General features: G+C 58.2%; 103 protein-coding genes (2 of these 103 running past the window's edge). 66 read left to right on the forward strand and 37 right to left on the reverse strand.

Features of this window, described 5'->3' with window-relative positions:
- Positions 1-309, reverse strand: partial view of a HAMP domain-containing sensor histidine kinase gene (locus CKW38_RS14865; RefSeq protein ID WP_095113129.1) — the 5' portion only. The gene continues 1,224 nt to the left of window position 1, outside the view; the window shows 309 of its 1,533 coding nt (coding positions 1-309); its start codon is at positions 307-309; the stop codon falls past the left edge of the window.
- 169 nt (positions 310-478) lie between these two features.
- On the opposite strand from CKW38_RS14865, the gene CKW38_RS14870 reads away from it, so the two are divergent.
- Positions 479-1,195 (forward strand): response regulator transcription factor, encoded by a 717-nt coding sequence (locus tag CKW38_RS14870; protein WP_007911873.1) that lies wholly within the window; start codon positions 479-481, stop codon positions 1,193-1,195.
- Between the two features lie 73 nt (positions 1,196-1,268).
- On the opposite strand, the gene CKW38_RS14875 is transcribed toward CKW38_RS14870, so the two are convergent.
- Positions 1,269-2,267: a LysR family transcriptional regulator ArgP gene (locus tag CKW38_RS14875; RefSeq protein WP_007911875.1), complete on the reverse strand. Its 999-nt coding sequence runs from the start codon at positions 2,265-2,267 to the stop codon at positions 1,269-1,271.
- A 317-nt stretch (positions 2,268-2,584) separates the two neighbouring features.
- Here CKW38_RS14875 and CKW38_RS14880 point away from each other — a divergent pair, with 317 nt between their 5' ends.
- The 7 genes from CKW38_RS14880 (at position 2,585) to CKW38_RS14910 (ending at position 8,373) form a co-directional block, all read left to right on the forward strand.
- On the forward strand, positions 2,585-3,502 hold the full coding sequence (locus CKW38_RS14880; protein ID WP_095113130.1) for a fatty acid desaturase: 918 nt from the start codon (positions 2,585-2,587) through the stop codon (positions 3,500-3,502).
- A 102-nt stretch (positions 3,503-3,604) separates the two neighbouring features.
- Positions 3,605-4,528: an iron-containing redox enzyme family protein gene (locus CKW38_RS14885; protein ID WP_095113131.1), complete on the forward strand. Its 924-nt coding sequence runs from the start codon at positions 3,605-3,607 to the stop codon at positions 4,526-4,528.
- A 16-nt stretch (positions 4,529-4,544) separates the two neighbouring features.
- Positions 4,545-5,267 (forward strand): 2OG-Fe dioxygenase family protein, encoded by a 723-nt coding sequence (locus tag CKW38_RS14890; RefSeq protein ID WP_007911880.1) that lies wholly within the window; start codon positions 4,545-4,547, stop codon positions 5,265-5,267.
- A gap of 45 nt (positions 5,268-5,312) precedes the next feature.
- Positions 5,313-5,756: a GNAT family N-acetyltransferase gene (locus tag CKW38_RS14895; protein WP_007949985.1), complete on the forward strand. Its 444-nt coding sequence runs from the start codon at positions 5,313-5,315 to the stop codon at positions 5,754-5,756.
- Between the two features lie 16 nt (positions 5,757-5,772).
- On the forward strand, positions 5,773-6,627 hold the full coding sequence (locus tag CKW38_RS14900; RefSeq protein WP_007949984.1) for a ThiF family adenylyltransferase: 855 nt from the start codon (positions 5,773-5,775) through the stop codon (positions 6,625-6,627).
- A gap of 74 nt (positions 6,628-6,701) precedes the next feature.
- On the forward strand, positions 6,702-7,637 hold the full coding sequence (gene argC / locus CKW38_RS14905; protein WP_007949983.1) for an N-acetyl-gamma-glutamyl-phosphate reductase: 936 nt from the start codon (positions 6,702-6,704) through the stop codon (positions 7,635-7,637).
- Between the two features lie 292 nt (positions 7,638-7,929).
- Positions 7,930-8,373: a DUF3291 domain-containing protein gene (locus CKW38_RS14910; RefSeq protein WP_095113132.1), complete on the forward strand. Its 444-nt coding sequence runs from the start codon at positions 7,930-7,932 to the stop codon at positions 8,371-8,373.
- Positions 8,374-8,499: 126 nt separating this feature from the next.
- Here CKW38_RS14910 and gyrB read toward each other — a convergent pair whose 3' ends face one another.
- The 4 genes from gyrB to dnaA are packed head-to-tail and all read right to left on the reverse strand — an operon-like array spanning position 8,500 to position 14,713.
- Positions 8,500-10,917: a DNA topoisomerase (ATP-hydrolyzing) subunit B gene (gyrB, locus tag CKW38_RS14915; RefSeq protein ID WP_007911885.1), complete on the reverse strand. Its 2,418-nt coding sequence runs from the start codon at positions 10,915-10,917 to the stop codon at positions 8,500-8,502.
- A 5-nt stretch (positions 10,918-10,922) separates the two neighbouring features.
- Positions 10,923-12,026, reverse strand: a complete 1,104-nt coding sequence (recF, locus tag CKW38_RS14920; RefSeq protein ID WP_007911886.1) for a DNA replication/repair protein RecF — start codon at positions 12,024-12,026, stop codon at positions 10,923-10,925.
- A 14-nt stretch (positions 12,027-12,040) separates the two neighbouring features.
- Positions 12,041-13,144, reverse strand: coding sequence for a DNA polymerase III subunit beta (dnaN, locus tag CKW38_RS14925; RefSeq protein ID WP_007911887.1), 1,104 nt, complete (start codon positions 13,142-13,144; stop codon positions 12,041-12,043).
- 39 nt (positions 13,145-13,183) lie between these two features.
- On the reverse strand, positions 13,184-14,713 hold the full coding sequence (dnaA, locus tag CKW38_RS14930) for a chromosomal replication initiator protein DnaA (RefSeq protein ID WP_095113133.1): 1,530 nt from the start codon (positions 14,711-14,713) through the stop codon (positions 13,184-13,186).
- A gap of 567 nt (positions 14,714-15,280) precedes the next feature.
- Between dnaA and rpmH the strand changes: the two genes are divergently transcribed.
- From rpmH to mnmE, 5 genes are all read left to right on the forward strand, one after another.
- A complete protein-coding gene (gene rpmH, locus CKW38_RS14935; RefSeq protein ID WP_003213577.1) occupies positions 15,281-15,415 on the forward strand; it encodes a 50S ribosomal protein L34 in 135 nt (44 codons plus the stop codon).
- Between the two features lie 16 nt (positions 15,416-15,431).
- Positions 15,432-15,833, forward strand: a complete 402-nt coding sequence (gene rnpA, locus CKW38_RS14940; protein ID WP_042704971.1) for a ribonuclease P protein component — start codon at positions 15,432-15,434, stop codon at positions 15,831-15,833.
- Positions 15,826-16,071 (forward strand): membrane protein insertion efficiency factor YidD, encoded by a 246-nt coding sequence (yidD, locus tag CKW38_RS14945; RefSeq protein ID WP_077430980.1) that lies wholly within the window; start codon positions 15,826-15,828, stop codon positions 16,069-16,071. The genes rnpA and yidD overlap by 8 nt, the downstream gene beginning before the upstream one ends.
- A gap of 2 nt (positions 16,072-16,073) precedes the next feature.
- Positions 16,074-17,756: a membrane protein insertase YidC gene (gene yidC, locus CKW38_RS14950; RefSeq protein ID WP_095113134.1), complete on the forward strand. Its 1,683-nt coding sequence runs from the start codon at positions 16,074-16,076 to the stop codon at positions 17,754-17,756.
- Between the two features lie 81 nt (positions 17,757-17,837).
- Entirely contained in the window at positions 17,838-19,208 is a 1,371-nt protein-coding gene (gene mnmE, locus CKW38_RS14955; RefSeq protein ID WP_007911892.1) for a tRNA uridine-5-carboxymethylaminomethyl(34) synthesis GTPase MnmE, read from the forward strand.
- Positions 19,209-19,251: 43 nt separating this feature from the next.
- On the opposite strand, the gene CKW38_RS14960 is transcribed toward mnmE, so the two are convergent.
- The 3 genes from CKW38_RS14960 to CKW38_RS14970 form a co-directional block, all read right to left on the reverse strand.
- Positions 19,252-21,687 carry a TonB-dependent siderophore receptor gene (locus CKW38_RS14960; protein WP_095113135.1) on the reverse strand — a complete coding sequence of 812 codons (2,436 nt, stop codon included), beginning with the start codon at positions 21,685-21,687 and terminating at the stop codon, positions 19,252-19,254.
- A gap of 119 nt (positions 21,688-21,806) precedes the next feature.
- A complete protein-coding gene (locus CKW38_RS14965; RefSeq protein ID WP_095113136.1) occupies positions 21,807-22,754 on the reverse strand; it encodes a FecR domain-containing protein in 948 nt (315 codons plus the stop codon).
- Positions 22,754-23,260 carry a sigma-70 family RNA polymerase sigma factor gene (locus CKW38_RS14970; protein WP_095113137.1) on the reverse strand — a complete coding sequence of 169 codons (507 nt, stop codon included), beginning with the start codon at positions 23,258-23,260 and terminating at the stop codon, positions 22,754-22,756. Before CKW38_RS14970 ends, CKW38_RS14965 begins: the two co-directional genes overlap by 1 nt.
- 572 nt (positions 23,261-23,832) lie before the next feature.
- Here CKW38_RS14970 and mnmG point away from each other — a divergent pair.
- The 16 genes from mnmG (at position 23,833) to glmS (ending at position 39,593) form a co-directional block, all read left to right on the forward strand.
- Complete coding sequence (mnmG, locus tag CKW38_RS14975; RefSeq protein ID WP_007911904.1) at positions 23,833-25,731, forward strand: tRNA uridine-5-carboxymethylaminomethyl(34) synthesis enzyme MnmG; 1,899 nt, start codon at positions 23,833-23,835, stop codon at positions 25,729-25,731.
- Positions 25,728-26,372, forward strand: a complete 645-nt coding sequence (gene rsmG, locus CKW38_RS14980; RefSeq protein WP_007911906.1) for a 16S rRNA (guanine(527)-N(7))-methyltransferase RsmG — start codon at positions 25,728-25,730, stop codon at positions 26,370-26,372. Before mnmG ends, rsmG begins: the two co-directional genes overlap by 4 nt.
- Before the next feature lie 18 nt (positions 26,373-26,390).
- On the forward strand, positions 26,391-27,188 hold the full coding sequence (locus CKW38_RS14985; RefSeq protein ID WP_007911909.1) for a ParA family protein: 798 nt from the start codon (positions 26,391-26,393) through the stop codon (positions 27,186-27,188).
- Positions 27,189-27,197: 9 nt separating this feature from the next.
- The gene (locus tag CKW38_RS14990) at positions 27,198-28,070 is read left to right on the forward strand and encodes a ParB/RepB/Spo0J family partition protein (protein WP_034152184.1); all 873 of its coding nucleotides are present in this window, start codon (positions 27,198-27,200) and stop codon (positions 28,068-28,070) included.
- Between the two features lie 148 nt (positions 28,071-28,218).
- Positions 28,219-28,626, forward strand: coding sequence for a F0F1 ATP synthase subunit I (locus CKW38_RS14995; RefSeq protein WP_003229783.1), 408 nt, complete (start codon positions 28,219-28,221; stop codon positions 28,624-28,626).
- A 16-nt stretch (positions 28,627-28,642) separates the two neighbouring features.
- Complete coding sequence (gene atpB, locus CKW38_RS15000; RefSeq protein ID WP_007911917.1) at positions 28,643-29,512, forward strand: F0F1 ATP synthase subunit A; 870 nt, start codon at positions 28,643-28,645, stop codon at positions 29,510-29,512.
- A 133-nt stretch (positions 29,513-29,645) separates the two neighbouring features.
- On the forward strand, positions 29,646-29,903 hold the full coding sequence (gene atpE, locus CKW38_RS15005) for a F0F1 ATP synthase subunit C (protein WP_003097235.1): 258 nt from the start codon (positions 29,646-29,648) through the stop codon (positions 29,901-29,903).
- Positions 29,904-29,962: 59 nt separating this feature from the next.
- Positions 29,963-30,433, forward strand: coding sequence for a F0F1 ATP synthase subunit B (locus CKW38_RS15010; protein ID WP_016772403.1), 471 nt, complete (start codon positions 29,963-29,965; stop codon positions 30,431-30,433).
- A gap of 12 nt (positions 30,434-30,445) precedes the next feature.
- Positions 30,446-30,982, forward strand: coding sequence for a F0F1 ATP synthase subunit delta (locus CKW38_RS15015; RefSeq protein WP_007911956.1), 537 nt, complete (start codon positions 30,446-30,448; stop codon positions 30,980-30,982).
- Between the two features lie 21 nt (positions 30,983-31,003).
- Positions 31,004-32,548 carry a F0F1 ATP synthase subunit alpha gene (atpA, locus tag CKW38_RS15020; protein WP_007911958.1) on the forward strand — a complete coding sequence of 515 codons (1,545 nt, stop codon included), beginning with the start codon at positions 31,004-31,006 and terminating at the stop codon, positions 32,546-32,548.
- A gap of 50 nt (positions 32,549-32,598) precedes the next feature.
- Positions 32,599-33,459 carry a F0F1 ATP synthase subunit gamma gene (gene atpG / locus CKW38_RS15025; RefSeq protein WP_007911960.1) on the forward strand — a complete coding sequence of 287 codons (861 nt, stop codon included), beginning with the start codon at positions 32,599-32,601 and terminating at the stop codon, positions 33,457-33,459.
- A gap of 27 nt (positions 33,460-33,486) precedes the next feature.
- A complete protein-coding gene (atpD, locus tag CKW38_RS15030) occupies positions 33,487-34,866 on the forward strand; it encodes a F0F1 ATP synthase subunit beta (protein ID WP_007911961.1) in 1,380 nt (459 codons plus the stop codon).
- 45 nt (positions 34,867-34,911) lie between these two features.
- The gene (locus CKW38_RS15035) at positions 34,912-35,337 is read left to right on the forward strand and encodes a F0F1 ATP synthase subunit epsilon (protein WP_007911962.1); all 426 of its coding nucleotides are present in this window, start codon (positions 34,912-34,914) and stop codon (positions 35,335-35,337) included.
- Between the two features lie 118 nt (positions 35,338-35,455).
- Positions 35,456-36,823 carry a bifunctional UDP-N-acetylglucosamine diphosphorylase/glucosamine-1-phosphate N-acetyltransferase GlmU gene (glmU, locus tag CKW38_RS15040; protein WP_095113138.1) on the forward strand — a complete coding sequence of 456 codons (1,368 nt, stop codon included), beginning with the start codon at positions 35,456-35,458 and terminating at the stop codon, positions 36,821-36,823.
- A gap of 158 nt (positions 36,824-36,981) precedes the next feature.
- On the forward strand, positions 36,982-37,758 hold the full coding sequence (locus CKW38_RS15045) for a DeoR/GlpR family DNA-binding transcription regulator (protein WP_007911964.1): 777 nt from the start codon (positions 36,982-36,984) through the stop codon (positions 37,756-37,758).
- A 2-nt stretch (positions 37,759-37,760) separates the two neighbouring features.
- Positions 37,761-39,593 carry a glutamine--fructose-6-phosphate transaminase (isomerizing) gene (glmS, locus tag CKW38_RS15050; RefSeq protein WP_007911965.1) on the forward strand — a complete coding sequence of 611 codons (1,833 nt, stop codon included), beginning with the start codon at positions 37,761-37,763 and terminating at the stop codon, positions 39,591-39,593.
- 32 nt (positions 39,594-39,625) lie between these two features.
- On the opposite strand, the gene CKW38_RS15055 is transcribed toward glmS, so the two are convergent.
- On the reverse strand, positions 39,626-40,123 hold the full coding sequence (locus CKW38_RS15055; RefSeq protein ID WP_095113139.1) for a MarR family winged helix-turn-helix transcriptional regulator: 498 nt from the start codon (positions 40,121-40,123) through the stop codon (positions 39,626-39,628).
- Between the two features lie 197 nt (positions 40,124-40,320).
- Here CKW38_RS15055 and arsQ point away from each other — a divergent pair, with 197 nt between their 5' ends.
- The 9 genes from arsQ (at position 40,321) to CKW38_RS15100 (ending at position 50,543) form a co-directional block, all read left to right on the forward strand.
- Positions 40,321-41,526, forward strand: a complete 1,206-nt coding sequence (gene arsQ / locus CKW38_RS15060; RefSeq protein ID WP_095113140.1) for an arsinothricin export permease ArsQ — start codon at positions 40,321-40,323, stop codon at positions 41,524-41,526.
- Positions 41,527-41,598: 72 nt separating this feature from the next.
- The gene (arsL, locus tag CKW38_RS15065; RefSeq protein ID WP_095113141.1) at positions 41,599-42,873 is read left to right on the forward strand and encodes an arsinothricin biosynthesis radical SAM protein ArsL; all 1,275 of its coding nucleotides are present in this window, start codon (positions 41,599-41,601) and stop codon (positions 42,871-42,873) included.
- Between the two features lie 11 nt (positions 42,874-42,884).
- Positions 42,885-43,760 carry a methyltransferase type 11 gene (locus CKW38_RS15070; RefSeq protein ID WP_095113142.1) on the forward strand — a complete coding sequence of 292 codons (876 nt, stop codon included), beginning with the start codon at positions 42,885-42,887 and terminating at the stop codon, positions 43,758-43,760.
- Between the two features lie 16 nt (positions 43,761-43,776).
- On the forward strand, positions 43,777-44,826 hold the full coding sequence (gene arsM / locus CKW38_RS15075) for an arsinothricin biosynthesis methyltransferase ArsM (protein WP_095113143.1): 1,050 nt from the start codon (positions 43,777-43,779) through the stop codon (positions 44,824-44,826).
- Positions 44,827-44,895: 69 nt separating this feature from the next.
- The gene (locus CKW38_RS15080; protein WP_095113144.1) at positions 44,896-45,606 is read left to right on the forward strand and encodes an aquaporin; all 711 of its coding nucleotides are present in this window, start codon (positions 44,896-44,898) and stop codon (positions 45,604-45,606) included.
- 137 nt (positions 45,607-45,743) lie between these two features.
- Positions 45,744-46,289 carry an arsinothricin resistance N-acetyltransferase ArsN1 family B gene (locus tag CKW38_RS15085; protein ID WP_095113145.1) on the forward strand — a complete coding sequence of 182 codons (546 nt, stop codon included), beginning with the start codon at positions 45,744-45,746 and terminating at the stop codon, positions 46,287-46,289.
- 519 nt (positions 46,290-46,808) lie between these two features.
- Positions 46,809-47,735, forward strand: coding sequence for a LysR family transcriptional regulator (locus CKW38_RS15090; RefSeq protein ID WP_095113146.1), 927 nt, complete (start codon positions 46,809-46,811; stop codon positions 47,733-47,735).
- Positions 47,736-47,840: 105 nt separating this feature from the next.
- Positions 47,841-48,467: a glutathione S-transferase family protein gene (locus CKW38_RS15095; RefSeq protein ID WP_095113147.1), complete on the forward strand. Its 627-nt coding sequence runs from the start codon at positions 47,841-47,843 to the stop codon at positions 48,465-48,467.
- Between the two features lie 45 nt (positions 48,468-48,512).
- Positions 48,513-50,543 (forward strand): pyridoxamine 5'-phosphate oxidase family protein, encoded by a 2,031-nt coding sequence (locus CKW38_RS15100; RefSeq protein ID WP_095113148.1) that lies wholly within the window; start codon positions 48,513-48,515, stop codon positions 50,541-50,543.
- Positions 50,544-50,593: 50 nt separating this feature from the next.
- Here the strand turns inward: CKW38_RS15100 and CKW38_RS15105 are convergent, their stop codons facing one another.
- Genes CKW38_RS15105 through CKW38_RS15140 form a run of 8 tightly spaced genes read right to left on the reverse strand, consistent with a single transcriptional unit; the run spans position 50,594 to position 59,603 of the window.
- A complete protein-coding gene (locus CKW38_RS15105) occupies positions 50,594-51,724 on the reverse strand; it encodes a glycosyltransferase family 4 protein (RefSeq protein WP_095113149.1) in 1,131 nt (376 codons plus the stop codon).
- A complete protein-coding gene (locus tag CKW38_RS15110) occupies positions 51,725-52,855 on the reverse strand; it encodes a glycosyltransferase family 1 protein (protein ID WP_007911970.1) in 1,131 nt (376 codons plus the stop codon).
- Positions 52,839-54,215 carry a glycosyltransferase family 1 protein gene (locus CKW38_RS15115; protein ID WP_095113150.1) on the reverse strand — a complete coding sequence of 459 codons (1,377 nt, stop codon included), beginning with the start codon at positions 54,213-54,215 and terminating at the stop codon, positions 52,839-52,841. Before CKW38_RS15115 ends, CKW38_RS15110 begins: the two co-directional genes overlap by 17 nt.
- Positions 54,212-55,477, reverse strand: coding sequence for an ABC transporter ATP-binding protein (locus CKW38_RS15120; RefSeq protein WP_007911975.1), 1,266 nt, complete (start codon positions 55,475-55,477; stop codon positions 54,212-54,214). The genes CKW38_RS15115 and CKW38_RS15120 overlap by 4 nt, the downstream gene beginning before the upstream one ends.
- Positions 55,477-56,274, reverse strand: a complete 798-nt coding sequence (locus CKW38_RS15125) for an ABC transporter permease (RefSeq protein ID WP_007911978.1) — start codon at positions 56,272-56,274, stop codon at positions 55,477-55,479. The genes CKW38_RS15120 and CKW38_RS15125 overlap by 1 nt, the downstream gene beginning before the upstream one ends.
- On the reverse strand, positions 56,275-57,717 hold the full coding sequence (locus CKW38_RS15130; RefSeq protein WP_007911980.1) for a mannose-1-phosphate guanylyltransferase/mannose-6-phosphate isomerase: 1,443 nt from the start codon (positions 57,715-57,717) through the stop codon (positions 56,275-56,277).
- Between the two features lie 3 nt (positions 57,718-57,720).
- On the reverse strand, positions 57,721-58,692 hold the full coding sequence (gene gmd, locus CKW38_RS15135) for a GDP-mannose 4,6-dehydratase (RefSeq protein ID WP_095113151.1): 972 nt from the start codon (positions 58,690-58,692) through the stop codon (positions 57,721-57,723).
- Complete coding sequence (locus tag CKW38_RS15140) at positions 58,689-59,603, reverse strand: GDP-mannose 4,6-dehydratase (protein ID WP_007911984.1); 915 nt, start codon at positions 59,601-59,603, stop codon at positions 58,689-58,691. Before CKW38_RS15140 ends, gmd begins: the two co-directional genes overlap by 4 nt.
- A gap of 427 nt (positions 59,604-60,030) precedes the next feature.
- On the opposite strand from CKW38_RS15140, the gene CKW38_RS15145 reads away from it, so the two are divergent.
- The 7 genes from CKW38_RS15145 to CKW38_RS15175 all read left to right on the forward strand — a co-directional run bounded on the left by CKW38_RS15145 (position 60,031) and on the right by CKW38_RS15175 (position 69,260).
- On the forward strand, positions 60,031-61,659 hold the full coding sequence (locus CKW38_RS15145) for a glycosyltransferase (RefSeq protein ID WP_095113152.1): 1,629 nt from the start codon (positions 60,031-60,033) through the stop codon (positions 61,657-61,659).
- Complete coding sequence (locus CKW38_RS15150) at positions 61,653-62,957, forward strand: glycosyltransferase (RefSeq protein ID WP_007912004.1); 1,305 nt, start codon at positions 61,653-61,655, stop codon at positions 62,955-62,957. Before CKW38_RS15145 ends, CKW38_RS15150 begins: the two co-directional genes overlap by 7 nt.
- Entirely contained in the window at positions 62,954-63,829 is an 876-nt protein-coding gene (locus CKW38_RS15155; protein ID WP_095113153.1) for a class I SAM-dependent methyltransferase, read from the forward strand. Before CKW38_RS15150 ends, CKW38_RS15155 begins: the two co-directional genes overlap by 4 nt.
- Positions 63,826-64,980: an acyltransferase gene (locus CKW38_RS15160; RefSeq protein ID WP_095113154.1), complete on the forward strand. Its 1,155-nt coding sequence runs from the start codon at positions 63,826-63,828 to the stop codon at positions 64,978-64,980. The genes CKW38_RS15155 and CKW38_RS15160 overlap by 4 nt, the downstream gene beginning before the upstream one ends.
- Entirely contained in the window at positions 64,974-65,813 is an 840-nt protein-coding gene (locus CKW38_RS15165; RefSeq protein WP_095113155.1) for a class I SAM-dependent methyltransferase, read from the forward strand. Before CKW38_RS15160 ends, CKW38_RS15165 begins: the two co-directional genes overlap by 7 nt.
- Before the next feature lie 137 nt (positions 65,814-65,950).
- Complete coding sequence (locus tag CKW38_RS15170; protein WP_007912008.1) at positions 65,951-67,135, forward strand: DUF3142 domain-containing protein; 1,185 nt, start codon at positions 65,951-65,953, stop codon at positions 67,133-67,135.
- Positions 67,122-69,260, forward strand: a complete 2,139-nt coding sequence (locus CKW38_RS15175) for a hypothetical protein (RefSeq protein ID WP_095113156.1) — start codon at positions 67,122-67,124, stop codon at positions 69,258-69,260. Before CKW38_RS15170 ends, CKW38_RS15175 begins: the two co-directional genes overlap by 14 nt.
- Here CKW38_RS15175 and CKW38_RS15180 read toward each other — a convergent pair.
- A complete protein-coding gene (locus tag CKW38_RS15180) occupies positions 69,257-69,886 on the reverse strand; it encodes a LysE family translocator (protein ID WP_095113157.1) in 630 nt (209 codons plus the stop codon). The genes CKW38_RS15175 and CKW38_RS15180 overlap by 4 nt on opposite strands.
- Positions 69,887-70,030: 144 nt before the next feature.
- Here CKW38_RS15180 and CKW38_RS15185 point away from each other — a divergent pair, with 144 nt between their 5' ends.
- Entirely contained in the window at positions 70,031-70,504 is a 474-nt protein-coding gene (locus CKW38_RS15185) for an Lrp/AsnC family transcriptional regulator (RefSeq protein ID WP_007912013.1), read from the forward strand.
- Between the two features lie 131 nt (positions 70,505-70,635).
- On the opposite strand, the gene lpdA is transcribed toward CKW38_RS15185, so the two are convergent.
- Complete coding sequence (lpdA, locus tag CKW38_RS15190) at positions 70,636-72,036, reverse strand: dihydrolipoyl dehydrogenase (protein WP_095113158.1); 1,401 nt, start codon at positions 72,034-72,036, stop codon at positions 70,636-70,638.
- Positions 72,037-72,247: 211 nt separating this feature from the next.
- Here lpdA and hflK (CKW38_RS15195) point away from each other — a divergent pair, with 211 nt between their 5' ends.
- From hflK (CKW38_RS15195) to cfaB, 8 genes are all read left to right on the forward strand, one after another.
- Entirely contained in the window at positions 72,248-74,209 is a 1,962-nt protein-coding gene (gene hflK, locus CKW38_RS15195; RefSeq protein WP_095113159.1) for a protease modulator HflK, read from the forward strand.
- On the forward strand, positions 74,206-75,252 hold the full coding sequence (hflC, locus tag CKW38_RS15200; RefSeq protein WP_095113160.1) for a protease modulator HflC: 1,047 nt from the start codon (positions 74,206-74,208) through the stop codon (positions 75,250-75,252). Before hflK (CKW38_RS15195) ends, hflC begins: the two co-directional genes overlap by 4 nt.
- Positions 75,249-76,298, forward strand: coding sequence for a protease modulator HflK (hflK, locus tag CKW38_RS15205; protein WP_095113161.1), 1,050 nt, complete (start codon positions 75,249-75,251; stop codon positions 76,296-76,298). The genes hflC and hflK (CKW38_RS15205) overlap by 4 nt, the downstream gene beginning before the upstream one ends.
- Positions 76,295-78,202, forward strand: coding sequence for a heavy metal translocating P-type ATPase (locus CKW38_RS15210; RefSeq protein WP_095113162.1), 1,908 nt, complete (start codon positions 76,295-76,297; stop codon positions 78,200-78,202). Before hflK (CKW38_RS15205) ends, CKW38_RS15210 begins: the two co-directional genes overlap by 4 nt.
- Positions 78,203-78,312: 110 nt before the next feature.
- On the forward strand, positions 78,313-78,564 hold the full coding sequence (locus tag CKW38_RS15215; protein WP_007912027.1) for a membrane protein: 252 nt from the start codon (positions 78,313-78,315) through the stop codon (positions 78,562-78,564).
- Positions 78,565-78,630: 66 nt separating this feature from the next.
- A complete protein-coding gene (locus tag CKW38_RS15220) occupies positions 78,631-79,476 on the forward strand; it encodes a DUF692 domain-containing protein (RefSeq protein ID WP_095113163.1) in 846 nt (281 codons plus the stop codon).
- Positions 79,467-80,255 carry a DNA-binding domain-containing protein gene (locus tag CKW38_RS15225; RefSeq protein ID WP_095113164.1) on the forward strand — a complete coding sequence of 263 codons (789 nt, stop codon included), beginning with the start codon at positions 79,467-79,469 and terminating at the stop codon, positions 80,253-80,255. The genes CKW38_RS15220 and CKW38_RS15225 overlap by 10 nt, the downstream gene beginning before the upstream one ends.
- Positions 80,256-80,339: 84 nt before the next feature.
- Complete coding sequence (gene cfaB / locus CKW38_RS15230) at positions 80,340-81,527, forward strand: C17 cyclopropane fatty acid synthase CfaB (protein WP_095113165.1); 1,188 nt, start codon at positions 80,340-80,342, stop codon at positions 81,525-81,527.
- 48 nt (positions 81,528-81,575) lie between these two features.
- Here cfaB and cls read toward each other — a convergent pair whose 3' ends face one another.
- On the reverse strand, positions 81,576-83,015 hold the full coding sequence (gene cls / locus CKW38_RS15235; RefSeq protein WP_007912032.1) for a cardiolipin synthase: 1,440 nt from the start codon (positions 83,013-83,015) through the stop codon (positions 81,576-81,578).
- Between the two features lie 131 nt (positions 83,016-83,146).
- On the opposite strand from cls, the gene CKW38_RS15240 reads away from it, so the two are divergent.
- Positions 83,147-83,665, forward strand: a complete 519-nt coding sequence (locus CKW38_RS15240) for a DUF3617 domain-containing protein (RefSeq protein WP_007912033.1) — start codon at positions 83,147-83,149, stop codon at positions 83,663-83,665.
- Positions 83,666-83,780: 115 nt separating this feature from the next.
- On the opposite strand, the gene CKW38_RS15245 is transcribed toward CKW38_RS15240, so the two are convergent.
- From CKW38_RS15245 to folE2, 6 genes are read right to left on the reverse strand one after another with little or no spacing between them, the layout of a single operon-like run.
- Positions 83,781-85,112 carry a dihydroorotase gene (locus tag CKW38_RS15245; protein ID WP_095113166.1) on the reverse strand — a complete coding sequence of 444 codons (1,332 nt, stop codon included), beginning with the start codon at positions 85,110-85,112 and terminating at the stop codon, positions 83,781-83,783.
- 3 nt (positions 85,113-85,115) lie between these two features.
- Complete coding sequence (locus tag CKW38_RS15250; protein WP_095113167.1) at positions 85,116-85,676, reverse strand: carbonate dehydratase; 561 nt, start codon at positions 85,674-85,676, stop codon at positions 85,116-85,118.
- Positions 85,673-86,548 carry a metal ABC transporter substrate-binding protein gene (locus CKW38_RS15255; RefSeq protein ID WP_095113168.1) on the reverse strand — a complete coding sequence of 292 codons (876 nt, stop codon included), beginning with the start codon at positions 86,546-86,548 and terminating at the stop codon, positions 85,673-85,675. The genes CKW38_RS15250 and CKW38_RS15255 overlap by 4 nt, the downstream gene beginning before the upstream one ends.
- 11 nt (positions 86,549-86,559) lie before the next feature.
- Positions 86,560-87,426 carry a metal ABC transporter permease gene (locus tag CKW38_RS15260; protein ID WP_095113169.1) on the reverse strand — a complete coding sequence of 289 codons (867 nt, stop codon included), beginning with the start codon at positions 87,424-87,426 and terminating at the stop codon, positions 86,560-86,562.
- The gene (locus tag CKW38_RS15265) at positions 87,426-88,094 is read right to left on the reverse strand and encodes a metal ABC transporter ATP-binding protein (RefSeq protein WP_007912043.1); all 669 of its coding nucleotides are present in this window, start codon (positions 88,092-88,094) and stop codon (positions 87,426-87,428) included. Before CKW38_RS15265 ends, CKW38_RS15260 begins: the two co-directional genes overlap by 1 nt.
- Positions 88,091-88,987 (reverse strand): GTP cyclohydrolase FolE2, encoded by an 897-nt coding sequence (gene folE2, locus CKW38_RS15270; protein WP_042704911.1) that lies wholly within the window; start codon positions 88,985-88,987, stop codon positions 88,091-88,093. Before folE2 ends, CKW38_RS15265 begins: the two co-directional genes overlap by 4 nt.
- Before the next feature lie 84 nt (positions 88,988-89,071).
- Here folE2 and CKW38_RS15275 point away from each other — a divergent pair, with 84 nt between their 5' ends.
- Positions 89,072-90,274: an N-acetylmuramoyl-L-alanine amidase gene (locus tag CKW38_RS15275; protein WP_095113170.1), complete on the forward strand. Its 1,203-nt coding sequence runs from the start codon at positions 89,072-89,074 to the stop codon at positions 90,272-90,274.
- Here the strand turns inward: CKW38_RS15275 and CKW38_RS15280 are convergent.
- Positions 90,271-90,648: a glutamine synthetase gene (locus CKW38_RS15280; RefSeq protein ID WP_095113171.1), complete on the reverse strand. Its 378-nt coding sequence runs from the start codon at positions 90,646-90,648 to the stop codon at positions 90,271-90,273. The genes CKW38_RS15275 and CKW38_RS15280 overlap by 4 nt on opposite strands.
- A gap of 221 nt (positions 90,649-90,869) precedes the next feature.
- Between CKW38_RS15280 and zigA the strand changes: the two genes are divergently transcribed.
- Together zigA and CKW38_RS15290 are read left to right on the forward strand one after the other, a co-directional pair.
- On the forward strand, positions 90,870-92,075 hold the full coding sequence (zigA, locus tag CKW38_RS15285; RefSeq protein WP_095113172.1) for a zinc metallochaperone GTPase ZigA: 1,206 nt from the start codon (positions 90,870-90,872) through the stop codon (positions 92,073-92,075).
- On the forward strand, positions 92,075-92,719 hold the full coding sequence (locus tag CKW38_RS15290; protein ID WP_095113173.1) for a DUF1826 domain-containing protein: 645 nt from the start codon (positions 92,075-92,077) through the stop codon (positions 92,717-92,719). Before zigA ends, CKW38_RS15290 begins: the two co-directional genes overlap by 1 nt.
- Before the next feature lie 4 nt (positions 92,720-92,723).
- Here CKW38_RS15290 and CKW38_RS15295 read toward each other — a convergent pair whose 3' ends face one another.
- A complete protein-coding gene (locus CKW38_RS15295) occupies positions 92,724-93,080 on the reverse strand; it encodes a hypothetical protein (protein ID WP_007912055.1) in 357 nt (118 codons plus the stop codon).
- 30 nt (positions 93,081-93,110) lie between these two features.
- Between CKW38_RS15295 and CKW38_RS15300 the strand changes: the two genes are divergently transcribed.
- Entirely contained in the window at positions 93,111-94,076 is a 966-nt protein-coding gene (locus CKW38_RS15300; protein WP_095113174.1) for a GTP-binding protein, read from the forward strand.
- Between the two features lie 40 nt (positions 94,077-94,116).
- Here the strand turns inward: CKW38_RS15300 and CKW38_RS15305 are convergent, their stop codons facing one another.
- On the reverse strand, positions 94,117-94,530 hold the full coding sequence (locus tag CKW38_RS15305; RefSeq protein WP_007912059.1) for a DUF3301 domain-containing protein: 414 nt from the start codon (positions 94,528-94,530) through the stop codon (positions 94,117-94,119).
- A 117-nt stretch (positions 94,531-94,647) separates the two neighbouring features.
- On the opposite strand from CKW38_RS15305, the gene pdxY reads away from it, so the two are divergent.
- Positions 94,648-95,520, forward strand: coding sequence for a pyridoxal kinase PdxY (pdxY, locus tag CKW38_RS15310; RefSeq protein WP_007912061.1), 873 nt, complete (start codon positions 94,648-94,650; stop codon positions 95,518-95,520).
- Between the two features lie 101 nt (positions 95,521-95,621).
- Here pdxY and CKW38_RS15315 read toward each other — a convergent pair whose 3' ends face one another.
- The gene (locus tag CKW38_RS15315; RefSeq protein ID WP_003229693.1) at positions 95,622-96,104 is read right to left on the reverse strand and encodes an acyl-CoA thioesterase; all 483 of its coding nucleotides are present in this window, start codon (positions 96,102-96,104) and stop codon (positions 95,622-95,624) included.
- Between the two features lie 279 nt (positions 96,105-96,383).
- On the opposite strand from CKW38_RS15315, the gene CKW38_RS15320 reads away from it, so the two are divergent.
- On the forward strand, positions 96,384-98,147 hold the full coding sequence (locus tag CKW38_RS15320; RefSeq protein WP_038359446.1) for a cation:proton antiporter: 1,764 nt from the start codon (positions 96,384-96,386) through the stop codon (positions 98,145-98,147).
- A gap of 21 nt (positions 98,148-98,168) precedes the next feature.
- Here the strand turns inward: CKW38_RS15320 and CKW38_RS15325 are convergent, their stop codons facing one another.
- From CKW38_RS15325 to uvrD, 3 genes are all read right to left on the reverse strand, one after another.
- Positions 98,169-98,576 carry an SMI1/KNR4 family protein gene (locus CKW38_RS15325; RefSeq protein ID WP_095113175.1) on the reverse strand — a complete coding sequence of 136 codons (408 nt, stop codon included), beginning with the start codon at positions 98,574-98,576 and terminating at the stop codon, positions 98,169-98,171.
- Positions 98,577-98,713: 137 nt separating this feature from the next.
- Positions 98,714-99,589: a Tim44 domain-containing protein gene (locus CKW38_RS15330; RefSeq protein WP_007912068.1), complete on the reverse strand. Its 876-nt coding sequence runs from the start codon at positions 99,587-99,589 to the stop codon at positions 98,714-98,716.
- Positions 99,590-99,889: 300 nt separating this feature from the next.
- Positions 99,890-102,073, reverse strand: a complete 2,184-nt coding sequence (uvrD, locus tag CKW38_RS15335; RefSeq protein ID WP_007912069.1) for a DNA helicase II — start codon at positions 102,071-102,073, stop codon at positions 99,890-99,892.
- Positions 102,074-102,330: 257 nt separating this feature from the next.
- Here uvrD and CKW38_RS15340 point away from each other — a divergent pair, with 257 nt between their 5' ends.
- The 3 genes from CKW38_RS15340 to CKW38_RS15350 all read left to right on the forward strand — a co-directional run bounded on the left by CKW38_RS15340 (position 102,331) and on the right by CKW38_RS15350 (position 106,553).
- Positions 102,331-105,201, forward strand: a complete 2,871-nt coding sequence (locus CKW38_RS15340; RefSeq protein WP_095113176.1) for a bifunctional diguanylate cyclase/phosphodiesterase — start codon at positions 102,331-102,333, stop codon at positions 105,199-105,201.
- A gap of 127 nt (positions 105,202-105,328) precedes the next feature.
- The gene (gene hexR / locus CKW38_RS15345; protein ID WP_007912071.1) at positions 105,329-106,195 is read left to right on the forward strand and encodes a transcriptional regulator HexR; all 867 of its coding nucleotides are present in this window, start codon (positions 105,329-105,331) and stop codon (positions 106,193-106,195) included.
- A 154-nt stretch (positions 106,196-106,349) separates the two neighbouring features.
- Positions 106,350-106,553 carry a PA3496 family putative envelope integrity protein gene (locus tag CKW38_RS15350; protein ID WP_007912072.1) on the forward strand — a complete coding sequence of 68 codons (204 nt, stop codon included), beginning with the start codon at positions 106,350-106,352 and terminating at the stop codon, positions 106,551-106,553.
- Here CKW38_RS15350 and CKW38_RS15355 read toward each other — a convergent pair.
- A complete protein-coding gene (locus tag CKW38_RS15355; RefSeq protein ID WP_007912073.1) occupies positions 106,495-107,457 on the reverse strand; it encodes a LysR family transcriptional regulator in 963 nt (320 codons plus the stop codon). The two genes, CKW38_RS15350 and CKW38_RS15355, sit on opposite strands and share 59 nt — an antisense overlap.
- Positions 107,458-107,647: 190 nt before the next feature.
- Here CKW38_RS15355 and CKW38_RS15360 point away from each other — a divergent pair, with 190 nt between their 5' ends.
- Complete coding sequence (locus tag CKW38_RS15360) at positions 107,648-109,063, forward strand: acetyl-CoA carboxylase biotin carboxylase subunit (protein ID WP_025112637.1); 1,416 nt, start codon at positions 107,648-107,650, stop codon at positions 109,061-109,063.
- Positions 109,064-109,074: 11 nt separating this feature from the next.
- Entirely contained in the window at positions 109,075-110,883 is a 1,809-nt protein-coding gene (gene oadA, locus CKW38_RS15365) for a sodium-extruding oxaloacetate decarboxylase subunit alpha (RefSeq protein WP_007912076.1), read from the forward strand.
- Positions 110,884-111,066: 183 nt separating this feature from the next.
- Here the strand turns inward: oadA and CKW38_RS15370 are convergent, their stop codons facing one another.
- Entirely contained in the window at positions 111,067-113,256 is a 2,190-nt protein-coding gene (locus CKW38_RS15370; RefSeq protein ID WP_095113177.1) for an autotransporter domain-containing protein, read from the reverse strand.
- A 198-nt stretch (positions 113,257-113,454) separates the two neighbouring features.
- On the reverse strand, positions 113,455-115,343 hold the 3' portion of the coding sequence (locus CKW38_RS15375) for an autotransporter domain-containing protein (protein ID WP_095113178.1). Its footprint extends 1,069 nt past the window's final position; 1,889 of the gene's 2,958 nt are visible here — the last part of the coding sequence; the start codon falls outside the window, past its right edge; the stop codon is at positions 113,455-113,457.

A 115,343-nucleotide genomic window follows, 5' to 3' on the forward strand; every position in this document is an offset into this window, starting at 1 on the left:
CCACCAGTGGCGCATTTCCGCTAGCCCGGCACTGATCAACAACACACACGCCATGCCGATCAGCGTTAGCCAAAGTGCCCATCGCGGTCGCCACAACAGCAACCCCAGCACACAAGCCACCAGCCCTACCGATAACAACGCTCCCGTAACAGGCGTTGCATCGTGCAGATTGACCTGCGCGCGATACGACAACAGCGCAGTCAGCGGCAACAGCACTAGACTTATCCACAACCACTCGCGCACCAGCTGTCGAAACAGTCGCTGCACTTGGCTCGGCTCTCGGCTTTCACGCCGACGATTGTTGTTCATAGGGAAACAGGGCAGGGCGATGTGAATGGTTTCATGGGCCACAGGTCTGAGACGTAGACCCGAAGAATCATAGCGGACGTCGACCAATGGCGGGCCGCTTACTTTCCCAGCAATGGCGGAGCGACTATGGTTGTCGGCCAACTGCCCAAGCATCAAGGAATCATCGCGTATGCGCGTTGCGATATTGGACGACGAACCCGCCGAACTGCGTCGGGTCGAGCAAACCCTGCAGCAAATGGCCGACGCTGGCGAGCAGCCGTGGTCGCTGCACAGCTTCGAGCGTGGTGAAGACCTGCTGCGACAGCTACGCCGGGAAACCTTCGACCTGCTGATCCTCGATTGGCAGTTACCCGATCTCACGGGTCTGGCCCTGCTGCGCTGGACCCGCGAGCACATGGAGGCGCCACCGGCAGCGATCATGCTGACCAGTCGCGATGGCGAAAGCGATATCGTCCAGGCCTTGAACGCAGGCGCCGACGATTACGTGAGTAAACCGTTCCGTCCCAATGAACTGAAAGCACGCGTGGCGGCGGTATTGCGCCGGCACAGTCAACAGCGTCCAGCCGCTGCCGAAGTGCTGAGTTTCAATGACTTGGCGTTTGACGATGCGGAACTGACGGTCACCCGCGAGGGCAAGCCGATCGTCATGACCGAACGGGAATACCGTCTCGCGCGTTGCCTGTTCAGCAACCTCGGACGGCCATTGTCGCGGGACTACCTGTATGAACGGTTCTGGCCCCATGAGGAAATGGCTTCGTCGCGACCGTTGGACACGCATATCTATCGCCTGCGCAACAAGCTCGGACTGACGGCGGATCGTGGCTGGCAACTGCTGACAATTTATGGCTACGGCTATCGGTTGGAAAGTGTGGCGGCCGTCACCTGAACGGCTGAGCCGAAACTGTCAGGGGGCGCGTTATCCCCACCTGACAGTCCTGTTTCAGTTCAACACAACGTTCTTATACTTTGCTGCTCATCGTCAGACAGGAATGACTGTCGTGCTCAGTGGGCATCGGGAAACGTGGCTGATGAATGGAAGCGATATGGCGAGGAATGTTTGCCAGGGAATCCAGCGGCACCAACCATCGTTTTGATGATTGCGCGAGATGTTCGGTCAGCTTGCCCAACAACTCGCCACTATTGCGCCAATGGTGCCAGTACAACGGCACATCGGTTGGCTTGTCGGGTATCAACTCGACCAGCAAGCCACGCTGCAGATGATCGAGAATCTGCAACTCCGGAACCAGACCCCAACCCAATCCGGCCTCTGTCAGTCGTATAAATCCTTCTGATGACGGACAGAAATGGTGCTCGAAACTTCCGAGCACGCCCAAGGCTGCGAGATAACGGTGCTGCAGAAAATCGTCGGGGCCAAACACCAGCGCCGGCGTGCGGGCAATCAACTGGGCATTGATACCGTTCGGAAAATGTCGGGCGATAAACTCCGGACTCGCCACTGCGCGGTAGCGCATGGCACCGAGCAACAGACTGCGCGCCCCCGCCATTGGCCGTTCAGTGGCACACACACAGGCCGCCACCTCACCAGCACGCATACGCCTGAGACTGACCGCTTGATCCTCGACGACCAGATCCAGCAACAAATTCTGCTCGGCGCAAAAATCGCCCACTGATCGCGCCCACCATGTCGCCAGGCTGTCAGCGTTCAGGGCGACACGCAGGCGTTCCGGGGACCCGTCTTCATCCAGAGAAGGCACGTGACTCTGAAGATCGCGCTCAAGTAACCGCACCTGCTGAACATGATAAAGCAGCCGCCGCCCTATCTCGGTTGGCACCGGTGGCGTCACGCGCACTAACACCGGACGGCCGACCCTGGCCTCCAATAGCTTGATTCGCTGTGACACTGCGGGTTGGGACAGACCAAGAACCTGGGCTGCTCGTTCGAAGCCTCCCTGTTCAATGACCGCAGAGAGAGCAGAAAGCAATTTGTAATCAAACATCCGTTTTCCTTATGGGTGATCAACAATATCTTTTTTACTTCGAAGCGGAATCTATTGAGAATCGATACTGCAGGCACAACCGTTAGATCCCTCACAGTTGTACTGCGCGCGATTGCTTGGCGTTATTGCCATTCATCAAACTTGATGTATTTCAGAAGCACCCGAGCTGAACAATTAAACATTCAAACCGGAGGTATTAGTTAACACCAGAGCCTGTAAAAGGTACACATAATGGAATGATTAAAAATCAACTCGATAGCTTGCCTAACGATTAGAAAATATCAGCGAAATTCTTGTTCAGTTCGACGGAGTGAGTTGTGCAGAGAACTACATTTACTAATGCCAATCGATTGGCATTGGCCGATATTCAGAGCAGGTCCAGCGATGTAACGTTTGCACTGAAATTTGCAATCTACTTAGCGCTGATTGTAACCGGTGGTTGTCTGGCACTGAGTGGTCATCCATGGGAAATCGCCATAGGCGTCATTCTTCTTGGATCAATGTTCGCCCATGGCGTGGAACTTCAACATCAAGTCCTGCACTCACAGGGATTCCGGAATAAAAAGCTTAACGAGCTGTTCGGCATACTGCTCGGTCTGCCAATGTTGGTTTCATTTGCTGATTACAAAGCCAGCCATATGCACCACCATCGTTACCTGGGCACTCCGGAAAATCGGGAGTTCTTTGATTACGGTGATCAATATGGTGAGTTATCCCTTCGTTCCATCAGCGCGCTATTAACCAGACTTTTGATGGTTTCGCACTACCCACGTTTTTTCAAAAATGTGTTCATTGCGTTTAGCTCGCAGTACCAAAACGTTTCCAGCAACGTTTCCAAACGGATCAAGCGAGATCATCTTTCGATGGTATTGATGATTGCGTTATTGGGTTTGGTCTCCTTTCAGTTCGGTTATGAAATCATCGTCTATCTGTGGATTATTCCGCTCATGTTTGTCGCGGCTCCGGTACACGCCCTGATTGAGATGCCAGAGCATTTCCGTTGCGCAACGGATTCGACAGACCCCTACGAAAACACCAGAACCATCAAAAGCAACGCATTCATGAACTGGTTCACCAACGGCAATAACTACCACGTTGAGCATCATCTGATGCCCGGATTGCCTATTGACCGTCTGCACGACCTGCACGAAAAAATTCATGAAAACTGCCGTTACCTGGAAGTCTCCTATAAAAGTTTTTACTTGGGACTGCTCCGCTCAATGCGCAAAAGCTGACCCGCGCAGCGCCTGTTGCAAGACTGAACGCTAACTCCGACGGGGCGTGGCACGTGCTCGCGTCTGGCGACTGCTCGCCCCTGGTAAAGCAAAGGAACTGAAATGACTCTACAAGATCGTTCCACGGATCAGACGACCACGCCGCCGTCGACCATAAACTCGCTATCGGAACAGACCGCGCTCAACTCGTTTTATCTTCGTGAACTGGCCGAACCAAGCGCTTACAAAATGGCGCCGATTCACCACGAATATACGCGCACCCATAGACTGGAAGATGAATGGAACGCCTACGAAGAAAGTCGTCTCGATAAAACCCGGTTGCCAAAGAACGCTGCCGAGTTTTTGAAGTGGTACACCCGCCTGCATTCGACTCATCGCGATGAGGTTTCAGCGTTTTTCACTTGGCTGGCTGAAGAGTCGACGCTTGAAGAACTGAGCTTTTACATCGCCATGGAAGAGCAGGTCGACGGTCGCTTCGATGACGTCATCGCCCTGGCACAATTGGGCATGACAGGCGATATGAAGTTGGCGCTTGCGGAAAACTACTGGGACGAAATGGGCCTGGGTACGCTATCCGAAATGCATACCGTGCTGTTCCGTAAATCCGCAGCAACACTGCACGAACTCATCGGCCCCCAGGCCCGCGTTCAACAAGCGCCGGCGGAGGCCCTGAAGAACGGCAATCTGCTGCTGATGTACGCACTACGGCGCCAGTATCACCCTCGTCTACTGGGCGCACTGGCGATTCTTGAACACACTGCGCCCTACCGGTTCTCCCGAACAGTCAAGGCCATGCGTCGTCTGCACATGCCCGAAGACGTCATCTATTACCACGACATGCATATAAAGATTGATGCCAATCACGGCAAGCAACTTCTCTATCGCGTGCTGATGCCATTGGCGAAGTCATGCCCTGAAGCCATTGAAGAAATGTGTATCGGCTGCCTGATCCGATACAACGTAGCCGTCGACTATTACAAAAGCATCGAACTGGCTATGAAAAACAACAAAGCGCTGTTGACGTGATACTTAGAGAACTCTTATGAAAAGCAATCTTGCCAATACTGAGCCACAGACTGTCTGGGCACTCAACAACAGCCGATTTGTTGCAGGGCACTCCGCTGAACTGCTGGGTGTGGATTTTTCCGAGATGCCCGAGTGGGCGCAATTTCAGGGTTATTGGGAAAACCTCGAACTTGATCGTTACATGAACGATGGAGGCATGTACCGCTATCGCCGTTTCGGTAAATTCAAGTGGTATGCGAACGGCAATCGCCTGGAGCAGCAGCCCCATGTACCGTATTCCCAACCGGAGTATTTCAATCCGCTGAACGGTGGCATCGACCGGCACTTCGCCCCCGTCACTGCGGAGATGGCCGACAATGAAGTGCTGAAGAAGCTTCTACTGAAACTCGCCAACACCTTCAGTGAAATCGAAGATGTCCAAGGCTGGAAGATCAACACCTATTTCAATCGTATCCTCGCCACTCCAGACATGACGGGATTGCCGGTACCCGAAGGCAAACATCGGGATGGGGTGAAATTCAGTTGCCTGTTCATGGCCGACAGAAGTGGTGTAGTCGGAGGCGAAACGACCCTGGTCGATATCATGCACCAGCAGCCTATTTATGTGGGCACGCTGGAGAAGCCTTGTCAGGCACTGTTGTTCAGGGATGACACGGTTTTTCACGATACGACAGCCATTCAGATCTGTAATGGAGCTGACAGCGGTTATCGCGATCTGCTGGTTATCGAGTTCCACTGACCGTTCTCGTCCAGTCTTTTAAACGTGTCTGGGTGAGGGGGTTGCATGCACAAGGCTGAACGTATGGAGACGGCAGTGACGATCAGGGTTATGCAGAATTATGAATTGCCCATGACGCTGGCGTTGCTGTCGACTTTTTATCCGGATTTGAATAAAGACCTGCTGTTAGAACGATTGGAAACTGTCGCCAAGTTGAATTGGCAGTGTGTCGGGGTATTCGCAGGAACCGAGTTGGTGGGCCTGACCGGCTATTGGCTGAATACCCGGATTTACTGCGGCAAATATTTATATATCGATCATTTCATCATCAAGCCGGGAAACCGATCTCGTGGAGTGGGGGCACAACTGCTCAGCTACGTAAGAGCCTTGGCCGATCATTACCAGTGTGAACAGGTCTGCCTTGATACATTCGTTAGCAATTCGATGGCGCAGTCTTTCTGGACCCGACACGGTTTCTCAATCGTTGGTTTTCACTACGTCGCCAAATAAATACAAGGAGCGTTATATGCAAAATGAATATTCCCGCGAAGTCATTTACAGTCGAATGATCGGCTTGATCAGCCAGGAAGAACTGGCACTGTTAGCCAGCAAGACAATTGCAGTTCCAGGATGCGGCGGTGTCGGATATACCCACGCGGAGACACTGGTACGCATGGGCGTTGGCGGAATCAAAATTGCTGATTTCGACACCTTCGGACCAGAGAACTTCAACCGCCAATTTGGCGCAACGACTCATACAGTCGGACTGAAGAAGGCCGATGTCCTGCGTGAGCGTCTGTTGTCGATCAATCCGGCCTTGCGCATTGAACAGTACAACGGGGTGAGCGCTGAAACAGTCGATGACTTTTTGACCGGTGTGGACATGTTATGCGACGCCATGGACTACTTCGTGATTGAGCCGCGAATTCAGATGTACCAAAAGGCGCGGGAACTGGGTATCCCGGCGGTCGTTTCCTGCCCTATAGGCTTTGGCGGAACGTTGCATCACTTCCATCCGGATTCGATGTCATTCGAAGAATATTTTGCGTTGACGCCCGATATGACTGAGACGGAGAAACTGATCAATTTCGGTATGGGCCTCGACCCGCTGCATTTGCACCGTGCCTATCTGGAAGATCCGAAGCTTGATTTCGAGGAACGTAAAGTTGCCTCTCTAAGCTCTGCCTGTTTATTAGCTACAACCCTGACCTCGACGTTTACCCTGGCCAAGTTGTTGAATCGGGAAATGTTCTTTAAACCAGTACCTTATGTATATCAAATTGACTTCATGGCGGGAAAGTTCGAAGAGACATTGGTCAGTGACGGGGTAGCAGGACTAAAAAACAGTATTTCAAATAAACCTGAAAAACTGTTTGCATAAAAACGTCACCCTGCGCAGCACAGTAAAGGTGTGATAAAGTTTCAAAACACTCATTATCGTGAATTTTCGTGAACATGAAGCCACTTATTTTTATCGACGGGGAAGCCGGTACGACTGGACTTCAGATACATTCGCGTCTGAACGGTCGCACGGATATTGAGCTTTTGCAGTTGCCCTATGCCGATCGCAAGGACCCGGTAAAAAGGGCTGAAGCACTTAACACCTGTGATGTCGCGATTCTCTGCCTGCCGGACGATGCCGCTGTTGAGGCGGTGTCGTTCATCGAGAATCCAAAGGTACGTGTACTTGATCCCAGCTCTGCCCATCGCACCACACCAGGTTGGGTGTATGGTCTGCCGGAACTGACTGCAGGTCAGGCTGACATCATCACGACAGCCAAGCGTGTATCCAATCCTGGCTGCTACCCGACAGGCGCCATCGCGCTGTTGCGTCCGCTGACGGAAGCCGGTGTGGTACCCAAGGACTACCCGGTGAATGTGCATGCCATTTCCGGGTATTCCGGTTCGGGCAAATCACTGATCGACGCCTATGAAATCCCGGATCATCCGCAACACACGGACGCTCCATACCGCGGTTATGGCTTGAGCCTTAACCATAAGCACGTCCCGGAGATGATGTCCGAGGCATTGCTGGATCATCGGCCGATCTTCACGCCTGGCTATGGCAAGTACCGCCAAGGCATCGTCTTGTACGTGCCGCTGCATTTGCGCTTGTTGCCCGCTGGCGCCTCGGTGCAACAGATCCACGCCTGCCTCAGCAACCATTACGCCAAATCCGAGTTCATCAAGGTTGTTCCGCTGGATCAGGTCAAGACCGTTACGCAACTGGACCCTGAATACCTGAATGACACCAATCGCCTGGACATCTATGTCTTCTCGGATGAGAAGTCAGGCCAGGTATTGCTTGCCGCGGTGTACGACAACCTCGGCAAGGGCGCATCAGGCGCCGCAGTACAGAACCTCAATTTGATGTTGAACGGTCAGGCCTGATTGCAAGCGAATCTCCCTGTCACTTGGCAAGCTCAATGGTGGCAGGGCAGATTCAAGCATTCACAGCTTACAGATGAGATGACATATTCATGCCTCCTCGCCGTTTAAAAAAATCATAGCTCACGGCATGTAACTTTAATAAAGCGCGTACTGACTTCTCGATAATTAATAGCCGTCTGATTACTGCAAAGTAACCTGGATGTTGGCGCTCGCCTGCAAATCCGCTCATAACTTCACTAGTAACTACACAAATTTTTAACAGCCTCTAGTCTTATTAAAGGATTAACAGTCAATGGCTATTCTCGCGCAGTTTGATCTGGTCAAACCAAAACATTTAAAATCTGATCCGCGCATGGACGGTTTTTATTCTTCTACCGCCTACGTAAATGGTCTAGCCGACGCGCATCCAGGCTTTATATGGCGGGAAGTTCAGGACAATCAACAGCTTCTCGATGAACTATGGGGAGAAGGGTATCTTTATACACTTTCGCTGTGGAAGAGCCCGGCGGCCTTGAAAGATTTCTTGTATAAAACACCGCACAACGACTTTCGTTTGAGAGGTGCGGAGTGGTTCCTGCCTATCAGCAAACCACGGGTTGTGATGTGGTGGGTGGATGAAGGTCATATTCCGACATTGTACGAAGCCCACCAGCGCTTGCAGTTGCTTTGGGAAATTGGACCTTCGCGCGAAGCGTTTGATTTGAAATCGAGTGAGTCCGCGATTGTTCTGAGTTGAACATTGCCTCGGCCCGCTCTAATGAATTCAGGGACCAGCGGTTTATTACTAAGAACACCCATAAAAAAGGCCCGCTGATGCGGGCCTTTTTTGTTTCGGCAACACACACCGAATTGCTTGCGCGGATCAGAAGTCCAGGTTGGACACCGCCAGCGCGTTACTCTCGATGAAGTCACGGCGAGGTTCGACCGCATCACCCATCAGGGTGTTGAAGATCTGGTCTGCGCCAATGGCGTCTTCGATGGTGACTTTCAGCATGCGGCGCACGCTTGGGTCCATGGTGGTTTCCCACAGCTGATCCGGGTTCATTTCCCCCAGACCTTTGTATCGCTGAATGGTGTGGCGCTTGGTGCTTTCAGCCATCAGCCAGTCCAAGGCTTCCTTGAACTCGGTGACCGCTTTCTTGCGTTCGCCACGCTGGATATAAGCGCCTTCGTCGAGCAGGGTGCTCAGTTGAGCGCCGAGGGTGACGACGGTTTTGTAGTCGTTGCTGCCGAAGAAGTCGCGGTTGAAGGTGACGTAGTTCGACAGGCCGTGGGAGATCAGTTCGACCTCTGGCAGCCACACGCCACGTTCACGATCTTCACGCAGGCTGGCCTTGTAGACCAGACCGGATTTTTCCACGGTGCGCAGACGCGCTTCGTATTGGGCCAGCCACTCTTGCATCGCTGCGTGGTCGCCGAGCTTTTCCAGGCTTACGGCCGGCAGGTAGATGAAGTGCTCGGTCAGCTCCTGCGGGTACAGGCGCGACAGACGCTTGAGAGTCTTCATCACCATGCGGAAGTCGTTAACCAGACGCTCGAGCGCTTCACCGGAAATGCCCGGGGCTTCTTCGTTCAGGTGCAGGCTCGCATCTTCCAGGGCCGACTGCGTCATGTACTCTTCCATGGCGTCGTCGTCTTTGATGTATTGCTCTTGCTTGCCTTTCTTGACCTTGTACAGCGGCGGCTGGGCGATGTAGATGTAGCCGCGCTCGATCAGCTCCGGCAACTGACGGAAGAAGAAGGTCAGCAGCAGGGTACGGATGTGCGAACCGTCGACGTCAGCATCGGTCATGATGATGATGTTGTGATAACGCAGCTTGTCGATGTTGTATTCGTCGCGACCGATACCGCAGCCCAGTGCGGTGATCAAGGTGCCCACTTCCTGGGAAGAGATCATCTTGTCGAAACGCGCTTTCTCGACGTTGAGGATCTTACCCTTCAACGGCAGGATCGCCTGAGTCTTGCGGTTACGTCCCTGCTTGGCAGAGCCGCCCGCGGAGTCACCTTCCACCAGGTACAGTTCGGACAGCGCCGGGTCTTTTTCCTGGCAGTCAGCGAGCTTGCCTGGCAGACCGGCGATGTCCAGCGCGCCTTTGCGGCGGGTCATCTCACGGGCCTTGCGCGCGGCTTCACGGGCACGAGCGGCGTCGATCATCTTGCCGACGACCAGTTTCGCTTCGTTCGGGTTTTCCAGGAGGAAGTCGGAGAAGTACTTGCCCATTTCCTGTTCGACCGCGGTCTTCACTTCGGAAGAGACCAGCTTGTCTTTGGTCTGCGAGCTGAACTTCGGATCCGGCACTTTCACCGAGATGATCGCAGTCAGGCCTTCACGGGCATCGTCACCGGTGGTGGCGACTTTGTGCTTCTTCGCCAGACCTTCCTGCTCGATGTAGTTGTTCAGGTTACGCGTCAGTGCCGAACGGAAGCCCACCAGGTGGGTACCGCCGTCGCGCTGCGGAATGTTGTTGGTGAAGCACAACAGGTTCTCGTTGAAGCTGTCGTTCCACTGCAGAGCGATTTCCACGCCGATGCCGTCTTCACGCTGGATGTTGAAGTGGAACACCTGGTTGACCGCAGTCTTGTTGGTGTTCAGGTATTCAACGAACGCACGCAGGCCGCCTTCGTACTTGAACAGCTCTTCCTTGCCGCTGCGCTCATCCTTGAGGACGATGCCGACACCGGAGTTGAGGAAGGACAGTTCACGAATGCGCTTGGCCAGGATGTCCCAGCTGAAGTGAATGTTCTTGAAGGTTTCGCTGGAAGCCTTGAAGTGGATCTGGGTACCGGTGGTTTCGCTGTCGCCAACGATGGCCATCGGTGCCTGAGGTACGCCGTGGACGTAGGTCTGTTCCCAGATCTTGCCGCTGCGGCGAACAGTCAGAACCAGCTCTTCGGACAGTGCGTTCACTACCGACACACCTACACCGTGCAGACCGCCGGATACCTTGTAGGAGTTGTCGTCGAACTTACCGCCAGCGTGGAGGACGGTCATGATGACCTCGGCCGCGGAAACGCCTTCCTCTTTGTGCACGTCTACCGGGATGCCACGGCCGTTGTCTTTAACGGTGATGGACTCATCCGGGTGGATGATGATGCTGATGTCGTCGCAGTGGCCGGCGAGGGCTTCGTCGATCGAGTTGTCGACCACCTCGAACACCATGTGGTGCAGACCGCTGCCATCGTCGGTGTCACCAATGTACATACCGGGACGTTTGCGTACGGCATCCAGGCCTTTCAGCACTTTAATGCTCGTTGAGTCGTACGTATTTTCTTCGCTCAATGCCTTCACTCCCGATGGTCGTGGGTCTGGGTGATACGGCCCTGTTCCACGTGGAACAGAGCGACTGGCGTTTCCGTCTGCCAGCCTTCCCTCAATAATTCGTGATCTACACAGGTGATGAACACCTGGCAGCGTAAGTCTTCCAGCAAGCGGCACAGCGCGCGACGGTGGCTCTCGTCCAGCTCGGACGGCAAGTCATCCACCAGATAAATACACTGACCGCGGCGGGCCTGGCTGACCAGATGCCCTTGGGCAATCCGCAGTGCACAGACCACCAACTTCTGCTGACCCCGGGACAAAATGTCCGCGGCGTTGTGTGCACCCAATCTAAGACGCAAATCAGCCCGTTGCGGTCCGGCCTGGGTATGACCCATTTGCTGATCCCGTTGCAGGGATCCGGCCAGTACGGCACTCAATTCCCGGTCTTTGTCCCAGCCTCGGTAATAGCTGAGCGTCAAACCTTCGAGCTCAACCAGTTCGCTCAAGGTTTGTTCAAAGACTGGTTTCAAGGCTTTGATGTAAGCGCGGCGGTATTCATCGATTTCAGCGCTGGCCTGGCACAGTTCCCTGTCCCAAACCGCTTGCGAAACGGCGTCAAGTGTACCATGCCGCAGCCAGGAGTTTCTCTGGCGCAAGGCCTTCTGCAAACGCTGCCAGGTGGCCATGAACCGCGGCTCGACGTGGAACACACCCCAATCGAGAAACTGCCGGCGAATCTTCGGCGCGCCTTCAAGCAGACGGAAGCTGTCGGGGTTGATCAACTGCAGCGGCAGGATCTCTGCCAGTTGCGCTGCGCTGCGGGCGTTCTGGCCGTCGATGCGTATCTGGAATTCGCCCTGACGGTCGCGCGAGATACCCAAAGCGCTATGCCCACCCTCGGCCAGTTCGACCTGACCGAACACGGTACAGGCGAGCTGCTCGTACTGGATGACCGGCAAAAGCCGCGTGCTACGAAACGAACGGGCAAGCCCCAGCAGATGAATGGCTTCCAGAACACTGGTTTTGCCGCTGCCGTTGGCGCCGTAAAGAATGTTGATGCGGGGGGAGGGGGAGAAGGTCACCGGGTGCAGATTGCGCACCGCGGTGACCGAAACACGACTTAAGGACATCCAGAGTCAGCTGATTACAGACGCATCGGCATGACAACGTAAGCCGAATCGTCGTTGTCCGACTCTTGCACCAGCGCACTGCTGTTGGAGTCGGACAGGATCAGGCGAACCTGCTCGGTGGTCATCACGCCCAGCACGTCGAGCAAGTAGCTCACGTTGAAGCCGATTTCCAGGGAGCCGCCGTTGTATTCAACGCCCACTTCTTCTTCCGCTTCTTCCTGCTCCGGGTTGTTGGCCTGGATCTTTAACTGACCGCTGGCCAGTTGCAGACGGATACCACGGTACTTCTCGTTGGACAGAATCGCGGTACGGCTGAACGCTTCGCGCAGCGCCTGACGATCGCCCAATACCAGCTTGTCGCCGCCCTTAGGTAGCACGCGCTCGTAGTCCGGGAATTTGCCGTCGACCAGTTTCGAGGTGAAGGTGAATTCGCCGGTGGTCGCGCGGATGTGGTGCTGACCCAGCACGATGCTGACATTGCCGTCCGGCTCGGTGAGCAGACGCGCCAGTTCGAGGATACCTTTGCGTGGCACGATCACCTGGTGACGATCCGGCTGGCCGATATCGGCTTTCATCGAGCACATGGCCAAACGGTGACCGTCGGTGGCCACAGCGCGGATGATGCCCTCGGACACTTCCAGCAACATGCCGTTGAGGTAGTAACGCACGTCCTGCTGAGCCATGGCGAAGCTGGTGCGTTCGATCAGGCGACGCAGTTTGCTTTGCTCGAGGCTGCAGGTCAGCGAACCCGGGCCTTCTTCAACGGTCGGGAAATCGTTGGCCGGCAAGGTCGACAGGGTGAAACGGCTACGGCCGGCTTTTACCACCAGCTTCTGCTCGTCGACCTTGATGTCGATCAGCGCGTCGTTGGGCAGGCTTTTGCAGATATCCATCAGCTTGCGCGCAGGCACGGTGATGGAACCTGTTTCTGCCGGCTCCTCGAGTTGCACACGACCGACCAGTTCGACCTCAAGATCGGTACCGGTCAGCGACAGTTGCTGGCCTTCGACTACCAACAGCACGTTGGACAGTACCGGCAAGGTCTGTCGACGCTCGACGACGCCTGCGACCAGTTGCAGGGGTTTCAACAGGGCTTCGCGTTGAATGGTGAAATGCATGGTCTAGTCCCTTGCCTTAATAAGCTGCGCTGGTGTTCATCAAGTGGTCAGTGTACGCAGCAGGTTCTTGTAGTCCTCGCGGATGTCCGCGTCGGATTCCTTAAGTTCGTTGATCTTGCGGCAGGCGTGCAACACGGTGGTGTGGTCACGGCCGCCAAACACATCGCCGATTTCCGGCAGGCTGTGGTTGGTCAGCTCCTTGGACAACGCCATGGCTACCTGACGCGGACGCGCTACCGAGCGCGAACGGCGCTTGGACAGCAGGTCCGAGATCTTGATCTTGTAGTACTCAGCGACGGTACGCTGAATGTTATCCACAGAGACCAGTTTGTCCTGCAACGCCAACAGGTCTTTCAGGGATTCGCGAATCAGCTCGATAGTGATGTCGCGGCCCATGAAGTGCGAGTGGGCGATCACGCGTTTCAACGCGCCTTCCAGCTCACGGACGTTGGAGCGAATACGCTGGGCAATGAAGAACGCGGCGTCGTGCGGCAAGTCGACTTTGGCCTGGTCGGCCTTCTTCATCAAGATCGCCACGCGCGTTTCCAGTTCCGGCGGCTCGACAGCAACCGTCAGGCCCCAGCCGAAGCGGGATTTGAGGCGCTCTTCAAGGCCTTCGATTTCTTTCGGGTAGCGGTCACTGGTGAGAATGACCTGCTGGCCACCTTCAAGCAGGGCGTTGAAAGTGTGGAAAAACTCTTCCTGCGAACGCTCCTTGCGAGCAAAGAACTGAATGTCGTCGATCAGCAAGGCATCCACCGAACGGTAGAAACGCTTGAACTCGTTGATCGCGTTCAGTTGCAGCGCCTTAACCATGTCGGCGACGAAACGCTCGGAATGCAGGTACACGACCTTGGCATTCGGGTTCTTCTTTAACAGGTGGTTACCCACCGCGTGCATCAAGTGGGTTTTACCCAGGCCGACGCCACCATAAAGGAACAGTGGGTTGTAGCCGTGCTTGGGGTTGTCCGCCACTTGCCAGGCCGCCGCGCGGGCGAGCTGGTTGGATTTACCTTCGACGAAGTTTTCGAAGGTGAAGGTGCGGTTCAGGTAACTGGTGTGCTTGAGCGCGCCTTCGACCTGCACGGTACGTTGTTCGGCGCGGACCGGGGCTTGCTGGGAAGCGGCACCGGACATCGGGTCGAAACTGTCGCGAGACGGTTCATCGCTGACTTCGGGGCTTTTCTGCGTCGAACGCTTGGCTGCCGGCGCTGACGTCTGGGTGGGTGCCAGCGTACTCACAGGCGTGGCATTTGCCTGGGCCTGCTGGGAAACCTGCGCGGCTGCAAGCGGCGCGTTCGGTGCGGCACGCGGAGCGGAACTGCGTTTGCTGCCTATTAATAAGGAGAGCGCTGGCGCCATGCCGTTGCCATGCTCATCCAGCAGCTCAAGGACACGACCCAGGTACTTTTCGTTGACCCAGTCCAGCACAAAACGGTTCGGTGCGTAGACGCGCAACTCGTCGCCTTCGGCTTCGACCTGTAGTGGACGGATCCAAGTGTTGAATTGTTGGGCAGGCAGCTCCTCGCGCAAAAGCTCCACGCACTGCTGCCAAAGTTCCACTGACACGGATATCCCCTAAGTTGAAAGCCGGTGAGGCAAAAACAAGCGGCCATTGTAGCGGCGAGCCGTCCACTTATCCACATGCAGGTTGCCCGGTGACCATGATTTATCAACGCGTTAACCGCTAAAAAAACGACCAACGGTGTGTGAATAAGCTCTGTGGATAACCGCCACTAAGGGCACTGGACAACTGGGGGTTGAACTCGGTGGATAACCTGCCTGTGGATAACGTGCCATTCCACACACAGGTTATCCGACAGTGCAGCACAGGCTGAACACGGTTTTCCACTGTAGTTGTCATTCTCTGTACATCACGTCAAACAAGGGCTAATGCCACTTATCCACAGAAGACGGTGTGCCTAGCTTTTATAAGCTTTACAGAAAAGCTTTAAATAATTCCCTTCTTTATTTTTATGTATGGCGAGCAGGTGATCGGGCAAAGAACACCTCGAGATCTATTTATAAGGAAACGTTGGTTGGAAATTGACCTGAAGGCTTGCTTTCTCTAGAATCCCCGGTCTCTTAAAACGGGGGCCATTCCGGCCCGTTGTGGACGAACCAGGTAACACGACAATGAAACGTACTTTCCAACCAAGCACTATCAAACGCGCTCGTACCCACGGTTTCCGTGCTCGCATGGCTACCAAGAACGGCCGCGCAGTCCTGTCGCGTCGTCGCGCCAAAGGTCGTGCGCGTCTGGCAGTTTGATAATCCGGTACTGGAGGTGAGTCAGGACTTCAGTCGGGAAAAGCGTCTGCTTACCCCCCGGCATTTCAAGGCAGTCTTTGACTCCCCTACCGGCAAGGTTCCGGGGAAAAATCTCCTGCTCCTTGCACGCAACAACGATCTTGATCACCCCCGTCTCGGGCTGGTTATCGGGAAAAAGAGCGTAAAGCTCTCCGTTGAGCGCAATCGCCTCAAACGTTTGATGCGCGAATCATTCCGTCTGCACCAGGATTCACTGGTCGGCTGGGATATCGTTATCGTCGCGCGCAAAGGTCTGGGCGATGTAGAAAACCCCGAATTGATTCAGCATTTCGGCAAACTCTGGAAGCGTCTTGCACGCAGCAAGCCCGTTCCAGAAGTCAAAACCGAAACTGTAGGGGTAGACAGTCCAGATGCGTAAACTGGCCCTCGTTCCGATCCAGTTTTATCGCTATGCCATTAGTCCTTTAATGGCCAACCACTGTCGTTTCTACCCCAGTTGTTCCTGCTACGCGTTAGAAGCCATCGAAAATCATGGCCTTCTGCGCGGTGGCTGGCTGGCCTTTCGTCGTTTAGGTCGCTGTCATCCGTGGAATCCCGGTGGTTATGACCCGGTTCCACCTATCCCTACCTCCCGTTCTTCTTCGATGGCCGAGTAATCATGGATATCAAACGCACGATCCTGATCGTCGCCCTGGCAATCGTGGCCTACGTTATGGTCCTTAAATGGAACCAGGACTATGGTCAGGCTGCCCTGCCGACTCAGAATGTTGCTTCCAGTACGACTACATCCGGTTTGCCGGACACCGCCACTGGCAATAATGCTGCCGCCAGTGACGATATTCCGCGCGCCGCTAGCGATACCAGCGCACCTGCCGAAACGCCGGTAGCCGCCAGCAAGGATCTGATCCAGATCAAAACCGACGTGCTCGATCTCGCGATCGATCCACAAGGTGGCGATGTCGCTCAACTGACCTTGCCTCTGTATCCACGTCGTCAGGATCGTCCTGATGTGCCGTTCCAACTGTTCGATAACGGTGGCGAACGTGTTTATCTGGCCCAAAGCGGTCTGATCGGCACCAATGGCCCGGATGCAAATCCGGCCGGTCGTCCGGCCTACTCTTCGGAGAAGAAGACTTATCAACTGGCTGACGGTCAGGACCAACTGGTCGTCGACCTGAAGTTCAGCAAGGACGGCGTCAACTACATCAAGCGTTTCACCCTGAAACGCGGCCTGTATGACGTAGCCGTTTCCTACATTGTGGATAACCAGAGCGCTCAGCCCTGGAACGGCGCAATGTTTGCTCAGTTGAAACGCGACAACAGCGCTGATCCTTCGTCCACTACTGCTACTGGCACCGCGACTTACCTGGGCGCCGCCCTGTGGACAAGTTCGGAGCCGTACAAGAAAGTGTCCATGAAGGACATGGACAAGGCGCAGCTGAAAGAAACCGTCACCGGTGGCTGGGTAGCCTGGCTGCAACACTACTTCGTGACCGCGTGGATTCCGGCCAAGGGCGAAAACAACATCGTCCAGACCCGTAAAGACAGCAAAGGCAACTACATCATCGGTTACACCGGTCCGACACTGACCGCTGCTCCGGGTGCCAAAGTTGAAACCAGCGCTGTGCTGTACGCCGGTCCGAAAAGCCAGGCTGTGCTGAAAGAGTTGTCCCCAGGTCTGGAACTGACCGTCGACTACGGCATTCTGTGGTTCATTGCCCAGCCAATCTTCTGGCTGCTGCAACACATCCACGCCATCGTCGGTAACTGGGGCTGGTCGATCATCTTCCTGACCATGCTGATCAAGGGTATTTTCTTCCCGCTGTCGGCTGCCAGCTACAAATCGATGGCGCGCATGCGTGCTGTCGCGCCGAAACTGGCTGCTCTGAAAGAGCAACATGGCGATGACCGGCAGAAAATGTCGCAAGCCATGATGGAGCTGTACAAGAAAGAGAAGATCAATCCGCTGGGCGGCTGCTTGCCGATCCTCGTGCAGATGCCGGTTTTCCTTTCGCTGTACTGGGTTCTGCTGGAAAGCGTGGAAATGCGCCAGGCACCGTTCATGCTGTGGATCACTGACCTGTCGATCAAGGATCCGTTCTTCATTCTGCCGATCATCATGGGTGCAACCATGTTCATCCAGCAGCAGCTGAACCCGACTCCTCCGGATCCGATGCAGGCGAAGGTCATGAAAATGATGCCAATCATCTTCACCTTCTTCTTCCTGTGGTTCCCGGCAGGTCTGGTGCTGTACTGGGTTGTGAACAACTGCCTGTCGATTGCACAACAGTGGTACATCACGCGTAAGATCGAAGCGGCGACGAAAAAAGCCGAGGCGTAACTTGCACTGTGGATAACACCACTCAAAACGCCCCCTAGTGGGGCGTTTTGCTATCTGCCACTTTTGTCTGGATTCCGGTTTATGAGCACACCTCGTGAAACCATCGCCGCCGTCGCCACCGCTCAGGGTCGCGGCGGTGTGGGCATCGTCCGTATTTCCGGGCCGCTGGCCAGTGTTGCAGCCAAAGCCATCAGCGGCCGTGAGCTGAAACCGCGTTACGCCCATTACGGGCCGTTTTTCAGTGACGACCAGCAAGTCCTGGACGAGGGCCTGGCCCTGTATTTCCCGGGACCGAACTCTTTCACCGGCGAAGACGTGCTGGAACTGCAAGGCCACGGCGGCCCGATCGTTCTGGATATGTTGCTCAAGCGTTGCCTGGAGTTGGGTTGCCGTTTGGCCCGTCCGGGTGAATTCAGTGAACGTGCTTTCCTCAATGACAAACTCGACCTGGCCCAGGCCGAGGCGATTGCCGATTTGATCGAGGCCAGTTCGGCACAGGCTGCGCGTAATGCCCTGCGCTCATTGCAGGGTGCATTTTCCCAACGTGTGCATAACTTGACCGAGCAGTTGATCGGTTTGCGTATCTACGTCGAAGCCGCCATCGACTTTCCGGAAGAGGAAATCGACTTCCTCGCCGATGGCCATGTGTTGAACATGCTCGACAAAGTGCGCAACGAGTTATCCACAGTACTGCGTGAAGCCGGGCAGGGCGCTTTGTTGCGCGATGGCATGACCGTGGTGATCGCCGGTCGTCCGAATGCCGGCAAGTCCAGCCTGTTGAATGCTTTGGCCGGTCGCGAAGCTGCCATCGTGACGGAGATTGCCGGCACCACGCGGGATATCCTGCGCGAACATATCCACATCGACGGCATGCCGTTGCATGTTGTCGATACTGCAGGGCTGCGTGATACCGATGATCATGTGGAAAAGATCGGTGTTGAACGGGCATTGAAGGCTATTGGTGAAGCCGATCGGGTGTTGCTGGTGGTCGATGCGACCGCTCCGGAAGCACTGGACCCGTTTGCATTGTGGCCGGAATTCCTCGAGACCCGTCCGGATCCGGCGAAAGTTACCCTGATCCGCAACAAAGCGGATCTGACGGGCGAAGCAATTGCCCTCGAAACCAGTGAAGACGGGCATGTGACGATCAGTCTGAGTGCCAAGTCGGCCGGTGAAGGGCTGGACTTGCTGCGTGACCATCTCAAAGCCTGCATGGGTTACGAGCAAACTTCGGAAAGCAGCTTCAGTGCACGTCGCCGCCATTTGGAGGCATTACGTCACGCCAGCGCCGCGTTGGAACACGGCCGCGCGCAACTGACATTGGCCGGCGCCGGCGAATTGCTCGCCGAAGATTTGCGTCAGGCCCAGCATTCTCTGGGTGAAATCACCGGGGCGTTCAGCTCCGATGATCTGCTGGGAAGGATCTTTTCCAGCTTCTGCATCGGCAAATAACAAAAGGGGCTGTGGAATATTTATCCACAGCCCCTTTTTTGCTTTACCAGTTGTAAGACACCGTCCCCAGCAAGGTGCGATCTTCGCCCCAATAACAACGACCAGCATCGTTGCATCCCGACACATATTCCTTGTCGAACAGGTTTTTCGCGTTCAGATCGACGCTCCAATTCGTATCGATCTGATAGCCGATCGCCGCATCCACCAACGTGACATCGCCGGCATCGAGCTTGCCGTACAGAGAAGGCGAGGTGTAGGCGAAGGCACTGTCGAAGTAACGCACACCACCGCCGACGTACAGGCCTTTCAAGTCGCCATCGAGGAATCGGTATTTCGTCCAGACCGAAGCCTGATTACGTGGCACTCCGGTCATTTGATGGCCTTTGACCAATGACGTCGCGGCATCTTTGGTAATCCGCGCATCGGTGTAGGTGTAGGCCGCTGTCACATTGAGGTTCTGGGTCAGATTGCTGTTCAGTTCCAGTTCCACACCTTTGGAACGGCTTTCGCCGACCTGGCGGTAGGTCGCTGTCGTCGAGTCGAAGTAGGTGTCGTCCTTTTTGCGCAGGTCGTACACCGAAGCGGTAAACGCAGTATCCCAGCCGATCGGTTCGTATTTCAGACCCACTTCGTATTGGCTGCTGGTGATCGGGTCGAGCGGTGCGCCGGCATTGGAAATCTGCTGCACCGGTACGAACGAGGTGGAATAGCTGACATACGGCGTCATGCCGTTGTCGAACTGGTACATCACGCCGCCCTGATAGGTGAACTTCTTGTCCTCGGAACTGATGTCGCTCGACTGGGCGACCTTGTCGCGGAAATCACTGTCGACCCAGTCCTGACGGACACCGAGCAGAAACAACCAATGGTCGTACTTGCTTTGGATCTGTGCATAAACACCTTTCATCTGTTGCTCGAGCAAGGTGTTTTGCACAGCAATCGGTGTCGTCGGGTCACGTAGGTACACCGGGTTATACACATCGATCGGCCCGACGATGCCAGCGTTCCAGTCCTGATTGAACGAGGTACGGTCGTAGCTGGCGCCGAACAACACGGTGTTCTCCAGACCGCCGACCTGGAACTTGCCTTCCAGCTGGTTATCCAGCGAGTACACCATCGACTTGTTGAAGCGATCGTACGCAGTCATGTTCAGGCGTGTGCCAAACCCGGCGTTGTTGAGGTTGCCCGGCCAGGTTTCGTGACGGGTAATGCGCGACTGCATGTAGCGCGAGTTCTGACGGAACTGCCAATCGTCGTTGAACGAGTGGCTGAACTCGTAACCGGTGCTCCAGGTTTCCCGTTCGAAAGTGTTCCAGTCCGGGTCGCCGAGCAGGGTGCCTTTGGATAACTTGCCGTTGGGGTTTGTCAGCAAAGTACCGGCCGCCGGTAGGCCAAGTTCCATGTTGGTGTGATCCTTCTGGTAGTTGGCCAGCAGAGTCAGCGTGTTGAAATCATCGAAATTCAGGGTCAGGGATGGCGCGATGTAGATCCGGTCGTCCGGGACATGATCGGTCTGGGTGTCCGACTTGCGCCCAAGCATCACCACCCGCCCGAGAACGTTGCCGCTGTCATTGAGTGGACCGGAGACATCGACGCCGATCTGCCGGCGATTGTTCGAGCCATAACCCAATTGCACTTCGCCCTGCGGTGCAGCGGTCGGACGTTTGCTAACAAGATTGACCAGACCGCCCGGTGCGTTTTCCCCATACAACAGAGAAGACGGGCCGCGGAAAATCTCGACCCGCTCAAGTCCGTAAGGCTCGGTGCTGGTGTCATAACGATTGCCCTGTACGCGTAGTCCATCGCGCAAAAGACCGTAGCCATAATCGGTAGCGTTGAAACCGCGAATGTAGAACAGGTCTCCAGCCAGACTGTCGCCGGCGGCAAAGGGTGGCGCGAAGATTCCCGGAACGTAGCCGAGTACTTCAGTGAGTGTCTGAGATTTCTGATCTTTCATGCGCTGGGCAGTGACGACGGACACGGAACGCGGTGTTTCCGACAATGGCGTACTGGTTTTCGTACCGATCCGGCTGTTCTGCGCTTTGTAACCGACGTCGGCGGCGTAATCCAGGTTCATCGGGTTGGCCAACTGACCGTTGATGTTGGTCGGGGCCAATTCCAGTGCGTCGCCGTTGGGCAGTGCCTGCAAAATGTAACTGCCCGGCGCCTGTGGTACGGCTTGCAACCCCGAGCCTTGCAGCAGTTGGGCGAAACCCTGATCGACGGTGAAATCGCCGTTCAAACCGGCACTGCGCAAACGACTGGTCTGTTGCGGCGAGAACGACAGGATTACATTCGCAGCGGAGGCGAACTGGCTCAAGGCATTGTCCAGCGGGCCGGCGGCAATGGCATAACGCTGGGCGACCGTTGCAGCGATCGCGTTATGGCTAATCACCAGGCAGGACGCAGCGCTGGTCATCAGTAGGCTGTAAGCAATGCAGTGGTAGGAAAAACGCTGACGAAACGTGGAAAGACGCATGTGTGGATTAGCCCTGAAGGTGGCAAAGAGCCGCGTTTATCGCGATTACCTGTAGGGCCGGGTCAGGGCAAAAAAAGATAACCCTGTTGTCGATTTATTTTCCCCAAGTGACATTTCGATCAAGCGCTGTGGCTGATCGAGACCCAGTAACGGGTGAAATAGCGCACGTCGATTGGCAGCGAAGCCTGAAGATTGGCCAGCACTGCATCGGTGGAGTCGAGCCGGAATGTGCCGGATACCCGCAGATTCCGCGCGCGGTTATCGCAGTGCAAAACACCGCGGCGATAGCGGGCCAATTCTTCAATCACGTCGCCCAAGCGTGCATTGAGCACAATCAACTGGCCATTGGTCCACGCCACTTCCGTGGATTTGAAGGGATGAGTGAGCCCGATGTGTCGACGATCAAAGTCGGCCCCTTCGCCTGCGTTCAGAATAATTGCGGCTGTTGATAGATCAGCAGGCTGAACGCTGATCCGGTCTTCCAGCACACCGACACGGGTAGACTCCGATAACTGATGTACGGAAAACCGGGTGCCCAGCGCTTGAATCCGGCCATCACGGGTGTCGACGAAAAAGGGCCGTTGATCGCCAAGTTTGCCGGTTTGAATCAGGATCTCGCCGGAGCGCAGGCGAATCAGCCGCTGCGTCGGATCAAAAGACACGTCAATGGCAGTGTCAGTGTTGAGCTGAATCTGACTGCCATCAGCCAATGTCAGGTTGCGACGCTGGCCAACGCCAGTTTTATAGTCGGACCAGACATTCCCCAGCGATGTGTGTTGCTGAACATTCCAGCCAACGAACCCCGTCCCCGCAGCGAGTAGCAACAACTTGAGCACCTGGCGTCGTTGCTGTCCGGTATTCAGGGCGCGACGTTTCAAATCAGGCGGCAACGTACCGAGGTGGCGCTGCAGTTGTTCCATCTGGTTCCATGCCGCCAGGTGCGCTGGATCACTGTCTATCCACAGCTGCCAGGCCTTCTGTTCGGCGAGCGTCGGCGGGTCCGCCTGAAACTGCACATACCAACTGGCGGCGGCTTCGAAAACCTGGCGATCGGGAGCGATGGCCATCAATGTTGCGCCATGATCAGGGCACATTCCGTCAGGGCACGGATCATGTGTTTCTTCACCGTGGTCAGCGAAACCTTTAGCTGCAGGGCGATCTGTTGATAAGTCCGGCCATCGATCTGCGACAGCATGAAAATCTGTTGGCTTCTGGGGCCGAGCCCCGCCAAGGCTTTATCCACAGCGACCAGAGTTTCGATGATCAGCGCCTTGTCTTCCTCGCTGATGGCGGTGGCTTGCGGTCGAGCTGCCACGGTCTGCAAATACGCAGCTTCGATAGCCTTCCTGCGATAACGATCGATCACCAGCCCGCGTGCAACAGTCGCCAGATAGTCCCGTGGTTCACGAATATGCGCGGCGTTGCGCGCCGCGAGAATCCGCACAAACGTGTCATGCGCTACATCGGCCGCATCGCAGGCGTCATGCAATTTGCCCTTGAGCCAGCCATATAGCCACGAATGGTGTTGCTCGTAGATTTGCTCGATCGCAGCAGTGTGGGCGGGTAGGGACATGGGGAAAAACTGATGAGTTAATGATAATGCCTATTATTAGCCCCTGTTACGTTCTCTCACAATAGCCCTCGCACTTCCCTCCATCGGCTTCTTTGTCGCCAGCGAACCCTCGCTGGCGTTTTTTTTTGCGCTGTGAAAAAGCCGTTGTATCGTTTTTCTGTGGATTAAGCCCTGTGAATAACTGCCACTAAGGGCAGTTGATAACAGGGCCTGAAAACTGGACATAACCGCCCCTGTGGATAAATACCCCTTTCATCCACAGGCTTAAACCGGTTATCCAAGGTCCTCATTGGCACATGGTCACAGGGTTTTGAATCTCTGTACATATTGAATATAAAGGCCTGTAGCGATCTATCCACAGAAACGTGCCTCAGTAAAAATAAACATAAAAACAAAGGTTTTATAAATTTCTCTCTTTTTTATTCTTTTAACCTCGAGTTCTCCACAGCTGGTTAAATTTTGTGCAAAGGGTTCTTTAGGAAGGGCGAAGTCCCTATACTTGTCGACCAGGTCCAGAAACCTGATCTCAAACTATTCCTGAATTACCTACTTAAGCAGGCACGAGGTGCGTGGTGGATTTCCCTTCCCGTTTTGAAGTGATCGTCATCGGCGGCGGTCATGCCGGTACCGAGGCAGCACTGGCCTCAGCACGTATGGGGGCAAAAACCCTGTTGCTGACGCATAACGTGGAAACCCTCGGAGCCATGAGTTGCAACCCGGCCATTGGTGGCATTGGCAAAAGCCATCTGGTCAAGGAAATCGATGCCCTCGGCGGCGCGATGGCCATGGCCACCGATTTGGGCGGCATCCAGTTTCGCGTGTTGAACAGCCGCAAAGGCCCAGCCGTACGGGCGACCCGTGCGCAAGCTGACCGGATTCTGTACAAAGCCGCTGTCCGTGAAATCCTGGAAAACCAGCCGAACCTGTGGATATTTCAACAAGCTGCTGACGATCTGATCGTCGAACAGGAACAAGTCCGCGGTGTTGTCACGCAAATGGGTCTGCGCTTCTTCGCCGATTCCGTGGTGTTGACCACCGGTACCTTCCTCGGCGGACTTATCCACATCGGTTTGCAGAATTTTTCCGGCGGTCGAGCCGGTGATCCACCGTCGATCGCGCTGGCTCACCGTCTGCGTGAAATGCCACTGCGGGTCGGTCGCCTGAAAACCGGTACACCGCCGCGTATCGACGGCAAGTCTGTGGATTTCTCGGTAATGACCGAGCAGCCCGGCGATACGCCGATCCCGGTGATGTCGTTCATGGGCAACAAAGAACAGCATCCACGCCAAGTGAGCTGCTGGATTACGCACACCAACGCCCGCACCCACGAAATCATTGCCGCGAACCTCGATCGTTCGCCGATGTATTCGGCTGCCGGTGAAATCGAAGGCATCGGTCCGCGTTATTGCCCGTCGATCGAAGACAAGATCCACCGCTTTGCCGACAAGGAAAGCCATCAGGTGTTTATCGAACCGGAAGGTTTGACCACCCATGAGCTGTACCCGAACGGGATATCCACAAGCTTGCCGTTCGACGTGCAATTGCAGATCGTGCAATCGATCCGCGGCATGGAAAACGCACACATCGTGCGTCCGGGCTATGCGATCGAGTACGACTACTTCGATCCGCGCGACCTGAAGTACAGCCTGGAAACCAAAGTCATTGGCGGTCTGTTCTTCGCCGGGCAAATCAACGGCACCACCGGTTACGAAGAAGCCGGCGCCCAAGGTTTGCTCGCTGGCGCCAACGCCGCACTGCGCGCCAAGGGCAAAGAAGCCTGGTGCCCGCGTCGCGATGAGGCGTACATCGGCGTTTTGGTCGACGACCTGATCACCCTTGGCACTCAAGAGCCGTACCGCATGTTCACTTCCCGTGCCGAGTACCGCCTGATTCTGCGCGAAGACAACGCCGACCTGCGTCTGACCGAAAAAGGTCGCGAACTCGGTCTGGTCGATGACGCCCGTTGGGCGGCCTTCTGCAAGAAACGCGAAAGCATCGAGCTGGAAGAACAGCGCCTGAAAAGCACTTGGGTTCGCCCGAACACGCAGCAGGGCGATGCGATTGCCGAGAAATTCGGCACGCCGCTGACTCACGAATACAACTTGCTCAACCTCTTGAGTCGTCCGGAAATCGACTACGCTGGTCTGGTCGAAGTGACCGGGAACGGCGCGGAAGATCCACAGGTCGCCGAGCAGGTTGAAATCAAGACCAAATACGCCGGTTACATTGATCGTCAACAGGACGAAATCGCCCGTCTGCGCGCCAGTGAAGACACGAAATTGCCTGTGGATATCGATTACACCAACATTTCCGGTCTCTCCAAGGAGATCCAGAGCAAGCTCGGCGCGACTCGACCAGAGACGCTGGGCCAGGCTTCGCGGATCCCGGGTGTGACCCCGGCAGCGATTTCGCTGTTGATGATTCATTTGAAAAAACGCGGCGCGGGCCGTCAGTTGGAGCAAAGCGCTTGAGTTCTAAGGTCACTTCGCAACACGCCGAAGAGTTATCCACAGGAGCCCGCGAGCTCGGTGTCAATCTCACTGAAACCCAGCACGAATTGCTGCTGGGTTATCTGGCCCTGTTGATCAAATGGAACCAGGCCTACAACCTGACCGCCGTGCGCGATCCGGACGAAATGGTTTCGCGGCACTTGCTCGATAGTCTCAGCGTGATGTCGTTCATTGAAAATGGTCGCTGGCTTGACGTTGGCAGCGGCGGCGGCATGCCGGGAATCCCGTTGGCGATTTTGTATCCAGACTCGCAAGTGACCTGTCTGGACAGCAACGGCAAGAAAACCCGCTTCCTGACTCAGGTCAAACTCGAACTCAAACTGGATAACCTGCAAGTTATCCACAGTCGTGTCGAAGCGTTCCAGCCTGCGCAGCCGTTCAACGGGATCATTTCCCGGGCGTTCAGCAGCATGGAAAACTTCACCAACTGGACTCGCCACCTCGGCGATGCCGATACACGCTGGCTGGCAATGAAGGGCGTTCATCCGGCCGATGAGCTGGTAGCATTGCCGGCAGACTTCAAACTCGATAGCGAACACGCCCTGGCCGTACCCGGTTGCCAAGGCCAACGCCATCTGCTGATACTGCGCCGCACGGCATGATTGGGAACACAAGCAAGAATGGCTAAGGTATTCGCGATAGCGAACCAGAAGGGTGGTGTGGGCAAGACCACCACCTGCATCAACCTCGCAGCATCCCTGGTCGCGACCAAGCGCCGGGTGCTGTTGATCGATCTCGATCCACAGGGCAACGCCACCATGGGTAGCGGTGTGGATAAACACGGCCTGGAAAACTCGGTCTACGACCTGCTGATCGGCGAATGCGATCTGGCCCAGGCCATGCACTATTCCGAGCACGGCGGTTATCAACTGCTGCCGGCCAACCGCGATTTGACGGCGGCCGAAGTGGTGCTGCTGGAAATGCAGATGAAGGAAAGCCGTCTGCGCAGCGCGCTGGCGCCGATCCGCGAAAACTACGATTACATCTTGATCGACTGCCCGCCGTCGCTGTCGATGCTTACGCTGAACGCATTGGTCGCCGCCGATGGGGTCATTATCCCCATGCAGTGCGAGTACTTTGCGCTCGAAGGGCTGAGCGACCTTGTGGATAACATCAAGCGCATCGCCGAACTGCTGAATCCGAACTTGAAAGTCGAAGGCCTGCTGCGGACCATGTATGACCCGCGCCTGAGCCTGATGAATGACGTTTCGGCGCAGCTCAAGGAACACTTCGGCGAGCAGCTCTACGACACGGTGATCCCGCGCAACATCCGTCTGGCCGAAGCGCCGAGCTACGGCATGCCGGCGCTGGCCTACGACAAACAATCGCGTGGCGCCCTGGCTTATCTGGCCCTGGCCGGCGAGATGGTTCGCCGTCAGCGCAAAAATTCACGCATCGCCGCCGCTCAGGCAACTTAAGGAATCCCCATGGCCGTCAAGAAACGAGGTCTCGGACGTGGACTGGATGCACTGCTGAGTGGTCCGACCGTCAGCGCGCTGGAAGAACAAGCCGCGCAGGCTGACACCCGTGAGTTGCAACATCTGCCGCTGGATCTGCTGCAGCGCGGTAAATACCAGCCGCGCCGTGACATGGATCCGCAGGCGCTGGAAGAACTGGCAGCGTCGATCAAGGCGCAAGGCGTAATGCAGCCGATCGTGGTGCGCCCGATTGGCGGTGGCCGCTTCGAGATCATCGCCGGTGAACGTCGCTGGCGCGCGAGTCAGCAAGCCGGCCAGGAAACCATCCCGGCGATGGTCCGCGATGTGCCGGATGAAACCGCAATCGCCATCGCGCTGATCGAGAACATCCAGCGCGAAGACCTCAATCCGATCGAAGAAGCGGTGGCTCTGCAGCGTTTGCAGCAGGAATTCCAGCTCACTCAGCAACAAGTTGCCGAGGCTGTGGGTAAGTCCCGCGTCACTGTGGCTAACCTGTTGCGGCTTATTGCGTTGCCGGAAGTCATCAAGACCATGCTGTCCCACGGCGACCTGGAAATGGGTCACGCCCGTGCATTGCTCGGTCTGCCGGACAATCAACAGGTAGAAGGGGCGCGACATGTTGTCGCACGCGGTCTCACTGTGCGCCAAACTGAGGCACTGGTTCGTCAGTGGTTGAGTGGCAAACCGGAGCCTGTGGAGGCGACCAAACCCGACCCGGATATCGCTCGTCTCGAACAGCGTCTGGCCGAGCGCCTAGGCTCTGCGGTGCAGATTCGCCACGGCAAGAAGGGAAAGGGTCAGTTGGTGATCGGTTACAACTCCCTCGATGAGCTTCAAGGTGTGCTCGCACACATCCGCTGAAACATTTCCTCATGTAGCGCGCAGTCGGAAATCACTACCTGACAGTTGAATAGGGGCAGAACCGCCCCTATACTCTGCGCGCATTTTGTCGGCACAAATTATGCCAAGTTATTGAATTCTGGCAGCCGACCATTGGAGAGCAAACGTGATGGAAACCCGCAAGCCAAACCGCCTGCCGTTCCATCGCCTGGCGGTTTTTCCGGTGTTAATGGCTCAATTTGTCATTTTGCTCATTGCCGCTTTGGCGCTCTGGCAATGGCACGGAGTCGTTGCCGGATACTCGGGACTTTGCGGAGGCCTGATAGCCTTGCTGCCCAATGTTTATTTCGCTCACAAGGCATTTCGGTTTTCCGGCGCCCGAGCAGCCCAGTCCATCGTCCGGTCATTTTATGCCGGCGAGGCAGGCAAACTGATTTTGACGGCAGTGCTCTTTGCACTGGTGTTTGCAGGTGTGAAGCCACTGGCGCCGATAGCTGTATTCGGCGCGTTCGTGCTGACTCAGTCGGTCAGCTGGTTCGCTCCCCTGCTGATGAGAACAAGACTTTCGAGACCTTAGGGCGTTTGAGGCAACCATGGCAGAAACAACCGCTTCGGGCTATATCCAGCACCACTTGCAGAACCTGACCTTCGGTCAGCTACCTAACGGCGGCTGGGGCTTTGCCCATACCGCAGCAGAAGCCAAAGAAATGGGCTTCTGGGCTTTCCACGTCGATACTCTCGGCTGGTCGGTCGCGTTGGGTCTGATCTTCGTACTTCTTTTCCGCATGGCGGCAAAGAAAGCGACTTCGGGTCAGCCGGGTGCTTTGCAGAACTTCGTTGAAGTATTGGTCGAATTCGTCGATGGCAGCGTGAAAGACAGCTTCCATGGCCGTAGCCCGGTGATTGCACCGCTGGCACTGACCATCTTCGTCTGGGTGTTCCTGATGAACGCCGTCGACCTGGTACCGGTCGACTGGATTCCTCAGCTGGCCATCCTGATCTCCGGCGACCACCACATCCCGTTCCGCGCCGTGTCGACTACCGACCCGAACGCGACCCTGGGCATGGCGTTCTCGGTTTTCGCACTGATCATTTTCTATAGCATCAAGGTCAAGGGCTTCGGCGGCTTCATCGGCGAACTGACCCTGCACCCGTTCGGCAGCAAGAACATCTTCGTTCAAGCCCTGCTGATCCCGGTGAACTTCCTGCTGGAATTCGTGACTCTGATCGCCAAACCGATCTCTCTGGCTCTGCGTCTGTTCGGCAACATGTATGCCGGCGAGCTGGTGTTCATTCTGATCGCTGTGATGTTCGGCAGCGGTCTGCTCTGGCTGAGCGGCCTGGGCGTTGTTCTGCAGTGGGCGTGGGCTGTGTTCCACATCCTGATCATCACGCTGCAGGCGTTCATCTTCATGATGCTGACCATCGTCTACCTGTCGATGGCGCACGAAGAAAACCATTAAGACCAGTCTCGACTAGTCTGATGTCCTTCCCGGTCAAACGGGAAGGGGCTCTTCACAGGGCACCTGAAACGATTTGTTTTACCGCTTTAATCTAAAAAACCTAAACCATACGACGTAAAAGTCGGGAGGAAAGATGGAAACTGTAGTTGGTCTAACCGCTATCGCTGTTGCACTGTTGATCGGCCTGGGCGCACTGGGTACCGCAATTGGTTTCGGCCTGCTGGGCGGCAAGTTCCTGGAAGGCGCAGCGCGTCAGCCAGAAATGGTTCCAATGCTGCAAGTTAAAATGTTCATCGTTGCCGGTCTGCTCGACGCCGTAACCATGATCGGTGTTGGTATCGCTCTGTTCTTCACCTTTGCGAACCCGTTCGTTGGTCAGATCGCTGGCTAATTACCCGGATTCTTCCGAGTAATTTGATGTGATGGACAACGTAACTGCGAGGTGTTGGCGTGAACATTAATGCGACCCTGATTGGCCAGTCCGTTGCGTTCCTGATTTTTGTACTGTTCTGCATGAAGTATGTATGGCCTCCGGTCATCGCTGCTCTGCACGAACGTCAAAAGAAGATCGCTGATGGTCTGGACGCTGCCAGCCGTGCAGCTCGCGACCTGGAGTTGGCCCAAGAAAAAGCGGGTCAGCAACTGCGCGAAGCGAAAGCTCAGGCAGCTGAAATCATCGAGCAAGCCAAGAAACGCGGTAACCAGATTGTCGAAGAGGCCGTTGAAAAGGCCCGTATCGATGCTGACCGTGTGAAGGTTCAGGCTCAAGCCGAGATCGAACAGGAACTGAACAGTGTCAAAGACAAGCTGCGTGCCCAAGTGGGCTTGCTGGCTGTCGGCGGCGCCGAGAAGATCCTGGGTGCCACAATCGATCAAAACGCGCACGCAGAGCTGGTTAACCAACTGGCTGCTGAAATCTAAGCGAGGGCGATCATGGCAGAACTGACCACGTTGGCCCGACCTTACGCTAAGGCGGCCTTCGAGCACGCTCAGGCCCACCAGCAACTGGCCAATTGGTCAGCCATGCTCGGCCTGGCTGCAGCGGTGTCACAAGATGACACCATGCAGCGCGTGCTCAAGGCCCCGCGACTGACGAGCGCAGAAAAGGCCGCCACGTTTATTGACGTGTGCGGCGACAAGTTTGATGCCAAGGCACAGAACTTCATCAATGTCGTTGCCGAAAACGACCGTCTCCCGCTTCTGCCGGAGATTGCCGCTCTTTTCGACCTGTACAAGGCCGAACAAGAGAAGTCGGTAGACGTTGAAGTGACCAGTGCTTTTGCATTGAACCAAGAACAGCAAGACAAACTCGCCAAGGTTCTCAGTGCACGACTCAACCGGGAAGTGCGCCTGCAAGTTGCGGAGGATGCTGCCCTTATAGGTGGTGTCGTTATCCGCGCCGGCGACCTGGTTATCGATGGCTCGATTCGCGGCAAAATCGCGAAACTTGCCGAAGCATTGAAATCTTGAGTTTGAAGGGGCAGCAGAGCAATGCAGCAACTCAATCCTTCCGAAATAAGTGAAATTATCAAGGGCCGCATCGACAAGCTCGATGTGACCTCCCAAGCCCGTAACGAAGGCACTGTCGTCAGCGTATCTGACGGCATCGTGCGGATTCACGGTCTGGCCGATGTTATGTACGGCGAGATGATCGAGTTTCCGGGCGGCGTCTACGGTATGGCTCTCAACCTGGAGCAAGACTCCGTAGGTGCCGTTGTATTGGGCGCTTACCAGTCTCTGGCTGAAGGCATGAGCGCCAAGTGCACCGGCCGCATCCTCGAAGTTCCGGTTGGTAAGGAACTGCTGGGTCGCGTAGTCGACGCACTGGGTAACCCTGTTGACGGCAAAGGTCCACTGGGCAACACCTTGACCGACGCGGTCGAGAAAGTTGCTCCGGGCGTGATCTGGCGTAAGTCGGTAGACCAGCCTGTACAGACTGGCTACAAGGCTGTCGATGCCATGATCCCTGTCGGCCGTGGCCAGCGTGAGCTGATCATCGGTGACCGTCAGATCGGTAAAACCGCTCTGGCGATCGATGCGATCATCAACCAGAAAGACAGCGGCATTTTCTGCGTCTACGTAGCCATCGGTCAGAAACAATCGACCATCGCCAACGTGGTTCGCAAGCTGGAAGAAAACGGCGCCCTGGCCAACACGATCATCGTGGCTGCCAGTGCTTCGGAATCTCCTGCGCTGCAATTCCTGGCACCGTACTCCGGTTGCACCATGGGTGAATTCTTCCGCGACCGCGGTGAAGACGCGCTGATCGTTTATGACGATCTGTCCAAGCAAGCAGTGGCTTACCGCCAGATTTCCCTGCTGCTGCGCCGTCCACCAGGCCGTGAAGCTTACCCAGGCGACGTGTTCTATCTCCACTCCCGTCTGCTGGAGCGCGCATCCCGCGTTTCGGAAGAGTACGTAGAGAAGTTCACCAACGGCGCAGTGACCGGCAAAACCGGTTCCCTGACCGCACTGCCGATCATCGAAACCCAGGCTGGCGACGTTTCTGCGTTCGTTCCGACCAACGTGATTTCCATCACCGACGGTCAGATCTTCCTGGAATCGGCCATGTTCAACTCGGGCATCCGCCCTGCAGTGAACGCCGGTGTTTCGGTATCCCGTGTGGGTGGTGCCGCTCAGACCAAGATCATCAAGAAGCTCTCCGGTGGTATCCGTACCGCTCTGGCTCAGTACCGTGAACTGGCGGCATTCGCCCAGTTCGCTTCTGACCTGGACGAAGCGACCCGTAAGCAACTTGAGCATGGTCAGCGCGTTACCGAGCTGATGAAGCAGAAGCAATACGCACCAATGTCGATCGCTGACATGGCGCTGTCGCTGTATGCCGCTGAGCGTGGGTTCCTGACTGACATTGAAATCGCCAAGATCGGCAGCTTCGAACAAGCGCTGATTGCTTTCTTCAACCGCGATCACGCCGATTTGATGGCCAAGATCAACGTTAAAGGTGACTTCAATGACGAAATCGACGCTGGCATGAAAGCCGGTATCGAGAAGTTCAAGGCCACCCAAACCTGGTAAGCCGCAGCGGGAGCCGCGAGGCTCCCGCTTGCTAACCTGATAGGTGTTACATGGCAGGCGCAAAAGAGATTCGCAGTAAGATTGCGAGCATCAAAAGCACGCAAAAGATTACCAGCGCCATGGAAAAAGTGGCGGTCAGCAAAATGCGCAAGGCACAAATGCGCATGGCTGCTAGCCGTCCTTATGCGGAGCGTATCCGCCAGGTAATTGGGCATCTGGCCAACGCCAACCCGGAATACCGCCACCCGTTCATGATCGACCGCGAAATCAAGCGTGTGGGTTATGTCGTTGTGAGCAGTGACCGTGGTTTGTGCGGCGGCTTGAACACCAACCTGTTCAAGGCCCTGGTCAAGGACATGGCGGTAAACCGCGAAAACGGCGTCGAGATTGATCTGTGTGTTGTTGGTAGCAAGGGTGCGGCCTTTTTCCGCAACTTCGGCGGTAACGTCGTTGCAGCTATCAGCCACCTGGGTGAAGAGCCGTCGATCAATGATCTGATCGGCAGCGTCAAGGTGATGCTGGATGCCTACCTGGACGGCCGTATTGACCGCCTGTCCGTGGTGTCCAACAAGTTCATCAACACCATGACGCAACAGCCTACCGTGGAGCAGTTGATTCCACTGGTGGCCACCCCGGATCAGGATCTCAAGCACCACTGGGACTATCTCTACGAACCGGATGCCAAAGAGCTGCTTGACGGCTTGATGGTCCGCTACGTTGAGTCGCAGGTCTACCAGGCGGTGGTCGAGAACAACGCGGCTGAACAAGCTGCGCGGATGATCGCGATGAAGAACGCTACCGACAACGCCGGTGATTTGATCAGCGATTTGCAGCTGATCTACAACAAGGCGCGTCAGGCTGCGATCACCCAAGAGATCTCGGAAATCGTCGGCGGCGCTGCCGCGGTTTAACGGTTCAAATATTCAGAGGATCCAGCTATGAGTAGCGGACGTATCGTTCAAATCATCGGCGCCGTTATCGACGTGGAATTTCCACGCGACAGCGTACCGAGCATCTACAACGCGCTGAAAGTAGTGAGCGCGGCTGAAACCACTCTGGAAGTTCAGCAACAGCTGGGCGACGGCGTGGTTCGCACCATTGCGATGGGTTCCACCGAGGGCTTGAAGCGCGGTCTGGAAGTTACCGATTCTGGCGCAGCCATCTCTGTACCGGTCGGTAAAGCGACCCTGGGCCGGATCATGGACGTCCTCGGTAACCCGATCGACGAAGCTGGCCCGATCGACACCGAAGAGCGTTGGGGCATTCACCGTCCAGCGCCTTCGTTCGCTGAACAGGCAGGCGGCAACGACCTGCTGGAAACCGGCATCAAGGTTATCGACCTGGTTTGCCCGTTTGCCAAAGGCGGTAAAGTCGGTCTGTTCGGTGGTGCCGGTGTAGGCAAAACCGTAAACATGATGGAACTGATCCGTAACATCGCCATCGAGCACAGCGGTTATTCCGTGTTCGCCGGTGTGGGTGAGCGTACTCGTGAGGGTAACGACTTCTACCACGAGATGAAGGACTCCAACGTTCTGGACAAAGTGGCACTGGTTTACGGTCAGATGAACGAGCCGCCGGGTAACCGTCTGCGCGTAGCACTGACCGGCCTGACCATGGCCGAGAAGTTCCGTGACGAAGGTAACGACGTTCTGCTGTTCGTCGACAACATCTATCGTTACACCCTGGCCGGTACTGAAGTATCCGCACTGCTGGGCCGTATGCCTTCGGCAGTAGGTTACCAGCCGACCCTGGCTGAAGAGATGGGCGTTCTGCAAGAACGTATCACTTCGACCAAGGAAGGTTCGATCACTTCGATCCAAGCGGTATACGTACCTGCGGATGACTTGACCGACCCGTCGCCAGCGACCACCTTCGCCCACTTGGACGCCACCGTCGTTCTGTCCCGTGACATCGCTTCCCTGGGTATCTACCCAGCGGTAGATCCACTGGATTCGACTTCGCGCCAGCTGGACCCGAACGTAATCGGCCAGGACCACTACGACACCGCTCGCGGCGTTCAGTACGTTCTGCAACGTTACAAAGAGCTGAAGGACATCATCGCGATCCTGGGTATGGACGAGCTGTCGGAAGCCGACAAGCAGTTGGTAAACCGTGCTCGTAAGATCCAGCGCTTCTTGTCGCAGCCGTTCTTCGTGGCTGAAGTCTTCACCGGTGCTTCGGGTAAATACGTTTCCCTGAAAGACACCATTGCTGGCTTCAAAGGCATCCTCAACGGTGACTACGACCACCTGCCAGAACAAGCGTTCTACATGGTTGGCGGCATCGAAGAAGCGATCGAGAAAGCCAAGAAACTGTAATCCCGGCGCCCGGCAACGGGCGCTAATTTAGGTTGAGGCAATCAGATGGCTATGACAGTCCATTGCGATATCGTCAGCGCGGAAGGAGAAATCTTTTCCGGCCTGGTCGAGATGGTGATTGCGCACGGTGCACTGGGTGATCTTGGTATCGCTCTGGGTCACGCGCCGCTGATCACTAATCTGAAGCCAGGTCCGATCCGCCTGATCAAGCAAGGCGGGGAACCCGAGGTGTTCTACATCTCTGGTGGTTTCCTCGAGGTTCAGCCGAACATGGTCAAAGTGCTTGCCGACACTGTGCAACGTGCCGCCGACCTGGATGAAGCTCAGGCTCAAGCCGCTCTCAAGGCTGCTGAGCATGCTCTGCATGAAAAAGGCGCTGATTTCGACTACAGCGCTGCGTCAGCACGTCTGGCCGAGGCTGCAGCTCAGCTGCGCACCGTCCAGCAGATCCGCAAGAAGTTTGGCGGTTAATCCGTCAGCCACTTGTTGTGCGATTGATAAAAAAGGGTAGCCTCGGCTACCCTTTTTTCTTTTCCGAATTCCTAAAAACCGGTCGCAGTTGCTGACCACCCAGGATTGGTAGCCAGTCATGTCTCTTGAAATCGTTATCCTCGCGGCCGGTCAAGGCACCCGTATGCGTTCAGCCCTGCCGAAGGTGCTGCATCCGATTGCCGGCAATTCCATGCTGGGTCATGTTATCCACAGCGCCCGGCAACTTGAGCCACAACGCATTCATGTCGTGATCGGCCATGGCGCCGATGTGGTGCGTGAACGCCTGGCCGCTGATGATCTGAATTTCGTCCTGCAAGACAAACAACTCGGTACCGGTCACGCCACTGCGCAAGCGGTGCCGTTCATTACTGCTGACACTGTGCTCATTCTTTACGGTGACGTACCGCTGATCGAAGTCGAAACCCTACAACGTCTGCTCAAACACGTCGTGCCCGGGCAGATGGGTTTGCTCACTGTCGAACTGGAAGACCCTACCGGTTATGGCCGCATCGTGCGCGATGCTGACGGCAAGGTGGCCGCGATCGTTGAGCATAAAGATGCCAGCGAAGCGCAACGCGCGATCACTGAAGGCAACACCGGTATCCTCGCTGTCCCGGCCAATCGTCTGGCCGACTGGATGAGCCGTCTGTCGAACAACAACGCGCAGGGCGAGTACTACCTGACCGACGTGATCGAGATGGCAGTCAGTGACGGTCTGGTTGTCGCCACCGAGCAACCGCACGACCCGATGGAAGTGCAGGGCGCCAACGATCGCAAGCAGTTGTCCGAGCTGGAGCGTCATTACCAGTTGCGTGCTGGCCGTCGCTTGATGGCGCAAGGCGTGACCCTGCGTGACCCGGCGCGTTTCGACGTGCGAGGCGAAGTCAGCGTGGGCCGCGATGTGCTGATCGATATCAACGTGATCCTCGAAGGCAACGTTGTCATCGAAGACGACGTGGTCATCGGCCCGAATTGCGTGATCAAGGACAGCACCCTGCGCAAAGGCGTGGTGATCAAGGCCAACAGTCATATCGAAGGCGCTGTTATGGGCGAGGGCAGCGATGCCGGCCCGTTCGCGCGTCTGCGTCCAGGCACCGTGCTTGAAGCACGCGCGCATGTGGGTAACTTCGTTGAGCTGAAAAATGCCCACATGGGCGAAGGCGCCAAGGCGGGACATCTGACTTATCTGGGCGATGCCGAGATCGGAGCGCGTACCAACATCGGCGCGGGCACCATTACTTGCAACTACGACGGTGCCAACAAGTGGAAAACCGTGTTGGGTGCTGATGTGTTCATTGGCTCCAATAATTCGTTGGTCGCGCCTGTGGATATCTCTGCCGGGGCGACCACGGCGGCCGGGTCGACCATTACGCAGAATGTGGATAACGCGCAGTTGGCCGTTGGCCGAGCGCGGCAGAGGAATATCGACGGCTGGAAGCGGCCGGAGAAGATCAAGAAGGACTGAGTTATCCACAGCGGCTTCAAGATCAAAAGATCGCAGCCTTCGGCAGCTCCTACGGGAATTGTCGGTGGTTGCGATTTTTTATGGGCGATGGGTTGACGATTTGAGAGCGATAGGTTTTGATTACTTCCGTTATCTTTCGAAACGAAACTTAAGTCCCCATGTCGAAACGCAATACGCCGCAACGCCGTCACAACATCCTCGCCTTGCTCAACGAGCAGGGCGAAGTCAGTGTGGATGAACTGGCCAAGCGCTTCGAAACCTCGGAAGTTACGATTCGCAAGGATCTGGCCGCGCTGGAAAGCCACGGCTTGTTACTGCGCCGCTACGGCGGGGCGATCACCATGCCGCAGGAACTGGTCGCGGAGACTGCGCAGAGCGTTTCCAAATACAAACAGGCGATTGCCCGCGCGGCGGTGAAACGTATCCGTGAACACGCGCGAATCATCATCGACAGCGGCAGCACCACCGCTGCAATGATTCCGGAGCTTGGCCAACAGCCCGGTCTGGTGGTGATGACCAATTCCCTGCACGTCGCCAACGCTTTGAGCGAACTCGAACACGAACCGGTGCTGTTGATGACCGGCGGTACCTGGGATCCGCATTCGGAATCCTTCCAGGGCCAGGTTGCCGAGCAGGTACTACGCTCTTACGACTTCGACCAGTTGTTCATTGGTGCCGACGGCATCGATCTGGTGCGCGGCACGACCACCTTCAACGAGCTGCTCGGTTTGAGCCGGGTCATGGCCGAGGTCGCGCGGGAAGTCATCGTCATGGTCGAGGCCGACAAGATCGGTCGCAAGATTCCCAATCTGGAACTGCCGTGGAGCAGCGTCCATACCCTAATTACCGATGATCGCCTGCCTATCGAAGCGCGCGATCAGATACAGGCCCGCGGTATCACCGTGATTTGCGCGGCTGTCAGTCAGGAGAAATAAGCATGTGTGGAATTGTCGGCGCAGTTGCTGAACGTAATATCACCGCCATCCTGCTCGAAGGCCTCAAGCGCCTTGAATACCGTGGCTATGACAGCGCCGGTGTCGCTGTCTTCACCAACGACGAAACCCTCGAGCGCATGCGGCGCCCGGGCAAAGTCAGCGAACTCGAAGCCGCGTTGGCCGAGCATCCACTGGTGGGTCGCCTCGGTATTGCCCACACCCGTTGGGCAACCCACGGCGCACCCTGCGAACGCAACGCCCACCCGCATTTCTCCGGCGACATCGCGGTGGTGCACAACGGCATCATCGAAAACCACGAAGCCTTGCGTGAACAACTGAAAGCGCTGGGTTACGTGTTTACTTCGGACACCGACACCGAAGTCATCGCCCACCTGCTCAGTCACAAACTCAAGGACCAGCCAGACCTGAGCGTTGCGCTTAAAGCGACGGTCAAGGAACTGCACGGTGCTTACGGCCTGGCCGTGATCAATGCGAAACAACCGGATCGTCTGGTCGCCGCGCGCAGTGGCAGCCCGTTGGTGATCGGTCTGGGTCTGGGCGAGAATTTCCTCGCGTCTGACCAGTTGGCGCTGCGTCAGGTCACCGACCGCTTCATGTACCTGGAAGAAGGCGATATCGCCGAAATTCGCCGCGATAACGTGCAGATCTGGGACATCAACGGCGATGCGGTCGAGCGCCAGACTGTGCAGTACAGCGACGGTGCCGAAGCCGCCGACAAAGGTGAATACCGCCACTACATGCTCAAGGAAATCCACGAGCAGCCTGCGGTTGTTCAACGCACCCTCGAAGGTCGCCTGAGCAACGATCAGGTATTGGTTCAAGCCTTTGGCCCGCAAGCCGCCGAGCTGTTCGCCAAAGTCCGCAATGTACAAATCGTCGCCTGCGGCACCAGTTATCACGCCGGCATGGTCGCGCGTTACTGGCTGGAAGAGCTGGCCGGGATCCCGTGCCAGGTCGAAGTCGCCAGCGAATTCCGCTACCGCAAAGTGGTGGTACAACCGGACACCCTGTTCGTGACCATCTCGCAATCCGGTGAAACCGCCGACACCCTCGCCGCTCTGCGCAACGCCAAAGAGCTGGGCTTCTTGGCCAGTCTGGCGATCTGCAACGTCGGCATCAGCTCGCTGGTGCGCGAATCCGATCTCACTCTGCTGACCCAGGCTGGCCGCGAAATCGGCGTCGCCTCGACCAAAGCCTTCACCACGCAACTGGTCGGTCTGTTGCTGCTGACCCTGTCGCTGGGCCAAGTGCGCGGCACCCTGGCGGACGGCGTCGAAGCACGTCTGGTCGAAGAACTGCGTCGCCTGCCAACCCGTCTCGGCGAAGCCTTGGCGATGGACAGCACTGTGGAAAAGATCGCCGAACTGTTCGCCGAGAAAAACCACACCCTGTTCCTCGGTCGCGGTGCGCAATTCCCGGTGGCGATGGAAGGTGCCCTGAAACTCAAGGAAATCTCTTACATCCACGCCGAAGCCTACCCGGCCGGTGAGCTGAAACACGGCCCGCTGGCACTTGTGGATAACGACATGCCAGTGGTTACCGTCGCGCCGAACAACGAACTGTTGGAAAAGCTCAAATCCAACCTGCAGGAAGTCCGCGCCCGTGGCGGCGAATTGATCGTGTTCGCCGACGAGAAAGCCGGGATGACCAACGGCGAAGGCACCCACGTGGTGCAGATGCCGCATATCCACGACATCCTCTCACCGATCCTCTACACGGTTCCGCTGCAGTTGCTGTCGTATTACGTCGCGGTGCTCAAGGGCACCGACGTGGACCAGCCGCGTAACCTGGCGAAGTCGGTGACGGTGGAGTAGTCGACTTGAGCGAGAAGCTGCTGCCTACCAAGTCAGCAGCATTTGCTTGGCAGATACTCGTCACGGTTCAAGTCTTTCAGGCCGCAGCGTTGTTCCGTGGCGTTCGCGAAGCGACGTAGCATTTCGATCGCCCCATCACGTGCCTCTTTCGACAAATCGCAGGCCAGGTCGCGAGCTTCACCCACCAGATCCGACCGAATACTTTCATAGATGGCCGTGCCTTCTGGCGTCACCGTGATCGCTAGGGCGCGGCCGTCAGTTGCGTCGGGCACACGGCGAACCAGCCCTTGTTTGGCAAGCGAATCGACCAGCCGACTAGCGTTGCTCTTATCGAGAAATAGCTCGCTGGCCAACGATTGAACACGAACAGGCCCTGCCTTAATCACATGCTCAAGTGCGTAGCATTGAGTGACGGATAAGCCCTCGCAGCAACTGCGATCTCTGTCACGAAACTGGTACACGCGAACCAAATGACTCAGCGCTTCATAGAGCTGTTCGGCATCCTGGTCGATCTGATCAATCTTTGGCATAGCACTCGGCTCGCAATTCCGGGGAAAACGCTAATACCACCTTAGCATTCGTAGTGACACATTTTTTTGGGCATAAGGGCCGACGAAATTGTTCCAAGATATTAGTTGCGGTGCGCAACGTATTTTGCGATTGTGAATTGGAGATATGGCTTGCGGGATTTTCAGAGGCGGCTGCGGTAACGCTTGGAGGTACAGGGATGTTGGTAGAAACGCTTAGGACGAAAACAGGCTCCCGGTTACGAAACCTATGGAGCAGTGTTTCCATTCCTCTACCTGTAGCGATGCTACTGGGCGCGATTCTGATCCCACTTCTTGCCGGCAGTAGCAGCGGGGACGTATTCCAGTCGCTGAGCAAAGGCTTCGGAAACAACCTCGGTTATTTCGCCATCGTCATCCTGAGCGCGTTTTTCATTGCCGGGTGGATCTCGGCGCAAGGAAGTGCGTCTTTCGGAAAATTCGGTATCTCTCTTTCACCTCTGCTGGGTGCTGGGATGGTTTGTCCCGATACGGCCTACGCCTCTCTTGCTCCCATTGCGGGGCAACACAGGAAGTACATCGCGATCGGATGCTACTCAGGGTTCAAGCTGCTGATGCCCGCTGGCCCGCTGATCATCGGGATTGGGCTGGGAGCCAACACTCATGACCCAAAGTTTCTGTATCTAGGATTGCTGCTTACCGTCGTCACGTGGATTACCGGAACGATCTGGACTTACTGGACGACCCGCTCGGACTTTTCATCCACCAGTGATCCGACTGATCCAACCGCTTCTCAGGATTCGGTTATCAAAGTAATTCTGCCTCTGGCTGTATTTTTTGCACTCCTGATCGCCGGGTACACCATCACCAAGAACCAGCATTCCGTAATCGAGTTCTTCACGACTCCCGCCGGTGCGCTGATCGCCACATCGTTATTGATCGCGATTAGCTGCAAACCTGGCGAGGTTCAAGATCTGCTGTCCAAAGCAATGCGTAGAACCAGCTCGTTATTGTTCACCATAGGTTGTGCGTCTGCGTTGGGCCAAGCTCTCGGTATGGTGCTTCCCAAGGATCTGATTCAGCAGGCATTCAGCGCGTCGGGCAGCACCACGCATATTTTGGTTGGGGTGTTCCTGCTGGCAGCGGTATTCAAAACACTGAATGGTTCTTCGCTTGCGACCTTTGCTGCCATCCCACCTGTTCTCTCGCCAATCTTGGCGTCGAGCGGAGTGGATTTGATGAGCGTCACGTTCGCCGTATGCCTGGGATCCTTCGTCGCCATTCTCCCTAACGACAGCTATTACTGGTTGGTCAAAACCGACGCCTTTCCCGAATACAGCACCGGCAGGTACATGCGCCTAGTGACCGCCGGCTCAGTTCTACAAGCATTGATAGGCTTGGCAGTCCTTCTGCTGATCTCGCTTTAACTTCGAATTCCTACAAAACCATCAGTGACTCCAGTCACCGAATCGTCGTGCCTGAGCTCAAGGAGAAAGAGAATGAAGTACTTGGTCGCCAGTACATTCGAAGGGGGGTATCAACCGCTCAACGCGATATCTGCAACCACAGCTCTACTCGATGCAGATATCGAAGCGCAGTTGATCGATATCTACGTCGAGGGACTTGCCCTGGAGAGATTCAGTGACGCAGATTTGGTCTTCATCTGCGTACCGCTTTTTGACTCTCTGACTGCCGGAACGCAGTTGGCCAAGCAGCTTAAAGAAGCGAAGCCCTCCCAGAAAATTTGCTTCTTCGGTCAATACGCGACCATCAATGCAAAGAGCCTGGCCTCCAAATACGGAGACTATGCGATCGCCGGCGAGTGGGAAAAACCCATTGTCAGCTTGGCTAAACACCTGAGTGGCGAACAGGGACAAGATCTGCGCGGAGTGATCGATCGGACTCGCGGCCTTTCCAGTGAGATTGTTGTGCCTCAGTTGATACGTGACGGGTTCCGCCTGCCGCGCAGGGACCTGGCACCGCCTCTACACAAATATCCCCAACCTCAGCTGGAGAAGTTGCTCGGCGAAAAGAAAGTTGTGGGTGGGGTCGAAGGGTCGCGCGGATGTCACCATAAGTGTTCCTACTGTTCGGTGTATGCGGCCTATGACGGCAAGGTGCTTTTGGTCTCCGACGATCTCGTTGAGCGCGACGTGGCGAACCTCGTCGCACAGGGAATGACTCACCTCACCTTCACGGATGCCGATTTTTTCAATGCCAAGAAGCACGGTTTGAAAATCATCCGGACTCTGCATTCGCAATTCCCCGACCTCACGTACGACTTCACCACTCGCGTGGATCATATTTTGGAGAACAAAGACGCCATCAAGGAAATGGGGCCGCTCGGGCTTGCTTTCATCACCACCGCGTTGGAGTTCCCCAAGCAGGAAGTTCTCGATCAGGTCTTCAAGGAAATGAACGTGCCCATGATCGAGGAGGCGTTGGCGTTTCTGAAGGAGGCCGGCGTCAAGGTTAACCCGACCTTCATCACGTTCAACCCTTGGGTGAGCCTTGAAGACATGGCCGAGCTGCACGATTTCATTGCTCGCAACGAGTTGGAGAACATCGTCGACCCCATCCAGTTTGAGACTCGGCTGCATCTCTATAAAGGCTCACCGCTGCTCAACAACGACACGGTGAAGGAGTTGCAGTTGGAGGAGCACGAGTTTCACTTCGACTGGCAGCATTCGGACTCCCGCCTGGACAAGCTCTTCATGGACTCGGTCACACCGCCAGAAGAAGGTGTGTTCAAACGTTGCTGCCTGAAATGCTAAGGAGATAACAGATGTCGTCACTTACTTTGTTGCAGGCAGCTCTCAGGCTGGCCAACCAAACTGATGGTCTTCAGGTGCCGGGCCATATTGCTTGGCGTGCGCATAACGAGTCATTAAACAGAACGCTGAAGGATCGCAAGGACACGCTTTTCATTTGCTCTGCGTACCGAAATGAAGAGCTCGCCACCCAGTTAGGGCAGGGTCAGGGCAAAGCGTTCAGCCCGAACGTGCACGATGCCGACGCGACCTTGTTCGCGAACATTTATTGGGAAGGCTTCAATGCTGAGCCCGAGTTTGGCCGAATCGCGCAATCGCTCTATGAGCGACTGCAACGTCATGGTCGCTTGGTATTCCCGGCGATTCTGTCTGACGAGGAAGTCGTATCGCTCCGGGCCTTCACTGTTGAGGGGTTGGAGTGCAATAACGCGCTCACGGAGCCCGCTGTTGCTGAGCAACTCTGCGAGGCGGGTTTCCATGGAATCACCTACGAGCTCGCATCCGAAGTGCCTGTCTCCATTCAGGATGGCATTGAGTTCCGCCTGTTCACCGTGAGCGCGTTCAAGGGTAAGGCCGGCGTGTGCCTCGACCAGGGACATGCCGTTATCTACAAAGGCCCTTGGAAACATACCGTCGACGACGACGGCCATACCTACCAGCGCGGCATCCGTACAGCGGTGTGTGAGAAGACCTTCAATCTGCTGATGTCCGCGCCTTACCAAGGCCAATTCATCCCAGTGCGTTGCTATGTCGAACCAGCCTTGGACAAGAGCGGTTTCTTCGACTGCAACACGCCTTCAGTTCGAGATCCCAAGGTCACCAAAGGGCTTGTACCTATCGCAGGCTCTGCCGAGGAATCGTGCTGCGCTGATGGTACTTCGTGCTGCTAATCCGGAGATGTGAGTAATGACTTCTGCAATTGAGAACACAATCATCGCCGACTACACCGAGGCGTTGAGCAACGGCAACGTTGTCCTTGAATCGCAGCTGACTGAGAGCTGCTGCAGCGACGCTTATGGTGCCCAGTACCTGAAGAACATTCCAAAGCGAATCATCGAGGCCAACTTCGGTTGCGGTAACCCGACCAAGTATGTGCGCGCGGGTGATGTCGTCCTGGACTTGGGCTCAGGGGCAGGTCTGAATTGCTACGTCGCTGCCCAAATCGCCGGCAGTAACGGTGCTGTCTTTGGTATCGACATCAACCCAAGCATGTTGCAGATCGCTCGTGAAGAAGCGAAGGCGTTTCAGAAGGCAACGGATAGCGCACCTTTGCGTTTCTACCAGGCCTCCGCGAGCAACTTGAAAATCGATCAGGAGCTGGCCGAGGAGCGCCTGCGTACAGAGCCTTGTGCTGATTGGGCATCGTGGAAAAACTTCGAGCAGTTCATCAGCGATAGCTCCCAGTCCAAGCCTCTTATCGACAGCCAGTCTGTCGATCTGGTGATCTCGAACTGCGTGATCAATCTAGTTGGTGAGACCGAAAAGCAGAATGTTTTCGCCGAAATTTATCGGGTACTGAAACCAGGTGGCCGTTTTGCAATTTCTGACAACGTCTCAGATATCGCCATTCCTGAAGAATTGAAACGAGACACCAAGCTGTGGTCGGCCTGCTACTCAGGCGTGCTTCAGGAGCAGGAGTTCTACAAGCAGCTTCAGGAAGTCGGTCTCACTGGAATAAAGATTGAGGCCCGGAACGACGCCTCAACCAAGCGAATTGGCTCTGTCCGGTTCTACTCCGTCACTGTCACTGGTACCAAGCCTGAAGTTCAGAATGGGAAGTCCGTGACGGTGATCTACCGAGGGCCTGGGCTTGAACTAACCGGCGATAGCGGCAGGGTTTACAAGCGCGGTGTACCCACGGAAGTGGCCTCACAGGATGCCTACCTTTCCACAGACGATGCGCTGTATGTCGTGGAGGGAAGTCAGCCCGTTAAGCCCAAGTCCTGCTGCTCGTAACAGCGTCTGCGGCTACGAGCCAGCTCAGTAGCCGCTATCCCTAAAATCTCTCCTCATAGAGCCTATCCAATGAGTACTTCACGGAAGATCTTGGCTGAGTTTCTCGGTACAGCAGTTCTGCTGTGCACCGTAGTTGGTTCTGGAATCATGGGTCAGCGCCTGGCGAACGGTAACGATGCGCTAGCGCTTCTTGCCAATGCGCTGGCAACTGGCGCGAGCTTGTACGTACTGATCGTGTGCTTCTCCACTTTTTCCGGTGCGCACTTCAATCCGGTGGTCTCTGTAATCGATTATTTGCGCGGAGGATTGAGCAGTAAGCAGCTGGGCCCCTACGTGGCGGCTCAAACAACGGGTGCAATCTTCGGAGTATTCGCTGCGCATTTCATGTTCGAGCTGCCCGTGGTCGAGTTCTCCCATCATGTTCGCACCGGGCCGTCGCAGTGGTTCAGTGAGTACTTGGCAACCTCGGGATTGGTGCTGACAATTCTGCTGTGCGATAAATATCACAAAGTAAAAGTGCCTCAGGTGGTTGCCGCGTATGTTGTCGCAGCCTACTGGTTCACGTCCTCTACGAGCTTTGCGAATCCGGCGGTGACGATTGCTCGCGGGTTTACCGATACGTTCTCGGGGATACGGATATCAGACGTAGCGCCGTTCATCATTGCGCAGTTTTTCGGTGGGCTGACGGCGCTGTTCTTGGCGAAGGTTCTCGGTGGTAAAGAGGTCGTCGTGGATATCCCGCAGGCTGGTCTCCACGAGCAGAAGCTACCAATTCAGTGAACGGTGCTATCTGCGGTTCGTGGATGCGGTGAGCCCGATTGAGGCAAAGTTCACGGTTCTATCACGACATTCTGAAGGGCTTGGCCTAGGTGGTTCAGCCCTTCAAACGCGGTTCTTTAGGGGCAGCAAGGAAAGACATGAATTATAAAGTGAGGGTTGCTACACCCGCTGATGCCTCTGACATCCAGGCTATATATGCGCCGATGGTTTTGGACACGGTCATCTCGTTTGAGCTGACGCCACCGACTGTCGATGAGATGGCAGCACGAATAGCCGCAACACTGCCAACGTATCCCTATCTGGTAGCCGAGGTGGAAGGCAACGTCGTTGGATACGCTTATGCGAGCCAGCATCGTGCGAGAGAAGCATATCGTTGGTCGGTGGATGTCACCGTGTATGTCGACCCGTCAGTGCACCGAAAAGGGGTTGGTCGTGCCCTATATCAGCAGCTTCTACCAGTCCTAGAGAAACAGGGTTTTCATGCAGCCTATGCCGGCATCGCCTTACCCAACCCGGGAAGCATAGGTATTCATGAAACGCTCGGTTTCACTCACATTGGCACTTACCCTGAGGTTGGGTTCAAGCAAGGTCAATGGCATAGCGTGGGTTATTGGCGCAAACCTCTTTGTGCTGTGACGCCGCCAATAGAAATCATCCCGTTCAGTGAGATAAAGGGAGAGTAGAGAAACAAGGTGTGAGATGACCTGGCTACTATTCGTCGCCCTTGGTACCAGGCTGTTCGCTGGAAGCTATGCTTGAGGATGATTCATGTTCGAGTCGGTCTACCGACCGACCGGAAGGATGAATGAATTTGGCGGCGTTTACCTCGCTGCTTTAAACACCTACGGCGACTCGCACCTCTGCGACCGATGCTCAGCAATAATTGGTCGCAGCTTTCCGGGCAACAGTTTTTCTTGTGAGAAAAGGCCCCAGCCTAACGGCCTCCGGTTAGGGGGGCGTTAGGCTTGTGTTTTTTGGGAGGAAGAAATTTCTCACCATGGTGTCAAAATGTATTGTTGAAATTCTGGGTTGCTTTAGAGGATAGAGCTGCAAGGTGTCAGAATGTTCACCCAGTGGCTCATTCGGAAAAGCAGTCTAGCGCCAGCTTTTGTTAGGCCGCTGGTGTCACAATATTTTGTTCGGCACCAGCGCAAAAAATCGCAGCTTAGGCTGCGATTTTTGTATCTGACTCGAGAGGCACCATGGATCGCTTCCAGGAAATGCACATCTTCACCACCGTCGCCCAAGAGCAAGGCTTCTCCTCTGCCGCGCGGCGTCTTGGTTTGTCAGCGGCCAGCGTCACGCGGGCGGTGGCGGCGCTGGAGCAGCGCATCGGCACGCAGTTGTTGATCCGCACCACGCGCAGTGTGCATTTGAGCGAAGCGGGGCAGCGTTACCTGGAAGATTGCCGGAGGATTCTCGCCGAGGTGCAGGAAGCCGAGGATTCGGCGGCGGGCAGTCATGCCGAGCCGCGTGGGCAACTGACGGTGACGGCGCCGGTGTTGTTCGGTGATTTGTTTGTGACGCCGCTGATGGCGCGTTATCTCGCGCAGTATCCGGATGTCACGATCAACGCGGTGTTGGTCGATCGGATCGTCAACATGGTCGAGGAGGGCCTTGATGTGGCGGTGCGCATCGGTGATCTGCCGGACAGCAGTCAGCATGCGATTCGCGTGGGTGAGGTGCGTCGGGTCATTTGCGGCTCGCCCGACTACTTCGCCAAGTATGGCCGACCGGCTCATCCCCACGCGTTGGCGGGGGCGCCAGTGGTGGCGACTTCAGCGATCGGTCAGCAACGCAGTTGGCCGTTTCTCGACGCGGGCGAACCGCTTAGCGTGCGCCCTGAGCCTCGTCTGATCGTGACTGCCAATCAGGCAGCGATTACCGCAGCCTGCATGGGGCTGGGTTTGACTCGGGTTCTGTCTTACCAAGTCGCCAGCAAGATCGCGACTGGCGAGCTGGAAATCGTCCTTGCTGAATTTGAACTGCCGCCCTTGCCGATCCACGTGGTGTATCAGGGCGGGCGCAAGGCGTCAGCGCGGATTCGCAGTTTTGTCGATTTCACGGCAGAAGCGTTGCGCGAGCATCCTGCATTGAAAAATGCGGCTTTATTGCAACCAATGAAATAATTGATTGCGTTTTCTGGTGATTCTGTTGTTTTCGCGATCAGCGCAAGATGACCTCCATCGGCGCGCTCATCCCCGCAGCGGCGCCCCTGTTCAGCGGAGTCGACCATGCAAGCGATCAAACTCTACAACTTTCCACGTTCCGGCCACGCCCACCGTGTCGAGCTGATGTTGTCCCTGCTGCAATTGCCGACCGAGCTGATCTTCGTCGATCTGGCCAAAGGTGAGCATAAGCAGCCGGCGTATCTGGCGATCAACAGTTTTGGCCAGGTGCCGGCCATTGATGACGACGGTGTGGTGCTCGCCGATTCCAACGCGATTCTGGTGTATCTGGCGCAGAAATACGGCCATGGTCGTTGGCTGCCAACCGATCCGGTCGGCGCCGCGCGGGTACAGCGCTGGTTGTCGGCTGCCGCCGGGCCGATCGCTTTCGGCCCCGCCGCTGCGCGATTGGTCACGGTGTTTGGTGCCCAGCTGAATGCAGAAGAAGCGATTACCCGGGCGCACAACCTGCTCAAGGTGATGGACATCGAGTTGGGCAAAACGCTGTATCTGGCCGGCGACGAACCAAGCATTGCCGACGTTTCGGCCTACAGTTACATCGCCCACGCGCCGGAAGGCAACGTGTCGCTGGACGACTACGGCAACGTCCGCGCCTGGCTGGCCCGGGTTGAAGCATTGCCCGGCTTCGTCGGCATGCCGCGCACTGTTGCGGGTCTGCAAACCACCGCCTGATTTTCGCAATCCACACTGTGCCGACGGTGCAGGGGAGAGGTCGTGATGGAACGTTCACCGTGGCACGCTGGCGAACAGCAATTGCAGGCCCATGTCGGCGTTGCCGAACGCATGGAAGCCTTCGGACGTAAGGTGATTCGCACCTGGATGCCGGATCAGCACCGTGAGTTCTATCAGCAATTGCCTTTCATGCTGTACGGCGCAGTTGATGCAGACGGGCGGCCCTGGGCCAGTGTGCTCGAAGGCGCGCCGGGGTTTGCCCATTCGCCGGATCCCGAGCATCTGCATTTCGCCAGCCAGGTCGCTGCCGATGATCCGGCGCAACTGCGCAATGGCGAACCGATCGGTTTGCTCGGCATCGAGTTGCACACCCGCCGGCGCAATCGCCTGAACGGTCATGTCGGCAATCTGAGCGCTGATGGTTTTGACGTGAGCGCGGATCAGGCCTTCGGCAACTGCCCGCAATACATCCAACTGCGCCAGTTTCAGCGGGTGCCGCTGACGGATCCGCAGACGCGTCCGGCTGAGCATCTGAACGGTCTCGATGATGCGGCCATTGCGCTGATCGCCGGTGCCGATACGTTTTTTGTCGCCAGTTATGTGGATGTCGACGGCCAGCGTGCGGTGGATGTTTCCCACCGGGGTGGCCAGGCCGGTTTCGTACGGGTGGAAGGCAATCGTCTGACCATCCCCGATTTCGCCGGCAATCTGCACTTCAACACCCTCGGCAATTTGTTGCTGAACCCTAAGGCTGGCTTGCTGTTTATCGACTTTTCCACAGGCGATCTGCTGCAACTCAGCGGGCGTACCGAGATTCTTCTCGATGACCCGCAGATCGAGGCGTTTCAAGGTGCGGAGCGGTTGTGGACATTTGAAGTGGAGAAGCTGGTGCGACGCCCCGCAGCCCTTGCGTTGCGCTGGCGCTTCGACGGCATGTCGCCAACCAGTCTGTTGACCGGCAATTGGGCAGAGGCGGATGCGCGTTTGCAGGCGCAGGCCCTGGGCAATCAATGGCGGCCGTTGCGCGTGGTGATGATCGAGGCGGAAAGTCGCAGCATCCGTTCAATCTATCTGGAGCCAACCGATGGCGCTGGTTTGCCGGTGTTTCTCGCGGGTCAGCATTTGCCGCTGCGTTTCACGATTGATGGCGAGGTGCATATTCGTACTTACAGCCTTTCGAGTGCGCCGTCGGATGGTTTCTACCGCATTAGCGTCAAACGCGAAGGCCTGATTTCATCGCATCTGCATGAGCAAATTCGCGTTGGCGACGTACTTGAAGCGCGGGCGCCGCAAGGGCATTTCACCGTGGCACCGCTGGAACAGCGACCATTGGTGCTGCTGGCTGCCGGTGTGGGCATCACGCCGTTGCTGTCGATGCTGCGCGAGGTGGTCTACCAAGGCCTGCGGACGCGGGGAATTCGTCCGACATTGTTGTTGCAGAGTTCGCGCAGTCTGGCGGATCAGCCGTTTCGCAAGGAGCTGGATCGTCTGCTCGAAACGGCGGGCGACTCTGTGCGAGTCCTGCGTCTGCTCAGCCAGCCGGAAGCCGATCTGCAAGAGGGCGCGGATTTCGATGTGCGTGGGCGGATCGACGGCGCGGTGCTGAGGAACCTGCTGGATGCCGAGGATTTTGATCAGCTCGACTTTGTGCTCTGCGGCCCCGGTGGTTTTACCCAAGGGCTTTACGACACTTTGCGCGAACTGGATGTGCGCGATGCGCAGATTCATGCGGAAACCTTTGGCCCGTCGACCCTGAAACGTCAGGCCGATCCGGACGCGATCGTGATCGAGCAACCGCCTGCGGCAACCACTTCGGTGCCAGTGGTGTTCGAGCGCTCGGCCAAGGAAGCACGCTGGCAACCCGATGGCGGCAGTTTGCTGGAGCTGGCGGAAAGTCGCGGATTGCGCCCCGAGTTCAGTTGCCGCGGTGGTTCGTGCGGTACCTGCAAGACCCGGCTGGTCAGTGGTGCGGTGAATTATCCACAGGTGCCGGCGGATATTCCGGAAGCGGGGCATGTGCTGATTTGCTGCGCGGTTCCGGCGCAAAGCAATCAGCCACTGGTCTTGGACCTGTAACCCGAACCCGTGTAGGAGCTGCCGAAGGGGGATCGGTGTTCAACCCACGCTCAGGCGTAGGACAGGGATTTCTCTTCCAGCAATTCCTGATACAGCTCCGTCCACTTGCGGCCCATGTCATCGGCTGTGAATAACTGCCGGTAACGTGCTTCGGCTTTCACCCCCATGGCAGCGGCGCGGACCGGGTCTTCCCAGAGCGTGCGCATCGCCTCGCGAAATGCCTGTGGATGACTGGGCGGGACCACCAGCCCGGTTTCGTTGTGAATATTGATGTAGCTGGTGCCGGTGCCAATCTCGCTGGAAATCATCGGTTTGCCGTACATCGCACCTTCCAGCAGAGAAATGCCGAACGCTTCCGAGCGCAGGTGCGACGGGAAAACAATCGCGTAGCTCAGTTGCAGCAGTGCGACTTTGTCTTCGTCACCCAGGCGCCCGAGGAAATGAATGTTACGCAGGCCCAGCGCCTGCGCCTGTGCGTGCAGCTCCAACTCCAATGGCCCGGCGCCGACAATGACCACGGGATAGTCCACGTCTTTCAGGGCCTCCAGCAAAATGTGCAGGCCTTTGTAGTAACGCATCACGCCGACAAACAGGAAAAACTTATCCCCAAGCTGCTGGCGCCAGCGATTTATCCGTTCGGCATCAGGCTGTGGATAACCGGCCTTGTTCAAACCGTAGGGAATCACTCGGGTCTTGTCCTGGAATTGCTGCAACACGTCGCTGGTGTGCAGGTAGTTCGGCGAAGCGGCAACGATACGGTCGGCGCTGGCGAGGAAGCGGTTCATCAGCGGGCGATAGAGTTTGAGAAGGTGTTTCTGGCGAATGATGTCCGAGTGGTAGGTCACCACACTCGGTTTATTCGTCGCGCTAGCGAAATGCACCAGGTCCATGAACGGCCACGGGAAGTGGTAGTTGATCACATCCGCCTCGGCCGCCAGTTCGCGAAACTGTTTGAACACGCTCCAGGAAAAACCGGTGGAGGCGAACTGGATGTCGAGTTTGGCGCGGTGCACTTCGTGCTGACCGAGTTGCACCATGGGGGGATTCGGGTCGGCGCTGAGTGTCAGCACCTGGCCGTCGATACCGTGCTGAGCGCCGCTCTCGCAGAGCTGGAAGATCACTTGCTCAATGCCGCCGACCGAGTCAGGCAGGTACGTCTTGAAAAAATGAAGAACTCGCATTCAACCTCCCATGGCCTGACGGTAGGCACCGGCCGTGGCCTGTGCACAACGCTCCCAGGAAAAAAGCCGTGACTGCTGCAATCCGGCTTCTTGGCATGCCTGCCAATGCGCTTGATCGTCGATCAGTCGGCTCAGCGCATCGCGCAGGCCTTCTGCATCGTCAGCTTCAATATAGTTGCCCGCCGCACCCGCGACTTCCGGCATCGCCGAAGAACGCGTGAGCAGCACCGGCGTGCCGCTGGCCATGGCCTCCAGTACCGGCAGACCAAAACCTTCATACAGCGACGGAAAAATCAGCGCCCGCGCGCCGGCCAGCAATTGCGCGACCTGTTCATCGGGCAAATAACCGAGCAGGCACACATGCCCGCTGGCCAGCGCCTGACGCAGGGGTTCGCTGAACTGTTCGCGCTCCCAGCCGGCCATGCCGACGATCAACAGTGGAAAGCGCTGGCGCACCGCCTCCGGCAGCAGGGCATGGGCGCGCAGGGCCAGGCCAAGGTTCTTGCGCGGCTCCAGCGTGCCCACGCAAAGAAAATATTCCCGCGCCGCCACCGCATGAGCTTTGAGCACCGCGTCAATGGCGCACGCTTCGCGCGGATGAAAGCGCTTGGCGACCCCCAGTGGGGCCACCACAAAACGCTCGGCAGGCAGGCCGAAATACGCTTGAGCTTCGTCGGCAATGGCTTGCGAGTCGGTGAGAATTACTTGGGCTTGCTGCACACCCACGGCCAATCGACGTTCGATTTCCTTGAGTCGCGCCGCAGGCTGGGTCTCAGGGAAATGCAGGTGCGTCAGGTCATGCAGGGTGATCACGGTCGGGCCGTCGAAGGCCAGTGGCCACAGGCTTGGTTCGTGATAGAGGTCGATGCCTTGCGCGCGGCCCTGATCGAAGCGTTTCTGCTCCAGCCAGCGGCGCGCCTGATAAGCCCCGGGAATCTGCCGCAGCAGCGGTGTCAGGCGCGAGTAACCGGGCATGGCCGCTTCCGGCAATGCCGAGCTCCAGCCCCAGCCGTGGAACAGCGTCACGTCAATGTCGGGCTCACTGCGCAAGGCGTTGACCAGTTCGGCAACGTAATGGCCGATGCCGGTGCGCGGTGCCTGGAGAATGCGCGCGTTAAGAGCAATGCGCATGCTGACTCTCGGGGGCAGGCATCGCTGCATTCAAGTTGCGTTCAATACGTTCGACCAATTGGGCGCTCGCTTCACGCCAGCTCAACCAGCGCCAATGTTCGAGGCTCAGCGTTGCCGGAAACTCGCCGGAGCGCTCCATGCCGGTCACCAGATCAGTCAGACTCTGTGGATTCGCCAGGTCGAAATACGCCATGTAGTCGCCGCCGATCTCGCGAAACACCGGGATGTCGCTGGCCATTGCCGGTAACTGGCGTTGCATGGCTTCCACCAGTGGCAAGCCGAAACCTTCGACATGGGACGGAAACACCAGCGCCGTGGCGTGAGAGTAGGCGTGCTCAAGACTTTTGTCCGAGAGCGAGTTGTACATGAACAAGCGCCGGTTCAGCTCGGGATGCTGGCGGATTCGTTCGATCAGTGCATCGCACTTCCAGCCGATCTTGCCGACGATGCATAACCGCGCTTTCGATCCTGTTGCCCAGGCGAGTTCAAACGCCTCGAGCAGGTACGCGTGGTTTTTGCGCGGCTCGATGGTGCTGACCATGAGAAACACCGGGTCCTTGGTCTGGAACATGTCCAGCAGGCCACGGTCGACCTTGGCATCGGCCTCACTCAAGTCCAGTTCGGAGCCGAGGTGGAAATAATCAAACCAGCGCTGCCCGACCTGTTGCGTGCCGATCCGGCGCAGCATTTCCTCGCGCACCTGATCGCGGATCGTGGTCGAGATCGCGACATAACCATCAGCGGTGCGCGCGATCCAGTCGAACCAGTCGTTGAACACTTTGACCAGTCCGGCATCGCAAAACTGCGGGTGGGTCAGGGGGATCAGGTCATAAATCACCGAAATGATGCCCACGCCCTCACGCTTGAGTTGCTCGGCGAGGGGGAAAAAGTTGGCGTGCCAGGACGAGTCGAGCAGCACCAATTGATCGCCCCCCCGGTGGACCAGCGGGATGCAGCGCTCGGGAATCTGTTGGCCCTTGAGGACGCGCTCTAGCAGGCGCATGGGCAAGCTGAAACAGGCGAATGCCGTGAGTCGGCAGCCGACGTACAGCACCCGACGGGTGAAATGCGACTGGTTGAACGGCCAGCGTCGCTCCACCGCTCGGTGACGTAGCCAGAAGGCGTTGGCCCACTGTTCCAGTTTCACCCGCAGACCCATCAGGTCGAGCTTCGGGGACTTCAGCGGCGCCAGACTTTTAACTTCATACAAACCGCCATCGATCATCACCACCGGGATGCATTCGAGGGTGTCATCGGCCGTCGGCAATTGCTGAATGACGTTGCGTACAACACGTTGAATGCCCGAGTTGGCGGAGGGATGTTCGAAAACGTAAGTGCACTCCACCAGCAATCGTGTCATCGCAAGATCTCCGTATCAGGCGTTTTTAAAAGGTTTTCACTGGAACGGGTGATTTCGGTCCGGGCTTGTAACCAGGAGCAGCCGACAAAGTCTTCCTGGCGATTGTTGATCACGTGGAAGATCAAACCATAATCGCGCCACTCGAAGTTGCGATCCAGGTGCGAATCCAGACGTGACAGGCTCAACGCCACGGAGTAGTTACCCTTGCCCAGACGCATGTCGAAAGCGAAGCGAAAGGTCACGCGTTCGCCGGCACTCAGCTCGGTAATGGCTTTGTCGAGGCGATGGGTGTTGATGCCATAAATGGCCTGGCCCAGACGATCCTTGATCATGAAGCCGAGAATCAGCCGCTCGATGTCTTCACGAATTTCGGTCTGCACTTCCAGCACCACAGGCTGACCGACCTCCGCGACTTCAAGGCTGCGTCCTTGCTCATCGAGAAGGCGCACGCTGAGAATCGCTGCTTCACCGGTGCCGGAAATGGTCTGTACCTGGCCATTGGCGAGCATCTCCTGGCGCACCGTCTGGCCTTCGCGCTGGGCCAGCATGGCGTTGTAGTAGTCCATGACTTCTTCGGGTTTGCCACGCATGGCCAGACGTCCGTTCTCCAGGAGAATCGCGGTGTCGCAGATCGATTGAATGGCCGAGCGGTCATGGGACACGATCAGCAGGGTCGTACCGGCTTTGCGGAAGCTGCGGATGCGCTCGAAACTTTTATGCTGGAAATACGCATCACCGACCGACAGCGCTTCGTCGACGATCAGGATGTCCGGACGCCGCGCGGTCGCGACACTGAACGCCAGGCGCATCTGCATGCCGCTGGAATAGGTACGCACCGGATGATCGATGGCGTCGCCGATTTCGGCAAAGCTTTCGATTTGCGGCATCAACGCTTCGATCTCTTCGACCTGCATGCCCAGCAACTGACCGGCCATGACAGCGTTCTGCCGACCGGTAAAGTCCGGGTGAAAACCCATGCCCAATTCCAGCAACGCGGCCACGCGGCCTTGCAGATGGATCTGTCCACAGGTCGGTTGGGTGGTGCCGGTGATCATTTTCAGCAGGGTACTTTTGCCCGCGCCGTTGACGCCGACGATGCCAACCGCTTCACCGGGTTTGATCTCGAAATCGACGTCTTGCAAGACCCAGTGCAGGTGATGGCGGTTCGGCGAGAACGGCACCAGCCATTCCAGCAAGCGACTCCAGCGATTCGGATATTGTTTATAGGCTTTGGCCAGGCCAGTAACGCGTATGTGTCCCATCAGAGTTCGTCCACCATTTCACCGACTCGTTGACGGAACAGGCGCAACGCCATGGTGCAGAGCAGCAGACCGATGATCAGCAGCGGTGTCAGTGACGACCACTGCGGCCATTGGTTGTAAAGGAACACGTTCTGGTAGCTGGTCATCAGCGCCGTCATCGGGTTCAGGCTGATGACGTGCTGGATGCCTGACGGCAGGATCGAAAGCGGGTAAACGATGGGCGTCAGCCAGAACCAGAACTGCAGGCAGATGCCGAACATCTGCCCGACATCGCGAAAGAACACATTGAGAATCCCGAGCAGCATCCCCAGCCCCGCGGCAAAGATCACTTGCACGATCAACAGCGGTATCAGCGCCAGCAGGGCCATGCCGGGCAGGCGGCCGCTGATCAGCAGAAAGCCGAAGAACAGCCCGAGAATGATCGCAAAATTGATACCGGCGTTGAGCAGGGTAATCACCGGCAGGCAAATGCGCGGGAAGCTGATTTTCTTCAGCAGGTTGGCGTTTTCCAGAAACATGCTCTGGCTGCGCGTGGTGATTTCCGCGAACAGACCCCACGTCAGTAGGCCGGCGCAGAGATAGACGCTGTAGGCCAAGCCATCGTCCACGCCCGGCAGACGGGCGCGCATGATCTGGGAAAAGATCACCGTGTACACAACAATCATCGACAACGGGTTGAGTACAGTCCACAGCGCGCCGAACAACGAGTTGCGATAACGTGATTGAAACTCCCGCTTGACGCTACCGAGGATGAATCCGCGATAACTGCGCATTGAGCGGTAAAGGGAAAGCAGCATTCAAACCGTCCTGCCGTATTGGTCTTCGAAGCGGACGATGTCGTCCTCTCCCAGGTATTCGCCGCTTTGTACTTCGATGATCACCAGATCGATCACCCCGGGGTTTTCCAGGCGATGGCGGTGGCCGGCAGCGATGAACGTCGATTCGTTTTTCGCCACCAAGTGGGTACCGGTACCATTGTTGGTGACCTTGGCCATGCCTTCGACCACCACCCAGTGTTCGTTACGGTGATGGTGCATTTGCAGAGACAGCTTGCCGCCGGGCTTGACCACAATGCGCTTGATCTTGAAGCGCGGGCCCTCCTCGAGCACGGTGTAGGTGCCCCATGGCCGACTCACCGTGCGGTGCAGGCGGTAGGCTTCGTGGGATTTGTCCTTGAGCTGCTTGGCCACTCGTCGCACGTCCTGCGCACGATCAGCGTGAGCGACCAGTACGGCGTCGGCGGTGTCGATGACGATCAGGTTGTCCACGCCGACGGCAGCCACCAGCCGACCTTCGCTTTGAACGAAGTTATTGTGGCTGTCGATGAAAATCGCTTCGCCGCTGGCACGATTGTTATCGGCATCGGCCGGTACCAGAGCCGCGACGGCGCCCCAGGAACCGATATCGCTCCAGTCGAACCCGGCGGGTACCACGACGACTTTTTCCGAGCGCTCCATCAACGCGTAGTCGATGGAGATGTCGGTGATCTCGGCGAACAGCGCTGGCGACAGTTCCTGTTGCAGGCAGCCGACAGTTTCCAGCGGGGCGCTAGCCGCCATGCAGGCACGGGTCTGTTCCAGCAACTGCGGCGCATGCAGTTGCAACTCGGCCAGCACACTTGCGGTGGTGAAGCAGAACATCCCTGAGTTCCACAGGAAGTTGCCGCTTTCCAGATAATGCGTGGCGGTTTGCAGGTCGGGTTTCTCGACGAAACGCTGCACTTTCGCAGCGCCTCTGGCGTCGAGTGGCGCGCCAGTCTCGATGTAGCCGAAGCCGGTTTCCGGGGCGGTCGGCGTCACACCGAAGGTCACCAGATAACCGTCCTTCGCCAGATTGACCGCGTGTTCGACGGCACTTTTCAGCGCGTCCTGATTGACGATCAAATGGTCGGCCGGCATCACCACCATGATCGCGTCGTCACCGTGCAGCGCTTGCAGCGACAACGCGGCAGCAGCGATGGCCGGGGCAGTGTTGCGGCCGGTCGGCTCCAGCAGGAAATGCCCGCGATGACGCGAGACATGGGCGGCGCAATAGTGATCCTTGCTCTGGAAGTAGTACTCGCGGTTAGTCACCGTGACAATGTCGCCCCAACCGTCCAGCAACGCGGCGGCACGCTGGTAGGTCTTGCCCAGCAGCGACTGGCCGTCGGGCAGGGTCATGAACGGCTTGGGATGGCCCTCGCGGGACACCGGCCACAAACGAGTGCCGGCACCGCCGGACAGAATCACGGGAATCAGCATGGCCTACTCCTTGGCGACGCGTTTCATGTCCGCATCCATCATCATGCGGATCAAGGTATCCAGGTCGGTTTTCGGCTTCCAGCCCAGCACACGCTGAGCCTTGGCTGGATTGCCGAGCAGCACTTCAACTTCGGCCGGGCGGAAAAACGCCGGGTCGATCTTCACGTAGTCGCGGTAGTTGAGGCCGACGTGATCGAAGGCGATGCGGCACATTTCACGCACCGTGGTGGTGACGCCAGTGGCGACAACAAAATCGTCGGGTTTGTCCTGTTGCAGCATCAGCCACATGGCTTCGACGTAGTCACCGGCAAAGCCCCAATCGCGCTTGGCGTCGATGTTGCCCAGGGCCAGTTCGTGCTGTTTGCCCTGTTTGATGCGCGCCGCGGCATCGGTGACTTTGCGCGTCACGAATTCGATGCCGCGCAGCGGTGATTCGTGATTGAAGAGGATGCCGCTGCTGGCGTGCAGGTTGAAACTTTCGCGGTAGTTGACGGTGATCCAGTGGCCATACAGTTTGGCCACGCCGTACGGGCTGCGGGGGTAGAACGGCGTGTTTTCATCCTGCTGTTCAGCCTGGATCAGACCGAACATTTCGCTGGTCGATGCCTGATAAAACCGGGTATGCGGGCTGAACTGGCGGATCGCTTCGAGCAGGTGGGTAACGCCCAGACCATCGACGATGCCAGTCGTCACCGGTTGATTCCACGACGCGGCGACAAAGCTCTGCGCGGCGAGGTTATAGACCTCGTCCGGCGCCGATTGAATGACTGCACGCTGTACCGAACAGGCATCGGCCATGTCCCCGTCCAGATAGACGATGTCGGCTTCGACCCCCATCTCGCGCAGACGCCAGCGCGAATCGCTGCTGCGCCGTGCCACGAGGCCGTAAACCTTGTAGCCCTTGCCGAGCAACAACTTGGCCAGATATGCGCCGTCCTGGCCAGTGATGCCTGTGATCAATGCACTTTTTGTCATTCTTGTCGTACTCGCGTCTCCCAGTCGGACAGGATCGCCCGCAGGGATTGTTGTGTTGTGATTTCAGGCGTCCATCCTGTGGTCTGGGTCAGCCGGTTATGGCTGCCACAAACGCGACGCTGATCGGCACGCCGCATGCGCGCAGGGTCTTGAACCAGTTGCATGTCGACTTCGGCGAGATCGCCGAGCTGCTCGATCAGGCTGCGAATGCTTTGCTCGCGGCCCGAGCAGATGTTGTAGACCTGTCCTGACGTGCCTTTTTCCAGCAGCGCGAAGTAGGCCGATATCACATCGCCGACATCGAGGAAATCTCGCGTCACATCGATGTCGCCAACCTCCAGTTGCGGCGCTTGAAGGCCCTGTTTGATGCGACTTATCTGGCGGGCGGCACTGGCGATGACAAAGCTTTCTTTCTGGCCGCTGCCGATGTGGTTGAACGGACGCGCTACCAACACCGGCCAGCCTTCACTCAGGCCCCATTGCAGGCTGAGAAACTCCGCCGAGAGTTTGCTCACCGCGTAAGGATTGCGCGGGCAGGGCGACTGTTGCTCGCTGATCGGCAGATCGCTCTCGCCGACTTGACCGTAGACATCGCCGGAGCTGACGTAGAGGAAGGTGCCGGCAAAGCCCCGCGCCTTGAGCGCCTGCAGCAGATTGAGGGTGCCGAAAAGATTGATGTCGAAGGTACGCGCCGGATCACGGAACGCTTCCGGGACGAAGGTCTGCCCGGCCAGATGAATTACCGCGTCGGGCATCTGCGGCCACAGATCACGGAGGCTGTCAGCATTCGTGAGGTCGTAGGGCGAGGCGGCAGGCAGCAGCTCCCACGGCGAATCAGGCAATGCCAGACGCGATTGAATATGTTGTCCCACGAATCCACTGAGACCCGTGACGAACAGACGCTTTTTCAAACAGCGACCCCTTGGTCTTGAACTTGCGCCACTTTCTCACAGGCTTTAAGGAGAGGTCTGTCAGACCGGAGGAAAAACCGGGTGAGAGACGGGCGAAGTCAGTTGTTGTAGTTGTTTGTTATCAATCTGTGCCAATTGCGCAGCAATTTCAACAGGCCAAACCGTGACCGGTCAGTTCTCGTCAGCTTAGTCCGATTTATTCTCGTCGGGCGGTTCCCGGATCCTTGATGGATGTGTTTAGAATGGCCCTCGTCGCCATTCCCCCAGGTCCACCGTGGGCGTGGCGCAACCAGGGTGAAACTGACCACTAAAACAAGAACGAAGACGTGCCTGAAGATGATGGACTAGCTGCGTTATTGCGGCTTGATCCAACGCCGGGTCGTCATAGCATGAGGTTGCCGGGACGGCTGCTTCATCGTGGGATGCCATGAATTTCATTCTTTACTCGGACGTCAACGACCGCTCCATCAGCCAGAGTCTCGGGCGTCCCGAATACAGCTACTACTTCGTGCTCAAGGCTTATCGCCCGGTGCTGGAAAGCCTTGGTCGCGTGCATGTGGTCACGTCGACTGACGACGTCGATCCGCTGTATCTGCAATTGCGCCAGGCCGATCAGGAATGCCTGTTTCTTTCGTTTGCACCGCCACATAAAACCCCGATCGGCCTGCAGTGCCCGATGGTCTGCGTGATTGCCTGGGAATATGACTCGATCCCCACCGAATACGCTGGCGACGATGTGCGCCAGGACTGGCGCCAGACACTGGCCCGCCATGGCCGGGTGATTACGTTGTCCACCCACACCGCGCAGGCCATCCGTCGCAGTCTGGGTGAAGATTTCCCCGTGCTGGTATTGCCCACGCCACTGTGGGAGCGTTTCGCTCAGGTGCGGCGAGATTGTCCAAGTGTCCCGGTAAACCCCGGCACCACGCTGCAGATTAAGGGCTGCATCATCGACAGCCGTGCTCTGGGGCTGTCGGCCGATGGCTTGATCGCACCGATACTCCGCGAGCCGGAACTGCAAACACCGCAAGTGATCGAGCCCGTGCCGGAGCCGATCGCGGAACCTCCTCCGGCACTGACCCTGCGCCGGCGTGCTTTCATCACCAAGCATTACCTGATCGCGGGCTACAGAGCTGTCACGGTGGCCTCCGAACATCGACCGCTGTTTCTGCTCAAGCACAACCTGTTGCAGTGGTATCGCGAAGCCGTCAGTGATTTGCTGCCGGGCTCGGTCCGCGAGGAACACCGCGAGTTGCCTGATCCCATTGTCGAGGCAATAACGCCGGCTCCAGCCGTGAGTGAAATGCCGGTGTTGGCTGAGCACCCGCAAGCCTCGCTCCCCGACACCAGTCAGCACGTACAGATCGACGTCAGCGGCGTGGTTTACGTCAGCGTGTTCAACCCCGAGGACGGGCGCAAGAACTGGCATCACCTGATCACTGCGTTCTGCTGGGCTATGCGTGATGTCGACGACGCGACGCTGGTGCTGAAAATCACCCAAAACGATCTGTCGAGCTATTACGTTCATCTCATTACGTTGCTCTCGCAGCTGTCGCCATTCGCCTGTCGCGTGGTGGTCATGCATGGCTATCTGGAAGAGGAGGAATTTGCCCGGCTGTATGGCGCTGCGAGTTTCTACGTCAATGCGTCGCGCTGCGAAGGGTTGTGCCTGCCGTTGATGGAGTTCATGTCGTGTGCCCGTCCGGTGATTGCGCCGAACCACACCGCGATGGGTGACTACATCGACGAACGCGTTGCTTTCATCGTCAAGTCCAGCCGCGAACCGACCATCTGGCCGGAGGACGCGCGCATTCTCTATCGCACGCTGCGCCATCGTCCCGACTGGGGATCGTTGAAAACCGCCTACGAGGACAGCTACGCCATGGCCAAGAACCATCCAGAGGCTTACCTGGCGATGGCCGCTGCCGCTGCTGAGCGGATGCGTGAATACTGCGGTTTTACGCCCGTGCAGCAGCGCGCGGAGGCGTTTTTCGGTCTGAGGGCCAATAGCGAAATGACTTCGTTGGCGGTCGAGACCGGAGCGGCCTCATGCTGATCATCATTCATTCGGAAACCAACAAGAGCAATATCCAGCAGAACCTCGGCCGGCCGGAGTACAGCTATTACTTCGTGCTCAAGGAGTTTCGCCCCGTTCTCGAACGAATCGGTCAGGTGATTGAAGTCAGCAACCCTGACGAGTTAGTGGATCGTTTGTATTTCGACTGCTTGAGCCGGGGCGAGGATTGCGTCTTCCTGTCGTTCTCGCCGCCGCATCGCACGCCCATCCATTACGCATGCCCGACCATCCCGGTGTTCGCCTGGGAATTCAGCACCATCCCGACTGAAAGCTGGCAGGGCGAATCACGTCACGATTGGCGTGTGGTGTTGCAGGCGTGTGGCCGGGCGATTACGCATTCGACATTCACGGTGAACGCGGTGCGCGACGTGATGGGGGCGGACTATCCGATCTGCGCGATCCCGGCTCCGGTGTGGGATCGCTTTGCCGCTCGCGGCGAGCAATTGGCCAAGCGTCCGGTGGTTGACCTTGTGACGCTGAACCTGCGTGGATTGCTGATCGACAGTCGTCGCACGGACTTGCGGCCGTATGGCCCACCGCGATTGCGCGAAGGCACGCCGATGTCCTTCGCAGGACCGCCAGAGGATTGCCAATTGCAGCTCGAAGGCGTGGTCTACACCTCGGTGTTCAACCCTTACGACGGCCGCAAGAATTGGCAGGATATGGTCAGCGCGTTCTGCACGACGTTTCGCGACATCAGCGATGTGACCCTGGTGCTCAAACTGACCCACCATGACATCGCCGATGCGCTGACCGACATGCTGCATCACTTGTACAAGAATCAGTCGTATCAGTGCCGGATCGTGCTGATCCATGGCTATCTGGCGGATGCCGATTACGAAGCACTGGTGCAGGCCACCAGCTACGTGGTCAACAGTTCTTACGGTGAAGGACAGTGCCTGCCGTTGATGGAGTTCATGTCCTGCGGCAAACCGGCGATTGCGCCGTTGAACACCGCGATGGCCGATTATGTGAGCAGCGATAATGCATTTATCGTCGACTTCACCGAAGAGCTCACCGCCTGGCCGCATGACCCGCGTGCGGCCTATCGCACGATGCGTTACATCACCGACTGGGATTCGCTGTGTCTGGCGTATCGCGCCAGTTATGACGTGGCAAAAACCGATGAGCAGCGTTACGCCGGGATGTCCGCCGAGGCGATTCGCAGCCTGCAGCGATTCTGTAGCCAGGCCAGCACCGAGCAGAGATTGCGCGATTTTTTTGCGCAGCCACTGCAAGCCCGCGGAACGTTGCCTGCGCCAGTTACGGTCGCATGATCCGTCGTCTGCTCGCACGATGGCGTCCGGCGCGTGCCGCGCAACCGCTGTCGGCACCGTTGGCCAAGGTGTCGCCTCGCGACGTCGGTTTACATGACGCCGTGCTCGACGGTTGGTTCTTGAATGACAGCGGCGAGTTGCTCAAGGGCTTTGCGATCAGCGCTGACGATACGTTGCTGGATGTCGGTTGTGGCGAAGGCGTGGCGACACTGTTTGCCGTGCGTCAGGGTGCTTCGGTGATTTTTACCGACAGCGAACACGCCAAGGTGCGTGAGCTCGCACGGCAGCTCGAAGCACAAAGCGACAAAGCCCATCTTGGGCTGGTCAGCAATAGCCTGCCGTTGCCACTGGCTGACGGCTGCGCCAGTAAAGTGGTGTGCATGGAGGTGCTGGAGCACATCGATCAGCCCCAACCGTTCATGGCCGAACTGGTGCGCATGGGGCGCCCAGGTGCACAGTATCTGTTCAGCGTGCCGGCACCGGTGGGCGAACACTTGCAAAAAGGCATCGCCCCGGACAGTTACTATCAGTCTCCCAATCATGTGCAGATTTTCACCCCGGAGCGCTTCGCTGCGCTGGTAGAAGAGGCTGGCCTGGTGATCGAACATCGCCAGGCCAGCGGATTCTTCTGGGTGATGGGCATGATTTTTTTCTGGGCCGGCGAACGGGCTGCAGGGCGTGATCCGGGCGGTGCGGTGCGTGACCGGATTCAGGAGCCCTTCATGCCGTTGATGGAGAACTGGGCCAAGACCTGGCAGGACCTGCTCGCTCAGCCGGGCGGGCTGGCGATCAAGCAGACGCTTGACCGCTTCATGCCCAAGAGCCAGGTGATCATCGCCCGCAAGCCATCGGGTGTGGGGGAGGCACCATGAGCAGCAAGCGGATCATGGACATTGAAGTGCTGCGCGCAATTGCCGTATTGGGCGTGTTGTTCCATCACTTGCAGGGCAGTCTGTTTACCGATGTCGTGCCGTCGCTGGAAAAGATCCATGCCTGGGCGCAGCCGTGGTGGGGCGTTGATCTGTTTTTCGCCATCTCCGGTTTTGTTATTGCCCGAAGCCTGATCCCGGCGCTGCAAGGCTGTACAACCCGCCAGGAGTATTGGCAGCAGACGCGCAATTTCTGGCTTCGCCGGGTTTTCCGGTTACTGCCGTCGGCCTGGTTATGGCTGGCGCTGATGTTGCTGGCGTGCGTGTTTCTCAATCGTTCGGGGGCGTTCGGTACGTTGTCGGCCAACCTGCAAGCAACGTTGGCCGGGGTGTTGCAGTACGCCAACTTCCGGTTTGCCGACAGCTTCTTTCGCTACGAGTACGGCAGCAGTTTCGTCTACTGGAGCCTGTCGCTGGAGGAGCAGTTCTACCTGCTGTTCCCGCTGCTGATTATGCTCTGTCGCAAACATCTGGTCTGGGCATTGCTGGCGCTGGTCGCGGTGCAGATTTTCACCCTGCGCACGCCGTTGTTGATGGTGGTGCGTACTGATGCGCTGGCCCTCGGTGTATTGCTGGCAATGTGGAGTGCGCAGCCGAGTTATCAACGTTGGCGGCCGAATTTTCTCGCTCGGCCATGGGGCGGAATTTCGGCATTGATGCTGATCGGCGCGCTGTTGAGTTTCATGGCCACCGATCGCTTCACGTTCGCCTGGTACCGTATCGGTTCAATTGCCGTACTGAGCGCAATACTGGTGTGGATCGCATCGTACAACCGCAATTACCTGATGCCCGCTGGCGCGATGCAGCGGCTGCTGGGGTGGATCGGTAGCCGGTCCTATGGCATCTACCTGATTCACATACCCGCTTATCAATTGGTGCGTGAACTGATCTTTCGCTTGCAGAGCGCCGGTCTGCCCAGCCCTGCCGGCCACCCGGTGCTGACGCTGCTGATCGCTTTCGGCCTGATCGTGTTGCTCAGCGAACTCAATTACCGCTGGGTCGAAATGCCCATGCGCAACCGTGGTGCCGCGCTCGTGCGCCGCCTCGGTACGTCCCGATCCACCGTCCCGTCCTCTGGAGCCACCTCATGCTGAGCCTACTGAAGAAACTCACGGCGGCGACGCCAGCACCGGTCCCCGCGCAGGCAGTGGAGCCGGTCGCCAGCAAGGTCGATCCGTACATGCTCGGCTTGTACGATGCCAAGCTCAGTGGCTGGTTCAACCAGGAAACCAACGAGCTGTTCAAAGGTTTCGTGGTGTCTGCCGAGGACACGCTGCTTGATGTCGGCTGCGGTGATGGCGGCAACGTGCATTTTTGTGGCATGCGCGGGGCGAAGATCATCATCGCCGACATCGACGGGGCCAAGGTCGAAGCGACTCGTCAGCGCCTGAGCGATACGCCGGCACGGGACATGGAATGTCACGTCACCGATTGCAATCCGTTGCCGATCGCCGACGGCACTGCAACGCGCGTGGTCTCCACCGAAGTCATCGAGCATGTCGACGATCCGGCACAGTTCCTCGCCGAACTGGTGCGTGTCGGCAAACCGGGCGCCTTGTACCTGTTGAGCGTGCCGCACCCGAGTTCTGAAGACCTGCAAAAAGACATCGCCGCGCCCCAGTACTTCCAGAAGCCCAATCACATTCGCATCATCAGCGAAGAGCAGTTCAAGGCACTGGTCAGCGAGGCCGGGCTGGAGATCGTCAGCCATAGTCAGTACGGCTTTTACTGGTCGATGTGGATGCTGTTGTTCTGGGAAGCCAAGGTCGATTTCAGCAACCCGGATCATCCGCTGCTCAATCACTGGGCCGAGACCTGGCAAGCCGTGCTGGACTCGCCGCGTGGTGCGCAGATCAAACAGGCGCTGGACGCGGTGGTTGCGAAAAGCCAAGTCATCATTGCCCGCAAACCCGCCGCACCCGTGTAGGAGCTGCGGCACGCTGCGATCTTTTGATTTTGATCCTGAAAAACAAGATCAAAAGATCGCAGCCTCGTTTTACTCGACAGCTCCTACAGGGGTTTTGTGTAACCTTGCAGCCTTGTGGTGTCAGGGGGCTGGAAGGTATGCGGTTTATTGTGGGTCTGTTTTTGGGCATCGTTATCGCGGGTTGCGAGCAACACGACGCGCGCCCTCTCGACCAACAACTCTACATCTGGCAACGCCAGTGGACGCCGGCCCACGCGGTAGCGCTGCGTGACAGTCGCCAGGATTTCTCGACGCTGCGCGTGCTGGCGCTGCAAGCCTTTCCAAATGCCGGATGGAGCCGGGCGCGGATCGATGCGCCGTTATTGATAGCCGACGGCCGTCCTTTGATCGCAGTGATTCGTCTCGATGGGCAGTTGAAGGCGCTGGATCAAGATCAGCTCACCACGCAGATTCTGCAGGTGCTTGCCGATTGGCAGGCGCAAGGTCTTGTATTGAGCGGCGTCGAGATTGATCACGATGCCGGTAACGCACGTTTGCCGGCCTACGCTGAATTCCTCGAACATTTGCGCTCGGCATTGCCGACGTCTCTGCCTTTGAGCATCACGGCACTTCCGGCCTGGCTCGACAGTGCGCAATTGCCGACACTCCTGCAAACCGTCGACAGCAGCGTGCTGCAAGTCCACGCCGTCAGCGATCCGCGTCGGGGTCTGTTCGATCCTGATCAGGCGTTGAAGTGGGCCAAGGCCTGGGCGCGGATTACCGACAAACCTTTTTTTCTCGCGCTGCCGGCTTACGGTGTGGCGCTGTTGCCGGATGATGGCGGGGCGCCGGTGGTGGAAAGCGAAGTACAACTTGAGCGGGGCGGTGAGCGCCAGGAATTGCTCGCAGATCCGCAGCAATTGCGCCAACTTGGCAAGGCCTTGCGCGAAGACCCACCGGCGCATCTGGCCGGTCTGATCTGGTTCCGCCTGCCGCTGGCCACTGACCGCCGCGCCTGGAGTCTGACCACCCTTGCGGCGGTCGCACGGGGTGATCAACTGAACAGTCAGCTCGGCGTGACGCTGAGCGAGTTCGACGGCCTCTACGACATCAAACTCGACAATCCCGGCAACCTCGACAGTGCCTGGCCTGCGCGGATCATTCTCAAGGCGAAAAACTGTGAAGGCGCCGATGCGCTCGCCGGTTACTCGTTGCAACAAAGCCCGGATCTGCTTACCTTCACCCGCCTGCGCGACGGCCGCTTGCCGGCGGGTGGGCAGCGCGTCATCGGTTGGGCGCGTTGCGCCAATATTGATCAAGGAGGTTCGCATGTTGACCCGTAACTGGCCCCGCCATCTGCTCTGCCTGAGCCTCTGCCTGCCGCTGGGTTCGGCGTTCGCCTGCGGGCCGGATTTCCCCATGCGCCTGCTCGACAATCGTGGGCAGACCCTCGCGGATCTGCCTGAGGGCAACTTCAACTTCGAACTCAGCCGCCTCGGCAAAACCATCGCCGGGCTGAAGAATGTCACTGCGGCGACGCACAATCCCAACGATATGTACGGCGAGGAAAACGCGGCGGCCGAGGCTCGGGAAAAGGCTGAACAGGCCGGACTGAGCGTTGAGCAGCAAGCGTTGATCAAACAACTGCGCGGTCTGAGCGATGCGCGGCAGGTCGAGGCGCAGGGCGCCAGCCTGCCGGCGGAAATCCGCTTGTACGTGGCTGGTGCGGTGGCATTTGCCACAGGCGATCATCAACTCGCCGTCGAGAATTTCAACAAGCTGCTGGCGCTGCCGGCAGATCAGCGTCCGTTGCGCAGCACGTGGGCGGCGTATTCGCTGGGCCGTACCTGGTTTGCGATGAGCCGCGAAGGCGGGGATGCGGTCGAGGCGCTGGAGCAATCGCGTGATACGTTCCGCCAAGCCCGGCAACTGAGCATCGACGGTTTCAGCGATCCGCTGGAGTTGGGTGTTGCCAGCCTCGGTGAAGAGGCGCGAGTGTTACGCTCGGCGGGCGACTGGAACGGCGCCATCGAATTGTATGAAGCACAGAACCTGCACGGCTCGGCCGTGGGTTACACCTCGCTCAAGCAATTGATGAATGAACTGGCGGAGTTGCCCGAGGCCGAACTCGCCGATTTGCTGCAGCACAAAGCCGTACAGCAACTGGTCACGGCATCGCTGGTGAGCCGTCAAGGCTGGTCGTTTGGCGATGAGCCGCCGAACGAGAAAAAACTGGTGAAACTGCTGCAAAACAGCACCCGCGGCAGCCTCGAAAACGCGGATCGTCTGGCGGCGATGAGTTATCAACAGGGTGATTACGCCGGTGCCAAGGCCTTTCTCGAGAACGCCGGCGACGGCGGCCTGGCGTGGTGGCTGCGGGCCAAACTGGCGGTGCGTGACGGTGACAAAAACGCCGCAGCCGCAGCCTATTCGAAAGCCGCGCAAGCCTTCCCGCAGAGCGAAGACTGGGGTTATCGCCGTACGCCGGACTGGGCGTTTGAAGCGGTTCAGCCGAAATGCCGGGTCGAGGGCGAAAGCGCGATTCTCGCGTTGCAACGTGGCGAGTACCTGCAGGCTTTCGTGCAGTTGTATCGCAGCAACAGTGTCTATTGGTTCGATGCCGCGACCGTGGCCGAGCGCGTACTGACCGTCGATGAGCTGAAAAAGTACGTCGACGATAACGTCCCGGCTCCGCCCGCGCTGACTCAACAGCAGCGTGATAACTACGTGCCGCTGCCGGTCGCCGCCAGCCTGCGCAACCTGCTCGGCCGGCGTTTGCTGCGCGAAGGGCATTACGCCGACGCGGTCGCTTATTTCGACAATCCCGACCTGCAAAACAAGGCTCGCCTCTACGGCGAACAACGGCTGAAGGCCGATGCGTCGTGGTGGCCGACCAAGCGCGCCAGTGCGCTGTATAACGCCGCGTGGACAGCGCGTGAATGGGGCATGGATATTCTCGGTTATGAGATGGCGCCGGACTACGCCACGTTCGGTGGCAACTACAGTCTGGAAAGCACGGAGCTGAAAGTCGGCCCGCTGGTGAGCGAGGCCGAGGTGCAACGTCAGGCCGCCAGCGAAGCGAAACCGGATCAGCGCTATCACTACCGTTTCGTCGCCACCGAACTGGCCGGGCGCGCCGCTGACAACCTGCCGCACACCAGTCAGGCATTCGCCGCCGTGCTGTGCAACGCGGCCGGCTGGAACAGCAGCCTGGAAGATCAGAGCGCGCTGTATCAGCGTTACATCAAGGAAGGTCCGTTCGTCCCGTGGGCGGTCGACTTCGGCAATCAGTGCCCGTACCCGGATTTCGAAAACGCTGACAAGCGTTACGTCACTCAGGTCACGGATGCCGTGCGTTCATCGCTGCGGCCGTACAAGTGGCCGGTGCAGATCGGCGTGGTTGTGCTGGTCAGCGCTGCGGCATTGCTGCTGATCACCCGTCGCCAGCGCAAGGTCCGCAAAAGCTAAGCCTGCTGGACGAAGGTCAGGCGTATGGCGAAACCGATCAGCAGGCTGCCGAACAGCCATTGTTGTACGCGTTGGGCGGTTGGACTGTGTTGCAGCCAACGACCCAATGCGGCGCCGGTGAGGGCGTAGGCGCTGTCGAACAGCAGACCGACGCCGACCAGCAACATGCCGAGCACGGCGAACTGGCTCAATACCGGTGCGCCGTCATTGACGATGAACTGCGGCAGCAGCACCGAGCAGAACAGCAGCGCTTTTGGGTTGAGCAGGTTGGTCAGCAAACCGCGTCGAACGGCTTCGCGCCATTGCCCGTGTACGTCACCAGCCTCACCCGCATTCAGGCTCGGCAGCAGAGTGCTGCGCAGGCATTGAATGCCGATCCACAACAGATACGCCGCCCCCGCCAAACGCACGACCTCGAATGTCCACGGTGCAGCCTTGAACAGCGCGGCCAGCCCCAACGCCGCCAGCGCCACGTGGCAACCGCGAGCAACGCCCAGGCCGATAGCGGTGGCCAGTGCCGCGCCGCGTCCCTGTCGCGCACCGGTTTGCAGAAGCAGGATCATGTCCGGGCCGGGTAACAGATAGATCACCGCCAATGCCAGGAAAAACAGCCAGAGACTCGCCATGTTGCCGCCCTTTCGTTGTCGATTCGGTGCGCCAAGTCTAGAGCTGAAGGGTGGGGCAGGTGCTTGCGAAGTCAGCTTCAAAAACCTTCTTGATTGGCATAATCTGCTGGTTTTCCATTGCATGACTATCGGGATCTGCCAAACATGAAACTCGACGCCTTCGATCGCAAGATTCTCGCGGCGCTGCAACGCAACGGACGCCTGAGCAATGTCGAGCTGGCGGATGAAATAGGCCTGTCGGCCTCACCGTGTCTGCGCCGGGTGCGGATGCTCGAGGAGGCCGGGGTGATTCGCGGTTATCAGGCCAATCTTGATCGCGATGAAGTCGGGCTGGGGCTGACGGTGTTTGTCGGGGTCAAGGTCGAGCGCCACAACGATGAGCAGGCCGAGGCGTTCTACCGCGCGGTGACAGCGTTGCCGGAAGTGATTTCCGCGTTTCTGGTGTCGGGGGAATCGGACTTTTTGCTGCAAGTGGTGGTGCCGGATTTACGCGCGTATGACCGCTTTCTCAGTGGTTGCCTGTTGAAGCTGCCGGGGGTGAGCGACATTCGCAGCAACTTTGCCATTCACACGGTGAAGACGCCGGGGGCGTTGCCGCTGGGGCATCTTCCGGCTTAAGACCGGGTGGGCCCCCATTCGCGAGCAGATCGCTCCCACATTCGACCGCAGTCCTTCAGAAAGGTACACGGTAATTGTGGGAGCGAGCCTGCTCGCGAAAGCGGTGTTTCAGCCACCTGGATTTCAGAACCCTACATCTGCGTCGCCATCCCCTCGACATTCATCGCCGCCTGACGCAACGCCTCTGACCGCGTTGGATGCGGATGGCACGTCAACGCAATGTCTTCCGCCGAGGCACTGAACTCCATCGCCACACAAAACTCGCCAATCATTTCACTCACGCTCGGGCCGACCAGGTGCACGCCGAGGACTTCATCGGTGCGTTCATCCGCGAGGACTTTGGCGAAACCCTCGGTCTCATGGTTGATCTTCGCCCGGCTGTTGGCGGTGAAGGGAAACTTGCCGACCTTATAGGCACGGCCCTCGGCCTTGAGTTGTTCTTCAGTCTTGCCGACGCTGGCCAGTTCCGGTCGGGTGTAGATCACGTTGGGGATCAGGTCGTAATTGACCTCGCCAGCCTTGCCATGGATCTGCTCGACGCACGCCATCGCTTCATCTTCAGCCTTATGCGCGAGCATTGGCCCGGAGGTCACGTCGCCGATCACCCAGACCCCGGCGGCTTCGGTACGGTGCTGTTTGTTGGCGAGCATGCCGCGCTTGTCAGTGCTCAGGCCGACGTTTTCCAGACCGAGGCCTTGGGTATACGGACGACGACCGATAGCGACCAGCACGTAATCAGCTTCGAGCAACTCGGCCGTACCGCCAGCGGCCGGGTCGACGCTGAGTTGCACGCCGTTGGCGGAAGAGGTGGCGCTGGTGACTTTCGAACTCAGCTTGAACGCGATGCCCTGTTTGCTCAGTGAGCGTTGCAGGGTTTTGCCGGCCTCGCCATCGACGCCGGGGCAGATGCGATCGAGGTATTCGACCACGGTGACCTGCGCGCCCAAGCGTCGCCAGACTGAACCCAGTTCCAGGCCGATCACCCCGGCACCAATCACTACCAAATGCTTGGGCACTTCACTCAGAGACAGCGCGCCGGTTGAGTCGAGGATGCGTTTGTTATCGATCTCGACGCCGGGCAGGGGAGTGGGCTCGGAGCCGGTGGCGATGATGATGTCCTTGGCGGTCAGCTCGACTTTATTGCCTTGAGCGTCGGTCACCGTGACTTTGCCCGGGCCGTCGATGTGGCCCCAGCCCTTGATCCACTCGACTTTGTTTCTGCGAAAGAGAAACTCGATGCCTTTGGTCAGGCCCGCCACGCTCTCGTCTTTCTGTTTCATCATCTGCGCGAGATTCAACGTCGGTTTGACCTCGATGCCGAGGTTGGCGAATTCCGCACCTATCGCCGCTTCGTACAGCTCCGAGGCATGCAACAAGGCTTTGGACGGCATGCAACCGACGTTCAGGCAAGTGCCGCCCAGCGTCGCACGACCTTCCACGCAAGCGGCCTTGAGGCCCAACTGGCCGGCGCGGATCGCTGCGTTATAACCCCCGGGGCCGCCGCCCAGAATCACTACGTCATAGTTGCTCATGCGCTTGCTCCTGTTGGATGGATGCGGATCGCTAAAAGTAGTTCTGAATAAAAATTACGAACGTAATATGTGCGTTTCGAGGCTTTTCGGTCAAGGCTTCAGGCAAGCGACAGGTTGGGCGTCTTTGAATACGCGTAATTGTGTACGAATATTTCACGCTTTTCGTTATATCGTAACGATATGAACCGCGAGCCAATGATATTGGGGTGATATGCAAGTTGATCTGGAGGTGGATGGCACGCAAGTGACCGGACTGCCGCGTTTTCAGCAGGCGGCCACGCAGGGCAGGCGACTGCGGCGTTGGGCGTTTGCCCTCGGTGGTTTGGCCGGGGCGGGCTGGGTGTTGGCGTTTTTCGTCGGGCTGTTTGCACCGCAGTCATTGTGGCTGCCGCTGCTGGTCAATCAGAGCGCGGCGCTGCTGGTGTTGGTCGCCGGGCTGCAATCTGCGTGGTGGGTGACGCAATGGCGCGCGCGGGTGATCAATCCTGTTGTGCTGACGCCTATTGCCGAAGATGAACGCTCTGCGCCGCAAGGGTGGTACGAGCGCCTGCTGGATCGCCTCAGCCAGCGGGGTTTGCATGCACTTGGCCTGATCGGTGCTGCGACGCTGTGGTTGGCTGGCTGGGCGTTGCTGGTGGCGCTGAGTATCGAACAGGTGTGGAACCTGGCGCTGCCCGCCGCAGCCGTTGGATTGTCCGCCACTGTGGGCGCAGCGCTGTCATTACTGCTGGCGTTCGGCTTGTTGGTGCTTGAGCGACAACTGGCTCAGGAGAATCCTGCGCAATGGCCGGAAGCAGGTTCATTGGCGCAACTGACGCGCGTGGCGATCATCACTCTGGTGCTCGGCGCGCTGTGTCTGTTGTTCGCTGGCGAGAATGCCGTGTGGCCAGTTCGCGTGTCTGTACTGATAGGTATCTTGCCAGGATTGGTCGCGATCGAGTGGCTATTGCGCGCCGTTCTTTCAGTTTTTAGCCCGCGTCGCGAACAGCTTGAGCCAAGGTTGCTGGCGCGCAGTTTTGTTACCGACATGCTGCGTTGGCCACCCCAGCCTTTTCTCGCGTTGCAGCACGAATTGCACAACCGTTTTGGCATCGATCTGCGCCAGATCTGGGCGTTCAGTTTCATGCGCCGAGCGTTTCTGCCAGTGCTGGCGCTCGTCGCAGCGGTGGGTTGGCTGCTCACCGGCATTCATGAAATCCCGCTGCAGGGCCGTGGCATCTATGAGCGCTTCGGCAAACCGGTGCAGGTGTTCGGCCCAGGATTGCACACGGGTTTGCCGTGGCCGCTGGGGCGCGTGCTGATCGTCGAGAACGGTGTGGTGCACGAATTGGCCACCAGCGTTGGCGAGAATCCGGCGCCGCTGCAAGCCGATCCTGCCGAAGGCCCTGCGCCGATGACAGCCAACCGCTTGTGGGACGCCAGCCACGTCAATGACAAGTCGCAAGTCATCGCCAGCAGCCGTGGCGCTCAACAGAGCTTTCAGATCGTCAACATGGACGTGCGCTTCGTTTATCGCATAGGCCTGACTGATCAGGCGGCGCTGGCCGCGACCTACAACAGTGCCGATGTGCCGACGCTGATTCGCAGCACGGCCAGCCGGATTCTGGTGCATGACTTTGCCTCGCGCACACTCGACGGTTTGCTCGGTGAAGATCGGGTCGGACTGGGCGAGGAGATCGGTCGCGCGGTGCAAAGTGATCTGCAGCAACTCAACAGCGGCGTGGAGATTCTCGCCACAGTCGTCGAAGCCATTCACCCGCCGGCCGGTGCCGCCAATGCCTACCACAGCGTGCAAGCGGCGCAGATCGGCGCGCAGGCGTTGATCTCCCGCGAGCGTGGCGCTGCGGCCGAAGCGAGCAATCAGGCGCAATTGCAGGCCAGCCTCGCTCGCGATCAGGCCAGCGCCAACGCGCGCGAAACCCGTGCTACGGCGCAGGCGGCGGATCTGAAATTCAGCGCCGAACAAAAAGCCTATGCCAGTGCTGGTCAGGCTTTCGTGCTTGAGCAATATCTCGGTCAGCTCAGCCAAGGCCTGAGTAAAGCCAAATTGCTGGTAATCGACCATCGTCTGGGTGGCAGCAGCAATCCGCCGACCATCGATCTGCGTACTTTCACGCTGCCGGCTGACCCGTCGCCCGCGCGCAACACCGCTCAACCAGGAGTCGCCCATTGAGCCAGTCGCACACTCACGAACCGCATGATCACAGCGGCCACGATCATGGCCACGGCGGACATCACCATCATCACGGGCATCATCACCATCACCACGGTGCGCCGGAAGAGGCGGGGCCTTTCCCGTGGCGACGCATGAGCTGGGCGGTGTTGCTGGTTGCGTTCGCCATCGCAGCAGCGAGCCTGGTGCAAGTGCGCTCGGGTGAAGCCACGGTGATTACCCGCTTCGGCAATCCATCGCGGGTACTGCTTGATCCGGGTTTGAGCTGGCGTTTGCCGGCGCCGTTCGAAGCGGCGATCCCGGTGGATCTGCGTTTGCGCACCACCTCCAGCGGCTTGCAGGATGTTGGTACCCGCGACGGTTTGCGCATCATCGTGCAGGCCTACGTGGCGTGGCAGGTGCAGGGTGATCCGGACAATGTGCAGCGCTTCATGCGCGCTGTACAGAACCAGCCGGATGAGGCGGCGCGGCAGATTCGCACCTTCGTGGGCTCGGCGCTGGAAACCACAGCCAGCAGTTTCGATCTGGCGAACCTGGTGAACACTGATGCCAGTCAGGTGCATATCGCTGAATTCGAAGCGCAGTTGCGTCAGCAGATCGATCAGCAATTGCTCGCCACCTATGGCGTGCGCGTTGTGCAAGTCGGCATCGAGCGTTTGACTTTGCCTTCTGTCACCCTTACCGCAACTGTCGATCGCATGCGCGCCGAGCGTGAAACAATCGCTACCGAACGTACCGCGATCGGCAAGCGTGAGGCTGCGCAAATCCGCTCTGCTGCCGAACGCGATGCGCGAATTGTGCAGGCCGACGCCACCGTGAAAGCTGCAGAAATCGAAGCACAATCTCGCGTTGAAGCCGCGCAGATTTACGGCCGTGCGTACGCCAGTTCGCCGCAGCTGTACAACTTGCTGCGCTCGCTGGACACCCTTGGCACCATCGTTACGCCAGACACCAAACTGATCTTGCGCACTGACGCGGCGCCATTTCGCGTGCTGATCGATGGCCCGCCAACACTCGACAGTAAATCCGGATCGCAGCCATGAGCGAAGAAGTTCCACGTGGAACACATTCGCTGAACAGCCCGTGGATTCAGGCTGGTCGTTTGGCATTTCTCGCCCTGTATGCGGTGACGGTGTTGGCCGCATTGGCTTGGGCGTTTTCCAATGTGCGACAGATCGATCCGCAGAATCGTGCGGTGGTTTTGCACTTTGGTGCACTGGATCGCGTGCAGAACGCGGGGCTGTTGTTGGCTTGGCCGCAGCCGTTCGAACAGGTGGTTTTGTTGCCGGCCGCGGATCGGGTGATCGAGCGTCGGGTGGAAAACCTGTTGCGCAGCGATGAGGCACTCAAGGCTGATCGAGTCGCTTCCTTCGCTACACCACTCAGCGATGCTCTGGCCGGCTCTGGTTATTTATTGACCGGTGACGCCGGCGTGGTGCAGCTGGATGTGCGGGTGTTCTACAAAGTCACCGACCCTTACGACTTTGTCTTGCAGGCCGATCATGTGTTGCCGGCGCTGGATCGATTGGTCACTCGCAGTGCCGTGGCACTGACTGCCGCCAGGGATCTGGACACCATTCTGGTCGCGCGTCCGGAATTGATCGGCGCTGACAATCAGGCTGCCGAACGACGTGAGCGATTGCGCGGTGATTTGGTCCAAGGCGTCAATAAACGCCTCGCCGAGTTGAAGGCGAGCGGGCAGGGTATCGGGATCGAAGTGGCGCGGGTCGATGTGCAGTCGAGTCTGCCGGATCCGGCGGTCAGTGCATTCAACGCGGTGCTGACGGCCAGTCAGCAAGCCGACAAAGCTGTGGCCAACGCATGTACCGATGCCGAAAAGCTCACCCAGACCTCCAACGAACAAGCCGATCGGGCGCTACAAGTCGCTCACGCGCAGGCCGGTGAACGCTTGGCCAAAGCCACGGCTGACACTGCCACGGTGTCGAGTCTGGCCAGCAGCACCGACCCGCAAATGCTTCTGCGCCTGTACCGCGAGCGCATGCCGAAGATTCTCGGTCAGGCCGGATCGGTCACCACGGTCGACCCGAAAGACGATTCCCGTCTGATCATTCAGGGAGCCAGTAAATGACTGCGACGACCGCTGCACCGAGCCTGTTGTCCTCGGCCGAACAACGCCGCGCCGCACGCCAACTGACATTGGCGATGCTGGCGCTCGGTCTTCTGGGGCTGGGTTTGATCTGGCGTTGGCTGGTGCCGGAGCAAACCGGCGTCAGTCAGTTGCTGCTTGGTTTTGCTTCTTTATTAGTTGCCGTCCCGGTGATGCGTTCGGCGTGGTACAGCCTGCGCTATCCAAGCTTGCACGGCATCACCGATCAACTGATTGCCCTGGCCATGCTCGGTGCATGGGCCACCGGCGATCTGCTGACAGCGGCGCTGCTGCCGATCATCATGATCTTCGGCCATGTGCTGGAGGAGCGCAGCGTGATCGGTTCGCAGGAAGCGATTCATGCGCTTGGCCAACTGACGCGCAGTCACGCACGCAAGCTTCTGGCGGATGGTTCGATCATCGAAGTGGACAACGGCACGCTGAAATCCGGCGACACCGTTGAGGTGCGCGCCGGTGATCGGGTGCCGGCGGACGGTCGGGTTTTGTCCGGCCAGGCCAGTCTGGATACGGCTTCGATTACCGGCGAATCAGTGCCCGTCGAGGCGGCTGTCGGCATGACGGTGTTCGGCGGCGCGATCAATCTCGATGGCCTGCTGCGCATTGAAGTGACCCGCACTGGCGACGAGTCGACCCTCGGCAAAGTCATCGCGCTGATGCAGAACGCCGAGCGCTCGAAGCCACCGATCACTCGTTTGCTCGAGCGTTACGCCGGCAGCTACATGGTGCTGGTGTTGTTGCTGGCAGCGGTGACCTGGTTCGTCACCAACGATGCGCAAGCGATGCTTGCGGTGTTGGTGGCAGCGTGTCCGTGCGCGTTGGTGTTGTCCGCTCCGGCGACGGCGATTGCCGGTGTCGCGGTGGCAGCGCGTCACGGGATTTTGATTCGCAGTTCGGCGTTCCTCGAAGAACTGGCTGACCTGACATCGCTGGTCGTCGATAAAACCGGGACACTGACTTACGGCACATTACGCTTGCAGTCGATCAACAGCCCGCAAGCAGAGTCGTCTGTGGTCATGGCGCTTGCCGCCAGCCTCGGCGCGGCGAGCAGTCACCCGGTCAGTCGTGCGCTTGCAGGGTTGGTCAGTCAGGATCAATGTCTAACGCTGAGTGATATTCACGAGCGTCAGGGCCTTGGTGTAGTCGCCATGACCGGGCAGGGCGAAGCGGCGCTCGGTCGGCCAGAATTGTTCGCGCAACTGGGCATCACCACGACAACGGTCCCCGATCACGATGGCCCCATCGCCGGGCTGGCATTGAACGGGGAATTCCTCGCTTGGCTGTTGCTCGCCGACACGGTTAAACCGGAGGCCCGTTTCGCCCTCGACGAATTGCGTGAATTGGGGCTCGGACGGCAATTGCTGCTGACCGGCGATCGTCAAAGCGTGGCCCAGTCGCTCGCCAAGGAGGTCGGTTTGCATGAGGTCCAAGCCCAGGCCTTGCCCGAGGACAAACTCAATCGCGTGCTCAAGGAAATCGACAATGGTTTCCGGCCGATGGTGGTCGGTGACGGCATCAATGACTCCCTCGCGCTCAAGGCAGGCGTGGTCGGTGTGGCAATGGGCGCGGGTGGCGCCGACATCGCGCTGGCCTCGGCGGATATTGTCTTGATCGGCAGCGACCTGCGCCGACTCGGCACCTGCGTGCGCCTCAGCCGCCAGTGCCGCCGGACGTTGCAGGTCAACGTGATCATCGGTCTGGGTTGGACGCTGGCCATCGTCGTGTTCGCTGCATTCGGCTGGCTGGGTGCCGCCGGGGCGATGATTGCCGCGCTGCTGCACAACCTCAGCACGCTGCTGGTCCTCGGTAATGCCGGGCGTTTGCTGCGCTTTCAGGAGCCGTTGCTCAAGCTCCAGAAAGACCTTTGAAATTATTTTTCGATCCTCTGTAACGCCGTCGGGGGCGCTCTCTCTAGTGCTATGTCGGGACTGAACAACCTTCCAGCCGACACCCCTGACGATTACCGAGGATAAGAAAAATGACCATCAAGACCGCTGCTGCTGGTGCCGCTCTCGCTTTGGCCGCCGCCACAATGTTCGCCGGTGTTGCCTCCAACGCGATGGCCGCCGATGCCAACGTTCACTGCTACGGCGTGAACGGCTGCAAAGGCCAGAACGACTGCAAAACCAAAGACCACGCCTGCAAAGGCATGGGTGCCTGTAAAGGCCAGGGCTTTAAGGCAATGACTCAGGCGGCGTGTGAAAAAGCCGGTGGCAAGGTCGGCGAATAACTGACCGGCAAGTGTTGCCGCAGTGGTTGGCGCCACTGCGGCCACTTTTTATCAGGAGTTCGCCCCATGTCTGTTTCCCCTCCCTTCCTGGGCTACGGCTTGGGTTTACGTAGCACTTACTACCAGCAGATCCTTGAGCAGTCGCCGGATGTCGACTGGTTTGAAGTGGTTTCGGAAAATTTCATGGTGCAGGGCGGTAAGGCCCTGTATTACCTCGACGCTATCGCCGAGCGCTATCCGCTGGTGATGCACGGCGTATCCCTGTCCATCGGCGGGCCGCATGCCCTCGACCCTGACTATCTCAACCAACTCAAGCAATTGGCCGAACGGGTCAAGCCGGTATGGATCTCCGATCATTTGTGCTGGAGCCGTGGCAATGCCCATCAGTTACATGATCTGCTGCCGCTGCCTTACACCGAAGAAAGCTTGGATTACATCGCCGCTCGCGTGATGCAGGTTCAGGACATTCTGCAGCGTCCGTTGGTGCTGGAGAACGTTTCCAGTTATGTCCGTGTTGCCTCGGATGATTTCACCGAGTGGGAGTTTCTCGCAGCGCTGAGCCGCGAAAGCGGCTGCGAATTGCTGCTGGACGTGAACAATGTTTACGTCAGTTCACGTAATCATGGCTTCGATCCGTGGGCCTTCATCAGTAGCCTGCCCATCGACAAAGTCCGCCAACTGCATCTGGCGGGGCACAGTGACTACGGCGATTACGTGATCGACACTCACGACCATCCGGTGAGCGATCCGGTCTGGGCACTCTATCAACGCACACTGGAACACTTCGGCCCTGTGGCCACGTTGCTGGAGCGTGACGATCATTTTCCGCCTTTCGATGAATTGCTCGATGAACTGCAAAAGGCCCGTGAGCTGGGGAACAAGGTTCTGGCCGGGAGGCAGCAATGCGCCTGAAGGAGTGGCAACTGGCGTTCGAGACGTTCCTTCTCGATGAAGACCGCAGTGCAAATCTGTCCTTGGGCAAGAGCCTGATCGGTGGCCCGACACTGGATGTCGGCACGGGACTGGCGATCTATCACAACGCTTACAAAGCGCGGTTGCTGGAAGTCTTGCGCAATGACTTTCCGACGATCCTGCACTGGCTGGGTGATGAAGAGTTCGATGACCTCGCCATGGCGTACATCCGTCGGTATCCATCAGCGCATTACAGCCTGCGCTGGTTGGGCAAAGGCTTTGAAGGTTTCGTCCGCGAGCATCTGGTGCCGGAGCAGAGTGCGCCGCTGGCCGAGTTGATCGCGCTCGAATGGGCTTTCACACTGGCCTTTGATGCACCCGCCGATGAGCCGCTGACGATTGACGCTGTGGCGGCCCTGGCCCCGGAGGATTGGCCCGAATTGCGCGTCAAAGCGGTGCCATCCTTGCAGTGGCTGGGGTGCCGCTTCAACAGCCTTGCACTGTGGCGCTCGGTGAAGGAAAAAGCAGACTTCCCTGAAAGCATGGCGTTGGATATTCCACAGGCCTGTCTGATTTGGCGCAACCAGCTGATCTGCAGTTACCGCAGCCTCGATTCGGCGCAGGCGACGGCCCTCGATGGTTTGCTCAACCAAGGATGGAGTTTCGCCGAACTGTGCGCCGAGTTAGCAGTCACTTATGGTGAGGGCGCGCCACTTCAAGCCGTGACCTGGTTGAAACAGTGGATTCAGGAAGGTTTGCTGGTGCGTCTGCAGCGATAGATCAGGCTAATCAAATCGATAGCCTGCTATTTTTCCGGGATGGTCTACCCTCAGATCTGACGTCTGAAACAAGGGGGATTTTCCATGCTCGCGCAACTTCCACCGGCCTTACAGAATCTGCAGCTTCCGCTTCGCCTGCGACTCTGGGATGGCCATGAGTTCAATCTGGGGCCGGCGCCCAGCGTCACCATCGTGGTCAAGGACCCGCAGATGGTCACCCAGTTCACCCATCCAAGCCTGGATGCGCTCGGAGCGGCATTTGTTGAAGGCAAACTTGAGCTGGAGGGCTCGATCAGCGAGGTCATCCGGGTCTGCGACGAATTAAGCAACGCTTTGCTCGGCGAAGATGAAGACAGTCAGCCGGTGCGTTCGGTGCACGACAAGGAAACCGACGCCAAAGCCATTTCCTATCACTACGACCTGTCCAATGCGTTCTACCAGCTCTGGCTGGATAGCGACATGGCGTATTCCTGCGCTTATTTCGAAACGGGCAGCGAAACTCTGGAACAGGCGCAACAAGCCAAATTTCGACACTTATGCCGCAAGCTGCGCTTGCAGCCAGGCGAGTACCTGCTGGATGTCGGCTGCGGTTGGGGTGGTCTGGCACGCTTTGCCGCGCGCGAATTCGGTGCGAAAGTCTTCGGTATTACCCTGAGCAAGGAACAGCTGGAACTGGCACGCGAACGGGTCAAGGCCGAAGGCCTGGAAGACCAGATCGAACTGCAGTTGCTCGACTATCGTGATCTGCCTCAGGACGGGCGTTTCGACAAGGTAGTCAGCGTCGGGATGTTCGAACACGTCGGCCACGCCAATCTCGCCGAGTACTGCAAAACCCTGTTCGGCGCGGTGAAGGAGGGCGGTCTGGTAATGAACCATGGCATCACCGCCAAACACACCGATGGTCGTCCGGTGGGACGCGGTGCCGGGGAATTCATCGAGAAATACGTATTCCCCAACGGTGAGTTGCCGCACCTGGCGATGATCTCGGCCGAGATCAGCGAAGCGGGGTTGGAGATTGTCGACGTCGAAAGCCTGCGCCTGCATTACGCGCGCACGCTGGATCACTGGAGCGAGCGACTGGAGGATAACCTTGAAACCGCAGGCAAACTGGTGCCGGATCAGGCGTTGCGCATCTGGCGTCTGTACCTGGCCGGCTGCGCTTATGCGTTTGCGCGCGGCTGGATCAATCTGCACCAGATCCTTGCGGTGAAAGCGCATCCGGATGGCAGCCATGAACTGCCATGGACGCGCGACGATATCTATAACCCTTAACACTGAATATTCCCCTCTGCCTCTGGGAGAGGGTCAGGGTGAGGGTTTTTAGAGAATCGGTGAAATCAGCCGGGCGATCCGCATGCCGACTTGTTGCAGTCGGTGGATTTCCCGGCTTTCTTCTTTGGCAATTTCGTAGGCTTGCTCGAAATCGGCGATAAGCATGTTTTCCACGCTGGCGGCGAAGTCGCTGTCGACGGTCAGCAGCATCACTTCGAAATTCAATCGGAACGAACGGTTGTCCAGATTGGCGCTGCCGATGGCGCTGATCTCACTGTCGATCAACACCACTTTCTGATGCAGGAAACCGGGCTCATAGCGGAACACTCGCACGCCGGCACGCACAGCTTCAAACGCGTAGAGACTGGAAGCGGCGTAAACGATGCGATGATCGGGACGCGATGGCAGCAGTAGTCGCACATCGACACCGCGTAAGACCGCCAACCTTAATGCGGCAAATACAGCCTCGTCGGGAATGAAGTAAGGGCTGGTGATCCACACGCGTTCGGTGGCCGCATGGATGGCTTCGACAAAGAACAGCGAGCAGGTTTCGTAAGCATCGGCCGGGCCGCTGGCGAGCAGTTGGCAGAGCACGCCGTCGTCCGGGTATTCATCCGGCAGTATCAGCGGAGGCAATGTTCGCGCGGCCCAGAACCAGTCCTCGGCAAAGGATTCCTGCATGCACGCGACCACCGGGCCGCGTACTTTTACATGGGTATCGCGCCACGGCGCCAGCGGTGGTTTTTCGCCCATGTATTCATCGCCGACGTTATGCCCGCCAACAAATCCCACCACCCCGTCGACCACGACGATCTTGCGATGGTTACGAAAGTTGACCTGAAAGCGATTGAGCCAGCCGCTGCGCGTGGCGAAGGCTTTGACCTCAACGCCGCCATCACGTAACGCCTGCACATAACTGTGGGGCAGGGCATGGCTACCAATACGGTCGTAGAGCAGATGAATCGCCACGCCTTCGGCGGCTTTCTTCAGCAGCAGATCACGCAGGCGCTGACCGAGGCGATCATCGTGGATGATGAAAAACTGGATCAGCACCGCTTCCTTCGCCTGATCAATAGCCTGGAAGATCGCCTCAAAGGTGGCTGCACCGTTGATCAACAATTGCACTTCGTTGTTCGCCAGACACGGCATGCGCCCCAATTTTGGCATTGCGCGTAACGAGGCGTAGGCATTCGAGGCGCGCGCGGTCAGCGCTTCTTCCACCCACGGGCGCCAGTTCAGTTCGGAGATGGCCTGACGCATCTGTTCGTTGGCCTGACGTCGCGCGTTGATGTAGCCATCAAAGGTACTGCGGCCAAACACCAGGTACGGAATAAGCGTGAGATAGGGAATGAAGATCAGCGACAATGCCCAGGCGATCGAGCCTTGAGCCGTGCGCACGGTGAGCACCGCGTGAACGGCGGCGATCAAGCCGAGAGTGTGTATCAGGGCGATCAGATAACCGAAAATGTGCGGTCCAAAATAATCCATGGGGCAGCCTTGCTCCGGAAGATTCAATGCTTAACAGACCATGTTCTGTGGCGAATGTCGCTATTTAATTGGTGCATGAACCGAAGCAATCGGCCGACGTCTAACGGCCACTACTGATCAGGAGTTTTTCGATGAACGTTCGTCTGCTGGGTTTGGCGCTGGGCCTGGGTTTGGCATTGCCGGTGGTTGCGCAAGCGCAGATGCTGCAGCCGGGGCTGTGGGAAATGACATCGAGCAACGTCAAGGTCGATGACCAGCCGATGGATGTGCAATCGATCCTCGGCCAACTGCAAGGGCAGATGACCCCGCAGCAGCGTGCGGCACTGGAAAAAAACGGCATCAATATCGGCGGCAAGGGTATTCGCGCGTGTCTGACGCCGGAGCAAGTGGCGACCAACGATATTCCGTTGGCTGACCCGCAATCGGGCTGCAAACAACAGATCACCGAGCGCACTGGCAATCAGTGGAAATTCCGTTTCAGCTGCCCGAAAGCGCAAGGCACCGGGGTGGCGACGTTCCTCAGTGATCGTGAGTTCACCACCGTGGCCAACGGCACGTTCAATGCGATCGGGATCAACCAGAAGGGCAGTCTGGAAACTCGCGCGGTTTGGTTGGGTCAGGATTGCGGCGCTGTTAAACCCCGCGCCTAAATGTATCTCCTGCAGGAGCTGCGGCACGCTGCGATCTTTTGATCTTGATTGTAAAAAACAAGATCAAAAGATCGCAGCCTCGTTTCACTCGTCAGTTCCTACTGGGTTTTTTCAATCAGCGCATAAATCGTAGCGCCAACCCGCGACATCCCTCATTCACCCGACCCTCCCGCCAGGCAATCTGCCCCGAGACAATCGTCGTACTCACCCGATGCCGAAAGCTGCGTCCGGCAAACGGCGTCCATCCACACTGCGACAGAATGGGTTGCCGATTCACCTCCAAGGTGTGCGGCTCAACCAATATCAGATCCGCCCAGTAGCCTTCACGTAAATACCCACGATCGGGAATCGCAAACAGATCCGCGACTCTGTGGCTGGTCTTCGCTACCAACGTGGTGATTGGCAGTACATCGTCCGCAACCAACTCCATCAGTGCCGGCAACGCGTGCTGTACCAGCGGTAATCCAGAAGGTGCCTGCGCATAAGCTCGCTGCTTTTCTTCCCAGGTATGCGGTGCATGGTCACTGCCAATCACGTCCAGCAGATTGCTGCTCAGGGCCGCGCGCAACGCATCGCGATCCGCTTGGGTCTTGATCGCCGGATTGCATTTGATCAGGTTGCCGAGGGCAGCATAGTCGCGATCATCAAATAGCAAATGATGCAGACAGACTTCAGCGCTGATGCGTTTTTGCGTCAGCGCTTTGTCCTCGAACAACGTCAGTTCACGCGCCGTAGTCAGGTGCAAGACATGGAGCCGCGTGCCGTGACGTTTGGCTAACTCGACCGCCAGTGAAGAGGAGCGATAACACGCCTCGGCATTGCGGATGAGCGGGTGAGCAGCGGGCGGGATTCGTTCGCCGAACAGCTCACGCAGATTGGCCGCATTCGCGTCGATACTCGGCGTGTGTTCACAGTGCGCCAACAGAATGGTCGGCACCTCGGCGAACAGTCGCTCAAGGATTTGCGGATCATCGACCAGCATGTTGCCGGTCGAGGCGCCCATGAACACTTTCACGCCGGCCACTTCACACGGATTGAGCGCGGCAACCGTATCTAGATTGTCCCGGCTCACGCCAAAGTGAAAGCCGTAGTTAGCCACCGAGTTGATCGCCGCCCGGCGCTTTTTATCCGCCAGGGCTTCGAGGGTGAGGGTGGCCGGATTTGTGTTGGGCATGTCCATGAAGCTGGTGATGCCACCGGCCACCGCTGCGCGTGACTCGGTGTGGATGCTGCCCTTGGGCGGCGCGCCCGGTTCACGGAAATGCACTTGGTCATCGATCATCCCCGGCAGCAACCATTGGCCGTTCGCGTCGATTTCTAGCGTGGCGTTTTCGCCTTCAATGCTTCGCGCAATCTTGACGATGCGTCCGTTGCTGACCAACAGATCGCCGTCGAACTCGCGCCCTTCATTGACCAGTCTTGCGTTGCGAATCAGCACGCTGCTCATGATTCAGAACTCGTTCTGCAAGGCTTTGTAGCCGCGCACCAGATCGACATTGGTGCGTGCCACGTCTTCGGAAAACTCCGAAGCGCTGACGCTCACCGGTGGGAACAATGAGAGGTCGGTGTTCGGTCCGATGCGGGTGGTGGAGGGCACGTAGAATGCGGCCGGCAAATCCCGACCATCGACCACCGAGTTGTGCCGCACGACACAACCATTGCCGACAACGCAGTTGAACAGCACGCTGTTGAAACCGATGAACACGCGGTCGCCGACGACGCAGGGGCCATGCACGATCGAGCGGTGGGCGATGGAGCTGAATTCGCCAATAGTCACTGCAGCACCGGATTTGGAGTGGATGACCACGCCGTCCTGGATGTTCGAATTGGCGCCGATGGTGATTGGTTTCATCTCGCCCGAGGCGTCCACTTCGTCGGCGCGGATCACTGCGTACGGGCCGACGAACACGTTCTCGCCGATCACCACTTTGCCGCAGATGATTGCGGTCTTGTCGACGTAGGCTGACTCGGCAATTTGCGGTAAATCACCTGATGGGTTCTTGCGGATCATGGTTGGCTCAGCGCGTTGTAAAGGGTGTTGAGGTTGTATTCGAACAGACCGGTGAAGGTGCTGGCGGGGCCGTTGGCGGCGAGGGCGTCGGAGTACAAAGTGCCGCCAATGTGCGCGCCACTTTCGTCGGCAATCTGTTTGAGCAGGCGCGCGTCTTTGATGTTTTCCATGAACACTGCTTTGACGTGAGCTTGGCGAATCTGCGTAATCAGTGCAGCGACTTCGGCAGCCGAGGGTTCGCGTTCAGTGGACAAGCCTTGCGGCGCCATGAAGTCGATGCCGTACGCTTGGCCGAGATAACCGAAAGCATCGTGGCTGGTGACGATTTTGCGGTTACCCGGAGGTAGTGCACCGAGTTTGGCTTTGGCCACGGCGAGCAGGGCGTAGATCTGCTTCAGGTAGGTTTTGCTGTTGCGTTCGTAGTCGGCTTGGTTCGCGGGATCCGCAGCGATCAATGCCTTGGTGATATTGGCGACATACAACTCGGCGTTCGCCAGATTGTGCCAGGCGTGCGGGTCGGGAACGGTTTCGCCGTCCTCATCCAGTGATCGCGGAATCACGCCATGACTGGCACTGACCACTGTGGCTTTGGTCTCGGTGCTGGTCACCAGTCGGTCCAGCCAAGGCTCGAAACCGAGACCGTTCTTGATGATCAGTCTGGCGCTGAGCAATGCCTTGGCATCGTCCGGTGTCGGCTCGTAGGTGTGTGCGTCAGCGTCAGGGCCGACCATGTTGGTGATCTGCACATGCTCGCCGCCGACCTGATGGACCATGTCGGCGAGGATGCTGAAGCTGGTGACCACCGGTAATTTTTCCGCCGCAGACAATGACATCGACAGCATCAGGCTGAGCAACACGAGTAGAGCGCGCATCGGGAAACACCTCATTGGGATGTGAGCAAAGGCGGGCGGCGCAACAGACCGTGAACCGGCCCGAACACCACGGACAGCAGATAGCCGAGGCCGGCGACCAGCACGATGGCCGGGCCGCTGGGTAGCGAGTAGTAGAACGACAACAGCAAGCCGAACCACACTGAGAGACATCCAATGACGGCTGCGATGGCAATCAGGGTCGGCAGACGACGGCTCCAGAATCGTGAGGCGGCGGCGGGGAGCATCATCAGCCCGACGACCATCAGGGCGCCGATGGCCTGGAAGCCGATCACCAGATTGAGTACGACCAGCGTCAGAAAGACGCCGTGGGCGAGTGGGCCGAGGCGGCTCACGGTTCTCAAGAACAACGGGTCGAGGGTGTCGAGCAACAGTGGTTTGTAGATCAGCGCCATGGCGATCAGGCTGAATCCCGAGACCCACAACATGCCGGTGAGGGTCGGGCCGTCGACGGCCAATGCCGAGCCAAACAGCAAGTGAAGCAGGTCGAGGCGTTTGCCGGCGATGCCGAGAATCAGCACGCCGCTGGCGAGGGAAATGGGATAAATCGCGGCGAGGCTGGCGTCTTCACGCAGACCTGTGCGACGGGTGATCCAGGCGGCGAGGCCGGCCATACTCAGTCCGGCCCCGAGACCGCCGAGCGTCAATGCCGGCAGGCTGAGTCCGGCGAACCAGAAACCCAATGCAGCGCCGGGAAGGATGCCATGGGCCACTGCATCACCGATCAGGCTCATCCGTCGCAGGATCAAGAACACGCCGAGCGGTGCGGTACTGCAAGCGAGTACCAGGCCGCCGAGCAGGGCCCGGCGCATGAACACGAACTCGTTGAACGGCTGCCAGAAGTGGGCGACGGCGAGCATCAGGCCACCTGCGTGCGAGGTGTTTGCTGGATCAGCTCGACGCTCGCGCCGAACACGCACTGGCGGTTTTTGATCAGCAAGGTTTGCGGTATGTGTTGGCGCACGGCGACGAGGTCGTGGCACACGACGACCAGTGTTCGACCTTCGCCATGCCAGGTATGGATGTGCTGCCAGAGCAATTGTTGGCCGAGTTCATCGAGTGCGGCGTGGGGTTCATCGAGCAGCAGCACTGCAGCGTCAGTCAGACTCAGACGAGCGAGCAGGGCGCGTTGCAGTTCACCGCCGGACAGGGCCATGAGTGGACGCTGTTCGAGTCCGCTGAGGTGCCAGTTTGCCAGTGCATCTTTCAGGCGCTGGTTTCGTAGTTGGGTCGATAGTCTTCGCCCCCAGAAACCAGCGGCGACCAGTTCTTCGAGGCTGATGGGGAATTGGCGATCCAGATGCTGTTGCTGGGGCAGGAAGGACAATCCGCTTTGACGTGGAACACTCAGGCCGACATTGCCTGCCAATGGTTTTTGCAGCCCGGCGATCACCTTCAGCAGGCTGCTTTTGCCACAGCCGTTGGCGCCGATGATCGCCGTCAGGCTGCCGCTGTCGAGCTCGAGGCTCAGGGGCGCAGTCAGTGGTTGGCCGGGTGCCCCCCAACTCAGGGATTGGCAGCGGATCATGCTTGTTCACGCTGCCAGTGGCTTTCGGCGACGGCATCGTGGGCGTGCAGACTTTCGGCGTGGATCACTCGCAAATGAAATGCACTGACGCCTGGAGTCCGACGCAGGGCCAGATTCAGACGGCGTGCCGCGTCTTCGCAGAACATCAGGTTCTGGCCGTTGGCGAGGGCGAAGGCTTGTTCGTCTGCGCGTTTCACGGCGGTTTGTACGGCGGTGCCGAGGGCCGCCTCGGCGTCATTGATGATCACGCTCAACGGCAGCTCATCGATGAATTCGTCGAGATGTAGATGCAGTTGCGCGGTGCTGCGTTGGCTGTGAGGCGTGGCGACGATGCCGTGGGTCGAGCCTAGCCAGGCCAGAACGTCGGCGTGCTGAAGGCCTTTGTTGGCGAAGTCGTCGATAAATTGTTGCTGGATCAACTGCCGCGCCAAAGCCGCTGAGCAAGGGCAAGTCGAAGAGTAGGGCAATTCAATTTTGAGTTCCACGTGGAACATGTTGTCTTTCAGGCTTGCCGAAATACTCGCTGGATAGGATTTCCAGCCAGCCAATGGACTGATCAACGCAGGCCTTTTCATCAGCAGATCGGTGTGAATATTCAAGTAAGCACGGCTGGATAAACCTTCGTGGCTCTCCAGAAAACGCTTGAGCACCTGCTGCAGAAGAGCGGGTGTCAGGCGCTCCTGTTCGAGCGCTTCCAGAGCCAAATACAGTCGCGACATATGAATGCCGCGTGCCTCGCCATCATCAAGACTCACTCCAGCGTCAGCCTTGGCATTCAGGTGTTGGCCTTCCAACAAGATAGGTAATGCGATGCCCTGCATGCCCACCCATTCAAGTGGCAATGCTTGGCGAGTAACTTGCGCGGCGATATCCGGGAGTGAAAGCGAATTCATGTTCGGGACCATCATGGTGATTCAATTCGATGTTACATTATAACAATACTTATCACGATGTCTTTTTCATGAACAGGTTTTCATATGCACAGACGTCAGGTGCTTAATCTGATTTTGGCCAGCGCCGCTTTTGCTTATCCATTCAGTGTGTCTGCTACACAAATTCGCCAGGCACGACTTTGGCGATCTGAGGACAAAGTGCGGTTGGTGTTCGATTTGAGCGGGCCAGTGCGCTACAAGACCTTCACACTCAATGCGCCTGAACGGCTGATCATTGATGTGAGTGGGGCTAGCTTGAGCGGCGATTTCAGTCGGTTGGCGCTGGATGGCTCGGTTATACGGTCGATTCGATCCGGGCCTTTTGGTCTGGGTGATACGCGGATTGTTCTCGATCTAAGCAATCCCGTGCTGCTGAACAGTTTCCTTTTGGCGCCGCAGGATGGGCAAAGTCATCGCTTGGTATTGGATTTGGTCAGCACAAAACCGATGCCAACAAGCCCAAAGGTTCCACGTGAAACACCGCAGATTGGCGCTCATCCGAAGCGCGACATCATCGTAGTCGTCGATCCTGGACACGGCGGCAAGGATCCCGGCGCGGTCGGCGCCAAGGGCGAACGGGAAAAAGATGTAGTGCTTTCCATTGCGCAGTTACTCGCTAAACGCCTGAAAAAAGAGAAAGGCTTTGACGTAAAACTGGTACGCAATGACGACTTTTTTGTTCCGTTGCGCAAGCGTGTGGAGATTGCCAGGCAGCACAAGGCTGACATTTTTATCTCGGTACATGCTGATGCGGCGCAGCGTCTTACTGCCTCTGGCGCATCTGTTTATTGCCTTTCTGAGGGTGGCGCAACGTCGGCGACTGCTCGCTTCATGGCGCAGCGAGAGAACGGCGCAGACCTGCTCGGTGCGACAAGCCTGCTCAATTTGAAAGATAAGGATCCGATGCTCGCCGGGGTAATTCTCGACATGTCGATGAACGCGACGATTGCCGCGAGTTTGCAGCTCGGCAGCACGGTGCTGGGCAGTCTGGCCGACATTACCACGCTGCACCAGAAACGCGTGGAACAAGCCGGATTCGCAGTGCTGAAATCGCCAGATGTGCCTTCAATTCTGGTGGAAACCGGCTTTATTTCCAATGCGCGGGACAGCCAGCGATTGGTCACCGCTCGGCATCAGCAAGCCGTGGCAGACGGTTTGTTTAAAGGATTGCAGCGTTACTTTGAAAAGAATCCCCCCGTCGACAGTTACCTGGCTTGGCAGCAGGCGCAGCAAGAGGCTCAGGTTTAACAGCCGGTAATCCGGCTGCAAGTGAACTTCGCGCTGCTACCGCCCGAGCTGGAGAACCGATTGATCGTCGTCCAGCCGACACGTCGGGTGTAGCCCACCCAGGCTTCGCCGTCAGAGGCGATGCCGGTGAAGAACGTCAGTTGGCCGAAACGGCTATTGGTTTGCGCCCAATAACGCTGGCCAGCCTTTTCAAACCCACGCAGATAAAGCGTGTTGCCGACGGTGTTGACGCTATAGGCGTTACCGTCGGCATCGACGCAGGCCAACAGATTTGCGCTGCGTGTGCAGGTCGCAAGCGCCGGCACCTGCGCCGATGCATTGCCGATCATCAACAATCCAAGGCTCAACAACGAGCATTTCAGCGCAGTTTTCATTACGAACCCCGGAGTGGTATCGGCTCAGCTTCCTGCGGTTTATTGCTCAGGACAAGAGGAGGGCTGGTTTATTCATGTTGTTATACTATAACATAAAAGATAACCAAGCCTGAGCGGGCCGATTTCAAGCGTTTGCTTTTAGCGAAATCCTTCGCATGAAGCACAGACACGCCAAGCGCAAGCAAAGCGCTAATCGGTTGCCATTTTAAGAGGATTATCCAATGTCAGCCGAATTGCCCGTTACCGTACTTTCAGGATTTCTTGGCGCCGGAAAAAGTACACTTTTGAATTACGTACTACGTAATCGCAAGGGGTTGCGTGTAGCCGTCATCGTCAATGATATGAGCGAGATCAATATCGATGGCAGCGAAGTTCAGCGCGATGTCAGCCTTAACCGCGCTGAAGAGAAAATTGTCGAAATGAGTAACGGCTGTATCTGCTGTACGTTACGCGAAGACCTGCTAGACGAAGTCAGCAAACTCGCCCGTGAGGGCCGCTTCGATTATTTATTGATCGAATCCACTGGAATCTCCGAACCACTGCCCGTGGCCGAAACCTTTACCTTCCGCGATGAACACGGCCAGAGTCTCTCCGACATCGCGCGTCTCGACACCATGGTCACTGTAGTCGACGGCTTGAATTTCCTGCCGGACTACCATGCGGCAGAGAGTCTCGCCTCCCGTGGGGAGATTCTCGGCGAAGAAGACGAACGCTCCATCACCGATCTGTTGATTGAGCAAATCGAATTCGCCGACGTGCTGTTGATCAGCAAGATCGACCTGATCAGCCAAAGCCAGCGCGAGGAGCTGATGGCCATCCTCAAGCGCCTCAACGCTCAGGCCGAAATCATCCCGATGGTGATGGGTGAGGTGCCGCTGGAAAAGATCCTCAATACCAATCGTTTTGACTTCGAGAGAGCCGCGCAAGCGCCGGGTTGGCTGCAAGAGTTGCGCGGCGAGCATGTGCCGGAAACAGACGAGTACGGCATCGCTTCAACTGCCTACCGCGCACGCCGCCCGTTTCACCCGCAACGCTTCTTCAGCTTCATTGACCGTCCGTGGTTGAACGGCAAACTGCTGCGCTCCAAAGGCTTCTTCTGGCTCGCAAGCAAACCCACCGACGCCGGTAGCTGGTCGCAGGCCGGTGGATTGATGCGCCACGGTTTTGCCGGGCGCTGGTGGCGCTTCGTGCCGAAGGATCAGTGGCCACAAGATCAGGAAAGCACCGCAGCTATCATGGAAAACTGGACGCCAAGCGTTGGCGACTGTCGCCAGGAGTTGGTGTTCATTGGTCAGAACATCGATTTCCTGCAGCTTTCTGCCGAACTCGATGCCTGCCTGCTCACCGATGAAGAAATGGCCCTTGGCGTGGAGGGATGGCGATTGCTGCCAGATCCGTTCGGTCCTTGGCACGAAGAGGCCGCCTGATGCTCGCGCTTAAACTGCTGCAGAACCGTACGCGCCATCAGCATCAAGGCCCGACACCGAAGGCGTTGACGCGAATTCTCGAAGACGACACCAATCTTGCCGCCTGGCAACGCCAACTGCCGTTGCACATCAGCGATTTCGCCCAGTTACTCCTGTCGCTCAACGAACCGCTGGCGGAGTCGTTGTGCCTGGAGTTGCCGAGCGAGGACGCGGAGCCTGATCTCACCGGGCTGGCTTCAGGATTCCGCGATCTGGAAGGGTATGAGGGCTTCATCGCCGACCTGAAATGGTTAGTCAGCGCCTTCGCCTGCTTGCTCGGTGCGCGGCGAATCGGCTTGCGCCTGCGGGTGCTGGATAAAGCCATGTGCCCGCGCTTCCACGTCGATCATGTGCCGGTGCGGCTGATCACCACGTACGCCGGCGTCGGCAGCCAATGGCTCAAGGAAGGCGCGATGGATCGCCAGCAGCTGGGGCAGGCCAACGCCGAACCCCAAGCGCAAATACAGCAACTCAAGAGCGGCGAAGTCGCCTTACTGAAAGGCGAGAAATGGCACGGCAATGAAGGCTTCGGTCTGATTCACCGCTCGCCGCAACCGGCCGCAGGCGAGCGTCGTCTGATACTGACCCTCGACTGGCTCGGCTGACGCCTCAAGGCTTGAGCCACGACCCCTGGCTCTGGCCTTCGCAGTACGGCTTCAAATACGCGGCATCGGTGGCGACGCCGTAATAGTGGATGTCCTGGCGATAAGGCATATTGGCGACTTGCGCGTTGCCGCACACGCCAAACGCGCCGCTCGGGCATTGATCGACGTATTGCACCTCGACTTTCTGCCCGGCCAGCGCTGGCTGGCAGAAACCGTCGTTGAACAGTTTTTCCGGAATATTGCGGTTCTGCTGACAGACTTTGACGTCGAGCCGCTCGCCCTGACTGTGCACTACGCAGGCCTGAGCCCACGCTTCGCTCGACAGCAGCGTCAACAGCAACGACCATCCCATCCAACGCATCTTTTGAATCTCCCAAGAAAGCTCCCGGCCATGTTGCAGAACATTCCTACCCATGTCATTGCTGGCCCTTTGGGTGCCGGCAAGACCAGCCTGATTCGCCAGCTCATGGCGCAGCGGCCGGCCGGCGAGCGCTGGGCGGTGCTGATCAATGAGTTCGGCCAGATCGGCCTCGATGCCGCGCTGCTGACGAGTGATGCCGATGGTATCGCACTGGGCGAAGTGGCCGGGGGCTGCCTGTGCTGCGTCAATGGCGCGCCGTTTCAGATTGGCCTCGGGCGTTTGTTGCGCAAGGCGAAGCCGGACCGGTTGTTCATCGAACCTTCCGGGCTGGGGCATCCGGCGCAGTTGCTCAAGCAATTGAATGAGGCGCCGTGGTTGGGTGTCCTGGCGGTGCAGCCGTGTGTTCTTGTTCTCGACGCTCAATCGCTTCAGGCCGGGAAAGCATTGCCGGTAGCGCAGCAGGAAGCGTTGGCCAGCGCTGGGCTGTTGCTGCTGAACAAGGCGGAAAACCTTGATGAAAATAAACGGCAGAAAATAGCCAGCCAGTTGCCGTCAGTCAGGCTGATATGGACGCAACGGGCGCAACTGCCCCTGAGCGAACTGCCGGGCCTGGCTGCGCAAGCGGTCAATGGTTTGGACAATCTGATCGTGCCCAAGGGGTTAGGGCAAATGCCGGCTGTCTGGAGCGATCCGACGCTGCCGATCTGCTTGAGTCAGGCCCAGGAGGGTGGCTGGAGTGTCGGTTGGCGTTGGCATCCGGGACAAAAGTTCGACAAGGCACGTATCGCCGATTGGCTAAACGGGCTTCATTGGAAAAGAGCGAAACTGGTTATCCACAGTGCAGATGGCTGGGTTTCGGCGAACGCGCTAGAGAATGCGCAGTTGGTTTGGCTGGCCAGTGAATGGCGGAAAGATTCGCGCATCGAGCTGATCTTCAGTGATGCGCAGGATGTTGAGGTGCTGCAGAGAGGGTTGTCGGGGTGCCGGGCGGATTAAGATCAAAAGATCGCAGCCTCCGGCAGCTCCTACTTGGTCTTCAGGGCTTCCATTTGGTGTGTTCCTGGCGCCACTGGCTTAGCTCGATGACTTCCGCTCGAGGCTTGTGCACTTCAACCACCGGCGGTGTGTCGTCAAACGGCGCCGGGTAGGGCGCTAGTTCGATCTGCGCACTGTGCGCGCCAAACTGGGTGATGGTGCCGTTATGGCGGCTTTCGCCGGTCACGGTGAACTCAAAGTTATACACCCGCGCCAGTCGTCGGCGACCGTTGGCGTCCTTGATGAAACCGATCTTCTTCAGAGCGACGTTGCCGTCGAGCAACTCGACCCGCACGTTCAGGCAATGCTGTTTGACCCGCTCCAGCGCGCGTTCGCGCAAGCCGTGGTTGTGCCACAGCCAGGCGCCGGCAGCGGCGAACAGTATCAGCACGAAGATGTTTTCCAGGGTCAGCATCAACATCGAACTCCAAAAGATAGCGTCAGCTTAACTGCGTCGCCGGTCTGTCGTACAGGCTGCGTTTCGTCGCATACTGCGCGGCTTGAATTTCAATCGTTTTACGGAATGACCCGAATGAAACGTACGCCTCATCTGCTCGCCATTCAGTCCCATGTGGTGTTCGGCCACGCCGGCAACAGCGCCGCGGTTTTTCCGATGCAGCGGGTCGGGGTCAATGTCTGGCCGCTCAACACCGTGCAGTTTTCCAACCACACTCAGTACGGTCAGTGGGCCGGCGAAGTGCTGGCGCCGCAACAGATTCCCGAGCTGGTCGAAGGCATCGCTGCGATTGGCGAGCTGGGTAATTGCGATGCGGTGCTATCCGGGTACCTCGGTAGCGCGGCGCAAGGCCGGGCGATTCTCAGCGGTGTCGAACGCATCAAGTCGGTCAATCCGAAAGCGCTCTATCTATGTGATCCGGTGATGGGCCATCCGGAGAAGGGTTGCAGCGTGCCGACCGAGGTCAGCGATTTCCTGCTGGAAGAGGCGGCGGCCGTGGCGGACATCATGTGTCCGAACCAGTTGGAGCTCGACAGCTTCTCCGGGCGCAAGCCGCAGTCGCTGTTCGATTGCCTGGCGATGGCGCGGGCACTGTTGGCGCGCGGGCCGAAAGCGGTGCTGGTCAAGCATCTGGATTATCCGGGCAAACCAGCCGATGGCTTTGAAATGTTGCTGGTGACAGCCGAAGGCAGCTGGCATCTGCGCCGTCCGCTGTTGGCGTTTCCGCGTCAGCCAGTGGGCGTGGGTGATCTGACGTCGGGCTTGTTTTTGGCGCGGGTGCTGTTGGGCGATAGCCTGGTGGCGGCGTTCGAATTCACTGCGGCGGCGGTGCATGAGGTGCTGCTGGAGACTCAGGCGTGCGCCAGTTATGAGTTGCAACTGGTGCGGGCGCAGGATCGGATTGCGCATCCACGGGTGAAGTTCGAGGCGACGGCGATCAGTCTGTAATCGCGTAATCGTTCAAAAAGATCGCAGCCTGCGGCAGCTCCTACATGGGAATGCAAAACCCTGTAGGAGCTGCCGAAGGTTGCGATCTTTTGTCTTTGATCTCAGGCGTCGCCCTTGATCTCCTGATAGCGCTTTTCCAGCTCCTGACGAATCTGCCGACGCTGCTGCGCCTGCATATAACGACGCTTGTCTTCACTGTTCTGCGGTTGCAGCGGCGGCACGGCGGCCGGTTTACGCTGGTCATCCACGGCGACCATGGTGAAGAAGCAGCTGTTGGTGTGGCGCACCGAGCGTTCGCGGATGTTTTCGGTCACCACTTTGATGCCGACTTCCATCGACGTGTTGCCGGTGTAGTTGACCGACGCGAGGAAGGTCACCAGTTCGCCGACATGGATCGGCTCGCGGAAAATCACCTGATCCACCGACAGCGTCACCACGTAGCGGCCGGCATAGCGGCTCGCGCAGGCGTAGGCCACTTCGTCGAGGTATTTGAGCAGGGTGCCGCCGTGGACATTGCCAGAGAAGTTGGCCATGTCGGGGGTCATCAGTACCGTCATCGACAGCTGGGCGTTTCCGGGTTCCATAACGTTCTCACGGATCAAGGCTGGTTGCTGGAAGCACCTCTGCGGGTGCCTGGTCGCTTTTCTAAAGCACCGTTATCGGGACGCCGGGCGACTCGCCGCCGTCACGCCGGAATCGATCTGTTTCCATATATTGCACCGCCTTCCAGCCGCAAGTCGCGGTGTTAACCTGCAAAAGCCCCTTACAAAGGCAATTCCCACACGAAAAGCGGATTTTTACCTCGCTCGCCCAGACATTTCTGACGTCTGCTGGCGAGCCTCGTCATTCAAGGAGCCCACGCCATGCATGCCATCAGCTTTATTCAGGATCTGGCAGTGATCATGTTGGTCGCAGGCGTGGTGACCGTGTTGTTCCACCGTTTCAAGCAACCGGTGGTGCTCGGCTATATCGTCGCCGGCTTCATCATCGGCCCGCACACGCCGCCGTTCGGCCTGATCCACGATGAAGAAACCATCAAGACCCTCGCCGAACTCGGGGTGATCTTCCTGATGTTCTGCCTGGGGCTGGAGTTCAGCCTGCGCAAGTTGTTCAAGGTCGGTGCCACGGCGTTTATTGCGGCGTTCCTCGAAATCGTCCTGATGATCTGGATCGGCTACGAAATCGGCCGCTGGTTCGACTGGAACACCATGGACTCGCTGTTCCTCGGCGCGATTCTGGCGATCTCCTCGACCACCATCATCGTCAAAGCGCTCAACGATCTGAAGATGAAAAACGAGCGCTTTGCGCAGTTGATCTTCGGCGTGCTGATCGTCGAAGATATCCTCGGCATCGGCATCATCGCGCTACTGTCGAGCATCGCAGTGAGCGGCACCGTCAGCTCCGGAGAAGTGTTCTCCACAGTCGGCAAGCTGTCGCTGTTCATGATCGTCGCTTTGGTCATCGGCATTCTGCTGGTGCCGCGTTTGCTGGCTTACGTGGCCAAATTCGAAAGCAACGAGATGCTGCTGATCACGGTGCTGGGCCTGTGTTTCGGCTTTTGCCTGCTGGTGGTCAAGCTTGAATACAGCATGGTCCTCGGTGCGTTCCTGATCGGCGCGATCATGGCCGAGTCGCGGCAATTGCTGAAGATCGAGCGGCTGATCGAGCCGGTTCGCGATCTGTTCAGCGCGATCTTCTTCGTTGCCATCGGCCTGATGCTCGACCCGATGATCCTTCTCGAATATGCGTGGCCGATTGCGGTGATCACCGTGGCCGTTGTGCTCGGCAAGATGTTGTCCTGCGGCCTCGGGGCCTTTATCGCCGGCAACGACGGACGCACCTCACTGCGGGTGGGGATGGGGCTGTCACAGATTGGCGAATTTTCCTTCATCATCGCCGCGCTGGGTATGACCTTGCAGGTCACCAGCAACTTCCTTTATCCGGTCGCCGTGGCTGTGTCGGTGATCACTACGCTGCTGACACCGTATCTGATCCGTGCAGCCGATCCGCTGTCGATCAAGCTATCTGCGGCGGTGCCCAAGCCTCTCGGCCGTGTGCTGGGCATGTACGGCGAATGGCTGCGCAGCATCCAGCCGCAAGGCGAGGGCGCGATGCTGGCGTCGATTATCCGCAAGATTTTGCTCCAGGTCGGGGTCAATCTGGCGCTGGTCATCGCGATCTTCTTCGCCGGCGCGTATTTCGCCGAACGCATCTCGCTGTCGCTGCAAGACTGGATCAGTGATCCGAGCTGGCAGAAGGCGTTGATTTGGGGTGGGGCGTTGCTGGTGTCGTTGCCGTTCCTGATTGCCGCTTACCGCAAGCTCAAGGCGCTGTCGATGCTGCTGGCTGAGATGGGCGTGAAGCCGGAGATGGCCGGGCGGCACACGCAGCGAGTGCGTCGGGTGATCTCCGAAGTGATCCCGATTCTCTCGCTGCTGGTGATTTTCCTGCTGTTGGCAGCCTTGTCGGCCAGTATTCTGCCGACCAACAAGTTACTGGTGCTGATCGCCGTAGTCGCCGCTGCGGTAGCGGCGCTGCTCTGGCGCTGGTTCATCCGCGTGCACACGCGGATGCAGGTGGCGCTGCTGGAAACCCTCGACAACCACAAGGAGTCGTCGGGGCATTGACCACCCGGGGCGGCTGGCCGATCAGCTTTCCAGCCAGACGTCCCGCGCCCAGTGCCACACTGATTCCCAGGATTCTTCGGTGATCAGCTCTTCTTCGCCGGACCACAGCACCACGGTGCCGTCTTCTTCGACGCAGTAGTAGTTGTCGCCGTCTTGGCAGATCGGGATCAGATCACGCGGTACACCGATGTCCCAGGCATTGGCTGCGACGTCCGGCAGATAGGTGTGCGATTGCGGGTCGGTGACGGTCACCGGTTCCAGACTGCCGTACACCACGTCGCTGACAGTCAGCAAAAATTCTTTGAAGACGAACGGAATGTTGATGAACAGTTCTTCTTCGACTTCGACCAGTTGGTCTTCGTCAGGCAATTCCAAAGGAACCGGCACGGGTTCGTTGGCTTCACGCAGTTGTTCGATGATTTCTTCCACGTCCGGGATCCTCTTGCTTGAATGGCGCGGTTTATATGGGCCGGTTTATACAGTAGCTCGCTATAGATGCAACCGCGAAATAGAAAACCCCAGCCGAGGCTGGGGTTTTTATTACAGCAAGTGAAGCGTGCGAGGGATCAGCCGTTCTGGCGGATACCGGCAACCAGCCAAGGCTGGTTCTCGCCCTGCGGACGTTCCATGTTCCAGCTTTCGCTGAACACTTCGCCCTGGTCGAAGCGCGAGGACTTCGACACACCGCTGAAGGTCAGGGTGGCGATGGTCTTGTCGGCACGGTCATCGACGCCGTCCAGTTGCACCTGAAGGTTGTCGATGTAGGTCGACTGGAACGCGTCACCCAGATCTGCACGCTCACGCTTGAGGAACTCAAGCATTTGCGGGGTCACGAACTCGGCGATCTTGTCCATTTCGTTGGCGTCCCAGTGCTGCTGCAGCGACTGGAAGTGGCTGCGTGCAGCTTCAAGGAAGTTCTGCTCGTTAAACCAGGCTGGTGCGTTGATCACCGGACGAGCGGCAACAGGTGCAGCCGAACCACCGAAGATCGAACCCATGGCGGCAGGTTTCTGCTCGAACACTTCACGCTGCATCGGCGCGCCGGCCGGAGCGAATTGCTCCTGCTGCTTGCGGCGACGCGCGGCGATGAAGCGGAAGATCACGAACGCGATCACGGCCATGATCAGGATGTCGAAGATCTGCATGCCCTGGAAGCCACCGCCCATGAACATGGACGCCAGCAGGCCACCGGCGGCGATACCGGCCAGAGGGCCGAGCCATTTCGAAGCACCGCCGGCCTTGGCGGCAGCGCCTGCGGCACCGGCAGCACCTGCGGTCGCAGCAGCACCGCCGACACCTGGAGAAGAAGGAGCCATCTGGCTGGTCTGGTGCGTCGGCGCAGCGCCGGCGCTTTTGCCACCACCAAAGCGCTTGGCGTTGGCGTCGAGGCTCATCGTCAGGCCGATGCACAACGCCATGGCGATGCTAAGAAAACGTTTCATAAAGGGAATTCCCGTTTGTGGAGACACGCGCGCCATGTTGCACAGCTGAAGTGTTACTGGCTAGCGAGAGAGTGTTTCGGGCTTTTGCCTGACAGGTCGCGTTCAGCTTCGCGAGGCAATCAGCCTATCTACTTTTGTCTGTAGGAAAAGGCGATAGGTTCAGCGGGATTGATGCACTGTGCGCCGTATTATCTGTGGGAGCGAGCCTGCTCGCGAAGGTGCCGTGTCAGACATATGAGTGCTGAATGACACACCGCTTTCGCGAGCAGGCTCGCTCCCACATTTGTTCAGTGCAGGTCGTCAGATCGCTTCCAGCTTGGCGTAACCGAGCATCAGCCACTTGCTGCCTTCGCTGAAGTTGACCTGCACCCGCGCCTGCGCGCCGGCACCTTCGAAGTTGAGGATCACGCCGTCACCAAAGATCGAATGGCGTACTGCCTGACCGAGGCTGAACCCCGTTTCCGGGATTTCGCTGCCACTGAACAGGTTGCTGCCGCTCATCGACTGGTTGCCGCCGAACGGACGGCTGACGCTGTTCGACAAACGCACTTCCTGAATCAGGCCTTTCGGCACTTCGCGGACGAAACGCGAAACCTTGTTATAGGTTTCACTGCCGTACAGGCGTCGGGTTTCCGCATAGGTCATCACCAGATTCTGCATCGCCCGGGTGATACCGACGTAGGCCAGACGCCGTTCTTCTTCAAGACGACCGGGTTCTTCCAGGCTCATCTTGTGCGGAAACAGGCCTTCTTCCATACCGACGAGGAACACGTAAGGGAATTCCAGTCCCTTGGCGCTGTGCAGCGTCATCAACTGAATACTGTCTTCGTGCTCGTCGGCCTGAGTGTCACCCGCCTCCAGCGAAGCGTGGCCGAGGAATGCCGCCAGCGGCGTCAGCTCTTCGTCTTCTTCGGTGTTTTCGAAGTTGCGTGCGGCGCTGACCAGTTCCTCAAGGTTTTCTACCCGGGCCTGGCCTTTCTCACCTTTTTCCGCTTCGTGGTAGGCAATCAGGCCGGACTGTTCGATGACGGTTTGCGTCATCAGGTGCAACGGCATTTCCATGCACTTGGCGGCGAGGTTCTCGATCAACTCGATAAACGCACCCAGCGCACCGGCAGCGCGACCGGTCAGGCCTTTGTTGGCGACCAATTGGCGCATGGCTTCCCACATCGACACATCGCTGTGCCGTGCATGGTCGCGGATCGCTTCGACGGTTTTTTCACCGATGCCACGGGCTGGAACGTTGATTACCCGTTCCAGCGCCGCATCGTTGCCGCGACCTTCGAGCAAACGCAGGTACGCCATCGCGTTCTTGATTTCCGCACGCTCGAAGAAGCGCTGACCGCCATAGATGCGATACGGAATGCGTTCACGCAGTAAAGCTTCTTCCAAAACGCGTGATTGGGCGTTGGAGCGATACAGAATCGCAATATCGCTACGGGCCAAGCCGGTTTTCAGCGCGCTTTCGATGGTTTCGACAACGTAGCGTGCTTCGTCGTGTTCGTTGAACGCAGCGTACAGATTGATCGCTTCGCCATCGCCGCCGTCGGTCCACAGTTCTTTGCCCAGACGCCCGGTGTTATTGGCGATCAGGGCGTTGGCAGCCTTGAGGATGCCGGCGGTGGAGCGATAATTCTGCTCCAGACGAATGGTCACCGAATCGGCGAAGTCGGAAGAATACTGATGAATGTTTTCGATCTTCGCGCCACGCCAGCCGTAAATCGACTGGTCGTCGTCGCCCACCACCATCAGGCTGTCGCCGCCCTTGCCGAGCAGGCGCAACCAGGCGTATTGCACGGCGTTGGTGTCCTGGAACTCGTCCACCAGAATATGTCGGAAGCGCTTTTGGTAATGCGCCAGCAGGCCCGGATGATCGCGCCAGAGGTCGAGGGCGCGCAGCAGCAGTTCGGAGAAGTCGATGACGCCGGCACGCTGGCACGCCGCCTCGTAGGCTTCGTAAATGCCGCGCATGGTCGCCAGGTACAAATCGCCGCTGGCCTGAATGTGTTGCGGGCGCAGGCCTTCGTCTTTCTGGCCGTTGATGAACCACTGCGCCTGACGTGCCGGCCAGCGTTGCTCATCGAGACCGAGCTCGCGGATCACCCGCTTGACCAGCCGTTGCTGGTCGTCGCTGTCGAGAATCTGGAAGGTCTGGCTCAGGCCCGCTTCCTGCCAGTGCGCCCGCAGCAAGCGGTGCGCCAGGCCGTGGAAGGTGCCGACCCACATGCCGGCCGGGTTGATGCCCAGCAACTGCTCGATGCGGTGACGCATCTCGGCAGCGGCCTTGTTGGTGAAGGTCACCGACAGGATGGAGTGGGGCGAGGCGTTTTCGACCTGGATCAACCAGGCGATACGGTGCACCAGCACTCGGGTTTTACCGGAGCCAGCACCGGCCAGGACCAACTGACGGCCAACGGGGGCTGCTACGGCCTGGCGTTGGGCATCGTTGAGGGAGTTCAGCAGAAGGGAGAGATCATCGCGCATCGGGGCATTCTAGGGTGCGCCGCAGGCCCGGGCAAACCGAGCTTTGCATTAGCCGATGAAAGTCCTGTCGATGACGACCGGTCGGTCACTGCCTGCAGGCATCGGCCCGCCGCGCTTCAAGGGTTTGGCCGGTGGCAAAGGGCGGAACAGTTTCGGTGAAATTATGATCTGGAGCAGTTTGGCAACGGGATCGGCTTGTGTATGCTCCGTCCACGTTTCGGGCGCACGCCCTCCTTATAAGAACAAGAACGTTGCCCATGACCCTCAGCTCCGAACTGTCGGGCCCCTCCGTGGAACCCCGGGTTATCCGCAAGCACTATGCCGTCGAAATGGCGGTCGAGCGCACGCGTCTGCTGTATCAGGGCTCGTTGTTGCCCACGCTGTTCATGTTGATCAATGGTCTGGTCTGCGCCGGCCTGCTCTGGAGCCCGCAGCGCTACTTCGTGGTCAGCGTCTGGCTGGTATGGTTGCTGTCATTGGTCGCGCTGCGGGTGATTCAGGTGGCGGCATTCGATTCGGCGATCCCTGATCGTCAGGCGCAACCGATCTGGCGGCGGATGTTTCTGCTTGGCTCGACCATGACCGGCCTGACCCTGGCCGGTGCCGGCATCGCCTTGGTGCCCGCCGACAACTTCATCCAACAGGCTTGGGTGTTCGGCCTGATTGGCGCCGCAACCCTGTCGGCCAGCGTTGCCTACGCGGTGAGCCTGCCAGCGTTTCTCTCCTTTACCTTGCCCTGTCTGTTGCCGGCGATCGGTTATCTGTTCTGGGGCGGTGACGAGCAGGCGCGCGGTTGGGGCTGGCTCGGCCTGATCCTGCTCGGCTCGCTGAGCGTGGTGGCATGGCAGGTCAATCGGCTGATCGATCGCGGCTTGCTACGGCGCTTCCAGAATCAGCACTTGATCGAACACCTGCAACAGACGCAGGCGCGCAGCGAACAGCTCAATCAAGAGTTGGCCAAAGAAATCGACCAGCGCCGCTGCGCCGAGGGCAAGTTGCGTGAAGCGCAGGTCGAACTCGAAGACCGCGTGGTCCAGCGCAGCCTTGAACTGGACGCCGCCAATCAGGCCCTGAGCAAAAGCGAGGCGCGGCTGGCGCTGGCGTTGAAGGCCAGTGAGTTGGGGTTGTGGGACTGGAACCTGCAAACCGATGAAGTTCACCACACGCAGATTCAGGAGCTGTTCGGCCTCGCTCCGGAATACGTCACGGCGCTGTTGCGCGACCTCAAGCCACGTCTGCATCCAGATGATGTGCCGACGCTGAAATACGCGTTGATCGAGCACTTGAAGGGTCGTACCGAGGACTATCAGATCGAATACCGCGTACGCCACGGCGATGGCCATTGGGTCTGGATCGAAGACCGTGGCCGCGCGGTAGAACGCAGCGACAGCGGTCGGGTGATCCGCATGGTCGGCACCCGCCGCGACATCAGTGCCAGCAAAAGCCTCGAAGAGCAGCAGCGCCTGGCGGCGACCGTATTCGAAGCGGCCAGTGAAGGCATCGTGATTCTGGACCCGAACTATGCGCTGATCGCGATCAATCAGGCGTTCAGCCGCGTCACCGGCTACGACATCGAAGACATGCTCGGGCGCAATGTCGTCGAATTACCGTGCAGCCGCGATGCCCGCCGTCATTACGTGGCGATCCGCCATGCGCTTGAGCAGCATGGCAGTTGGCAGGGCGAACTGGTGGAGACGCGCAAAAACGGCGAGCTGTATCCGCAGTGGCTGCAACTTAATGCGGTACGTGATGGTCGGGGAAATGTCAGTCATATCGTCGGCTTCTTCGCCGATCTGTCGGCGCGACGCGAATCTGAAGAGCGCCTGCGCTATCTGACCCATTACGACGAACTCACCGGGCTGGCCAACCGCTCACTGTTTCGCGAGCGTTTGCATGAAGCGCATCAACGCTCGCGTCAAGGCCGGCGCAGTCTGGCGTTGCTGCACATCAATCTGGATCGCTTCAAATTGCTCAACGACAGCCTCGGCCATGAGATTGCCGACCAGTTGCTGCAGAAAATGGCGCGCCGTCTGGTCAACGCCTTGCCGGAAGCGGACACCATCGCGCGGTTGTCCGGCGACGAATTCGCCGTGCTGTTCGATGCCTACGGCAACCTGTCGAGTCTGGCCCGGGTTGCCACGCGCTTGTCGAGCAAGTTGCGACTGCCACTGACGGTCGAGGGGCATGAGCTGGTGGTCAGCGCCTCGATGGGCATCAGCATGCTGCCGGACAACGCCCGGGAGATTTCTGCGCTGGTCAGCCAGTCGAACATGGCTATGCAACACGCCAAGCATCTAGGCGGCAATAACTTCCAGTTCTACACCGACAGCCTGCAAGCCAGCACCCTTGAGCGCTTGCAGCTGGAAAATCAGTTGCGCAAAGCCATCGAAGAAAAGCAGCTCAAAGTGTTCTATCAACCGAAGTTGTGCCTTGAAACCGGGCGGTTGAATGCCGCGGAAGCACTGGTGCGTTGGGATCATCCGAGCATGGGCCGGGTGCCGCCGGGGGATTTCATCGGGTTGGCCGAGGAAACCGGTCTGATCGGGCCGATCGGCGAATTTGTCCTGCGTCAGGCGTGCTGGCAGGCTTGTGAATGGCAGCGTCAGGGGCTGGAGCCGATCCGGGTTTCGGTGAACCTGTCGGTGCATCAATTGCGTCAGGGCAAGCTGGTCAGTCTGGTGCGGCAGGTGCTGGAGGAAACCGGTCTGGCGCCGCACTACCTCGAACTGGAATTGACCGAAAGCCAGTTGCTCGACAGCGTCGAACACATCATCGCGACCTTCCAGCAGCTACGTGATCTGGGCGTGAAACTGGCCATTGACGATTTCGGCACAGGCTATTCGTCGTTGAGTTACCTCAAGCGCATTCCGGTGGATTACGTGAAGATCGATCAGGCGTTCATTCGCGGGTTGGGTGAGGGCAGCGAAGACGCGGCGATCACTCGCGCGATCATCGCCATGGCGCATGGACTATCGCTGAAGGTGGTAGCTGAAGGTGTCGAGCGCCTGGAGCAGCTGGAATTTTTACGCGTTGAGCGTTGCGATGAGGTGCAGGGTTATCTGATCAGTCGGCCTGTGGAGGCTGCCAGTCTGGCCGGGCTTTTGCGCGCGCAGGATAATCCGTTTTAAGGGCTACATGCTCCTCATCGCGCCTGATATGGGGACATGGAGTTACGCATTGAGCAGGCAAAAAGCCAATTCATGTAGTATAACTACAAGCGTGCTACATCCTTGCCCATAAGAAGAGTCCAGCCCCTTGAATCTGCTGCAACACATCGCCCAGTCACGTCACCTGTTACGCAAGTCGGAGCTCAAGGTCGCCGACCACGTGCTGCTTGACCCTGCGGCGGTGATGCACAGTTCCATGGCCGACCTGGCCCACAGCGTCGGCATCAGTGAGCCGACTATCGTGCGCTTCTGTCGCGCCATCGGTTGTTCCGGTTTTCAGGATCTCAAACTCAAACTGGCGCAAAGCCTGGCCGCCGGTGCCAGCTTCGGCCAGTTCGCGATCCATGAAGACGACTCGGTTGCCGATTACAGCCTGAAGATTTTCGACACCACGTTGCACACCTTGATGGAGGTTCGCGAGAAGCTCGATCCGGTCGAGTTGCAGCGCGCAGTGACGTTGATGTCGCAGGCGCAGCGCGTCGAGTTCTATGGCTTCGGTGCCTCGGGTGCAGTGGCGGCGGATGCGCAGCACAAGTTCTTTCGTTTGCTGCTGACGGCGGCGGCGTATTCCGATCCGCACATGCAGGCAATGTCGGCGGTAACGTTGAAGCCGACCGATGTGGCGATCTGCATTTCGCAGTCGGGGCGTTCCAAGGATTTGCTGATCACTGCCAATCTGGTGCGCGAGAGCGGGGCATCGCTGATTACCCTGTGTCCGAGCCAGACGCCGTTGGCCGAATTGTCGACGGTCAATCTGGCGATCGATGTGCATGAAGACACGGAGATTTATACGCCGCTGACGTCGCGTATCGCGCACCTGGTGGTGATCGATGTGCTGGCGATGGGCGTAGCGATGGCGCGCGGGCCAAGCCTGGTCAATCACCTCAAGAGCGTGAAGCGCAGTCTGCGCAGCTTGCGCTTATCGCCCAAGGCCGCCAAAGCCCTGGATGATTAAGATCAAAAGATCGCAGCCTTCGGCAGCTCCTACACGGATCAATGTAGGAGCTGCCGAAGGCTGCGATCTTTTGCTTTTTGGGCGGCAACTTTCATCAAACCGTCATCCCTCCCGCCTATCGTGAAACTCCCGTCATCGCCTTGGGAGACTCGAAATGGCTCAGCCCTACGAAGAACGCAACAGCGCCGCGAAAACCCGTCGTCAGCAGGAAGACCAGCGCCGCATGGAATTTCGCCGCGCTATCGAAGATCGCTTCGAACTCCGTCAGCTTCAGGCCGAAATCGGCGACTTTCCCGAGATCAATCACTGGCAGGCAACGCCCGCAGCTTCCCGTCGAAACGCTCAACCAGCGCGCTGATCTGCACGCGTTCGCTGCGGATAAACGCCAGGAAGGCGTGCGCTACCGGTGACAGGCGTTTGGCTTTGGCTTGCACCAGGCACCAACTGCGCAGCAGCGGCAATTCCTCGACCGGCAGCTCGACGAGTCCGCCGGTCGCCAGCTCCAGGTTCAGGGCGTGGCGCGTCAACAGCGCCAGGCCCAGACCCGCCTGCACGCATTCACGCTGAGCTTCGGCCGAGGCCACTTCCTGCGTCTGGGTGAAGTGCACGCGCTTCTCTTTGAAATACTCTTCGCAGGCCAGTCGCGTGCCCGAACCCGGTTCGCGGATCAGCAATGTATAGGGTTCAAGATCCTGCAAACGCAACGGGCCCATGTGCGCCAACGGATGATCCGGACGCGCCACGGCAACGATCGGATTGTTGAGGAACGGCAAGAACTCCAGGCCCATGTCCTGCGGCACCATCGACATAATCACCAGATCATCGCGGTTGTCCGACAGCCGCCGGATCACTTGACCACGGTTGACTACCGTCAATTGCAGATTCACTTCCGGGTGCTGGCGCTTGAACGCGGCGAACAGGTGCGGGACGAAGTATTTGGCGCTCGATTCGACCGCCAGTTTCAGCTGACCCTGCAACGAGCCCTGCATGTCCGACAGTTGCATATCGAGGTTTTCCAGGCGTCCGAAGATGTCCCGGCTTGCGCGCTGCAAGGCTTCAGCGGCTTCGGTCATGTAGAGTTTTTTACCGACATAATCGAATAATGGCTGGCCGATCAGCTCCTCGAGCTGACGAATCTGTAGGCTGACGGCCGGTTGCGTGAGGGACATTTCCTCGGCTGCGCGGCTGTAAGAGCGTAAATCACACACTTCGTTGAAGATCTGCAACTGGCGCAATGTCATACGCATCAAGGACTTACGCATTTTTTATAGGCTCTGACGGCGGGCTGATGTTTCAACTATAAGTCTTTGCTTATGCCTGACCCAATTTTTATTCATTTTTGTTAATCCCTCATGAGCGCTAGTGTGGACCTGCGACTAAATTGAAACATTTGGTCACGCGTCGACCTGGGTCTAGCAGGTCGTGGTGCCACCGGCTCAAGGGAACCTCCAAGTGATAACAAAGATCCTGATCGCCAACCGTGGTGAGATTGCCGTACGAATCGTGCGAGCCTGCGCCGAAATGGGCATTCGCTCGGTTGCGATTTTTTCCGACGCCGACCGTCATGCGTTGCATGTGAAGCGTGCGGACGAGGCCCATAGCATCGGTGCCGAGCCACTGGCCGGTTACCTGAACCCGCGCAAGCTGGTGAACCTGGCGGTTGAAACCGGCTGCGATGCGTTGCACCCCGGTTACGGTTTCCTCTCGGAAAACGCCGAGCTGGCAGACATTTGCGCTGAACGCGGCATCAAATTCATTGGCCCGTCGGCGGAAGTCATTCGCCGCATGGGCGACAAGACCGAAGCGCGCCGCAGCATGATCAAGGCTGGTGTGCCGGTTACGCCGGGCACCGAAGGCAACGTGGCCGACATCGAAGAGGCCTTGGCCGAGGGCGACCGCATCGGTTACCCGGTGATGCTCAAAGCCACTTCCGGTGGTGGCGGGCGCGGTATCCGTCGCTGCAATAGCCGCGAAGAACTCGAACAGAATTTCCCTCGGGTGATTTCCGAAGCGACCAAGGCGTTCGGCTCTGCCGAAGTGTTCCTGGAAAAATGCATCGTCAATCCCAAGCACATCGAAGCGCAGATTCTCGGCGACAGCTTTGGCAACGTCGTGCACCTGTTCGAGCGTGATTGCTCGATCCAGCGTCGCAACCAGAAGCTCATCGAAATCGCCCCGAGCCCGCAACTGACTCCGGAACAGCGCGCCTACATCGGCGACCTGTCGGTGCGTGCAGCCAAGGCTGTAGGTTACGAGAACGCCGGTACTGTGGAGTTCCTGCTCGCCGAGGGCGAGGTGTACTTCATGGAGATGAACACCCGGGTGCAGGTGGAACACACCATCACCGAAGAAATCACCGGGATCGACATCGTCCGCGAGCAGATTCGCATCGCCTCCGGCCTGCCGTTGTCGGTCAAGCAGGAAGACATTCAGCACCGTGGTTTCGCGTTGCAGTTCCGCATCAACGCTGAGGACCCGAAGAACAACTTCCTGCCGAGCTTCGGCAAGATCACCCGTTACTACGCCCCCGGCGGTCCGGGCGTGCGCACCGACACAGCGATCTACACCGGCTACACCATTCCGCCGTTCTACGACTCGATGTGCCTGAAACTGGTGGTCTGGGCACTGACCTGGGAAGAGGCGATGGACCGTGGTCTGCGCGCCCTCGACGACATGCGTCTGCAGGGGGTGAAGACCACCGCGGCGTACTATCAGGAAATCCTGCGCAACCCGGAATTCCGTAGCGGCCAGTTCAATACCAGCTTCGTTGAAAGCCACCCGGAACTGACCAACTACTCGATCAAGCGCAAACCCGAAGAGCTGGCCCTGGCCATCGCCGCCGCCATCGCCGCCCACGCAGGCCTGTGAGGAATACAACAATGTCCAAAAAGATTTTTGTCACCGATACCATCCTGCGCGACGCTCACCAATCGCTGCTCGCCACCCGCATGCGCACCGAAGACATGCTGCCGATCTGCGACAAGCTCGACAAAGTCGGCTACTGGTCGCTGGAATGCTGGGGCGGTGCGACGTTCGACGCCTGCGTCCGCTTCCTCAAAGAAGACCCGTGGGAGCGTCTGCGCCAACTGCGTGCGGCGCTGCCTAACACGCGTCTGCAAATGCTTTTGCGCGGCCAGAACCTGCTGGGCTACCGCCATTACAGCGATGACGTGGTCAAAGCGTTCGTTGCCAAGGCTGCGGTAAATGGCATCGACGTGTTCCGCATTTTCGACGCGATGAACGACGTGCGTAACCTGCGCGTGGCCATCGAAGCGGTGAAGGCGGCCGGCAAACATGCGCAAGGCACCATCGCTTACACCACCAGTCCGGTTCACACCATCGATGCGTTCGTGGCCCAAGCCAAGCAGATGGAAGCCATGGGTTGCGACTCGGTGGCGATCAAGGACATGGCTGGCTTGTTGACCCCGTACGCCACCGGTGAACTGGTGCGTGCGTTGAAAGCCGAGCAATCGCTGCCGGTGTTTATCCACTCGCACGACACCGCCGGTCTGGCGACCATGTGCCAACTCAAGGCGATCGAAAACGGCGCCGATCATATCGACACCGCAATCTCCAGCTTCGCCTCGGGCACCAGCCATCCAGGCACTGAGTCGATGGTTGCTGCACTCAAAGGCACCGAGTTCGACACCGGCCTGAACCTCGAGCTGCTGCAAGAGATCGGCCTTTACTTCTACGCCGTGCGTAAGAAGTACCACCAGTTCGAAAGCGAATTCACCGCGGTCGACACTCGCGTGCAAGTCAACCAGGTGCCGGGCGGGATGATCTCCAACCTTGCCAACCAGTTGAAAGAGCAGGGCGCACTCAACCGCATGGCTGAAGTCCTCGCGGAAATCCCGCGTGTACGTGAAGACCTTGGCTTCCCGCCGCTGGTGACGCCGACCTCGCAGATCGTCGGCACCCAGGCGTTCTTCAACGTGCTGGCCGGCGAGCGCTACAAGACTATCACCAACGAAGTGAAGCTTTACCTGCAAGGCGGCTATGGCAAAGCACCGGGCGTAGTGAACGAAAAACTGCGTCGTCAGGCGATCGGCAGTGAAGAAGTCATCGATGTGCGTCCGGCCGATCTGCTCAAGCCGGAAATGACCAAGCTGCGTGCCGACATCGGCGCACTGGCCAAGTCGGAAGAAGACGTGCTGACCTTCGCCATGTTCCCGGACATCGGTCGCAAGTTCCTCGAAGAGCGCGCGGCCGGAACCCTCACGCCGGAAGTGCTGCTGCCGATTCCAGAGGCTGGCGGTGTGACCAAGGCTGGCGGCGAAGGCGTGCCGACCGAGTTCGTTATCGACGTCCACGGCGAAACCTACCGCGTCGACATCACCGGTGTCGGCGTCAAGGCTGAAGGCAAGCGTCACTTCTACCTGTCCATCGACGGCATGCCGGAAGAAGTGGTGTTTGAGCCGCTCAACGAGTTCGTCAGCGGTGGCAGCAGCAAGCGCAAGCAAGCCTCGGCGCCGGGCCACGTCAGCACCACCATGCCGGGCAACATCGTCGATGTGCTGGTCAAGGAGGGTGACACTGTCAAGGCGGGTCAGGCTGTGCTGATCACCGAAGCGATGAAGATGGAAACCGAAGTCCAGGCTGCGGTTGCCGGCAAGGTCACCGCCATTCATGTGGCCAAGGGTGATCGGGTCAATCCGGGTGAAATTCTGATCGAGATCGAAGGCTGAGATAACGGCCGCGATCCAACGCTTTAAACCTCGGGGGGGCATGTGCTCCCCTTTTTTTTGCCTGAATTTTTCACCTGTAGGAGCTGCCGAAGGCTGCGATCTTTTGATGTTGTTTTGGGTTAATAAAAACAAAGATCAAAAGATCGCAGCCTTCGGCAACTCCTACAGAAAATGTTGTGTCAGTTAAAACGCCATGCGCCATTGGCCCATCACGCCGTGAGTGCGGCTGTCAGTGGCCATTTCACCGGTAAGACCAACGCCGACGGAGTGATTGGCTGACAGCCCAAGATCGAGGCCGGCATCCACCGACAGGCTGTTGCGATCCAGCGCGGCACCGGCAACCTCAAACCGCTTGCCACCCTTGACCAGTTGTTGGCGGGTGTCGCTTTCGATCTCGCCAAAGGTGTGTTTCCAACCGGCACTGAATCGCGGCGTCAGCGTCATGCCGTTATCCAGCCGAGTGATTTTTGCCGTGCGCAGGCCGAAGGTGCTGCTGAGGTTGTCGCGGGTTTGCCCAAAGACTTTCAGCGCTGCATCCCCACCTTTTTCGCTGTAGCTGTCGCGCTGATAGCGCTGATAGCCGAGGCTGGCGAACGGTTCGAGCGTCGCGTTGTGCCGGCCAACATTGACCGCCAGTTCGGCAAAGGCTTGCTGGGTGTTGGCGTCATAGTTGCCCTTGAGACGATCGCTGAAGCCGTTGAAGGCCACTCGCCGCTTGCTGTCGCCGTCATGGCTGGCATAGGTCGCCCCGAGACGCAGTGAGAACGGTCCGTCCTGGCGCACGGCGTAGGCGCCGAGGTGCCAGCTGTCGAGGTCGCCATCGTATTGCCGAGCGTCGAGTCTGGTTTGCGATTTACCACCGACCAGGCCGATATGCCATTGCTCATCGAGCCGCCAGTCGGCGCCCATGACCAGGCCTTGGGTCGCGTGTTTCAGGGTGCTGTCGAACTCGCGGTCAACCTTGCCGCCATGGCCGAGCGCCTGAATCCACACCCGCCCGGAGTCGGCGCCGCCGGCGGCCTGACGCGGTGAGTTGCCGGAACCGTAGGCAGAACCGAAACGGCTATTCAGTTGCTGCATGGCCGAGAGCATGCTCGCGCTCACCGGAGTGATACTGCTTAGCGTGGCTTTGGCGAGATTGGCGTTGCTGCCGGCGGCGAGTTGTTCGATGGCGACGGGGGCGGTGGTTTTGTCGCTGGTCAGTAGTGCGGCGACTGCTGCGTTTGTGGGTTTTAGTGGCGCAGGGGCGGGCTGTTCGGCGGTCTCGTTAACTTGCGCAGTAAGAGGTTCGTCCTGCATTGGCGATGGGACGGACTCTGCAACGAGCGTCGACGCCGATGGCGGAACTGGAACTGGAACTGGAACTGATGCGGAAGCCGTCAATGGCGTTGGCGTTGGCGTTGGCGTCGCGAATGGCGCAGGCGTTTGTGGTTCGACAATGCTGTCGGCAACTGCACGACCGTTGTCTGTTGTGGCAACGCTCGCAAGCGGCTCACCGTTACGGGCATAAGTCAGCCCGACAGATTTTTTGTTGTACTGAGGTGTGGCGGTCATAAAGGCGAGGTTGTTAAGGACCTTGCCGAATTCGCCTTCTACCTTGCCGGCTTCGATGATTTTGTACTGGCGACTTTGCGGATACTCCCCTGGAACGGCAACGACGTTCAGGGTTGCACCTTCCAGCCTGGCAGTGCCATCGACCTTGATCGTTTGACTGCCACTGGGCGTGACCTCATAAGCCAGCTCGGCGGTTGGGGACAAGCGCAAGTCGCCTTTCACGCGCGGACTGCCGAGTGCCCCATTGACGGAGAGCAGGCCGGCGACCTCCAGGCTGCCCACAGCGCCTTTACCTGCAAAGCTGCCACCTCTTTCGACATAGACATCGCCCTTGATGCCCCCCAGGTTGGTCAAAGCGGTACCGCTGTTGACCAGCACGCCGTCCTTGAAGTCACCCTTGGAACTCAGAGTCCAGTCGCCCCGGCTGAGGAGCAGGCCGTTGAAATTACGCGTGTCTTTCAGCTCGCCGCCTGCCGCTGCATCCAGGAACAGGACGTTATCTCCTGCGCCACCATCCAGCAGGCCGGTAAAGCTTGCGCCGTCCGTGAGTGTGATCAGATCGTTTACAGCGGTACCTTTAAACGTTTCTTCAGGGGTTTTAAAAGCGATGGGTACCGTACTTGGGTCGGTGAGAAATCCCTTGAGTCGTTCAAGCGCCATTTCTTTAGCGCTGGTTTTGGGCAATTCATTGGCATTCACGACTGCGGTTGAATCAGCGACTTCAGAGGATTGCTGAGCGTTGGCAAGCTCTACACAAGCCAGCGCCAGCGAAATGGCCAAAGCCAAGTGTTTTGGTTTGAAAGTGTGTTGAAGGGGCATTAGGTAGGGCCTTTTTTGAAAGGAGACCCAACTCTATTGATGCACCCGAAAATCCGATGTCGGCTGCTTCCCGCAGGCTTGCAGGCGACATCGCATCGTTTTGTAGAAAATGACCGTATGATCTGGAACCCGGAGTTTTGCTCGGCTGCAGCGGCTCTTTTTCCTACAACCAATCAAGACCGCGCCGCCTGTTCAACCTCAAAAACTCATCTGCCACTGCCCGATCAAACCGTGATTGCGGCTGTTGCTGCCGATCTCACCGCTGTATCCCACACCCAGCGTTTGCCGCGCAGAAATCCCCACATCCAGCCCGGCTTCCAGCACCAGGCTGTCGCGATCCAGCGAGCTACCATCGACACTGAACGCCGTGCCGCCAGTCACAAACGCCTGACGCGTCGAGCTGCCGACATCGCCGTAAGTGTGTTTCCAGCCAGCAGCCATGCGCGGGGTCACGCTCATGCCGTTGTCGAGGCTGCTCAAGTGCGCCAGGCGCAGGCCGAAGGTGCTGCTGAAGTTGTCCTGGGTCTGGCTGTCGACTTGCAGCGCGGCGGCGCCGCCTTTTTCCTTATAGCTGTCGCGGTGGTAGCGCTGATAACCGAGGCTGGCGAAGGGCTCGGCGCTGAGGCGGCCGCTGCCCATGGCATAGCCGAGTTCGGCGAAGGCTTGCTGGCTATCGGCGTCGTAATCGCCTTTCGGGCGGTCGCTGAAACCATTGAAGGCGATGGTGCGTTTGCTTTCGCCCTGATGGCCGCTGTACGCCGCGCCGAGGCGCAAAGCGATCGGGCCGTTCTGGTGCAGCGCGTAGACGCCGGCGTGCCAGCTCTCGACGTTGCCGTCGACGCCGGTCGCGTCCAGATCGGTTTTCGAATAACCACCCAGTACGCCCAGGCGCCACGCTGGATTCAGTGACCAGTCGGCGCCCAGCACGCTGCCCTTGGTGCGTTGTTCCAGACCACTGCTGCCGTGTTCGCCATCGAGCTTGCCGTAGCCGCCGATGCCTTGCAGCCAGAGCCGGCCGTGAGCGTTCGGATCATTCAGGTTGCGCGCCTCGGTCGGCACGCCGTTGGCCGCCAGCACGGGCGTGTCGCGTTGATCGAGGCCGACCAGCAGTCCCGGGCTGCCGCCCATTTGCTGCATCGCCGAGAGCATGCTGCTGCCGACCTGACTGCTGGCGCTGAGGGTGGCGTTGGTCAGGTTGGCGTTGCTGGCACCGGCCAGTTGCTCGATTGCTGCGCCGGCGCTGCTTTGGCTGGTATTGAGCAAGGCGTTGTACAGCGCACTGTTTTTGCCGATTGAGGCGAGGCTGTTGGCGGCGTTTGTGCCGTTGCCGGTCGTGGCAAACTCATTGAAAGCCACGTCGTTGCGAGTGTAGGTCAGGTCAACTTGGGTAGGCGTGTAGGCAAGGGTCGGCGTCAGGAATGCATAGTCGCTGCTGACCTTGCCGAAGGTGCCGTTGACCTGCGCCGCTTGCAGCACAGTGTAGTGGCTCTGCCAGGGATACGTGCCGCTACCGGGATTGACCGCGAGCGTTGCGCCATTGAGATTGGCGATGCCGCCGACCTGTACCGGTGCGCTGCTGCCATCGGCGTTGACGCCGTAGGCGAGGATGGCTGCGCTGCCCATGTTCAAATCGCGAACGATGGTTGCGCGACCGAGTCCGGTGTCGGTGCGCAATGTGCCGTTGACGGTGAGGCTGCCCACCGAACCGCCACCGGCATACACACCGCCGGCATCCACGGTCAGGTTACCGGCGATGCTGCCCTGATTGATCAGTTTTGCGCCGTTGCGCACTGCACCGCCGTCGCTGAAGTCGCCGCTGCCTGTGAGTGTCCACGCACCTTGTTCGACCTCCAGCCATTCGAAGTTACGACTGGCGCCGAAGCTGCCACCGGCCGCATCGTCCATCACCACCCGGTCGTAACCGCTGCCGCCATCCACCACGCCGACAAAGCGACTGCCGTTGCGCAGGGTCAGACTGTCGTTACCGCCGCCCAGATCCAGCGCCAGGCCATTGCTGCCACTGATCGTGCCGCCGTTGATGACGTTGTCGGCGAACTCGCCGACGAGCTTCACGCCGAAACCGTTGA

The organism is Pseudomonas sp. Irchel 3H7, assembly GCF_900187605.1.
Taxonomy (GTDB): Bacteria; Pseudomonadota; Gammaproteobacteria; order Pseudomonadales; family Pseudomonadaceae; genus Aquipseudomonas.

Excerpts from the sequence above, each read along its gene's own strand:
- CKW38_RS14870 (WP_007911873.1), top strand. The coding sequence starts at position 479 with ATGCGCGTTGCGATATTGGACGACGAACCCGCCGAACTGCGTCGGGTC.
- CKW38_RS14875 (WP_007911875.1), bottom strand. The coding sequence starts at position 2,267 with ATGTTTGATTACAAATTGCTTTCTGCTCTCTCTGCGGTCATTGAACAG.
- CKW38_RS14885 (WP_095113131.1), top strand. The coding sequence starts at position 3,605 with ATGACTCTACAAGATCGTTCCACGGATCAGACGACCACGCCGCCGTCG.
- CKW38_RS14890 (WP_007911880.1), top strand. The coding sequence starts at position 4,545 with ATGAAAAGCAATCTTGCCAATACTGAGCCACAGACTGTCTGGGCACTC.
- CKW38_RS14895 (WP_007949985.1), top strand. The coding sequence starts at position 5,313 with ATGCACAAGGCTGAACGTATGGAGACGGCAGTGACGATCAGGGTTATG.
- CKW38_RS14900 (WP_007949984.1), top strand. The coding sequence starts at position 5,773 with ATGCAAAATGAATATTCCCGCGAAGTCATTTACAGTCGAATGATCGGC.
- argC (WP_007949983.1), top strand. The coding sequence starts at position 6,702 with ATGAAGCCACTTATTTTTATCGACGGGGAAGCCGGTACGACTGGACTT.
- CKW38_RS14910 (WP_095113132.1), top strand. The coding sequence starts at position 7,930 with ATGGCTATTCTCGCGCAGTTTGATCTGGTCAAACCAAAACATTTAAAA.
- recF (WP_007911886.1), bottom strand. The coding sequence starts at position 12,026 with ATGTCCTTAAGTCGTGTTTCGGTCACCGCGGTGCGCAATCTGCACCCG.
- dnaN (WP_007911887.1), bottom strand. The coding sequence starts at position 13,144 with ATGCATTTCACCATTCAACGCGAAGCCCTGTTGAAACCCCTGCAACTG.
- rpmH (WP_003213577.1), top strand. The coding sequence starts at position 15,281 with ATGAAACGTACTTTCCAACCAAGCACTATCAAACGCGCTCGTACCCAC.
- yidD (WP_077430980.1), top strand. The coding sequence starts at position 15,826 with ATGCGTAAACTGGCCCTCGTTCCGATCCAGTTTTATCGCTATGCCATT.
- yidC (WP_095113134.1), top strand. The coding sequence starts at position 16,074 with ATGGATATCAAACGCACGATCCTGATCGTCGCCCTGGCAATCGTGGCC.
- mnmE (WP_007911892.1), top strand. The coding sequence starts at position 17,838 with ATGAGCACACCTCGTGAAACCATCGCCGCCGTCGCCACCGCTCAGGGT.
- CKW38_RS14960 (WP_095113135.1), bottom strand. The coding sequence starts at position 21,687 with ATGCGTCTTTCCACGTTTCGTCAGCGTTTTTCCTACCACTGCATTGCT.
- CKW38_RS14965 (WP_095113136.1), bottom strand. The coding sequence starts at position 22,754 with ATGGCCATCGCTCCCGATCGCCAGGTTTTCGAAGCCGCCGCCAGTTGG.
- CKW38_RS14970 (WP_095113137.1), bottom strand. The coding sequence starts at position 23,260 with ATGTCCCTACCCGCCCACACTGCTGCGATCGAGCAAATCTACGAGCAA.
- CKW38_RS14985 (WP_007911909.1), top strand. The coding sequence starts at position 26,391 with ATGGCTAAGGTATTCGCGATAGCGAACCAGAAGGGTGGTGTGGGCAAG.
- CKW38_RS14990 (WP_034152184.1), top strand. The coding sequence starts at position 27,198 with ATGGCCGTCAAGAAACGAGGTCTCGGACGTGGACTGGATGCACTGCTG.
- CKW38_RS14995 (WP_003229783.1), top strand. The coding sequence starts at position 28,219 with ATGGAAACCCGCAAGCCAAACCGCCTGCCGTTCCATCGCCTGGCGGTT.
- atpB (WP_007911917.1), top strand. The coding sequence starts at position 28,643 with ATGGCAGAAACAACCGCTTCGGGCTATATCCAGCACCACTTGCAGAAC.
- atpE (WP_003097235.1), top strand. The coding sequence starts at position 29,646 with ATGGAAACTGTAGTTGGTCTAACCGCTATCGCTGTTGCACTGTTGATC.
- CKW38_RS15015 (WP_007911956.1), top strand. The coding sequence starts at position 30,446 with ATGGCAGAACTGACCACGTTGGCCCGACCTTACGCTAAGGCGGCCTTC.
- atpA (WP_007911958.1), top strand. The coding sequence starts at position 31,004 with ATGCAGCAACTCAATCCTTCCGAAATAAGTGAAATTATCAAGGGCCGC.
- atpG (WP_007911960.1), top strand. The coding sequence starts at position 32,599 with ATGGCAGGCGCAAAAGAGATTCGCAGTAAGATTGCGAGCATCAAAAGC.
- atpD (WP_007911961.1), top strand. The coding sequence starts at position 33,487 with ATGAGTAGCGGACGTATCGTTCAAATCATCGGCGCCGTTATCGACGTG.
- CKW38_RS15035 (WP_007911962.1), top strand. The coding sequence starts at position 34,912 with ATGGCTATGACAGTCCATTGCGATATCGTCAGCGCGGAAGGAGAAATC.
- glmU (WP_095113138.1), top strand. The coding sequence starts at position 35,456 with ATGTCTCTTGAAATCGTTATCCTCGCGGCCGGTCAAGGCACCCGTATG.
- CKW38_RS15045 (WP_007911964.1), top strand. The coding sequence starts at position 36,982 with ATGTCGAAACGCAATACGCCGCAACGCCGTCACAACATCCTCGCCTTG.
- glmS (WP_007911965.1), top strand. The coding sequence starts at position 37,761 with ATGTGTGGAATTGTCGGCGCAGTTGCTGAACGTAATATCACCGCCATC.
- CKW38_RS15055 (WP_095113139.1), bottom strand. The coding sequence starts at position 40,123 with ATGCCAAAGATTGATCAGATCGACCAGGATGCCGAACAGCTCTATGAA.
- arsQ (WP_095113140.1), top strand. The coding sequence starts at position 40,321 with ATGTTGGTAGAAACGCTTAGGACGAAAACAGGCTCCCGGTTACGAAAC.
- arsL (WP_095113141.1), top strand. The coding sequence starts at position 41,599 with ATGAAGTACTTGGTCGCCAGTACATTCGAAGGGGGGTATCAACCGCTC.
- CKW38_RS15070 (WP_095113142.1), top strand. The coding sequence starts at position 42,885 with ATGTCGTCACTTACTTTGTTGCAGGCAGCTCTCAGGCTGGCCAACCAA.
- arsM (WP_095113143.1), top strand. The coding sequence starts at position 43,777 with ATGACTTCTGCAATTGAGAACACAATCATCGCCGACTACACCGAGGCG.
- CKW38_RS15080 (WP_095113144.1), top strand. The coding sequence starts at position 44,896 with ATGAGTACTTCACGGAAGATCTTGGCTGAGTTTCTCGGTACAGCAGTT.
- CKW38_RS15085 (WP_095113145.1), top strand. The coding sequence starts at position 45,744 with ATGAATTATAAAGTGAGGGTTGCTACACCCGCTGATGCCTCTGACATC.
- CKW38_RS15090 (WP_095113146.1), top strand. The coding sequence starts at position 46,809 with ATGGATCGCTTCCAGGAAATGCACATCTTCACCACCGTCGCCCAAGAG.
- CKW38_RS15095 (WP_095113147.1), top strand. The coding sequence starts at position 47,841 with ATGCAAGCGATCAAACTCTACAACTTTCCACGTTCCGGCCACGCCCAC.
- CKW38_RS15100 (WP_095113148.1), top strand. The coding sequence starts at position 48,513 with ATGGAACGTTCACCGTGGCACGCTGGCGAACAGCAATTGCAGGCCCAT.
- CKW38_RS15105 (WP_095113149.1), bottom strand. The coding sequence starts at position 51,724 with ATGCGAGTTCTTCATTTTTTCAAGACGTACCTGCCTGACTCGGTCGGC.
- CKW38_RS15110 (WP_007911970.1), bottom strand. The coding sequence starts at position 52,855 with ATGCGCATTGCTCTTAACGCGCGCATTCTCCAGGCACCGCGCACCGGC.
- CKW38_RS15115 (WP_095113150.1), bottom strand. The coding sequence starts at position 54,215 with ATGACACGATTGCTGGTGGAGTGCACTTACGTTTTCGAACATCCCTCC.
- CKW38_RS15120 (WP_007911975.1), bottom strand. The coding sequence starts at position 55,477 with ATGGGACACATACGCGTTACTGGCCTGGCCAAAGCCTATAAACAATAT.
- CKW38_RS15125 (WP_007911978.1), bottom strand. The coding sequence starts at position 56,274 with ATGCTGCTTTCCCTTTACCGCTCAATGCGCAGTTATCGCGGATTCATC.
- CKW38_RS15130 (WP_007911980.1), bottom strand. The coding sequence starts at position 57,717 with ATGCTGATTCCCGTGATTCTGTCCGGCGGTGCCGGCACTCGTTTGTGG.
- gmd (WP_095113151.1), bottom strand. The coding sequence starts at position 58,692 with ATGACAAAAAGTGCATTGATCACAGGCATCACTGGCCAGGACGGCGCA.
- CKW38_RS15145 (WP_095113152.1), top strand. The coding sequence starts at position 60,031 with ATGAATTTCATTCTTTACTCGGACGTCAACGACCGCTCCATCAGCCAG.
- CKW38_RS15150 (WP_007912004.1), top strand. The coding sequence starts at position 61,653 with ATGCTGATCATCATTCATTCGGAAACCAACAAGAGCAATATCCAGCAG.
- CKW38_RS15155 (WP_095113153.1), top strand. The coding sequence starts at position 62,954 with ATGATCCGTCGTCTGCTCGCACGATGGCGTCCGGCGCGTGCCGCGCAA.
- CKW38_RS15160 (WP_095113154.1), top strand. The coding sequence starts at position 63,826 with ATGAGCAGCAAGCGGATCATGGACATTGAAGTGCTGCGCGCAATTGCC.
- CKW38_RS15165 (WP_095113155.1), top strand. The coding sequence starts at position 64,974 with ATGCTGAGCCTACTGAAGAAACTCACGGCGGCGACGCCAGCACCGGTC.
- CKW38_RS15170 (WP_007912008.1), top strand. The coding sequence starts at position 65,951 with ATGCGGTTTATTGTGGGTCTGTTTTTGGGCATCGTTATCGCGGGTTGC.
- CKW38_RS15175 (WP_095113156.1), top strand. The coding sequence starts at position 67,122 with ATGTTGACCCGTAACTGGCCCCGCCATCTGCTCTGCCTGAGCCTCTGC.
- CKW38_RS15180 (WP_095113157.1), bottom strand. The coding sequence starts at position 69,886 with ATGGCGAGTCTCTGGCTGTTTTTCCTGGCATTGGCGGTGATCTATCTG.
- CKW38_RS15185 (WP_007912013.1), top strand. The coding sequence starts at position 70,031 with ATGAAACTCGACGCCTTCGATCGCAAGATTCTCGCGGCGCTGCAACGC.
- lpdA (WP_095113158.1), bottom strand. The coding sequence starts at position 72,036 with ATGAGCAACTATGACGTAGTGATTCTGGGCGGCGGCCCCGGGGGTTAT.
- hflK (WP_095113159.1), top strand. The coding sequence starts at position 72,248 with ATGCAAGTTGATCTGGAGGTGGATGGCACGCAAGTGACCGGACTGCCG.
- hflK (WP_095113161.1), top strand. The coding sequence starts at position 75,249 with ATGAGCGAAGAAGTTCCACGTGGAACACATTCGCTGAACAGCCCGTGG.
- CKW38_RS15210 (WP_095113162.1), top strand. The coding sequence starts at position 76,295 with ATGACTGCGACGACCGCTGCACCGAGCCTGTTGTCCTCGGCCGAACAA.
- CKW38_RS15215 (WP_007912027.1), top strand. The coding sequence starts at position 78,313 with ATGACCATCAAGACCGCTGCTGCTGGTGCCGCTCTCGCTTTGGCCGCC.
- CKW38_RS15220 (WP_095113163.1), top strand. The coding sequence starts at position 78,631 with ATGTCTGTTTCCCCTCCCTTCCTGGGCTACGGCTTGGGTTTACGTAGC.
- CKW38_RS15225 (WP_095113164.1), top strand. The coding sequence starts at position 79,467 with ATGCGCCTGAAGGAGTGGCAACTGGCGTTCGAGACGTTCCTTCTCGAT.
- cfaB (WP_095113165.1), top strand. The coding sequence starts at position 80,340 with ATGCTCGCGCAACTTCCACCGGCCTTACAGAATCTGCAGCTTCCGCTT.
- cls (WP_007912032.1), bottom strand. The coding sequence starts at position 83,015 with ATGGATTATTTTGGACCGCACATTTTCGGTTATCTGATCGCCCTGATA.
- CKW38_RS15240 (WP_007912033.1), top strand. The coding sequence starts at position 83,147 with ATGAACGTTCGTCTGCTGGGTTTGGCGCTGGGCCTGGGTTTGGCATTG.
- CKW38_RS15245 (WP_095113166.1), bottom strand. The coding sequence starts at position 85,112 with ATGAGCAGCGTGCTGATTCGCAACGCAAGACTGGTCAATGAAGGGCGC.
- CKW38_RS15250 (WP_095113167.1), bottom strand. The coding sequence starts at position 85,676 with ATGATCCGCAAGAACCCATCAGGTGATTTACCGCAAATTGCCGAGTCA.
- CKW38_RS15255 (WP_095113168.1), bottom strand. The coding sequence starts at position 86,548 with ATGCGCGCTCTACTCGTGTTGCTCAGCCTGATGCTGTCGATGTCATTG.
- CKW38_RS15260 (WP_095113169.1), bottom strand. The coding sequence starts at position 87,426 with ATGCTCGCCGTCGCCCACTTCTGGCAGCCGTTCAACGAGTTCGTGTTC.
- CKW38_RS15265 (WP_007912043.1), bottom strand. The coding sequence starts at position 88,094 with ATGATCCGCTGCCAATCCCTGAGTTGGGGGGCACCCGGCCAACCACTG.
- folE2 (WP_042704911.1), bottom strand. The coding sequence starts at position 88,987 with ATGAATTCGCTTTCACTCCCGGATATCGCCGCGCAAGTTACTCGCCAA.
- CKW38_RS15275 (WP_095113170.1), top strand. The coding sequence starts at position 89,072 with ATGCACAGACGTCAGGTGCTTAATCTGATTTTGGCCAGCGCCGCTTTT.
- CKW38_RS15280 (WP_095113171.1), bottom strand. The coding sequence starts at position 90,648 with ATGAAAACTGCGCTGAAATGCTCGTTGTTGAGCCTTGGATTGTTGATG.
- zigA (WP_095113172.1), top strand. The coding sequence starts at position 90,870 with ATGTCAGCCGAATTGCCCGTTACCGTACTTTCAGGATTTCTTGGCGCC.
- CKW38_RS15290 (WP_095113173.1), top strand. The coding sequence starts at position 92,075 with ATGCTCGCGCTTAAACTGCTGCAGAACCGTACGCGCCATCAGCATCAA.
- CKW38_RS15295 (WP_007912055.1), bottom strand. The coding sequence starts at position 93,080 with ATGCGTTGGATGGGATGGTCGTTGCTGTTGACGCTGCTGTCGAGCGAA.
- CKW38_RS15300 (WP_095113174.1), top strand. The coding sequence starts at position 93,111 with ATGTTGCAGAACATTCCTACCCATGTCATTGCTGGCCCTTTGGGTGCC.
- CKW38_RS15305 (WP_007912059.1), bottom strand. The coding sequence starts at position 94,530 with ATGCTGACCCTGGAAAACATCTTCGTGCTGATACTGTTCGCCGCTGCC.
- pdxY (WP_007912061.1), top strand. The coding sequence starts at position 94,648 with ATGAAACGTACGCCTCATCTGCTCGCCATTCAGTCCCATGTGGTGTTC.
- CKW38_RS15315 (WP_003229693.1), bottom strand. The coding sequence starts at position 96,104 with ATGGAACCCGGAAACGCCCAGCTGTCGATGACGGTACTGATGACCCCC.
- CKW38_RS15320 (WP_038359446.1), top strand. The coding sequence starts at position 96,384 with ATGCATGCCATCAGCTTTATTCAGGATCTGGCAGTGATCATGTTGGTC.
- CKW38_RS15330 (WP_007912068.1), bottom strand. The coding sequence starts at position 99,589 with ATGAAACGTTTTCTTAGCATCGCCATGGCGTTGTGCATCGGCCTGACG.
- uvrD (WP_007912069.1), bottom strand. The coding sequence starts at position 102,073 with ATGCGCGATGATCTCTCCCTTCTGCTGAACTCCCTCAACGATGCCCAA.
- CKW38_RS15340 (WP_095113176.1), top strand. The coding sequence starts at position 102,331 with ATGACCCTCAGCTCCGAACTGTCGGGCCCCTCCGTGGAACCCCGGGTT.
- CKW38_RS15350 (WP_007912072.1), top strand. The coding sequence starts at position 106,350 with ATGGCTCAGCCCTACGAAGAACGCAACAGCGCCGCGAAAACCCGTCGT.
- CKW38_RS15355 (WP_007912073.1), bottom strand. The coding sequence starts at position 107,457 with ATGCGTAAGTCCTTGATGCGTATGACATTGCGCCAGTTGCAGATCTTC.
- oadA (WP_007912076.1), top strand. The coding sequence starts at position 109,075 with ATGTCCAAAAAGATTTTTGTCACCGATACCATCCTGCGCGACGCTCAC.
- CKW38_RS15370 (WP_095113177.1), bottom strand. The coding sequence starts at position 113,256 with ATGCCCCTTCAACACACTTTCAAACCAAAACACTTGGCTTTGGCCATT.